The sequence below is a fragment of the Oceanobacillus alkalisoli genome (genome assembly GCF_022213125.1).
GTDB lineage: Bacteria > Bacillota > Bacilli > Bacillales > Amphibacillaceae > Oceanobacillus > Oceanobacillus alkalisoli.
In genome coordinates, this window is sequence record NZ_JAKNRA010000002.1 from 173,015 (window position 1) to 264,660 (window position 91,646).

Annotated in this window: 91 protein-coding genes, 6 tRNA genes and 1 other annotated feature (1 of these 98 cut by a window edge); of the genes, 12 read left to right on the forward strand and 85 right to left on the reverse strand. The window is 39.7% G+C overall.

Annotated features, from left to right (window positions below):
* On the forward strand, positions 1 to 36 hold the end of the coding sequence (locus tag L3V42_RS05485; RefSeq protein ID WP_235760904.1) for a DUF2626 domain-containing protein. Its footprint begins 207 nt before the window's first position; the window shows 36 of its 243 coding nt (coding positions 208-243); the start codon falls outside the window, past its left edge; the stop codon is at positions 34 to 36.
* 206 nt (positions 37 to 242) lie between these two features.
* Here L3V42_RS05485 and L3V42_RS05490 read toward each other — a convergent pair whose 3' ends face one another.
* Positions 243 to 866, reverse strand: coding sequence for an MBL fold metallo-hydrolase (locus L3V42_RS05490; RefSeq protein ID WP_235760905.1), 624 nt, complete (start codon positions 864 to 866; stop codon positions 243 to 245).
* A gap of 169 nt (positions 867 to 1,035) precedes the next feature.
* Here L3V42_RS05490 and L3V42_RS05495 point away from each other — a divergent pair, with 169 nt between their 5' ends.
* On the forward strand, positions 1,036 to 1,212 hold the full coding sequence (locus L3V42_RS05495) for a DUF2759 family protein (protein ID WP_235760906.1): 177 nt from the start codon (positions 1,036 to 1,038) through the stop codon (positions 1,210 to 1,212).
* Positions 1,213 to 1,254: 42 nt separating this feature from the next.
* Here L3V42_RS05495 and L3V42_RS05500 read toward each other — a convergent pair whose 3' ends face one another.
* From L3V42_RS05500 to rpmG, 5 genes are all read right to left on the reverse strand, one after another.
* Positions 1,255 to 3,183, reverse strand: coding sequence for an LTA synthase family protein (locus tag L3V42_RS05500; protein ID WP_235760907.1), 1,929 nt, complete (start codon positions 3,181 to 3,183; stop codon positions 1,255 to 1,257).
* 202 nt (positions 3,184 to 3,385) lie between these two features.
* Positions 3,386 to 4,351, reverse strand: coding sequence for an ROK family glucokinase (locus L3V42_RS05505; RefSeq protein ID WP_235760908.1), 966 nt, complete (start codon positions 4,349 to 4,351; stop codon positions 3,386 to 3,388).
* Complete coding sequence (locus L3V42_RS05510) at positions 4,348 to 4,569, reverse strand: YqgQ family protein (protein WP_235760909.1); 222 nt, start codon at positions 4,567 to 4,569, stop codon at positions 4,348 to 4,350. Before L3V42_RS05510 ends, L3V42_RS05505 begins: the two co-directional genes overlap by 4 nt.
* Before the next feature lie 264 nt (positions 4,570 to 4,833).
* On the reverse strand, positions 4,834 to 6,393 hold the full coding sequence (locus tag L3V42_RS05515) for a rhomboid family intramembrane serine protease (RefSeq protein WP_235760910.1): 1,560 nt from the start codon (positions 6,391 to 6,393) through the stop codon (positions 4,834 to 4,836).
* 630 nt (positions 6,394 to 7,023) lie between these two features.
* Positions 7,024 to 7,173: a 50S ribosomal protein L33 gene (gene rpmG, locus L3V42_RS05520; protein ID WP_021291115.1), complete on the reverse strand. Its 150-nt coding sequence runs from the start codon at positions 7,171 to 7,173 to the stop codon at positions 7,024 to 7,026.
* A gap of 177 nt (positions 7,174 to 7,350) precedes the next feature.
* Here rpmG and L3V42_RS05525 point away from each other — a divergent pair, with 177 nt between their 5' ends.
* The gene (locus L3V42_RS05525) at positions 7,351 to 7,578 is read left to right on the forward strand and encodes a hypothetical protein (RefSeq protein WP_235760911.1); all 228 of its coding nucleotides are present in this window, start codon (positions 7,351 to 7,353) and stop codon (positions 7,576 to 7,578) included.
* Between the two features lie 28 nt (positions 7,579 to 7,606).
* Positions 7,607 to 8,176 carry an endolytic transglycosylase MltG gene (locus L3V42_RS05530; RefSeq protein ID WP_235760912.1) on the forward strand — a complete coding sequence of 190 codons (570 nt, stop codon included), beginning with the start codon at positions 7,607 to 7,609 and terminating at the stop codon, positions 8,174 to 8,176.
* Positions 8,177 to 8,216: 40 nt separating this feature from the next.
* Here L3V42_RS05530 and phoU read toward each other — a convergent pair whose 3' ends face one another.
* From phoU to L3V42_RS05585, 11 genes are all read right to left on the reverse strand, one after another.
* Positions 8,217 to 8,873, reverse strand: a complete 657-nt coding sequence (phoU, locus tag L3V42_RS05535; protein ID WP_235760913.1) for a phosphate signaling complex protein PhoU — start codon at positions 8,871 to 8,873, stop codon at positions 8,217 to 8,219.
* Between the two features lie 115 nt (positions 8,874 to 8,988).
* On the reverse strand, positions 8,989 to 11,127 hold the full coding sequence (locus tag L3V42_RS05540; RefSeq protein ID WP_235760914.1) for a peptidoglycan D,D-transpeptidase FtsI family protein: 2,139 nt from the start codon (positions 11,125 to 11,127) through the stop codon (positions 8,989 to 8,991).
* A 244-nt stretch (positions 11,128 to 11,371) separates the two neighbouring features.
* Complete coding sequence (locus tag L3V42_RS05545; protein ID WP_235760915.1) at positions 11,372 to 11,983, reverse strand: superoxide dismutase; 612 nt, start codon at positions 11,981 to 11,983, stop codon at positions 11,372 to 11,374.
* A 695-nt stretch (positions 11,984 to 12,678) separates the two neighbouring features.
* Positions 12,679 to 12,754: transfer RNA gene (locus tag L3V42_RS05550), tRNA-Phe, on the reverse strand.
* 211 nt (positions 12,755 to 12,965) lie between these two features.
* Positions 12,966 to 13,058, reverse strand: a tRNA-Ser gene (locus tag L3V42_RS05555).
* Between the two features lie 15 nt (positions 13,059 to 13,073).
* Positions 13,074 to 13,150 (reverse strand) — tRNA-Ile (locus L3V42_RS05560).
* Positions 13,151 to 13,168: 18 nt separating this feature from the next.
* A tRNA-His gene (locus tag L3V42_RS05565) sits at positions 13,169 to 13,244 on the reverse strand.
* Positions 13,245 to 13,319: 75 nt separating this feature from the next.
* Positions 13,320 to 13,393, reverse strand: a tRNA-Met gene (locus L3V42_RS05570).
* 1 nt (position 13,394) lies between these two features.
* A tRNA-Asn gene (locus L3V42_RS05575) sits at positions 13,395 to 13,469 on the reverse strand.
* A gap of 232 nt (positions 13,470 to 13,701) precedes the next feature.
* Positions 13,702 to 15,330 carry a Na/Pi cotransporter family protein gene (locus tag L3V42_RS05580; protein WP_238471509.1) on the reverse strand — a complete coding sequence of 543 codons (1,629 nt, stop codon included), beginning with the start codon at positions 15,328 to 15,330 and terminating at the stop codon, positions 13,702 to 13,704.
* A 206-nt stretch (positions 15,331 to 15,536) separates the two neighbouring features.
* The gene (locus L3V42_RS05585) at positions 15,537 to 16,166 is read right to left on the reverse strand and encodes an NfeD family protein (RefSeq protein ID WP_235760917.1); all 630 of its coding nucleotides are present in this window, start codon (positions 16,164 to 16,166) and stop codon (positions 15,537 to 15,539) included.
* Positions 16,167 to 16,380: 214 nt separating this feature from the next.
* On the opposite strand from L3V42_RS05585, the gene yqfZ reads away from it, so the two are divergent.
* Positions 16,381 to 16,698 carry a protein YqfZ gene (gene yqfZ / locus L3V42_RS05590; protein ID WP_238471510.1) on the forward strand — a complete coding sequence of 106 codons (318 nt, stop codon included), beginning with the start codon at positions 16,381 to 16,383 and terminating at the stop codon, positions 16,696 to 16,698.
* Positions 16,699 to 16,822: 124 nt separating this feature from the next.
* On the opposite strand, the gene L3V42_RS05595 is transcribed toward yqfZ, so the two are convergent.
* Positions 16,823 to 17,140 (reverse strand): hypothetical protein, encoded by a 318-nt coding sequence (locus tag L3V42_RS05595; protein ID WP_238471511.1) that lies wholly within the window; start codon positions 17,138 to 17,140, stop codon positions 16,823 to 16,825.
* A 133-nt stretch (positions 17,141 to 17,273) separates the two neighbouring features.
* On the opposite strand from L3V42_RS05595, the gene L3V42_RS05600 reads away from it, so the two are divergent.
* Positions 17,274 to 17,558 (forward strand): DUF2624 family protein, encoded by a 285-nt coding sequence (locus L3V42_RS05600; RefSeq protein ID WP_235760920.1) that lies wholly within the window; start codon positions 17,274 to 17,276, stop codon positions 17,556 to 17,558.
* Between the two features lie 39 nt (positions 17,559 to 17,597).
* On the opposite strand, the gene L3V42_RS05605 is transcribed toward L3V42_RS05600, so the two are convergent.
* The 37 genes from L3V42_RS05605 to gpr all read right to left on the reverse strand — a co-directional run bounded on the left by L3V42_RS05605 (position 17,598) and on the right by gpr (position 57,742).
* The gene (locus L3V42_RS05605; protein WP_235760921.1) at positions 17,598 to 18,488 is read right to left on the reverse strand and encodes a deoxyribonuclease IV; all 891 of its coding nucleotides are present in this window, start codon (positions 18,486 to 18,488) and stop codon (positions 17,598 to 17,600) included.
* A gap of 18 nt (positions 18,489 to 18,506) precedes the next feature.
* Positions 18,507 to 19,823 carry a DEAD/DEAH box helicase gene (locus L3V42_RS05610; protein ID WP_238471512.1) on the reverse strand — a complete coding sequence of 439 codons (1,317 nt, stop codon included), beginning with the start codon at positions 19,821 to 19,823 and terminating at the stop codon, positions 18,507 to 18,509.
* Between the two features lie 34 nt (positions 19,824 to 19,857).
* Complete coding sequence (locus tag L3V42_RS05615) at positions 19,858 to 20,973, reverse strand: Nif3-like dinuclear metal center hexameric protein (protein ID WP_235760923.1); 1,116 nt, start codon at positions 20,971 to 20,973, stop codon at positions 19,858 to 19,860.
* Positions 20,966 to 21,682, reverse strand: coding sequence for a tRNA (adenine(22)-N(1))-methyltransferase (locus tag L3V42_RS05620; RefSeq protein ID WP_235760924.1), 717 nt, complete (start codon positions 21,680 to 21,682; stop codon positions 20,966 to 20,968). The genes L3V42_RS05615 and L3V42_RS05620 overlap by 8 nt, the downstream gene beginning before the upstream one ends.
* A 70-nt stretch (positions 21,683 to 21,752) precedes the next feature.
* A complete protein-coding gene (locus L3V42_RS05625; RefSeq protein ID WP_235760925.1) occupies positions 21,753 to 22,145 on the reverse strand; it encodes a c-type cytochrome in 393 nt (130 codons plus the stop codon).
* A gap of 90 nt (positions 22,146 to 22,235) precedes the next feature.
* On the reverse strand, positions 22,236 to 22,781 hold the full coding sequence (locus L3V42_RS05630) for a hypothetical protein (protein WP_238471513.1): 546 nt from the start codon (positions 22,779 to 22,781) through the stop codon (positions 22,236 to 22,238).
* 93 nt (positions 22,782 to 22,874) lie between these two features.
* A complete protein-coding gene (rpoD, locus tag L3V42_RS05635) occupies positions 22,875 to 23,990 on the reverse strand; it encodes an RNA polymerase sigma factor RpoD (protein WP_238471514.1) in 1,116 nt (371 codons plus the stop codon).
* A gap of 33 nt (positions 23,991 to 24,023) precedes the next feature.
* A complete protein-coding gene (dnaG, locus tag L3V42_RS05640; RefSeq protein ID WP_238471515.1) occupies positions 24,024 to 25,835 on the reverse strand; it encodes a DNA primase in 1,812 nt (603 codons plus the stop codon).
* A 689-nt stretch (positions 25,836 to 26,524) separates the two neighbouring features.
* Positions 26,525 to 27,340, reverse strand: a complete 816-nt coding sequence (locus tag L3V42_RS05645; RefSeq protein ID WP_238471516.1) for a pyruvate, water dikinase regulatory protein — start codon at positions 27,338 to 27,340, stop codon at positions 26,525 to 26,527.
* A gap of 16 nt (positions 27,341 to 27,356) precedes the next feature.
* Positions 27,357 to 27,992 (reverse strand): transcriptional regulator CcpN, encoded by a 636-nt coding sequence (gene ccpN, locus L3V42_RS05650; RefSeq protein ID WP_235760930.1) that lies wholly within the window; start codon positions 27,990 to 27,992, stop codon positions 27,357 to 27,359.
* Between the two features lie 85 nt (positions 27,993 to 28,077).
* A complete protein-coding gene (gene glyS, locus L3V42_RS05655) occupies positions 28,078 to 30,153 on the reverse strand; it encodes a glycine--tRNA ligase subunit beta (RefSeq protein ID WP_238471517.1) in 2,076 nt (691 codons plus the stop codon).
* Positions 30,146 to 31,033, reverse strand: a complete 888-nt coding sequence (gene glyQ, locus L3V42_RS05660) for a glycine--tRNA ligase subunit alpha (RefSeq protein WP_235760932.1) — start codon at positions 31,031 to 31,033, stop codon at positions 30,146 to 30,148. The genes glyS and glyQ overlap by 8 nt, the downstream gene beginning before the upstream one ends.
* Before the next feature lie 306 nt (positions 31,034 to 31,339).
* Positions 31,340 to 32,086: a DNA repair protein RecO gene (recO, locus tag L3V42_RS05665; protein ID WP_238471518.1), complete on the reverse strand. Its 747-nt coding sequence runs from the start codon at positions 32,084 to 32,086 to the stop codon at positions 31,340 to 31,342.
* A 34-nt stretch (positions 32,087 to 32,120) separates the two neighbouring features.
* A complete protein-coding gene (locus tag L3V42_RS05670; RefSeq protein ID WP_235760934.1) occupies positions 32,121 to 32,270 on the reverse strand; it encodes a YqzL family protein in 150 nt (49 codons plus the stop codon).
* Positions 32,271 to 32,367: 97 nt separating this feature from the next.
* Entirely contained in the window at positions 32,368 to 33,270 is a 903-nt protein-coding gene (era, locus tag L3V42_RS05675; protein ID WP_238471519.1) for a GTPase Era, read from the reverse strand.
* A gap of 624 nt (positions 33,271 to 33,894) precedes the next feature.
* On the reverse strand, positions 33,895 to 34,257 hold the full coding sequence (locus L3V42_RS05680) for a diacylglycerol kinase family protein (RefSeq protein WP_235760936.1): 363 nt from the start codon (positions 34,255 to 34,257) through the stop codon (positions 33,895 to 33,897).
* A complete protein-coding gene (gene ybeY, locus L3V42_RS05685) occupies positions 34,247 to 34,711 on the reverse strand; it encodes an rRNA maturation RNase YbeY (protein WP_235760937.1) in 465 nt (154 codons plus the stop codon). The genes L3V42_RS05680 and ybeY overlap by 11 nt, the downstream gene beginning before the upstream one ends.
* Positions 34,711 to 36,864, reverse strand: coding sequence for an HD family phosphohydrolase (locus L3V42_RS05690; protein ID WP_238471520.1), 2,154 nt, complete (start codon positions 36,862 to 36,864; stop codon positions 34,711 to 34,713). Before L3V42_RS05690 ends, ybeY begins: the two co-directional genes overlap by 1 nt.
* Positions 36,865 to 36,912: 48 nt before the next feature.
* Entirely contained in the window at positions 36,913 to 37,878 is a 966-nt protein-coding gene (locus tag L3V42_RS05695) for a PhoH family protein (RefSeq protein WP_235760939.1), read from the reverse strand.
* Positions 37,879 to 37,880: 2 nt separating this feature from the next.
* Positions 37,881 to 39,110, reverse strand: a complete 1,230-nt coding sequence (gene yqfD, locus L3V42_RS05700; RefSeq protein WP_235760940.1) for a sporulation protein YqfD — start codon at positions 39,108 to 39,110, stop codon at positions 37,881 to 37,883.
* A gap of 139 nt (positions 39,111 to 39,249) precedes the next feature.
* Positions 39,250 to 39,531: a sporulation protein YqfC gene (gene yqfC / locus L3V42_RS05705; protein ID WP_235760941.1), complete on the reverse strand. Its 282-nt coding sequence runs from the start codon at positions 39,529 to 39,531 to the stop codon at positions 39,250 to 39,252.
* 241 nt (positions 39,532 to 39,772) lie between these two features.
* On the reverse strand, positions 39,773 to 40,336 hold the full coding sequence (locus L3V42_RS05710; RefSeq protein ID WP_238471521.1) for a YqfB family membrane protein: 564 nt from the start codon (positions 40,334 to 40,336) through the stop codon (positions 39,773 to 39,775).
* 33 nt (positions 40,337 to 40,369) lie between these two features.
* Positions 40,370 to 41,356, reverse strand: a complete 987-nt coding sequence (gene floA, locus L3V42_RS05715) for a flotillin-like protein FloA (RefSeq protein WP_235760943.1) — start codon at positions 41,354 to 41,356, stop codon at positions 40,370 to 40,372.
* A 23-nt stretch (positions 41,357 to 41,379) separates the two neighbouring features.
* A complete protein-coding gene (locus tag L3V42_RS05720; protein ID WP_235760944.1) occupies positions 41,380 to 42,711 on the reverse strand; it encodes an NfeD family protein in 1,332 nt (443 codons plus the stop codon).
* Between the two features lie 376 nt (positions 42,712 to 43,087).
* On the reverse strand, positions 43,088 to 43,534 hold the full coding sequence (locus L3V42_RS05725; protein ID WP_235760945.1) for a GatB/YqeY domain-containing protein: 447 nt from the start codon (positions 43,532 to 43,534) through the stop codon (positions 43,088 to 43,090).
* A 19-nt stretch (positions 43,535 to 43,553) separates the two neighbouring features.
* Positions 43,554 to 43,730: a 30S ribosomal protein S21 gene (gene rpsU, locus L3V42_RS05730; RefSeq protein ID WP_235760946.1), complete on the reverse strand. Its 177-nt coding sequence runs from the start codon at positions 43,728 to 43,730 to the stop codon at positions 43,554 to 43,556.
* Between the two features lie 163 nt (positions 43,731 to 43,893).
* Positions 43,894 to 44,658, reverse strand: a complete 765-nt coding sequence (locus L3V42_RS05735; RefSeq protein ID WP_238471522.1) for a 16S rRNA (uracil(1498)-N(3))-methyltransferase — start codon at positions 44,656 to 44,658, stop codon at positions 43,894 to 43,896.
* A 25-nt stretch (positions 44,659 to 44,683) separates the two neighbouring features.
* Entirely contained in the window at positions 44,684 to 45,622 is a 939-nt protein-coding gene (gene prmA, locus L3V42_RS05740; protein WP_235760948.1) for a 50S ribosomal protein L11 methyltransferase, read from the reverse strand.
* 65 nt (positions 45,623 to 45,687) lie between these two features.
* Complete coding sequence (dnaJ, locus tag L3V42_RS05745) at positions 45,688 to 46,812, reverse strand: molecular chaperone DnaJ (RefSeq protein WP_235760949.1); 1,125 nt, start codon at positions 46,810 to 46,812, stop codon at positions 45,688 to 45,690.
* A 721-nt stretch (positions 46,813 to 47,533) separates the two neighbouring features.
* Positions 47,534 to 49,369: a molecular chaperone DnaK gene (dnaK, locus tag L3V42_RS05750; RefSeq protein ID WP_238471523.1), complete on the reverse strand. Its 1,836-nt coding sequence runs from the start codon at positions 49,367 to 49,369 to the stop codon at positions 47,534 to 47,536.
* 29 nt (positions 49,370 to 49,398) lie between these two features.
* Positions 49,399 to 49,956: a nucleotide exchange factor GrpE gene (grpE, locus tag L3V42_RS05755; protein ID WP_310739759.1), complete on the reverse strand. Its 558-nt coding sequence runs from the start codon at positions 49,954 to 49,956 to the stop codon at positions 49,399 to 49,401.
* Positions 49,957 to 50,057: 101 nt separating this feature from the next.
* Positions 50,058 to 51,089: a heat-inducible transcriptional repressor HrcA gene (gene hrcA / locus L3V42_RS05760; protein ID WP_238471531.1), complete on the reverse strand. Its 1,032-nt coding sequence runs from the start codon at positions 51,087 to 51,089 to the stop codon at positions 50,058 to 50,060.
* A gap of 102 nt (positions 51,090 to 51,191) precedes the next feature.
* Positions 51,192 to 52,367 carry a radical SAM family heme chaperone HemW gene (hemW, locus tag L3V42_RS05765; protein ID WP_238471524.1) on the reverse strand — a complete coding sequence of 392 codons (1,176 nt, stop codon included), beginning with the start codon at positions 52,365 to 52,367 and terminating at the stop codon, positions 51,192 to 51,194.
* Between the two features lie 84 nt (positions 52,368 to 52,451).
* Positions 52,452 to 54,260, reverse strand: a complete 1,809-nt coding sequence (lepA, locus tag L3V42_RS05770; RefSeq protein ID WP_235760952.1) for a translation elongation factor 4 — start codon at positions 54,258 to 54,260, stop codon at positions 52,452 to 52,454.
* Between the two features lie 228 nt (positions 54,261 to 54,488).
* Positions 54,489 to 54,809: a hypothetical protein gene (locus L3V42_RS05775; protein WP_235760953.1), complete on the reverse strand. Its 321-nt coding sequence runs from the start codon at positions 54,807 to 54,809 to the stop codon at positions 54,489 to 54,491.
* Positions 54,810 to 54,823: 14 nt separating this feature from the next.
* Positions 54,824 to 55,981 (reverse strand): stage II sporulation protein P, encoded by a 1,158-nt coding sequence (gene spoIIP / locus L3V42_RS05780; protein ID WP_238471525.1) that lies wholly within the window; start codon positions 55,979 to 55,981, stop codon positions 54,824 to 54,826.
* A gap of 669 nt (positions 55,982 to 56,650) precedes the next feature.
* Positions 56,651 to 57,742, reverse strand: a complete 1,092-nt coding sequence (gene gpr, locus L3V42_RS05785; RefSeq protein ID WP_235760955.1) for a GPR endopeptidase — start codon at positions 57,740 to 57,742, stop codon at positions 56,651 to 56,653.
* Positions 57,743 to 57,958: 216 nt separating this feature from the next.
* Here gpr and rpsT point away from each other — a divergent pair, with 216 nt between their 5' ends.
* A complete protein-coding gene (gene rpsT, locus L3V42_RS05790; RefSeq protein WP_235760956.1) occupies positions 57,959 to 58,225 on the forward strand; it encodes a 30S ribosomal protein S20 in 267 nt (88 codons plus the stop codon).
* Positions 58,226 to 58,309: 84 nt separating this feature from the next.
* Here the strand turns inward: rpsT and holA are convergent, their stop codons facing one another.
* Positions 58,310 to 59,329, reverse strand: a complete 1,020-nt coding sequence (gene holA, locus L3V42_RS05795) for a DNA polymerase III subunit delta (protein WP_235760957.1) — start codon at positions 59,327 to 59,329, stop codon at positions 58,310 to 58,312.
* A gap of 768 nt (positions 59,330 to 60,097) precedes the next feature.
* Here holA and L3V42_RS05800 point away from each other — a divergent pair.
* Positions 60,098 to 60,232, forward strand: a complete 135-nt coding sequence (locus L3V42_RS05800) for a YqzM family protein (RefSeq protein WP_238471526.1) — start codon at positions 60,098 to 60,100, stop codon at positions 60,230 to 60,232.
* Positions 60,233 to 60,278: 46 nt separating this feature from the next.
* Here the strand turns inward: L3V42_RS05800 and L3V42_RS05805 are convergent, their stop codons facing one another.
* The 11 genes from L3V42_RS05805 to L3V42_RS05855 all read right to left on the reverse strand — a co-directional run bounded on the left by L3V42_RS05805 (position 60,279) and on the right by L3V42_RS05855 (position 69,040).
* Positions 60,279 to 62,564 carry a DNA internalization-related competence protein ComEC/Rec2 gene (locus L3V42_RS05805; protein ID WP_235760958.1) on the reverse strand — a complete coding sequence of 762 codons (2,286 nt, stop codon included), beginning with the start codon at positions 62,562 to 62,564 and terminating at the stop codon, positions 60,279 to 60,281.
* A gap of 91 nt (positions 62,565 to 62,655) precedes the next feature.
* Positions 62,656 to 63,216 (reverse strand): ComE operon protein 2, encoded by a 561-nt coding sequence (locus L3V42_RS05810; RefSeq protein ID WP_235760959.1) that lies wholly within the window; start codon positions 63,214 to 63,216, stop codon positions 62,656 to 62,658.
* Between the two features lie 68 nt (positions 63,217 to 63,284).
* Positions 63,285 to 63,890 carry a helix-hairpin-helix domain-containing protein gene (locus L3V42_RS05815; protein ID WP_235760960.1) on the reverse strand — a complete coding sequence of 202 codons (606 nt, stop codon included), beginning with the start codon at positions 63,888 to 63,890 and terminating at the stop codon, positions 63,285 to 63,287.
* Between the two features lie 122 nt (positions 63,891 to 64,012).
* Entirely contained in the window at positions 64,013 to 64,765 is a 753-nt protein-coding gene (locus L3V42_RS05820; protein ID WP_238471527.1) for a class I SAM-dependent DNA methyltransferase, read from the reverse strand.
* A gap of 2 nt (positions 64,766 to 64,767) precedes the next feature.
* Complete coding sequence (gene rsfS / locus L3V42_RS05825) at positions 64,768 to 65,124, reverse strand: ribosome silencing factor (protein WP_235760962.1); 357 nt, start codon at positions 65,122 to 65,124, stop codon at positions 64,768 to 64,770.
* Complete coding sequence (yqeK, locus tag L3V42_RS05830) at positions 65,078 to 65,701, reverse strand: bis(5'-nucleosyl)-tetraphosphatase (symmetrical) YqeK (protein ID WP_235760963.1); 624 nt, start codon at positions 65,699 to 65,701, stop codon at positions 65,078 to 65,080. The genes rsfS and yqeK overlap by 47 nt, the downstream gene beginning before the upstream one ends.
* Entirely contained in the window at positions 65,679 to 66,257 is a 579-nt protein-coding gene (locus L3V42_RS05835) for a nicotinate-nucleotide adenylyltransferase (protein WP_235760964.1), read from the reverse strand. Before L3V42_RS05835 ends, yqeK begins: the two co-directional genes overlap by 23 nt.
* A 16-nt stretch (positions 66,258 to 66,273) precedes the next feature.
* Positions 66,274 to 66,564: a ribosome assembly RNA-binding protein YhbY gene (gene yhbY, locus L3V42_RS05840; protein ID WP_235760965.1), complete on the reverse strand. Its 291-nt coding sequence runs from the start codon at positions 66,562 to 66,564 to the stop codon at positions 66,274 to 66,276.
* 1 nt (position 66,565) lies between these two features.
* Positions 66,566 to 67,408, reverse strand: a complete 843-nt coding sequence (gene aroE / locus L3V42_RS05845; protein WP_235760966.1) for a shikimate dehydrogenase — start codon at positions 67,406 to 67,408, stop codon at positions 66,566 to 66,568.
* Positions 67,409 to 67,420: 12 nt separating this feature from the next.
* Positions 67,421 to 68,521, reverse strand: coding sequence for a ribosome biogenesis GTPase YqeH (gene yqeH, locus L3V42_RS05850; protein WP_235760967.1), 1,101 nt, complete (start codon positions 68,519 to 68,521; stop codon positions 67,421 to 67,423).
* Entirely contained in the window at positions 68,522 to 69,040 is a 519-nt protein-coding gene (locus L3V42_RS05855; RefSeq protein ID WP_235760968.1) for a YqeG family HAD IIIA-type phosphatase, read from the reverse strand.
* Positions 69,041 to 70,044: 1,004 nt separating this feature from the next.
* Between L3V42_RS05855 and L3V42_RS05860 the strand changes: the two genes are divergently transcribed.
* Both L3V42_RS05860 and sigK read left to right on the forward strand, forming a co-directional pair.
* Entirely contained in the window at positions 70,045 to 70,185 is a 141-nt protein-coding gene (locus L3V42_RS05860) for a sporulation histidine kinase inhibitor Sda (protein ID WP_235760969.1), read from the forward strand.
* A gap of 159 nt (positions 70,186 to 70,344) precedes the next feature.
* On the forward strand, positions 70,345 to 71,061 hold the full coding sequence (sigK, locus tag L3V42_RS05865) for an RNA polymerase sporulation sigma factor SigK (protein ID WP_235760970.1): 717 nt from the start codon (positions 70,345 to 70,347) through the stop codon (positions 71,059 to 71,061).
* A gap of 63 nt (positions 71,062 to 71,124) precedes the next feature.
* On the opposite strand, the gene mtnN is transcribed toward sigK, so the two are convergent.
* The 18 genes from mtnN to cymR all read right to left on the reverse strand — a co-directional run bounded on the left by mtnN (position 71,125) and on the right by cymR (position 88,578).
* On the reverse strand, positions 71,125 to 71,811 hold the full coding sequence (gene mtnN / locus L3V42_RS05870) for a 5'-methylthioadenosine/S-adenosylhomocysteine nucleosidase (protein ID WP_235760971.1): 687 nt from the start codon (positions 71,809 to 71,811) through the stop codon (positions 71,125 to 71,127).
* Between the two features lie 45 nt (positions 71,812 to 71,856).
* Positions 71,857 to 72,531: a YrrS family protein gene (locus L3V42_RS05875; protein ID WP_235760972.1), complete on the reverse strand. Its 675-nt coding sequence runs from the start codon at positions 72,529 to 72,531 to the stop codon at positions 71,857 to 71,859.
* Positions 72,532 to 73,010: 479 nt separating this feature from the next.
* Positions 73,011 to 73,487: a transcription elongation factor GreA gene (gene greA / locus L3V42_RS05880; RefSeq protein ID WP_235760973.1), complete on the reverse strand. Its 477-nt coding sequence runs from the start codon at positions 73,485 to 73,487 to the stop codon at positions 73,011 to 73,013.
* 160 nt (positions 73,488 to 73,647) lie between these two features.
* Complete coding sequence (udk, locus tag L3V42_RS05885) at positions 73,648 to 74,277, reverse strand: uridine kinase (RefSeq protein ID WP_235760974.1); 630 nt, start codon at positions 74,275 to 74,277, stop codon at positions 73,648 to 73,650.
* Between the two features lie 16 nt (positions 74,278 to 74,293).
* A complete protein-coding gene (locus L3V42_RS05890; RefSeq protein WP_235760975.1) occupies positions 74,294 to 74,938 on the reverse strand; it encodes an O-methyltransferase in 645 nt (214 codons plus the stop codon).
* 361 nt (positions 74,939 to 75,299) lie between these two features.
* Positions 75,300 to 76,418 carry an endolytic transglycosylase MltG gene (gene mltG / locus L3V42_RS05895; protein ID WP_235760976.1) on the reverse strand — a complete coding sequence of 373 codons (1,119 nt, stop codon included), beginning with the start codon at positions 76,416 to 76,418 and terminating at the stop codon, positions 75,300 to 75,302.
* A 169-nt stretch (positions 76,419 to 76,587) separates the two neighbouring features.
* Positions 76,588 to 76,875, reverse strand: coding sequence for a DUF1292 domain-containing protein (locus L3V42_RS05900; protein WP_235760977.1), 288 nt, complete (start codon positions 76,873 to 76,875; stop codon positions 76,588 to 76,590).
* A gap of 13 nt (positions 76,876 to 76,888) precedes the next feature.
* A complete protein-coding gene (gene ruvX / locus L3V42_RS05905) occupies positions 76,889 to 77,302 on the reverse strand; it encodes a Holliday junction resolvase RuvX (RefSeq protein WP_235760978.1) in 414 nt (137 codons plus the stop codon).
* Positions 77,303 to 77,569 carry an IreB family regulatory phosphoprotein gene (locus L3V42_RS05910; RefSeq protein WP_235760979.1) on the reverse strand — a complete coding sequence of 89 codons (267 nt, stop codon included), beginning with the start codon at positions 77,567 to 77,569 and terminating at the stop codon, positions 77,303 to 77,305.
* Between the two features lie 83 nt (positions 77,570 to 77,652).
* Positions 77,653 to 80,298 (reverse strand): alanine--tRNA ligase, encoded by a 2,646-nt coding sequence (gene alaS, locus L3V42_RS05915; protein ID WP_238471528.1) that lies wholly within the window; start codon positions 80,296 to 80,298, stop codon positions 77,653 to 77,655.
* A 15-nt stretch (positions 80,299 to 80,313) separates the two neighbouring features.
* Positions 80,314 to 80,442: a hypothetical protein gene (locus tag L3V42_RS18270; protein WP_255783415.1), complete on the reverse strand. Its 129-nt coding sequence runs from the start codon at positions 80,440 to 80,442 to the stop codon at positions 80,314 to 80,316.
* 147 nt (positions 80,443 to 80,589) lie between these two features.
* Positions 80,590 to 80,792 (reverse strand) — a binding site (T-box leader).
* 45 nt (positions 80,793 to 80,837) lie between these two features.
* The gene (locus tag L3V42_RS05920; RefSeq protein ID WP_238471529.1) at positions 80,838 to 81,908 is read right to left on the reverse strand and encodes an AI-2E family transporter; all 1,071 of its coding nucleotides are present in this window, start codon (positions 81,906 to 81,908) and stop codon (positions 80,838 to 80,840) included.
* Between the two features lie 30 nt (positions 81,909 to 81,938).
* Complete coding sequence (locus L3V42_RS05925; protein ID WP_235760982.1) at positions 81,939 to 82,145, reverse strand: YrzR-like zinc ribbon domain; 207 nt, start codon at positions 82,143 to 82,145, stop codon at positions 81,939 to 81,941.
* 67 nt (positions 82,146 to 82,212) lie between these two features.
* On the reverse strand, positions 82,213 to 84,525 hold the full coding sequence (recD2, locus tag L3V42_RS05930; protein ID WP_235760983.1) for an SF1B family DNA helicase RecD2: 2,313 nt from the start codon (positions 84,523 to 84,525) through the stop codon (positions 82,213 to 82,215).
* A 666-nt stretch (positions 84,526 to 85,191) separates the two neighbouring features.
* Positions 85,192 to 85,854 carry a tetratricopeptide repeat protein gene (locus L3V42_RS05935; RefSeq protein ID WP_235760984.1) on the reverse strand — a complete coding sequence of 221 codons (663 nt, stop codon included), beginning with the start codon at positions 85,852 to 85,854 and terminating at the stop codon, positions 85,192 to 85,194.
* Positions 85,855 to 85,869: 15 nt separating this feature from the next.
* Entirely contained in the window at positions 85,870 to 86,982 is a 1,113-nt protein-coding gene (mnmA, locus tag L3V42_RS05940; RefSeq protein WP_235760985.1) for a tRNA 2-thiouridine(34) synthase MnmA, read from the reverse strand.
* Positions 86,983 to 86,996: 14 nt separating this feature from the next.
* Positions 86,997 to 88,139, reverse strand: coding sequence for a cysteine desulfurase family protein (locus tag L3V42_RS05945; protein WP_235760986.1), 1,143 nt, complete (start codon positions 88,137 to 88,139; stop codon positions 86,997 to 86,999).
* 19 nt (positions 88,140 to 88,158) lie between these two features.
* Positions 88,159 to 88,578: a cysteine metabolism transcriptional regulator CymR gene (gene cymR / locus L3V42_RS05950; protein WP_235760987.1), complete on the reverse strand. Its 420-nt coding sequence runs from the start codon at positions 88,576 to 88,578 to the stop codon at positions 88,159 to 88,161.
* A gap of 799 nt (positions 88,579 to 89,377) precedes the next feature.
* On the opposite strand from cymR, the gene L3V42_RS05955 reads away from it, so the two are divergent.
* On the forward strand, positions 89,378 to 90,664 hold the full coding sequence (locus L3V42_RS05955; RefSeq protein ID WP_235760988.1) for a replication-associated recombination protein A: 1,287 nt from the start codon (positions 89,378 to 89,380) through the stop codon (positions 90,662 to 90,664).
* Between the two features lie 84 nt (positions 90,665 to 90,748).
* Positions 90,749 to 91,387: an RsfA family transcriptional regulator gene (locus tag L3V42_RS05960; RefSeq protein WP_235760989.1), complete on the forward strand. Its 639-nt coding sequence runs from the start codon at positions 90,749 to 90,751 to the stop codon at positions 91,385 to 91,387.
* The last annotated feature ends 259 nt before the right edge of the window (positions 91,388 to 91,646 follow it).

Below are 91,646 nucleotides of genomic sequence, written 5' to 3' on the forward strand. Positions count from 1 at the left end.
TCTGAATTTATACTTGTACCAGGGTTCGGCGGTTAAACGTAAAAAAGGCGGAAGCGCCCGTTTAGCAACGTACAAACCTGTGGAGTGTCAAGTTTGCTAGTTGCTGGGCGCTGGAGCCGGATGTGGCTAGTTCCGGTAATAGTAATTGCCCACAGTATTTTTAATTTATTGTTTCTATAACGCGAAAAACCATGCAGGGGGTAATTGCATGGTTTTTTTCTTTTATCATCTTAATGTGCCAATTATCCACGGAAAAACGGATTGTTCACTTTTTCAAAACCGATTGTTGTACTTGGTCCATGTCCAGGATATACTTCATATGCATCCTCTAACTTATATAATTTTTCTTTAATGGAATGTTCAAGCGTCGGCAAGTCTCCTCCCGGCAGATCTGTCCTTCCTATTCCTTGGTTGAAGAGCGCGTCACCACTGAAGACTTGTTTCGTATCTGTAAAAATGAAACTCATGCTGCCTGGCGAATGCCCCGGTGTATGTGCGACAGTGAATTGGAACTCCCCAATGGAAAACGGGCCTTCCTCAATCGTGATTTCAGCTTCCGTTGCTATAATTTCGTTGCCCATTAATTTATGAGAACCATTAAGCATCGGATCTGTTAGCCAGTTTTGTTCCGCTTCGTTAATGTATACATTCAACTGGAACTTATTTCTAACTGCCTCCAGGCCTCCAATATGATCAAAATGAGCATGTGTTAATAGGATACCTAAAGGTGTCAGCTCATTTTCTTCTATGTATTGAATAATTTGATCCGCGTCACCACCAGGGTCAACAATCAAAGCATGATTATCCTTTGATAAAATATAACAATTTGTCCCGATCATCCCGACCGGCATTGTCTTTATTTCCATTCTTCTCATCTCCTCTACTTCTGAAAAGCATTTCCTTTAGGTTATGCCTCGACAAAAATATTGATATGCATTAAAATGATTATAGTGTATCTACATAATAATATAAAGGGATCCTTAGGGCTAGTATTTCATTCTAAGGAAGAATAGACATAAGGAGGGTGAATTTTTCATGAGCCACATTATATTAGCAATCATATTCTTGTTAGTCGCATTACTTGCGGTTATTTCCGTAATTCGTCAATTGAAAATTAAAAACTATTTTGCATTGATTTTCTCCGTATTAACAGCAGTAGCTTTTGGATTCTTCTCTATTGCTACAATCATTTCAGAGCTGTCCAGTCTCTAAGTAACTAAAACTAAAGTAATAGTAAAAAACAGGTGGAGAATATTACTTCTCTACCTGTTTTTCTTCTGTGAAATCTACGAAACGGAACAGATCTCCGTATATAATGTCATCGGAATAGCCTAATTCCAATTCCACTTTCTCTTTAATTTCATCACAAGGAGTACTTGCGCCTGTAGCTGGTTCTCCTTCAGTCGCTTCTTCTTCCTCTGCATCAATTAATTCACCGGTATCGACGTCATAGCACATACCTACCGTTGATAGATAATCATCTGTTATAAAGTCACCGTTTCTTAAAGCGATATAGCCTTTCCTGTTCTCTGCAAACAAATCATTACCAAAGTAAATATCATTTGTATGCTCAATCCCAAGCAGGCTTAGAATCGTTGGCTTCAAATCGATTTGTCCCGAAACCGTGGAGATGGTTTCTCCTTCCCCATGACCGGGAATGTGTACAAATAATGGTACTTTGAGTAACTGTACCTGATCATATGGAGTGATTTCTTCTTTATCCAAGTACATGCTCATTGCACGGTTATGGTTGGCACTAATCCCAATATGGTCTCCCATAATGATTATGATGGAATCTTCATAAAGACCTGCCTGTTTTAAGTGATCAAAGAATTCTTCCATCGCTTCGTCTGCATAACGTACTGCAGGGAAATAGTTATTAAGCGTGTTTGAGTTTGAATCATATGGTTCAATTGATTTATCTTCTTCATCCATTTCAAATGGGAAATGGTTTGTCAGCGTAATGAATTTTGTATAGAATGGCTGCTCCATCGCTTGTAAATACTTGATTGATTGTTCAAAGTACGGTTTATCTTTCAGTCCCCAGCCGACTGAGTTTTCATCTGTTATTTCATAGGCATCTTCACTATAGAAATAGTCAAGATTCAAACTTCTGTACATCCCATCCCGGTTCCAGAAGCTCTTATTATTCGCATGCAGCACTGCTGAGAAATAGTCTTCCTCTTCCAGTATTTCCGGAAGGGCATGATATTCGTTACTTCCATGTGTAAAGAACACAGCACCTCTTGAAAGTGGATATAAGGAATTTTCAACCAGGAATTCTGAATCCGATGTATTTCCTTGACCAGTTTGTTCAAAGAAGTTATCGAAATAGTACGTATCCTCATCTTCTACAAGCTTATTTAGAAATGGTGTAACTTCTTCACCATTCACTTCATTTCCAACAACAAAGCCTTGAATCGATTCGGCATTAATGAAAATAACATTTTTACCTTCTGCAACACCGAACATATCCGATTTCTCTGTGATCATCACATTTTCTTTAATGTAATCTTGAATCTCAGGTATTTCATTTCCATCTGCGAATACACGTTGGGACTCCGCTTTCGAATGAACTACAAGGTCATAAACATGGTAATTAAATAGCCCGATATTCTTCACTAAATACTCTCTGTCAAATGCACGTGTAAATAATTGCGGCCTCTCCATCTCAGCAAGGAAAAAGTTCCCCGCAAGCAATAATAAGGACATGGAAAGTGCAAAAGCTTTTCCGCGTTTCAAATATTGCACAGATACAATTGATTCTTTCTTCTTACTTAAATACCAAACAATTGCCGCATCAGCAAATAAAAGAATGTCATATGGCTTGATTAATGTAAGAATACTTGAACCTAAATCCGTCATATTACTCCCCATAAATAATTGCGGGAGTGTAATAAAGTCCGTGAATTGACGATAGAATACTAGGTTTGCAAATACAACAAAACTAAAAAGCAGTGCCGTGTAACGCAAGTATTTCATTTGCCTGGACGCTTTGTTGAACCATACAGACAGTGCAAAAATCAGAAATGCCGAGACAAACGGATTAACAAATAAAATGAACTCTTGCATTCTATTTTCTAGTTCAATATTAAACATAAAACGGTAAACAATGTATGTTTTTAAACCGAAAAGCAAGGATGCAATAATATATAGCGGTAATCTTGCTTGTTTTTTCCTCATTCTAAATCCTCCCAAATGTAAAGAGAACAGAAGTGTAAAGTGGCCATCCATTCCCAGTTTGAGCAATTTGTAAACTTTTCTTTTACAATTCACTTATACTATTAGACGAAAACCGAGTAAGAAAGGTTTCATCTTTATTTACATTTACTTCATATTTTTTCTAACTTCTTATTTTAATAGATAAGCTAAAAAAAATCTAGAGTTAACTTCCTTCCATATTCTGCTTAACATAGAAAGCAGCACCAATGATGCCTGCATCATTGCCGAGAACCGCCTGCTTGATTTCACAGTTTGCTTTTACCCTTGGTAATGCATAATCCTCAAAAGAAGTACGGATTTGATTGATGAAAGGCTCTCCCGCCTGGGAAACTCCTCCACCAATAAGAATCTTCTCCGGATTGAGAATCACACCCAAATCTGCGAAAGTCCGACCTAATACTGCCGCAACTTTAGTTACTATTTTCATAGCGGCTGCATCGCCTTTTTCAGCCATTTGAAAAACATCTTTCGCAGTAATAGTATTTGTTTCTTCATACATCTTAGCAAGTGCTGAACCGGGTTGCTCCGCACTGCTCTCACTTGCAAGTCTCACGATGCCGGTTGCTGATGCAATTGTTTCTAAACAACCGCGCTTTCCGCAGTTACAAGGGGCTCCATTCTCTTCAATCAATATATGACCAAGTTCTCCTGCCATGCCATTTATTCCATTTAGAATGGCACCATTAGCTATAATACCTGCGCCAACCCCAGTTCCGAGCGTAACGGCAATAACATGTTTCCCTTCATCCCCTGCACCTTGCCAATTTTCACCTAGGACAGCCATGTTGGCATCGTTCTCGATAAATACCGGTAAGCCAGATAAATCACTTAACTCTTTTGTGAATTGTTTATTTCTCCAGCCAATATTCGTTCCATAATAAACGATACCCTCATCACTGCTGACAAAGCCTGGAATGCCCGCCCCGATACCAAGAATTCGCTCTGTTGCTATATTTTTCAGTTGGAGTATTTCTTTTATTGACATCCATGTATCTTGCAAAATAAAAGAACCGTTTTCTTCCGTTCTCGTCGGTATATTCCATTTATGCAGAAGTTCACCATCAGTTGTAAATAATCCAAATTTAATGGAAGTACCGCCGATATCAATGCCTATCATATATTCACTCATGACCCCGCCCTCTTTCCTCTTTCTGCTTCTTCTAAAATGTTTCTTTCTTTTTGGAGAACAAGTTTTCCAGCGATGTATTCCTGCTGTGAAAAAAAATTCATTTTATAAAGTTCTTCAAGTTCACTTTCCATTAATATAAGATCGCCGATACGATCTCGTGAATAAACAAATGTGCCGAATCGCTTTAAAAGCATTCGGATGTCATATACAGAGTTCAATTGATTTCACCACTCCTTATTATACCAAAAAAATCAATGTAAAGAAAATTATAGCGAAGTTTTATTAGGAAACTTGGCATCCGCCAAGCCTTTACGGCGAATGCCTTAGTTGAACTTATGCAATAAGAAAGGCTTTATAATTTCTTACTATCAAAGAAGGAAATAGGCGTGGTGTTGTATATTTTTAATTGTCTCCTTTAGATCCGCAGTCCCGATACTTCTCGCTTTCTCTGTTCCGTATCGGGACTCTTTCCAAGATATATTTTAATTATCAGCTTCTCTCGGGGAATCACCCGTTATAAGTTCGTATAAATTGATGAAATCTTCATTGGTTGGATCCATTTGGTATGCTTGTTCGATTGCTTGGATGGACTTTTCAACCTCTCCGTCCATATCATACAGGATAGCCAGGTTATAATAAGCTTCTGGTAATGGTTCCTGAAGTGTGACACTCTTTTCTAAATCTCGCAATGCTTCTTCATAATTTCCAAGTTCAATATTAGCATATGAACGTTGAAATAAAAGCGAGCTTTCCATATCCCCTTCTAACGCCAAGGCTTCCGTTGCAACAGTCACAACTTCGTCATATTCATGTTGATTTAGATGTTCCTGGATTTGCATTAATCGGAATGTTTCACTGCTCTCATTCGCATGAACTCCGTAATACGTAACAGCGAAGAAGAATATAGCGGTGCTGATGGCTGCCGCAAACTGGAACACTGGTCGCTTGTTCTTCGGCATGCCGACAATTGCCGCAGCGAGGAACCCTGCAATTAATCCGCCAACATGAGCCGCCATGTCAATCCCCTCAATAGATAGCCCGATCACTAAATTGATAGCTAACACAAGTAGGATGCTCGAACCGATTGTTTGGAAGAATAATCGTTTATGCACAATACCAAAATAAAGAAACGCACCGAATAAACCGAATATCGCCCCAGAAGCTCCAGCACTTACACTTGTCGTATAGGCAAAACTCGCAATCGAGCCACCTAAACCAGCGAGCAAATAAATGAATATAAAACGGCTGCTTCCAAATATCTTCTCAACAGCAGTTCCTAAATAAAACACAGCAAGCATATTTAGTGCAAGGTGAATAAAACCAATATGGATGAACATGGAGCTGAATAGCCGCCACCATTCACCATCTATCATCATGGAAGGATTATACTTTGCACCAAATTGGATAAGCATTTCAATTGATGTCGTATCGCCTTGCCATTCCATATAGAAAAAGTAAAGCAAATTAATAATAATGAAAGCATAAGAAAAAAGTGGTTTTCCAAAGCTGAAAATATTTTCAACTTCTTTCCGTTTATTACTTAATAACGAAACAAAATGATATTTTATCTTCTCTATATTATTTTCTTTTGTTTCATCGGGTAATTCAAGATCATAGGAAATAGGGCTTGGCAGCAAATCTTTTTCAAATCGTTCTGCTTCATGCTCGTATTCTTCCTGGTCTAAATAATAAACTCTCATGCTCACTTTTGGTTTACCTTCAGCAGTCAATGGTTGTTTAAGTATATCCCATGTATCAACTGGTTGATGCATGGTGAAATAAAGATTATAGACTTCGATATTTTTCTTTAATACTTGCTTTACGTTTCGGACTCTTTGAAACAAAAATGAGATATCTTGTTTTAGATGGTTTTTCCAGTCGAATCCTTTATGTATGAGACGCACTACGATTGATGAATGGTTTTCATATTTCTCTAACCAAACTTCATTCGTTTTTTCATTTAAATATAATAAATTAAATTGATGATTTTTCACCAGGTCATTGGCAAACGTATATAACAGATATTGTTCATTTAAAGACATGAATTCACCTTCCTTCCCCTCATCATAGCAGATTTATTCTTCTAAATATATTATTATAACCCTTGCTTACCTTTCACAATTTGAAAAAGCTGAGTATATCTTTATGATCTAAAAAAGTTTCATATTACTTTCATTCAGCGTAGTATTTGCGCATTCTCTAGTCTGGAGTTCTGATCGCCGTTCAGTTGCCCGGTGGACGGATGCTTTCCACGGGCACGGGCACGGCCTCAGCTTCCTCGGAAGAAGTGCGCTTCCTGCGGGGTCTTCGGACACGTGCTTTTCCCGTAGGAGTCACCGTCCACCGGGCAACTCAACTGGTTAGATGATTATCTGAATAGAAATTGTTCCGTCACGATAGGAATTATATTCCTGGAACATTAAACAGTGATCCATATTTGGCCTTTCCTGGTAGCAGTCCAGACACCTCGAGACTCCGGGAGGATAGGCCTGGCGAGACCCCTTAGTGCTCAGCGCAAGGAAGCTTGCCGGCCGCTCATCAGGTGCGAGAGGTGTCTGGACTGCGGATCTTCAGTAGAAAGTTTCGGAGTTAGGCACACTTACGCTGAATGAAAGCTGTTTTTAAAAAATAAATGAAGCTCTCATCCGAAGATAAGAGCTCCATTTTTTGCTTTATTTAGTTTCACGGTGTAAAGTGTGTTTTTTAAGACGTGGACTATATTTCATAAGCTCAATACGTTCAGGATTTGTACGTTTGTTTTTTGTAGTAATATAGTTACGGTCTCCCGTTTCAGTACAAGCTAACGTGATATTAACGCGCATAGTTTTCCCTCCAAACTTTTTCTAACTATCTTTAACAATTCATAGGCAATTTTATTAGACCTTTATTATAATAACAGATGTTACAAAAAGATTCAACATTTCTCTAGGTAATTTTATGGTTTTCATAGAACTCATAATGTGATATAACTAAATATGTGGTTAAAGGGAGGGAAATGAATGATAATTGCGATTGTAACCACACTCGTTATCGGTGTGGTCTTGTTTATCCTGTCTTATTTCATGAATGATCGGTTGGAAGAAATGGAAAGCCAAGTCGAGCAACTTTCAATTACCTCAATGCAGGATACATACCAAATGAAGAAAAAAATTAAAATACTAGAAGAAGAATTGCTCCCAGAAAATATGAATGAATCCTCCAGCTCGGAGTTTAAGGAACAGTCTTGATTACTAGACGCCAGAAAAGGAGTTAAGCATGAAACATACAGTACGTGCATTCTCAGTCGGTTTGATTGCTGCAGGCTTGATTTTACTCGCTGTGTTTTATTTATTTGGGCATGGCAATGAAGGTGCTGCAGAATATAGTACAGAGGAATTAATTGAGAAAATTGAAGAAGAAGGATTACGCGTTGTTTCAGAGGAAGAATATATCAGCATTACTTTAGGTAATAACGAAAGTAATGAAAATGAGGATGAAGCGGAAGAGACGGAAACAGAGGAAACCGAGGACTCCGCAGAAATAGAAACAGCTAATCAAGACTCAGAAGAAAATGATGAAGAGGAAACGGAAAGCGAAGAGGAGAAAGAAGATGAAGCTGAAGAGGAAGAAGAAACTCCTTCACCTGTAGTCATTACAGTTGAACCAGGAATGGCAACATCATATATCAGCGATCTTCTGGAAGAAGAAGGACTTATCGACGATGCAGCAGCTTTTAACGAATACTTGATCGATAATGATTATTCTTTACGTGTTCAAATGGGTGATCATGAACTAGAACATGGCTTATCCGAATACGAAATTGCTGAACAATTGACATCAAACTAAAAGAACCAGCGCCTTTATGTAGAAGGCACTGGTTCTTTTTTTAGTTAAGATTATAATTCTTTCCTTTGACTAAGTACAGTATACTTTCACCGATATTTGTAATGTGATCAGCAAAGCGTTCCAAGTAACGGGCACAGAATGCGACTTGCATAATGTATTGAATTTTATCAGGATTCGTTGCTGTTTCCCCGAGCAATTCACTGACAATATGTTTATACATCTTATCTACTTTGTCATCTGTCTTTGCTAATTTACTAGCTATTGTAATATCTTCATATTTAAAAGCATGCATCGATGTTTTTAACATATCCATCGCAATCTCATGCATTTGTTTCAAACCTTCCGGGATTGCGGATAGGTTTTTATCCAAATGAATTGTTGCTTTTGCAATATTTTTAGCATTATCGCCCATTCTTTCAACATCAGTCACTACACGCAGCGACATAATAATCTGGCGTAAATCGGTTGCTACCGGTTGTTGTTTTGCAATCAGCAAAACCGATTTTTCATTTATTTCTGTTTCCAGTTCATCAATTTTTTTGTCTTCTTCAAGAATCGCTTTCGCTTGTTCAATGTCTTGGTTAAATAATGAATCGACAGCTTTCGATAAAGCCTCACCCGATAGGTTCGCCATTTTAATTACTTCTTCTTTTAACTGCTCTAATTCGCTTTGAAACTGTTCACGTGTCGTGCTCATCCAATCTCCTCCAAATTATCTTCAGATCCAATGCTTGACGTGTCAAGGGTATATTTTCAGTATACCTGAAGTTTGTTAAAAGAGTGTTAAAGTATTATATAAATAACATTGAGATTTATTGCGATTCTTCTTCGTCCGCTTCTTCATCTTGATCTTCTTGCATATCAAAATACGTATCCATAATTCGTTCCGCGATTCGGTTGGCGATATTTCCGTCTTCTCTAGCGTTAAGACCGATGTTCGGAACCATTACTGCAAAAGCGACTTCTGGATTATCCATTGGAGCGTATCCGATAATTGCCCGGTTGATTGTATCATACCCTACTCCATCAACAACAACCCTGCTCTCCGCTGTTCCAGTTTTACCTACCGCTTGATAATCTTTGCCTGCAAAATAACTATACGCCGTACCACGTTGTACTTGAAATGCTTGCCTAAATCCTTCCTGTACACGAGCGATTTCTGATTCGCTAGCCTGGATTTGATTCAAGTACTCTGTATTTATCGATTTATACAGTGGACCTAATTCTGTTTGAGAAGCGATCGGTTCTCGTATCTCTTTTACGAAATGTGGCTGTACCCGATAACCATCATTGGCAATCGTCGAAACATACTGCGCCAGTTGCATTGTAGTGTATGTACCGTACTGCCCTATCGCATAGTCCATGAATAAACCCATATTAGGTGCCGTATCGATAGGAAAACCCGTTGATTCAAATGGAAAATCAATTCCAGTAGGAGCGCCTAAGCCGAATTGAAGGAAATAATTACTCATCTCCTGCCATGCTGCAGGATCCATCGTTGAACTCGCCCCATTAGGAAATCGGTAGCGATAATCTCCACCCATCCGTAAAGCAATATAAAACATGTATACGTTCGATGATTCTTTTAATGCTTTAATATCATCTGCATAACCGATTGTACTTGATAAGGAGCGCTTTTCCGGCGTTCCTGCTATTTTAATCGGCCTGTCAAGGAAAGTTTGGCCTGGACTGATTACACCTGAATGCAACCCCGCTAATACGGTGGCACCTTTCACAACCGACCCTGGCAGATGAGCATCATGCAAGGTTCGATGTGGACTATTGCTGAATGTACCTTCCTTATGATCATAAGTTTTTCCAGCTACTGAGATTAATTCTCCAGTTTGCGGATTCATTACAACTGCAAGTGCATCATTTAAAAAACGGTTATTATATGGGTCCAAGCGGATTGCCTTTCCTAATTCATCTTCTAAAATCTCGTCCACTTTCTCCTGGAACTCCATATCAATCGTTAAAATGAGATCCTTCCCTCTTTTGCCTTGAACAATCGTCTTCGAATCAATGACAGCTCCAGTTTTTGTTGTCGTGTATTCGATTTGTTCTTTTCTTCCTCTAAGAACATCTTCATATTGCTCTTCTAATCCGCTTCTGCCAACCCGGTCATTTCTGCTGTACCCTCGCGACATGAAATATTGCATGTTTTCTGCTGGGATACCGGTTTGGTGAGTACTAATGCTTCCTAAAAGACTTCGGATAGTGGAATCATACAAATAATCACGATTCCAGTCTGTCGTTGCGTTAATTCCTCGCAGCTGATCAAGGTTCTCAGAAACGAGTGCATATTCCTCTGGTGTAACATCTTCATTTTTTACAATTTGCGGTGTTAAAGAATATGCCTTATCTAATTCCTTCTTAATTCGAATGACTTCAAGTTCCTGTGTTGAAAAGACACTATCGGCCACATGGTCGTCTGGAATGGAATCTAAAACCAACTGGTAAATTTCTGCATTGGACTTATCTTTTAGCTCTTCTTCTGGCAAGAGCTCTTCGTATGTTTTTTCCTTTTCTTCATCATCAGATTTACCTTCATTTTTCGTCAAATCCTTCAGATAAACATATTCCCGCTTATCCCGATCCGATACCTTATCCAATTCTTCGTCGCTATCCATGGATATGAATTGTGCTAACTTTTCAGCGAGATCTAAGCGATCTTGAGCCTGCACGCCTTTAGGCGGTGTATATGTAATGGAATAAAGTGCCTTATTATCGACAACTAAATTTTCATTTGTATCATATATTTTGCCCCTCGGCACCGCGATTTTAGTCGTATCTTGAATCGTCTGGTCAATTTTATCTTGGAATGCTTCTCCATTCAGGATTTGCACGACACCTAGTTGAAATATCAGCATTGAAAATAGTAAGAACACGATAAAAAAGATAATATTTGTCCGAAAGGGAAGCTGTGCTCTTTTTTTCTTTTTTTCCTTCATTCTATTCCCCCTCATTTTGCGTATTGCTGAAATATCTGTCTTACATTCTACCATAAATCTTTATGGATTTCGTTATTTATTAACAAGAAGATTCCATTTAGATTAGAAAACTTGGCATTCACCAAACCTTTACGGTGAATGCCTAAGTTGCACTTATGCAGTAAGAAAGGATTAACGCTTTCTCATCTGCCAAAAAAAGAACGTGAAGAATGAGTTTCTTCACGTTCTTTCCCTATCGGATTATTTATTTTGCTTCGTTATAACGCTTAGCAACTTCATCCCAATTTACTACATCCCAGAAGGAAGCAATGTAATCAGGACGTTTGTTTTGATATCTCAAGTAGTAAGCATGCTCCCAAACGTCTAGTCCTAATACTGGAGTCTTACCTTCCATTAATGGAGAATCTTGGTTTGGAGTGCTTGTGATTTCCAGCTCACCGTTGTTAACTACGAGCCATGCCCAACCTGAACCGAAACGGCCAGTCGCTGCAGTTTTGAATTCATCTTTGAATTTGTCAAAGCTGCCGAATTTCTCATTGATTTTATCTGCTAATTCGCCAGTAGGCTCTCCGCCCCCGTTTGGTGATAGGATTTCCCAGAACAAGCTATGGTTTGCATGTCCTCCACCATTGTTACGGACAGCAGTACGGATACTTTCAGGTACAGCATCAAGATTACTGATTAGATCTTCCAGGGATTTCTCCTGTAAGTCAGCGTGACCTTCCAATGCGTTATTAAGGTTAGTAACGTAAGTGTTGTGGTGTTTCGTATGATGGATGTTCATCGTCTCTTTGTCGATTGATTTTTCCAATGCATCATATGCATATGGTAATTCTGGTAGTTCAAATTTTGCCATAAAAAATCTTCCTCCCTTAATGTTTTTTTACCTATAATTGTAGGTTATCAAAGCTTTAAATTTGTTGCAAATTTTATGCCTCATAGAAGGCGAATCTTTTATTTCTACTACCTCCCCACCTTAAACTGCCAATCGCTTTCATACAGCGTAGGTGTTTTGCGCGTTCTCATGGTTCGCTCTTTAATCGCCGTTCAGTTGCCCGGTGGACGGATGCTTTCCGCGGGCACTGCTAGAGCTCCTCGGGCTAAGCACTAAGGGGTCTCCAGACTCGTGCTGTTCCCGCAGGAGTCACCGTCCACCGGACAACCGAACTGGTTAGATGATTATGGTGAATAGAAATTATTCCATCATCAGCTTAGTGTGAGGAATGTATTTATATAATAATAAATAGTGTTCCAAATTAAGTTTTACCTGATAGCAGTCAACACACCTCGAGACTCCTGCGGGAGGATAGGCCTGGCGAGACCCCTCAGCGCGATAGCGCGAGGAGGCTTGCCGGCCGCTCAGCAGGTGCGAGAGGTGTCTGGACTGCGGACCTCCAGTAGAAAGTTTCGGAGTTTAAAACACTTACGCTGTATGAAAGCAATTCAATAGTTTTTTATACAAAGAGGGTTCAGTTATATCCCGTTGCAAATGTTCGTTAAAATATAAAGATGGAAGCACAAAAAAACAAGCATATTTGCTTGTTGGGATAATGGTGGCTCGGAACGGAATCGAACCGCCGACACACGGATTTTCAGTCCGTTGCTCTACCGACTGAGCTACCGAGCCAAATGATGTGTTTATTTTCTTTTAAGTGTGTCTATTTCCTACTATATTTCGAAGCATAAACAACGAAGAAGTTGCTCGTCGTGTTGCAAGCAAACTCACTGAAGTTGCACTCCTCGCATAGCTCCAATGAAGTAATTCGATGAAGTTTACGCTATGCTCTACCGACTGAGCTACCGAGCCATTTTATTTATTTGTTTACAAAAATATGTAATGGAGGAGGTAGAGGGATTCGAACCCCCGCGCGGTTTGACCCGCCTTTCGGTTTTCAAGACCGACCCCTTCAGCCAGACTTGGGTATACCTCCAACTGTATAAGAAAATGGTGGACCCTGCAGGATTCGAACCTGCGACCGATCGGTTATGAGCCGATAGCTCTAACCAACTGAGCTAAGGGTCCGTTCATATGATATGTTGATGGGGCGATCGGTGGGGATCGAACCCACGGATGCCGGAGCCACAATCCGGTGCGTTAACCACTTCGCCACGACCGCCATCGGTTAAACACGTGGCATTTCGTATTTTTAAAAGGTAGTTATAGAGCGCATTTGCACTCTATAACTTCAATATAGCGGCGGAGGGGATCGAACCCACGACCTCACGGGTATGAACCGTACGCTCTCGCCAGCTGAGCTACGCCGCCATGGCTCCACAGGTAGGATTCGAACCTACGACCGATCGGTTAACAGCCGATTGCTCTACCACTGAGCTACTGTGGAATAGTTTCTTGTGGATTGACCAACAAGATATAATTTATCATGTCCACGAATAAATGTCAACACTTTTTATTGCCCTTTTGCAATATTTTTTCTCGATTGAAAATGTTTAGTGCGAATTTATGTTTCTTGACCCCTGCTTTCTAAGTCACGGAATATCTATTATACAGCATCTGACAAAAAAATGCATTTATTTAAATGGGGGGAAAGAAATAATTTCTTTCCCCTCACAAAATTATTGTTGTTCTAAAATTTCTTCCACAATGTTAACCGCGTGGTCGCCGATACGTTCTAAGTTACTTAAAATATCGACAAAGACGATTCCCGCAGAAGCACTGCATAATCCTTCGTTTACACGGATAATGTGTCGTTTACGGTATTTTCTTTCCATCTGGTCAATCTGCTCTTCTTTACGGATGACCTCGAGTGCCAGTTCCTTATCGCGATTATCTAAGCACTCCATGGATTGTTTCACCGTTAATAACGTTAAATCAAACATTTTATTTAAATCATCCATTGCCTGTTCCGTTAAATCAACTTTATTCGTAATTCGATAGTCAATCAGCTCAATGACGTTTTCAAAGTGGTCACCAATCCGTTCAATATCACGCACACTATCCATTAAAAGGGTATGCTTATCTCTCTCCCACTTCGTCAATGATTCTGCAGATATATTGACAAGGTACTCTGTTATTTTTCGATCCAGACTATTGATTGCACCCTCAACTTGCATCGCAATTTCTGAGTGTTTTGTTTCGGATGTCTGAGCATATTTTAATGTCTCCTCTAGGCCCCTATGCGCAAACTCACCCATACGTATCACTTCTAATTTTGCCTGTTCTAAAGCAAGTGAAGAAGATTTGTTAATGACAATCGGATCTAAATGTTGTGGTTTATATTCAATAATCGTATCTTCACCCGGAATCAATTTCGTTACTAACCACGCTAATCCACCGATGAATGGGAATTGAATAACTGTATTCATTATATTAAATGAACCGTGGGCAAACGCAATGGTCATTTGTGGATTTAAAGACAGTTGTCCTTGTAAGTATGCGATAAAGCTAGTGAACAACCCTAAGAATATTAGAAATACAATTGCTCCTACCAAGTTAAAAATAACATGAGTCAATGCAGCCCGCTTTGCAGCAATGGAAGCACCTAATGACGCTAAAATCGCAGTAATCGTTGTACCAATATTATCCCCGAACAATACCGGTAAAGCAGCTTTAAGATCAATTGCTCCTTGCGCAAAAAGACCTTGTAATATCCCGATTGTCGCGGTCGAGCTTTGCACGATTAACGTAAAGACAGTACCGACCACAACACCAAGAATAGGTGTCTCACTCATACTTACCGTTAATTCATGGAATGCATCTAACGAGCGTAATGGGCTCATTCCACTACTCATTAAATCTAATCCAAAGAATAATGCACCAAATCCAAATAAAGCTTGTCCCACTGCTGTAACTTTTTGATTATTAAAGAAGAAAATCAAGAAACTCCCGACACCAAGAATTGGTAATGCATATTCTCCAATATCAATCCCAATAATAAATGCAGTTGCCGTAGTCCCGATATTCGCTCCCATTATTACTCCAATTGCTTGTCTTAATGTCATAAAACCGGCACTGACAAGACCAACTGTAAGAACAGTCGTACCAGAACTGCTTTGGATTAAAATCGTGACAACAATACCTGCTAATACCCCTAGAAATGGATTACTTGTGAACCTGTCTAGGATATCCCTGAGCCTGTCACCAGCTGAACGCTGCAGTCCATCACCCATGAATTTTATACCGAGAAGAAATATCCCTAATCCACCTAGGAATTCAAATATTAGGGATTGCACATCAATTTCCAAGTATTTCACCCTTTCGTTCTTATCTAGAATGCATACTTATCTATTATTAATTTTTGAACAGCATTTGTAAAGCATTTTTAATAAAATTTACATAGTTTTTACAAACAACCTCTTATAATGTAGTTTTTACCCTTATTGACCAACTTTATGTCAAAAAAACACAAAAATAATGCTTTACCTTATCAGGCAAGCATTATTAATGGGTTTTATATAACTTCTTCTACTTGTATTTTTGTGCCATCCACTTTTACAACGGTTACTTTCGTATCTTTCGTAATCCATTTTCCTTCTGACTGGGCACTGTAATCTTTCCCTTTTATCCTTACCGTTCCTACCGGTCGTAAATCATTTAATGTTATGCCTTCTTCACCGACTAATTTTTCATATTCCATGTTCATTGAGTTATACCCTGCTTCTTTGCTGAGTTGATCTTTAAGTGCGATTTTTGTCCACATTTCTCTTCGTTTAAACACCTTTAAGAAGAAGAAGGAACAACCTGCACCAAGCACAACACCAATGATGGCAAATAAGGCGGCAGCCAGACTGGGAGCAGCCACTCCGACGGACGTAAGCATCGCAACCAAACCAATCGTTGAAAGTGTACCGTCATTTAGTAATTTACCATCTATAATAATTAGTACTAAACCTACAAAATAAATAATAATCATAAGTATAACCGATTCTGTACCGGCATAAGCACCAAAATAGACGGTAATAAAGCCTATTCCAAGCAATGCAAAGAGTCCGCGCATATTCACGAGTACTTCGCCAATTAAAAATAGCGTACCTAAAAATGTAATAACTAAACCAATCCATTCCAAATCAAATATCGCCATTATAATTCCCCCTTTCAATATATATCTACGGATAAAGCCTAAGTTTTGTTTCATTAAAAGTGAAACTTCATTCAGTGGGTTTTTTCTTCCTCCATCACTGATTGGCAGTTGAATAAATCGGGGTGTTAGCATCCGTTATCTCCCTCTCGACACGACCTGAAGCTTTGAGGTGGGAGATTTACGGATGGTTACACTGGGATAAAAGGAGAAAATTATGTCAACATTTAAACGTTTATCCTTATTATTACTTGTTGGCTTATTAATCATCAGTGTTATTGATGATTTATCCAAGCAGCAAACAACGAATGAAGACAATCGAATCGAAGTGAGAAATGACAAAGATGTTGATATTGCTCATATTAAAATCGAGGCAGGAGACACTGTATTATCGGTGACAGAAGAAATCAATACCTTCGATTACTTGGATATCGAACAAATTAAGGAAGACTTTGCAATGTTGAATCCGGGTGTTGATGCAGATTCACTTGTACCCAGTTCCTTCTATTACTTTCCATTATACAATGAACCTTAATAAAGGGAAACTTCATTTAGTGGGGCTTCCTTAAGGGATTTACGGACTGTATATCCCTCGCCTTTACCTGTTATGTGTGATAAAGACAATAAAAGAGAGGTTGAATGAACAACCTCTCTCCAATCTACATAAATATACGCAGAATGATGGAAAGCGCACCGATACCAATTGCGATATTACCAAGTGTATCAGCACCCTTACTGCGGGAAACAAAGCCTAGGATGATACCTACAGCTCCCATAAATACTGGCCAAATTAAAAAGGAAAGGAAGGATAGTACGATACCAATCCACCCGTACGTACTGATGACATCTTCGTTATGGTGTGTATCGGTATCATCCATTGCAAACTCTGCGGCATATTCTTCATCATGACGATTCCTGCGTCTCTCCCCCTCACCATGCTCTGGTGCTGGTTGAGTGTTGCGTTTATTTTCATCCATTTAATTGCCTCCTTTTCATCGTGTTCACCGTTAGTTTATGGAGTCTGTTGACACTTATGATGTTATTAACTGGCAAGATTGGAACGATCTTTGCATAGTTTATGTATGACATACTAAATAAAGGAGGAAACCGATGTCATTTTTTATTAAAGAAATGGTAAAAACGAAGCTGAAACAGTTAACAGTCAAGGAAATGTTATATCATGCGGATCAGTATGGCTTTTCCCTAACAAAAGATGAAGCAACCGAAATTATCCATTATATACAAACAAATGATATTGATATCTTTTCAAAAAAAGGAATAGATGATGCGCATGATAAGATTGCTGCAATCACAAATCCCCAGACCGCACATAAGGCAAGAGGCTTATTTGAACAGCTTATTAAAGCCTATGGACTAGAACATTTATTTCAATAATAAAAAGCCGCGACCTATAAATGAAGTCGCGGCTTTTTATTATTGCATGATAATTTCTTTTAGATTAGCGTTGAAATTTCCATCTTTGATCATTTCAATTTCATGTCTGTATGGAGCTTTTTTATTCTTTTTATCTTCTCCTACATACGGCGTTTCCAGAATCTTCGGTAGTTCCTTCAGTTGCGGGTGATTGATAATATAATGCAAGGGTTCAAATCCGATATGACCAAAACCAATATTTTCATGGCGGTCTTTTCTCGCACCATGTGGGTTTTTACTGTCATTAACATGAACAACCTTGATACGGTCCACTCCAACGATTTTATCAAATTCGTTTAGTACGCCATCAAAATCATTCACAATATCGTAACCAGCATCATGGATGTGGCATGTATCCATACAAACCGAAAGCTTTTCGTTAAACGTAACACCGTCGATTATCTGTGCCAGCTCCTCAAATGTCTTTCCGATTTCCGATCCCTTACCTGCCATCGTTTCCAAAGCGATCTGCACTTCATGTTCTCTTGTTAACACTTCATTCAGGCCTTCAATAATTCTTTTTATCCCTGCTTCTTCCCCTGATCCGACATGAGCACCAGGATGTAATACGATTTGCTTTGCGCCAATTACTTCCGTACGCTCCATCTCACTTCGCAGGAAGTTTACTCCAAGTTCAAAAGTTGCTGGTTTTTGTGTATTTGCGATATTAATAATATACGGGGCATGGACAATAATATCGGAAATACCATGCTCTTCCATATGCGCTTTTCCTTCTGCAATATTTAACTCTTCCAGTGGCTTTCTTCTCGTATTCTGAGGGGCTCCTGTATAAATCATAAACGTATTTGCTCCGTATGATGCAGCTTCTTCACTCGAGCCTAATAGCATTTTTTTGCCACTCATTGATACATGCGAACCAATCTTCAACAAAACGTACACCTCTCCTGCTTATTTTCTTTTATTGTCTTTTTTTGCAGCTAATTTTCTTTTTATCTTTTCTTGTTCTTGTTTCTGTTTCTTTTTATAACCCGGTTTAACTTTTTTAGTTTTCCTGACACGCTTCCACGCTTCTTTTTCAATCGTTGACGCACGCTTTTTTCTTAAGTTTCGAGTATTCCACGGTTTAGCTGTAACAAACTCTTTATCCCTTACATCTATATACGTGATTTGCAATCCTTTCCGCTCGAGGTTTTCAATCAATCCAAGATCCTCTTCCGTATATAAACTGATTGCCGTTCCTTCCAGACCTGCCCGCGCAGTACGACCAACCCGGTGGATATAAAATGCTTCTTCTTTCGGTAAATCAGCATTGATAACATGACTTACCCCTTTAATGTCAATTCCTCTTGAAGCAAGGTCTGTTGCAACGACATATTCATAACGCAAATTTTGGATTTCCTTTAAAACACGCTTCCTCTCGCGCGGTGATAAACCACCGTGAATAATACCAGCATTTAAGCCATGATTTAATAAGCTATCCAATAACGCATCAGCTTCCGCCTTTCCATTCGTAAAGACTAGAGCAAGATATGGTTGGATTGCCTCTGAAATATCACGGATAACCTCACCCTTATCACGATGTCTTACTGCGATGAATTGATGCTCCATCGCTTCAGGTGAAAAATGTTCATCTATTTTAACGTGGACTGGCTGATCCAAATACTTCTGGAAGAAATGTCGTAATCTTTCTGGAATTGTTGCAGAAAACACAAGTAACTGAATATCCTGCTTAGACCGTACAAGTAATTGATCAACATCTTGAATAAATCCTAAATCAAGCATTAAATCCGCTTCATCCACAACAAACGACTTTGCTGAATAAACCGATAAACTTTCGGATTTCACCATATCAAGAATTCGCCCCGGAGTGCCAACAATAATATGTGGTGGGTTTTTTAATTTCTCCATCATTTTCTGTTTATCCGTACCGCCAATCAGCAATTTGCTTACCCAGATCCCATCTTTATTGGCATAATGAATGATTTTCTTAACTTCATCATGCAATTGAATGGCAAGCTCCCTCGTTGGAGCTGTTATGACAAATTGGACTTCCCGTTTACTCGTATCCAGCTGATTAAATAGCGGCAGAAGAAAGGCATGCGACTTTCCGGATCCTGTCCGCGACTGGCCAATGACACTCTGTCCGTTTAAAATTGGTGGGATTACCTTCTCCTGTATTTCGGTCGGATGGAAAAATTGCAACCGATTTACTACATCCAGTAATGCGGGATGCATGCCTAAAGATTGAAATGTAGTTTTTGTCATAGTCGTACTCCTTTTTTGCCTTAAGCTTCTCTTTTTACAAATATTGGAATGGATCCGTGTTACGATCCGAAGAAATAATTTTCACATCATATTCTGTTAGTTTTTGTTTTAAATAATCTTTTACGCTATCTTTCATTACTGATTCAATATAATGTCCGGCGTCTATCAATGCAAGTCCCATTTCCCTTGCAATTTGTGCCTGGTGGAAACCAACATCCCCTGTAATATAAACGTCTGCACCCGCACGTTTCGCCTCATGTATATATTTTTCCCCACTTCCTCCGATTACAGCCGCTTTTTTAATTTTCTTAGTTAAATCTCCTACAACTCGAAGGTGGGGCAGTCCTAACTTTTCTTTTACGTCCTGAACATATTCCTCAAGCTCGGTTTGGTTTTCCACTTCACCAATTCGGCCAAGTCCAAATCTTGCACCTGAATTCGTTAATTCGATAATATCATAAGCTGGTTCTTCATAGGGATGATTTTCTTGAACTGCTGCTATAACTTGCTTGAGTACGGACTCTTGTATGAGTGCTTCAATCTTAACTTCTTCAACTTTTGCAATTTCACCAATTTCACCGATGTATGGCGCAGATCCTGTTTCCGGTTTAAATGAACCGGTTCCTTCAATTTCAAAAGAGCAATGTGTATAATTTCCTTGTTGTCCGCCACCAGCATCACCAATAACCTGCTTTATTTTTTCTTTGTGACTGATAGGAACATGCACTGCGTATTTAAATAGCTTTTCCGTTCCGATTTGAACAAGTGGTCTCCCCTTGTGCAAATCGAGTTGTTCAACCAACATATCATTGACTCCACCTGGTACGACGTCTAAATTCGTATGGGACGCATAGACCGTAATATTATGGCGAATCAGCTTTGTGATGACCCGACCTTCCGGAGTATCGAAATTGATTCGTTTCAGCGGTTTAAATAATAAGGGGTGATGTGCAATGATAACATCGACATTTTTTTCAATTGCTTCATCCACGACTGACTCAAGCACATCAAGTGTAATCATAATTTTAGTTGCCTTTTGGTTAGCGGAGCCAATTTGCAGACCTACATTATCCCATGAATAAGCTTTCTCTTTTGGAGCAAGCTCCTCTAAAGCTTCAAAAACCTTTTTTGTTGTGAGTATTTTACTCATGGCTTAATTCCTCCTCCATCCAAGCTAATTCCTGTTTGAATTGATCAATTCGTTCTGCATCCGGATGAGTTGCCTGTTCCATTTGTCCGATAATATGCCGCAGTTTATCCGCTTCTTTGCGCCACTTTCTATAAAACACAGGGGTTTTATTTTTTAACAAGTATGGACCAAATAAAAATTGCCTTTCCAGCAGTCCTTCTTCGTATGGTCCTGTCCCTTCCCGATCAGCTACAAGGATTTCATAAATATGACCATTTTCTTCCAAAATCTGTTCTGCTGTTAATACGAAACCTTCTTCATGTAACCATATTCGCAGCTTTCTGGCATTCACATTCGGTTGCAATATTAAACGATAAACCGTTTCAAGCTTAGCTTTTCCGTCGGCTAAAATTTGTTTGATCAATCCGCCGCCCATCCCTGCAATAACGATTTGCTTGATATCATCCGCTTGCTCAAGTACGTCAAGACCATCACCAAGCCGGACTGTAATTCGTTCAGTCAATCCATGCATTCGAACGGTCGCTCGCGCACTGTCAAACGGCCCTTGATTCACTTCACCAGCAATTGCAGTCGCTGAAGGGTCCTGTGCACAAACATAACAGGGTAAATAGGCATGGTCTGATCCAATATCAGCAAACGTTGCACCCGCAGGTAAAAAGTTTGCCACATCAATTAAACGTTTGGAAAGTTTAAAGTTTAATTGTTCCATTCTTTACTCCTTTTGGAAAAAGAAAAGCTTTCTGTTCTAGCAGAAAGCTCGTCATTTCCTTTTATAGATATTACTGTTTTTCGCTTAACCAAGTTGCAAGGGCATCGAGTTCTTCGCCTTGCACTGCTGGTACTGCTGGCATGGAGCCTTTACCATTCTGAATGATGTCTTTTATTTCATCCGCTGAATAAGATGCGCCTACAGCTGTTAAGTCTGGTCCGCCTCCACCAGTAAGGTCTGCACCATGACACATTGCACAGTTATTTTGGAAAACCGCATCGGCGTCACCGCCAGCTGTTTCACCGCCCTCTTCTCCACCGTTTTCAACCTGTTCTGTTTCTTCACCCTCGTCTCCACCTTCAGCAATTTCTGCTTGGTTGTTTAAACCGATAGCTGAAATGATGACGACAGCGACAATTCCTAATACAGCAATAATTGCATATGGCACTACTGCATTCTTCATTTGATCGCCTCCTTATGTATTCCCTTTTGTATCTATAAAAGACTATATATAGTTTACTCTAAAATGTGACAGTTTTAAAGAGAAATGGTATTAATTCCAAAGAAAATAATACAAGAATACAAATATGCTGCCTAAAGCACCAATAACGATAATATACTTACTTTTTAATTTGTAACCTGCAATCATCCAAAACAGAAAATTACTTGTGATGACCATAGCTGTTGCGATTGGTTGGCTAAACCATACATTAGTGACTGAAATACTGAGCATCAGCAACATAAACAGACTAGTAATGAATGCTGGATGGAAATAAGCAGGTCGCTTATCTTTATAGTAGATGGCTAGCGACGCCGAATGGATAAGCAGTAAAATTAAAATAACCAGTTGCAAATTAACATGAAATTCAGTAAAATAGATAACAATAAATGAGAAGGGGAGCGAGAGGCAGAGCAACAGCAATTGAAAGCGCTCTACCATGTTCGGGAATAAGCTGGCCTTATCCTGCTTTTTGCTGGCTTTTGCATCTTCCCCCTCTGTGTATAATGCAAGTAAAAAGTTACAATAGTGTTCAGGCAGTAATTTATGTTGTTTCCAGTATTCAATTTCACTGATGATTGTAACCTTACGCTCGTCCACTTATAATCACCCCATTTTTAAATGGTGGTTCAATGAGGCATGAAATAGTCATTGTTTACACGATTGCCGCGCGTAAACAATGACTGTGTCAGTTTAGTCCAAAAAATCTTTCAGACGCTTGCTTCTGCTCGGGTGACGCAACTTTCTTAATGCTTTAGCTTCGATTTGACGAATTCGTTCGCGGGTCACTCCAAACACTTTCCCTACCTCTTCAAGCGTTCTCGTACGACCGTCATCAAGACCGAAACGAAGACGCAGGACATTTTCTTCACGATCTGTTAATGTATCAAGTACATCTTCCAGCTGCTCTTTCAATAATTCATATGCAGCATGATCAGATGGTGAAACAGCTTCTTGGTCTTCAATAAAGTCACCTAAGTGGGAATCGTCCTCTTCCCCAATTGGTGTTTCCAATGAAACGGGTTCTTGTGCGATTTTCAAGATATCTCTCACCTTGTCTGGAGATAGGTCCATCTCTTCTCCAATTTCTTCAGGTGTTGGCTCTCTTCCCAAGTCCTGAAGCAGAGAGCGCTGAACACGGATAAGCTTATTAATCGTCTCCACCATATGAACAGGTATCCGAATCGTTCTTGCCTGGTCAGCAATAGCCCGTGTAATCGCCTGGCGAATCCACCATGTTGCATACGTACTAAACTTAAATCCTTTTCGGTAATCAAATTTTTCCACCGCTTTAAGCAGCCCCATGTTCCCTTCCTGGATTAAGTCTAAAAACAGCATCCCACGGCCAACATACCGTTTTGCTATACTAACGACAAGACGTAAGTTTGCTTCTGATAGTCTGCGTTTTGCTTCTTCATCACCTTGTTCAATGCGAGAGGCAAGCTCAATTTCTTCAGCAGCAGACAGAAGGTTCACCCTTCCGATTTCTTTCAGATACATCCGAACGGGGTCATTTATTTTAATTCCTAAAGGAACACTTAAATCTTCGGTATCTACTTCTTCTTCTTTCGCAATTTTTTGCATGTTTGGATCGTCCTCAGACTCTCCAATTACCTCAATCCCTTGCTCATTCAGGTATTCATAGAACTCATCCATTTCGTCGGATTCAATTTCGAAATTAGCGAGTCGGTCAGCCACCTCTTCATAGGCTAATGTACCGCGTTTCTTACCAATTTCGACTAAATTCTCCTTGGCCATCTCTAATGTCATTTCGGTTTCTTTTGTTTGAGTAGGCTTTTTATCGGTCATGAGTCCCCCTCCTTCCAACAAATTAAAATTTCATTAATGTTTTAACTTTCTTTGAATCTGTAAAATCTCTTCGGCGATTTGCGCCGCTTTTATTGGATCACTTTGCTGTTCCGCAATCTTTAATTGTTCTTTTAAAGATTGGATTACACCTTTATCACTTGATTCAGTATTCACCATTCGTATATAATCACCAAGCGCCTCCTCACTGATTTCATCCACCTCAGGCGACATAGCTATCTCCGAGATGAGTTGTTTCAATCTATCATCATTTATACTTTCAAGGAATTTACTTATATCTGGTGAGTTTCCATCTTCATAGAAAGCATAAAGATAAGTAACAATTATTTTATGATCATCTACTCTGAAATTTGCCCCGAGCTCTTCTTGAACACGATCAGCTACCCATTCGTTTTGCATCATATAATAAAGAATTTTTCTTTCCGCATTTTGATATGCTGGTAATAGTTTCCGCTTCTTGGACAAAATAACGGTATTACTAGTATATCTGTTCTCAGATGTCTTATCCGGCTGATTCCCATATTTTGCTTGAATCGTGCCTAATTCTTCTTTCAAAACGTCAAGAGACATTGTGAACTCTTTGCCGAGCTCCTGTAAGTAATATTCCCTTTCCAAGGAACTTTCAACCGTAGAGAGCTCTTTTAGCACCTTTTGTATATAATTCAGCTTATCTGCTTCCAAGCTGAGGTTATAATCTTTCTTATAGTAACGCATCAAAAACGTCATATACGTGTCACTTGCTCGTATTATCTGGTCGTGGAATGCTTCCCCGCCATGCTCATTGATAAAAGTATCCGGATCATTTCCGTCTTTCAGATAAGCAACTTTGACTGTACACCCTGCTTGACGTAACATTCCAGCTGCCTTAAAGCTTGCTTCCTGACCGGCATCGTCTCCGTCGTAACAAATAATGACTTCATTGACATACCTTCTGAGCAATTTGGCTTGAGATTCCGATAATGCAGTTCCTAGCGTTGCTACAACATTTTTTATACCTGCTTGGTAAGCTGCAATTACATCCATATACCCTTCAAACAATATTACTTCGTTTTCTTTCCGAATATGTCTTTTTGCCAGATCGAAATTATAAAGCAGCCTTCCTTTTTGGAATAATTCACTCTCCGGGCTATTTAAATACTTCGGACCTTGATCATGAATGGCTCGTCCCCCAAAAGCAACCGTCTTACCGAGATGATTCCGTATCGGAAAAATAACCCTTCCCTGAAAACGATCGGTAACCGTTCCATCATCCCTTTCCGAAACAAGACCTGCTTTAATGAGTAACTGCTTATTGAATCCTTTCTTTTCGAGAAATTCCACAATAAAATCTTTCGTATTTGGGGCAAATCCAAGCTGAAAGACATCAATTGTTTCGTCGAGAATCGACCGGTCTTGGAAATAGTTGTATCCTTCTTTTCCGTCTTTTGTATAGCGAAGCAAATGGTTATAAAGCTTTGTCAGCCATTCGGAAGCTTCCAGTATCCGCTGATTTTCTTCGGAATAGGAACTTCTTTTTTCATTGCCTGTAGTAGGCAGAGTAATACCAGATCGACTCGCTAGTGTTTCCATCGCTTCAAAAAATGAAAAACTTTCCATTTCCATTAAAAATGTCACGACGTTTCCGCCTTTTCCACATCCAAAACAATGAAATATTTGTTTTTCCTGTGTGACCGAAAAAGAAGGAGTGTTTTCTCCGTGAAAGGGACAGAGGCCAAAGTAATTCCTTCCTTGTTTCTTTAATTGCACATATTCTCCAACAACATCAACAATATTATTCGCTTTTCTAACTTCTTCTATTACCTCTTCTGGTATTTGATTCAATCTCATCACCATATTCTATTTATTCGCGATAAATTAAGAAACTCCTTTAAAATTCGACATTTTTCTTCAAAAAGCCGTAAAAAAACAGTGAACCATTAACTATACAGATTTAATGTAACGTTCATCATTCGTCTGTATCTGCTCACCTCTATGATGATAATGAATATAACCATCTTATCCGTATTTCATTCTTTTTATATTCAACTTTCCTAAATAAGGAAAAATGAATATACCGGAATTCTTTACGATTTTAGCCAAAATTTAATTTTGTCTTAATCTGTATATCTTTATTTCGATAAACACAAGTCATATTCCTTCTTTTCAATGAATGTTTTATTTTTCAGAATATACCTCCGTCTACTTTAAGCAATAGTAATAGGTTTACACGAAAAGCCATTATAATACATTTGGACAAATAATTCTATTAGATTGCTCCATTTTATTAATATAGTTCAAGTTTAAAGGCGTAAGCATCCGTTTCACAATATACAAACTGTGCCTCCCAGGATGGTAGGTAGTTTGATGTCGCCCCATACGTGAGCGAATTTAATCGAACCTCTATTAGTTCTGAGTTGATGTTGACTCATCGAGTGCAGGTGTGTGAAGTTTAAAAGTTGTTCGAATTTCCGCAGATTTTACTTTATAGTTTCCTAGACCAAGAAAAAAGTTGGGGAGAACCCAACCTTTTTTGGTAATTATTTATTTTCTGCTTTATTTTTGATCATCTGTAAAATAATATTCGCTGTTTCTTCTACTGCTTTATTGGAAACATCAATTACTTCACAATCGATTTTTTCAATTACTTTATCGAAATATTCCAATTCCTGATTAATTCGTTTTATTGTTGCATAAGTTGCTTGATTTCCTAGACCAAGTGCTTTCAGTCTTTCTTTTCTAATTTCATTCAATTTTTCCGGACTAATCCGGAGACCAATACACTTTTCTCTAGCCACTTCAAAGAGCTCTTCCGGTGGCTCGACTTCCGGTACAATCGGAACGTTTGCCACTTTGATCCGCTTATTCGCGAGATACTGAGATAAAGGTGTCTTTGAAGTTCGTGAAACACCAACTAAAACGATATCAGCCCGGGCTATACCTCGAGGGTCCCTGCCGTCATCATATTTTACAGCAAATTCAATTGCTTCCACTCGTTTAAAATAATCTTCATCGAGTTTATGTACAAGGCCTGGTTCTAAGCGTGGCTCTTTTTTAAAATATTTTCCCATCGCATCCATAGCTGGCCCCATGATATCAATCGCTTCAATCCCAATACGCTTGGCTTCTTCATTTAAATAATTCCTTAGTTCCGGGTTCACTAAAGTGAAGCCGATCATCGCCTGCTGCTCTTTCGCAATTTGTAAATATTCTTGAATCGTCCCCTTATCTTCTACGTAAGGGATGCGGATAATTTTATAATCCCCGTTAAATTGACTTAATCCTGCTTTCACGACGAGTTCCGCTGTTTCTCCAACTGAATCAGATAATATAAATACGGTCGGCTTCTTCCCCATTTCCTTCCCCCTATCTTCAATCAAAACGTTTATCATCTAAAGTTAATTCCACTAACGCTTTTGTCATTGACGTTTTTGTAACTCTCCCAATTACTTCAAGACCAGCTTCTGTTTCCTTGACAACCGGTAACCCATCGATTTGGTTGTTAATTAACTTTTGCGCGGCTTCGATTAATGCATCATCTTTCCTGCAGACTGTAATGTTCGGCATCCGAGTCATAATGATATGTGCGGGTATCCCACTTAAATGTTGCTGCCCCAGACTTGCTCGCAGTAAATCTTTTCTTGAAAGAACACCTGTTAAACATGATTGTTCGTCAACAACAAACAAAGTACCCACATCTTCTAAGAACATTGTTGTAATTGCATCGTATACAGAATCATCTTCTCTGATTGCAATCGGAACTTGCTGGTAGTCTTGTACTTTCAACTTTTTTATATTTTCCGTGAGCAATTCCGACCCGGTCTTACCCGTAAAGAAATAACCGACGCGCGGTCTAGCTTCTAAAATACCCGCCATCGTTAAAATAGCAAGATCAGGTCGTAATGTTGCTCTAGTTAATCCTAATTTTTCTGCGATTTTCTCCCCTGTTATCGGGCCATTTGGTTTTACAATTTCGATAATCTGTTCTTGACGATCCGATAATTCCATTAACTCACCACCTAAAGGTCATACTAATTAATATATATTATACATTACTTGGTGATATAAAGGAATTATGTTATACTATATAATTTTAAAATTGTTGTTTCCACTCAATCAGAGCGAGATTAGCATATTCTAAAATTAAGCTAGAAATAGCTGCAACAAGTGCCAAGCGATTATTCCTTAGTTCCTTATTATCTGTCATGACCATATTATTGTCAAAGAATCCATGGATTGGTCTTGCCAGTGCTTCCAATTGTTCAAATGCTTGTATAGCGTCGTGCGCTTCATCGTGTGCTTTAAAATCTATTTTCGACTGCTCAAATTGCTCGTATAATGCTTTTTCAGAGTCGGTTTCAAACGCTTCAGGGGTGATATCCATGCTCTCCGCTTTATCTGCAAGATTAAGGATACGAACGAGTGCTTCTTCTTTTTCTTTAAATGCTACATCATGACGTTTTTCTGACAAATGACGAGCTTTAGCCATTGCATAAGTGAAATTACCAATTTCTTTATCCATGACAGCTTGGAATATATCCTGTTCAATCCCAGCTTCTTTTAACAAATAGGATGCACGGAGTTTAAAAAATTCATGGATTTTCTCTTTATAGTCATCGATTTTCTCGATCTCTAACTCATCATATATTCCGTAGGCAATCTGCAAGAGATCTTCTACGTTCATCTCCCAATTTCCTTCTTCCAGAATACGCAATACACCAATTGCTTGTCTACGCAATGCATATGGGTCTTGTGAACCGGTTGGAGTCATCCCGACAGCTATAATTCCGATGATCGTGTCTATTTTCTCTGCCACACTCAGGATAGCACCGATTTCTGATTCTGGAAGTTCTCCTTTCGCATGCGTCGGAAGATATTGTTCGCGAATGGCTGTTGCTACTGTTTCTTTTTCATTGTAATTTAAAGCATAAATTTCACCGATGACTCCTTGCAATTCGGTAAATTCATTTACCATATTCGTCATTAAATCAAATTTACTAATTTCCGCTGCTCGAATGGCATCATCTTTCATGCCATTAGAGAAGTTCAGGTTTTCTGCGATTCGTTCTGTTAAAGCAGTAACTCTTTCTGTTTTTTCTGCGAGGGTGCCAAGCTTTTCCTGGAAGACGACGCGGGTCAATTTCTCTAAGTGATGATCAATGGTATTCTTCTGATCTTCCTCATAGAAGAATTCAGCATCTTGAAGTCGGGCACGTAACACTTTTTCATTACCTTTAACGACTGTATCAAGAGCGGTGTCATCACCATTTCTCACTCCGATAAAGAATGGCAGCAACTTCCCTTCTAGCGATTTAACAGGGAAATAACGCTGATGCTCTTTCATTGAGATTATGAGGACTTCACTTGGCAGATCAAGAAACATTTCTTCAAACTCACCTTTAAAAACAGTTGGATATTCGACAAGATTCGTCACTTCTGCCAATAAATCCTCATCCACGATTACGTGGGCCTGTTCTGTTTGCAGTTCCTCAATACCTTCCAGGATACGTGCTCTTCGTTCATTGGCATCTGCTATAACAAAGTTTTCCTTTAATTTCCCCTCATATTCCATTGCATCTTCTAATTTTACCGATTTTCCGAGGTAACGATGCCCATACGTGATATCACTTGTTTCGACATCTGTAATATTAAACGGCACAATTTCCTGCCCGTATAAAGCGACAAGCCAGCGAATCGGTCTAGCAAAACGCAAGGTGTGCGTTCCCCATCGCATATTATTAGGGAATGAGATGGAAGTGATGATATCTTTAAATTCCGGCAATAGATCCTTTGTCGCTCTTCCTTCAATTCGTTTTGTAACAAATACGTAAGCCTTGCCGTTCACTTCTTTTTCAACGAGGTCTTCCACCGTTTTTCCCTGACCTTTCGCAAAACCAATTGCTGCTTTTGTCCACGCTCCGGTCTCATCTTTAGCAATAGCTACTGCAGGTCCTCTTGCCTCTTCTTCAATTGTCGTTTGCATGTCAGCTATATTTTCAATTCTTACAGCTAAACGGCGCGGTGTAGAAAAGGAAGTAATCGAGTCATACGCGATTCTTAAATCCTGTAACCATTTGGCTGTTTTCTCTTTTAACTGCTGCTGGGCATCATCAATAAAGCGTGCCGGCAGTTCTTCCATTCCAATTTCGAATAAAACATGTTTAGTCATTTATCTTTTCCCCTTTCTTCAGCATTGGAAAGCCTAATCTTTCCCGTTCTTGTACATATGCTTTCGCGATACTTCTTGCCAGGTTCCTTACTCTCGTAATATAACCTGTTCGTTCGGTTACGGAGATCACACCTCTTGCATCTAACAAGTTGAAAGTATGGGAACATTTCAAGACATAGTCATATGCCGGAAACACAAGCCCTTTTTCCATGATCCGCTTCGCTTCATGCTCGTACATAGAGAATAATTCAAATAACATTGCTGTATCAGATTCTTCAAACGTGTATGTTGAATGTTCAAACTCAGGTTGATAAAAAATATCTCGAACGGTCACGCCATCGGTCCACTCCAAATCAAAGACATTTTCTTTATCTTGGATATAAGATGCTAACCGTTCTATTCCATATGTCAGTTCAACTGAAACTGGACTTGCTTCCAGTCCGCCGATTTGCTGGAAATAAGTAAATTGGGTGATTTCCATCCCGTCAAGCCATACTTCCCAACCTAGTCCAGCAGCTCCGAGAGTAGGGTTTTCCCAGTTGTCTTCAACAAATCGAATATCATGCTGAAGTGGATCAATTCCTAACTTCTCCAATGATTCCAAATAAAGTTCCTGGATATTACTTGGTGATGGTTTCATGACGACTTGGAACTGATGGTGCTGGTATAAACGGTTTGGGTTATCCCCGTACCTTCCATCATCAGGCCTTCTTGATGGTTCGACATAAGCGACATTCCATGGTTCCGGCCCAAGGCTGCGGAGTAGTGTCATCGGCGACATCGTTCCCGCACCCTTCTCTGTATCGTAAGCCTGAACGAGAATACAATTTTGCTCCGACCAGTGCTTTTGCAACTCTAGAATCATTTGTTGAATATTCATTATCAGTACCTCCATTTATTCTTTTGCATTTTGTAATCACAATAAAAGCCGTCCCTATGCTTGTAGCCAATCACAAGCATAGGGACGGCTTTTATACCGCGGTTCCACCCTAATTACTCAATTTTTATGAGTCACTTTATCATCATGCTCCGGAGTGCCTCTTCCTTATCCAATCTTTACCCAGCTCTCACCAACCTGGATTCGCTTAAAAAAATTTATTGATAAGTACTTTTTCCTTCAACACATGTTAAATATTCTTTTATAAATATGTAACATCATAATCCAGAAATCGGATAATGTCAAATATCATTCTTTTAACTGATCTAATTGATTCAAAAATCTTCTCGATTTCAAGAAATAGCCACCGAATCGGTCATAATAGGCATCGAGCATTTGCCTGAGTAACTTACGATTTTCTAATTTTACCGATATTTCGCCGACCTGCTCAATTCCAACCGCTTGAAACATCTGCAATAATTTCACTTGTACCTCTGTTAGTCGGATGGACTGATCATCAAGTGCCAAGCACCTCCGACATAAAAGGCCACCTTCTCCTAATGAAAATGCATAAGGGCCTTCCTTGTTTCCGCAATTGATACATCGGGAAAAAGTTGGTTCAAAGCCACCTTTCTGAAATGCCTTTAATTCGTACATCATAATGGGAATATCATACTCCTTATATTCCGCAATCCATTCCATTGTTCGGTAAAGCTGGTCATATAAATAAGGTTCTGGCGTTTTATCATCAAGCAATTTCTCCGTCAGTTCCACAAGATATGCAGTATAGGCCGTTTTTTCAATATCTTCCCGGATCGCCCGGAAAGATTCAAGGATTTCACCCTGCCTGATCGTACTTAATCCAGGATTGATATAAACAAAAAATTGTCCGGCAATGAATGGCTGCGTAACAGCAGCCATCCTGCTTCTAGGCTTTTTTGCACCTCTGGCCATTGCCGTAAATTTCCCTATATTTTTACTGAATATCGTTATAATTTTATTTGTTTCTCCATAATCAATCGTTTTTAAAATGATCCCTTCAATTTTTTCAAGCAAAGCTATTCAGCTCTTTTCCATTCATAATCCAAGGTTACATTTTTTGTGTCGTTTCAATCTCATTTGATTCATCTTCATCTGCATCATTATCTGTTTCATTGTCTACATTTTCCAGTTCTTTGAACAATAAATAGGTTTCAATGTTTCCTGTCTGACTAAATACTTTCCATGTAATATCAAGCACAAGAAACCCCGCCTTTCTATTTTTTCTTTTTGAAAATGCTTCTATTTTTAGATTGACCATGAAGTTGAATTTAATAAGTATTAAAATTTACCATGGTTTAATATTCATCTTGCCTGAATCCTAATTCATGCAGCTGACTTTGTTTGTTACGCCAATCTTTTTTCACTTTTACCCAAAGCTCTAAGTATACTTTCGAACCAAGAAGATGTTCAATATCTTTCCGTGCTTCTTGACCAATTTTTTTCAGCATGCGGCCTTGCTTACCGATAATAATACCTTTTTGGCTACTTCTTTCGGTTATAATTGTCGCTTGAATAAAGACCGTGTCGTCTTTTCTTTTTTCCATATTTTCAAGGGCGACAGCGATGGAATGTGGTACTTCTTCCCGCGTGAGGTGCAGTGCTTTTTCCCGGATGAATTCCGTAATAATAAAGCGTTCCGGATGATCCGTAATTTGATCTTGCGGATAATATTGCGGCCCTTCCGGTAAATAGTTCTGCAACTCAGTTAATAAACGATTAACATTATTGCCTTGAAGGGCAGAAATTGGAATAATCTCCTGAAAATCACCTTTCTGCCTATATTCATCAATAATACCCAGTAACGCTTCAGGTGAAACTAAATCAATTTTGTTAATAATTAAAAAGACAGGGCTTTTTACATTTTCCAAACGTTCGATGATAAATTGATCTCCTCGTCCATATCCTTCATCTGCGTTGATCATAAATAATACGGCATCAACTTCATTTAATGTATTGTCGGCAATCTTCATCATGAAATCTCCCAATCGGTGTTTCGGTTTATGAATGCCTGGTGTATCGATAAATACCATTTGATAATCATCGGTTGTCAGCACACCTTGTATTTTATTTCTTGTTGTTTGCGGCTTATCGCTCATGATAGCAATTTTCTGACCTACTACGTGATTTAGAAAAGTAGACTTTCCTACATTTGGTCTACCTATGATTGCGATAAAGCCCGATTTATAATTGGATTCCATGTAATTTTTCCTCCAAGATGTCTTGTTTTTTATTATCATACTATAAAACGAATTCCCATTTCTACTTTCGACAAAGGTTCTAAAAACTTCCGAAGAATTGACAGGGGATAAATCACATTCATACAGCGTGAGTGTGCCTAACTCCAAAACTTTCTGCTGGAGGTCCGCAGTCCAGACACTTCTCGCGCGGCCGGCAAGCCTCCTCGCGCTATCCGCGCTGCGGGGTCTCGCCAGGCCTACCTCCGAACAGGAAGTTCTAAGCCGGCGTTGGCCACAGGACGTGACCGTTTTTAGCCGGCCTCCCGCAGGAGTCTCGAGGTGTCTGGACTGCTCCCAGGAAAGGTCGAATTTGAATCACTGTTTAATGTTCTTGAAGAGTATATTCCTTACGTAGACGGAATAATTTCTATTCATAACAATCATCTTACCAGTTCAGTTGCCCGGTGGACGATGACTCCTGCGGGAACAGCACGAGCCTGCAGACCCCTTAGTGCTCAGCCCGAGGAGCTCTAGCAGCACCTAAGGATGCGCATCCGTCCACCGGGAAACTGAACAGCGATTGAAGCTTTGTATGAGTGAACGAGCCTAATCACTCACGCTGTATAAAAATGTTCAGCTGGGGCTTTAGAGAATGGATAGGAGTTTAGGGAGAAATATGATTAAACCGATTAATACTGCAACAATGGAACTGACAAGCACAGCACCTGCAGCTGCATCTTTAATAAAACGTGCTTTAGGATGTACCTCCGGGCGCAAGTAATCAATCATTTTCTCTATCGCTGTATTTAAAAGTTCTGTTAGAAGAACCATCCCAATCACGAGTATAATGAGTGCCCATTCGAGCTGTGATAGCTCGAATAGAAGGCCTGCAATAAAGACAAGCATCATGCTAATTACATGAAAGCGAAAATTCCACTCCGATTTAAATACGGCTCTAAGACCTGCTAGGGCGTGCTGGAAACCAATCTTCCCTTTCTTATCTTTCAATGCCGAACTCACTCAGTATCTCATTTTGTTTTGAAAACATTTCCTGTTCTTCTTCCTCTGTCATATGATCATAGCCTAATAAATGCAAGAAGCCATGAATGGTTAGGAAAGCAATTTCCCGTTCTAATGTGTGACCATATTCTTCCGCTTGATCCTTAGCGCGGTCGACAGAAATTACGATGTCTCCAAGTATAATAGGTATATCGACCCCCTGGATATGCATCTCACCGTCAACACGGTCCTGCATCGCAAAGGAAATGACATCTGTCGGGGTGTTCTTTTGACGGTAATTACGATTTAATTCTTGGATTTCACCGTCATGGACAAAGTTTACTGACATCTCTGCCTCACTAGAGACACCTTCCCGCTTTGCTGCAAATTCCAAGAGACGCTTTAATAAATCGACCTGATCGGCAGGTAAAGCATTTGTTTTATCATGAAAATCGATATGCATTATTTTTCCTCCCTATTTGGATACTGGATTCTTGAATGGAAAAAACCTTTCAACGAATCACAAATGGTTCGTTGAATGACTTTTAGTTCCGTTAATGTTAATGGACTTTCATCTAGCTGCCCATCCGCTATACGATCGTTCATAATAGCTGAGACGATTTCCTCAATCTTTTCTTCCGTCGGCTCAGATAACGAACGAACGGCAGCTTCAACTGAATCACAAATGCTGATCACCGCAGATTCTTTCGTTTTTGGTTTTGGACCTGGGTAACGGAACTCCTTTTCCTGCACATCTGGGTCCTTCTTCTTCTCTTTATAATAGAAAAACTTGAGCAATGATGTTCCATGATGTGACTTCGCTATTTCAATAACTTCTTTCGGTAATTTGTTCTCTTTCAACATATCTACCCCATCATAAGGATGGCTAATGATAATCTTGGCACTTTCTTTCGGATCCATTCGATCATGAGGATTTCGATTAGATAGCTGATTTTCAATAAAGAACTGAGGCCGGACTGTTTTACCGATATCATGGTAATAAGCACCTACTCTTGCTAGCAATCCATTCGCACCGATTGCCTCACACGCTGTCTCGCTAATGTTCGCCACCATGACGGAATGATGATAGGTGCCAGGCGCTTCAACAAGCAATTTTTTAAGTAATGGCTGATTCGGACTCGATAACTGTAATAATTTCGTATCAGATAAGATACCTAAACCTGTCTCAAAAAATGGTAAAAGCCCAATAGTCAATACTGCTGCCAGGAATGCAGAAACTAATCCATATGCTGAGTTCAAGACAAAGTCGATTAACGTATATTTTTCAAAGGACAAGAATAGAAATAATAATACAGTCAAGATATTTACTAATATAATTCCTAACCCTGCCCTTAAAATAGCTAAACGGTCTTTCACTTGCGGGAAGAAAATAATCCCTGCTAGCTGAGAGAAGAAAAAGTAAATTCCCGCTTCAATATTCAATGCTCCCGGAATAAGTCCATTAAAGATGACAGTACCTATGATTGCATATACTCCTGCCATGATTATTGCGAGTCGTTCACTGATAAACAGCTTTAGAAGAAGTGCTCCCATTGCAATAGGCATAATATAAAACAATTGATTACTGTCCGTGGAATAGAAGCTAACGACTTTCATTAAAGTGACAACAATAATACTTATCGTTAATAATGCAGCTAATACACGTTTATTCATCGTTCCACGGTTTGCTAATTTATTAATTTCAACAACCGAAACACTGCCAAGTATAATTAACAATAGAATCAATCCAATTACCGGGTAAAAATTACGTTCCCCATCGAGTAAACCGACCAGCCGCAACTGTTCATATATTTCATTCGTAATTACTTGGCCTTCACTGACGATGATTTCTCCTGCTTTTATCATTTCAGGGTCGACATTACTTGCAGCAATTTTCCGCGCTTCATTCGTTGCTTCTAAATCAAAGAATGAGTTTTCTGTTACGATGAAATTTGAAAATTCGATGAGAACATCTTTAAGAACAGGATCTAATTCTGAATACTTTATTTCCTCTTGAACATTAACTTTAGCTGTTTGCAGATTCTCTGTTCGAACCCCATTATCCATTACTTCTTCTACGCTAGCGATAAAAAGCTTCTGAGCCTTTTCCACTTCCTCTGTCGGCTGGTTAATCAACGTGCGGAAAGCGTCTGCGCTCACTTCTAGTACAATGTCTTCAGAGAGGACTTGCCTTAATCGGTCTATTTTCTCTTCTGCTGTCAGTTTAGCAGCTTCTTCCCCATTATTCTCTGTCTCCTCTTCTGTACCCGCTTCTTCTTCCTCTTCATCAAGTGCAAGTACGGCATCAAAAATTTCTTCACTATAGCCGATTCGTTCATTATTAACTTGTTCGGATATGGAATACCTGTCACCTATTTGCTGTACTGCTTCCCTTGTCTTCCGCTCCGTCTCCGCTTCATTTTCAATCGTTACTGGTGAACGGATTGTCGTATTCGCTGTCGCAAATCGTTGTAAATCGTACGTTTCTGTATAGACATTATTTAAGGAAATGAAAAAGAAGAATATACTTTGTATGAACACAGCAACGACAATTAAAAATAAACTTGTTCTGTTTCCCAGCCATTTCTCGATTTTGTGGAATAACTTCTCTTTCACTTTCCTCCTACCCCCTAAGTGAAAATAAGACCTACAGAGCAGGTCTTACTAATTGGCATCGTTATTTTCATATGCATGTATAATCCGCTGAACAAGTGGATGACGAACAACGTCGGACTCTTTCAGATATACAAAGGAAATGCCTTCAACGTTTTTCAGGATTTGTTCTGCAATCCGAAGCCCTGAATGCACTCCTTTAGGTAAATCAATCTGTGTAATGTCACCTGTGATCACCATTTTCGACCCGAATCCAAGGCGGGTTAAAAACATTTTCATTTGGGCAGGTGTTGTATTCTGCGCTTCATCCAAAATAACAAAAGCATCATCTAGTGTTCTTCCACGCATATAAGCAAGCGGGGCAATTTCAATTACTTCTCTCTCAATTAATCTTGCCGTATGTTCGACACCTAAAACGTCGTGCAAAGCATCATAAAGCGGCCGTAAATAAGGGTCGACCTTCTCTTTTAAATCTCCCGGGAGAAATCCGAGACTCTCCCCCGCTTCAACTGCTGGCCTTGTTAAAATAATCTTTTTCACAAGCCCTTTTTTAAGTGCATCGACTGCCATGACAACAGCTAAATACGTCTTACCAGTACCCGCAGGGCCAAAGCCGAATACTAAATCTGTTGCCCGAATCCGGTCAGCATAAACTTTTTGTCCAAGTGTTTTAACTCGGATAGATTTTCCCTTTACATTCTTTGTAATTTCATCTTCAAATAAAGCTTCAAATTGATTGATTGTTCCTTCTCTCGCCATTTCTACCGCATAGACGATATCTCTTTCCGAAAACGTAATTCCCCTTTTAATTAAAGAAAGCAGGGAAAATAGCACTTTTTCCAATACTTCAACCGCTTCCACACTTCCTGAAGCTTGTACCTTCTCTCCGCGGGAAACAATCCGGATATCCAGAAGAGACTCCAGCTGTTTTAAATACTTATCATGGTTACCGAATAAAGCTAAAGCCTCGGTTGGATCTTGCAATTGTAAATCAATATCGGTTAAATTTCCTGTCATACTTAATCTCCTTGGTTTATCGGTTGTCGAGCAGCGATATTTTCTTCTACTGTGATGTATAAGCTTAAGTTTACTTTACCATGCTCCGTAGTTTCATGCAAAACTTTTTCCGTGATAATTTGGGCATCATTCCCAAGTCTCCTTAGTAAATCATTTTTCACTTGGCGTATTCCCGCTTGGATTGCTTCTTCCTGCGACCTTTCATGATACTTAGGACTGGTTTCTTGCCTCTTTTCCGTTAAAAAGTAAATGGAGGGTTGCCAGCCAAAAATGTTCACCTGATGTTCATCCGTTTCCACCAGTTCATGTTCAAAGCTCTCCGAACGGGTTAGTGGCCAGATCGGGATAGAGAGGGAACCAAATTTAATTCGGTAGGTTTCTTTGGAATTTCCAGTTAATTCATCATGCTCCGCTGTCAGTGGTACGGTCACTTCCGCTCTATACCAGGTGGTTGCAACAACTTCCCCGTCTGCAGCAACCAATTCATATTCTTTCTCTTCATTACCATCCTCACCCTCTTCTCTGTTCGTGTTCAATTTCTCGATTGCTCCAGAAACAAGAATTTCACCCTTCTCTACCACTTCATTTACCGTAACTTGGGCTAGTCCTTTCCGTACATACATTGATTGAATAACACCGCTTTTATCCGCTATTAAATGTCTTGGAGCGGCTGGCTCGTCCTTTTCAATAATGAGCTTCTCCACTCCTTCCAAATAAAAACTTGTCCCTTTTTTATCGACACCAACCCAAAGCAATTCCGGAACATCTTCAAGTAACAGTTGTTGGATTTGATTGGGAGATTCAAGCGTAAATGATAATGCCCCCGGATAGACGCCATAACTTGTTAATTGGTCTGTAATTTTCTTTTCCAATTCTTCTGGAACCCCGGTTACTGTTACTTGCCAGACCATATTAGAAAGAATAAAGAATAAGAATAAACTAAGAAAAAGTCCGATAAGCAGTGGTTTCTTCCTGCTGATTCGTTTTTTTAGAAAGGGTATTCCCTGTTTATCCAAGAAACGAATTTTAAATTTGCTTCCGCGGCGAAGTTTGCGAACTTTGTTTACATCCTTAAGTTGGATTCTTGCGGTGCATTGTTCCGTGTGAGGCTTTTTAATTTCCCAAAGCATAATTCCGTTCCTTGCACATTGCTGCAAAAAATTTTCCGGGTTCTTACCGGTGACCTCAATCTCGACAAATCCTGAAATATAGGAGCTTTTTACAGATTTCATATGTCCTCCTTTAACAATTAACTAGGTTAATGAATTTCATAATAGATATTTAACGCTTCACCATCACCATATGCAGTTGGGTTGGTTCGTTCCCAACTACATATGGTGATGGAAAAGCCGACTTTGGTAATTATGAAATTTATTCAGGTATATATTTTATTTCTTCTATTTCACCTTCCAATAAAATTTCTTCCGGAAGCATTTGTTTCAAAACAAAAGAAGTGCCAAGTATTTGTACATATCCGTTTGTTGTTTTTAATTTCAGTTCTGTATCTGAATATGTTTCAAGTCCTTTATGATTTTCAATATACAAATGAAAGTTGCCAATCATCGTCAGACGCGGCAACTCAAGTAAAACATCAGAAGGAAGTGCTAAATAATCAACCATTAAGTTGCGTAACCTCAGATGCCATTTTTTCACGGATACATCCCCCTCTTCTCTATATCTATGAACATTAAAATTGATTAATACCATTAATGAATTTCATAATAGGTATTTAATGCTTCACCATCACCATATTAAATCATTAGAAAACAAGACATTCACCAAATCTTTACGGCAAATGCCTTAGTTAAACTTATGCAATAAGAGAGAACAAATCCTTTCTTATTGCCAAAAAAACCATCAGTACACCGAGTAAATCGATGTGCTGATGGTTTTTTTATTTCCTATATCGTTCCGATGTCACATTCTGATAAGGTTTCAGCGAGCGAGGCCTGCCTAATACTTCAGCCATTATGATTCCATTGATCAGACCTTTATTCCGCAGACTTTTTCGGATATCTTTTTTTAATACTTTTTGTTCTTCAGAGAATTGTTTTAACGTTTGTAACTGTTGTTCATTGAAAAAGTCACCTTCACCAATCACATTCCCGTCTGTAATACTCATATCGGCAGCAGTGTATTTTCTTTGCAATCGCTCCATTTGAGCCTCTTGTGCTTCTTCTATCGATTTAGTAGTGGTGGACGTTACAGTTCCATCTGGTTCTGTATGGGCTGTAACGACCACTTCTTGAGGTCTCGGCTTAGCCTCTGTCCTAGAAGGTGGTGCACTTCGTCTTGGCGTTGACTGTCTTTGCTGCTGACCCTGCTGCGGGCGAGTTGGACGTTGTTGCTGCTGTTTTTTCTGTTGTTCTTTATTGCTTGACAGCATCCCGATAATTCCCGAAATGATCAAAATGACCAGGAACATATTTCCAAATATAAACTCGAAAATAGCGTCCATTATTTCCCTCCTTTATAGGAAGCAAAGAAGTAATTAATTATTGTTATCATCATTGTCTTCTGTCAGTTTACCGATGGTGTCACGCATTTCTGTATCTGCGCCGATATTACGGTAGTTCATATAATCCATTACACCCATATTTCCTGAACGGAGCGCTTCTGCTAGGGCACGTGGAACATCTGCTTCTGCTTCCACAACTTTCGCGCGCATTTCTTGAGTTCTTGCAACCATCTCTTGTTCCAGAGCAACAGCCATTGCACGGCGTTCTTCCGCTTTCGCTTGAGCGATTTTCTTATCGGCTTCCGCTTGGTCAGTTTGTAGCGTCGCACCAATGTTCTTACCGATATCTACATCGGCAATATCAATGGATAGAATTTCAAAAGCTGTTCCTGCATCCAATCCTTTTGCTAGTACGGTATGAGAAATGGAATCAGGATTTTCAAGTACTTGTTCATGTGTAGTAGAACTACCAATTGTACTAATAACCCCTTCACCAACACGGGCAATTACTGTTTCCTCACCAGCACCACCGACTAAGCGGTCAATGTTCGCTCGTACCGTGATACGTGCTAATGCCTTTACTTCAATCCCGTTCATTGCGATACCTGCGATAAACGGAGTCTCAATTACCTTTGGATTAACACTCATTTGTACCGCTTCTAATACATCACGTCCAGCAAGGTCAATTGCTGCCCCTCTTTCAAAAGGAAGTTCGATATTCGCACGATGTGATGCAATAAGAGCATTTACAACGCGATCAACGTTACCACCAGCAAGATAGTGACTTTCCAGCTGATTAATGGAGACATTCAGTCCCGCCTTATGGGCTTTTATGAGCGGATTAATTACCCGGCTCGGCACAACCCGACGTAAACGCATTCCGATAAGTGTGAAGATGCTTACTTTAACTCCTGCCGCAAGTGCACTAATCCACAGTGTCACTGGAATGAACGTGAATAGGATTGCTAGTGCAATAATAATCACGGCAATGATAATAATTGGTAAAATATCAATACCCATAATAATTCCTCCTAATATATTTTTTATTTTTCTATTTCTCGAACAACAACTCGCATACCTTCTACCTTTATAATCTTAATCTTTTTCCCTTTATCGATAAAATTCCCTTCCGAGACGATATCGATATATTCCTCACCAAAAGATCCAGTTCCAGACGGGCGTAAAGGTGTAAGGGCCACTCCCTCCATCCCAATTAGCTCAAGGCGGTTGACACTTGATACATAGCCTAGTTCTGTTGCAGTCTGATCTTTTAAAATAATATGGCGGAATAACCCTTTATCCATTCCAATCCTTCGGTACAGGAATATTGCAGCTATAACTGCAATAATAAATGAAATACTAATGCTAAGAGCCATATGACCAAGATCATACCCTGACATGAATAAAGAACCAAGTACTGCACCGATTCCTAACAAACCGGCAATCCCGCCTGGTAAAAAGAACTCCAGGATAATAAGAATAATACCAACAACTAAAAGAATGATTGCTTCCATCCCCGCAAATCCAGCAACGATATGACCGTAGAAAAATAAAACAAGTGCTACAATCCCCATCGTTCCCGGTATACCAAATCCCGGTGAATAAAGTTCAAGAACAAGCCCAAGACTTGCTACAGAAAGCAGAATCGGGATCACAGTCGGATGCGTTAAAAATCTAGCTATTTCTTCTGCAATTGTCGTTTCCGTTTCAACGATGGTTGCATTTGTCAAATCAAGCTCTGCCAATAACTCTGTCCGGTGATTCACAATTCCTTCTGCATAGCCCACTTCCACTGCGTCATTAGGACCAAGCGTGAGATATTTACCTTCTGGTGCTCCGTATTCAGGTAAATCAATCGAGGGGTCTGCCATCGCAGCAGCATATAACGGATCCCTTCCCTTTGATTCTGCAGCACTTCTCATTGCGGCGAGCCAAGCAGATTGAGCTTTTTCATCTGCAGCATTTCCATCACCGGTAATAACTCCACTGGCCCCCATTGTTGCGTGCGGTCTGAAATAAATATTGTCCGTATTTAAAGCAATATACGAACCTGCAGACAAAGCTTCATTTACGATATATGAAGTGTTCGGAATTTCCAGACCTTGTAACAATTCTGCAATTTGTCCTGCGGAGTCCACTCTTCCACCAGGTGTATTAATTTCAAATATGATATGATCAGCATTTGCTTCAGTAGCCTCACTTGTCGTTCGCTTTAAAAACGCTTCAAGTCCCCGTTCAACCTCGCGTTCAATTGGGATGACATAAACCAGCTCTCCAGTTCCATCACCATGAGTCTTTTCGCTGAAAACTGGAAGAATAATCAGGCTCACCAGAAATGTAATTAATATGTAGTGTAGAATCTTTTTGGCAGGCAATTTTAACACCCCCTTCGTCGTTATCTTACAATACGGATAACAACAATCATACGTTTCACTTTTAACAAAATTTTTCACGAAACATATTGTTTACTACTAAAATACTACCACACATCCTGCTGTTATGAAAAGAATTGTATAAAGTGAAACTTTAGTCAGTGGTTTTTTTCTTCATCCCCTACTGATTGTTAGTTGAATCGGAGTGAAACCGTTCGTTATCTCCCACCTGAACTTTCTCGACATGACCTGAAAATTTGAGGTGGGAGTTTTACGAATGGTTACACCGGGATAAACTAAAAAATGGCCCCTCTCATCCTGATGATGACTGGGACCATTTTAAAGGTACAAAAGACGAGCTAATACTTTAACTAGCCTTTTATTTTAATTTTTCTTCAACAATTTGCTTTACATGAGAGCCGTCCGCTTTACCTTTAATTAAAGGGATCACTTTCCCCATTATTTTCCCAATATCTTTCATGGATGTTGCATTGGCTTCTCGAATTGCTTGCTCTACAATTTTCTCCATTTCCTCTTTAGAAAGTTGCTTCGGCATATACTGCTCTAACACTTCTATTTCAAACTGGACTTTTTCAGCAAGGTCTGTTCGACCCGCAGAAGTAAATTCCTGGAGGGATTCTTTTCTTTGTTTGAGCTCTCTGGACAAAATTGTTAATTCTTCATCTTCTGAAAGATGTTCTTTTCCTAGCTTAATCAATTCATTTTGAATCGAAGCTTTTACCATGCGAACTACATTAAGGGTATCTTTATCTTTCTTCTTCATAGCTTGAATCATCGCTTGATTCAGCTTTTCAAGTAGAGCCATTTTAGTCTGCACCCTCTTTTTAGTATCTACGCTTTCTTGCAGCCTCCGATTTTTTCTTACGTCTTACGCTAGGTTTTTCATAGTGTTCACGCTTGCGATATTCTTGCATTGTACCACTTTTCGATACACTACGTTTGAAGCGGCGAAGAGCATCCTCAAGAGACTCGTTTTTACGTACGCGAGTTGTATTTGACATGCTTGTTTCCCTCCCTCCGAAGCAAAAAGCAAAAATTTCTACATATGAAAATCAAGTCATATGCTCCTTAAATTATAATATAATCGAACTTCCTGGTCAACTTAAAGTTTAGAAAAGACAAGATTTAATAGATTTCTTTTTCTATCATCCACTTATTTCCCGCTTACGTATTCCATCTTAATTCTTCAAAATGATAAGAAATGCTTGATAAAGCATAAAGCGCTGCTGTTTCTGTGCGCAGAATCCTTGGGCCAAAACGAACAGGGTGGAACTCATGCTCTGTAAGTGCTTTGGCTTCACTTTCGGAAAATCCACCTTCTGGACCGATGCAGATGAGGAGACGCATCCCTTCCTTCATATTTTTTAACACGGAGGCAAAAGAGTGAAATTCATCTGTCCGTGCTTCTTCTTCATAGGCAAAGATACAGGCATCATACTGCTTACCAAGTCCAAGCAACTGTTTCAAGGTTACAGACTCTTGAATGGAAGGGATCACTGAACGGTGACTCTGCTCACTCGCTTCTTTGACAATTTTTTCAAACCGCTGCTGTTTTTTCCGCAGTTTCTTTTCATCCCATACAACAATCGAGCGTTCTGCTTTAAAAGGGATGAAGGAAGCTGCACCAAGTTCGGTTCCTTTCTGGAGGATAAGCTCAAATTTATCTCCTTTTGGCAATCCCTGTGCAATCGTGACATTGATCGGCAATTCAACATTTTGCCTGCTCCACTCTATAATCCTTGTTCTTACTTGTTCACTAGATATTTCTTCAATTGCACAAATTGCTGCAGTTCCATTACTGCCAGTGCAAATAATCTTATCACCTGGCTGACTGCGCATGACCCTATGAATATGATGAACGTCCTCACCGATAATTGTCACTGTTTCATCTGTCCATTGTTCATCTTCCAGTATAAAATATCTTTGCATGCCATTCACCTGCTAAACATCAAGATTACTGTCGTTTTCTTGCTATAATAGAAATCCAGTCTTCCAATTCGTTTTGTTCGACAATTTCAAATCCGGCATTCCTTAATTCTTCAAGAACCATATCTTTTTTATCATTAATAATTCCTGAAGTTATGAAATAACCGCCATTTTTTAAATTACTCCAAGCATCCGAAACAAATTTCACAATGATTTCGGCTAATATATTGGAGACAATCAGATCGGCTTCTAAATTTATCCCTTTTAATAAATCATTTTGGTTCACCGTAATCTCACTAGCTAAGTCATTTAATTGAATGTTCGCTTTACTGCTCTTCACTGCAACTTCATCTAAATCAAATGCGTGAATCTTCGCGGCACCTAATTTAGCCGCAGCGATTGTTAAGATACCTGAACCAGAACCGACATCGATAACACTTTCGTTCTGTTTCAAATATTTTTCAAGCGCTTGGATACTTAATATGGTTGTAGGATGAGTACCTGTCCCAAAGGCCATTCCAGGATCCATTTCGATAATCATTTCATTTTCTTTCGCTCTATGGTAGTCTTCCCAAATTGGCTTAATTGTTATATTATCCGTCACTTGTACTGGCTTATAATATTTCTTCCATGCCGTTGCCCAATCTTCTTCATGGACTTCACTGAACGTTATTTCATTTTTCCCAAGATCATGGAAGGCTGCAAGAGCATTGATTTCTTGTCTAATTTTATCAATCGCGTCTTTCAAATGACTGTTTGCAGGTAGATATGTTTTGATCCGCACGCCTTCATCTGGAAAATCTTTCGGATCTAGTTCATAGATTTCTCCAAATTGAGCTTCTCTTGCTTTTACTAAATCAAGTGGGTCTTCTATCACTAATCCGCTTGCCCCTGCTTCTTGCACTACATAGGAAATGGATTCAATTGCTTCGTTCGTTGTATGAATGCAAATTTCTGTCCAGTTCATTTTATCCACTCCTAACCTATTGGACTCGATATGTATAAAGATGTCGCGAAGAATCGCAACATCTATTAATCACCTTTAAAAGCTTTTTTAAAACGCTGAAAAAAATTAGTGTCTTGCTCCTCTGTTGAATCATTACCACCGATTTCATTGAACTCTCTTAAAAGCTCTTTCTGTTTCTCAGTCAATTTCGTTGGTGTTACGATACGTACTTGAATATGCTGGTCTCCTTGTCCACGACCACGAACATTTGTAACACCTTTACCACGTAATCGGAAAGTTTTACCTGTTTGAGTACCAGCAGGGATCTTCAGTTTAATCTTACCATGAACAGTAGGCACTTCAACTTCATCGCCTAATGCCGCTTGTGTGAAGGTTAGCGGAAGTTCACAGAAAATATGATCGCCTTCTCGTTCGAAATAGTCATGTGATTTCACACGAACGACAACATATAAATCTCCTGGAGGCCCACCATTAATACCATCTTCACCTTTACCTGCAACACGGATCTGTTGTCCTTCATCAATCCCAGCAGGTATGGTGATGTGGATTTTACGGCTCTTCTTCACACGACCGTCTCCATGACAAGTTGAACATTTATCGCGGATGATTTTACCTGTGCCGTTACAGTAATGACAAACTCTGCGGTTAACGACTCTGCCAAACGGTGTGTTTTGTTCCTGGTTCAACTGTCCCGAACCATGACAGTGGGAACAGGTTTCAGGCGTTGTCCCTGGCTTAGCACCACTTCCATGACAAGTGTTGCACTCTTCTTCCCGCGGAATGGTTATGTCGAGTTCCTTACCAAAGATAGCTTCTTCAAATTCCAGTGTTACGGTATACTGCAGATCAGCACCTTGCCTTGGGGCATTCGGGTCACGGCTTCTTCCGCCACCACCGAAGAACATATCAAAAATATCACCGAAACCACCAAAGTCTTGAGCATTACCAAATCCGCCAAAACCTTGACCAGTTGCACCAGCATGACCGAACTGATCATATTGTGCCCGTTTCGTGTCATCATTCAATACCTCGTAGGCTTCCTTTGCTTCTTTAAATTTCTCTTCCGCATCCGATTCTTTGTTCACATCCGGATGATACTTTCTTGCCAACTTACGATACGCTTTCTTTATCTCATCTTTTGATGCTCCTTTATCAATACCTAGAACATCATAATAATCTCGCTTACTCAAAGTTTAATCACTCTCCTGCCGAACTTTTACATACGTTCCATCATATCACTTTCCCTAAACGAATGGCAACTTCAGGGCTTAAAATTAAGTTCGCTGTATTTGTCACGCATTAACGGTCTGTAAGCCCCATCTCTAAACAAAAAAAATTCAAAACATGAAGGTGGGGGGAAAAACAGTCCCTAAATCCCCAATTCTGTTCAACTATCTTTCAGTGAGGAAGAGAGCCCCCTGAATGAAGTTTCACTTTATCCTGAAAAAAGTCAAAGTCAAGAGAATCCTGACTTTGACTTTTTTACAAAGGAAACTATAAAATAAAAATAATGTGGATAACTTAGATTTCCAGCTATAGCTTCGTCCGCTCTGCGCCCAGCAACTAGCAGATCTTTTGGTGGGGCGAGCAGTGCGCAGTCCCAAACTTCACACTCCTGCAATCGATAAAGAAGACTTGCCGAGCGGTCTTTGTAAGGCTTAGTCGCCCTTATACCCAAGTAGTGAAAGTTAACATCAACTCACTATCGTCGCCTGAGTTTCCTTTATCTCCCTTCCGGTAAAAAGGAGGTTCGATTAAGTTCGCTTACGTATGGGGCAACATCGAACTACCTCCCATCCTGGGAGGCACAGTTTGTACGTTGCTGCGACTACTGGATGTGCTAGTACAGGCGTTGCGAAGACGATCGCGTACTTAGCCTGTAATGGCGCTTCCGCCTTTGATTGTTAAAGCTTATTTCTTATCTTCTTCGTCGTCTACTTCTTTGTAGTCTGCGTCAACTACGTCGTCATTCCCAGATGCTTCTGCAGTGCCGCCACCTTGGGCTGGCTGTTCCTGTTGCATTTGTTCATATAATTTAACAGAAAGCTGCTGTACATGCTGTTCAAGCGCTTCTTTTTTCGCTTTAATATCTTCCATATCAGTTCCTTCTAAAGCTTTCTTAAGCTCTTCTTTAGCTGACTCTGCTTGAGCTTTATCTTCTTCAGATACTTTATCACCGAGATCCGTGATTGTCTTATCTGTTGTGAAGATAAGTTGATCTGCTTCATTACGAAGATCTACCTCTTCACGGCGTTGTTTGTCTGCTTCAGCATTTTCTTCAGCTTCTCTTACCATCTTATCTACTTCTTCATCGGATAGACCAGAAGAAGACTGGATGGTGATGGATTGCTCTTTATTTGTACCTTTATCTTTTGCACGTACGTTTACAATTCCGTTTGCATCAATATCAAAGGTAACTTCGATTTGCGGAATACCCCGTGGTGCTGGTGGAATATCCGTTAATTGGAAACGGCCAAGTGTTTTGTTATCAGCAGCCATTTCACGCTCACCCTGAAGTACATGGATATCCACAGCTGTCTGATTGTCTGCAGCAGTAGAGAATACTTGAGAGTGGCTTGTTGGGATTGTTGTATTTCTTTCAATAAGCTTCGTTGATACGCCGCCCATTGTTTCAATTCCAAGCGATAATGGTGTAACATCCAGTAATAGTACGTCCTTAACATCACCAGCTAACACTCCACCTTGGATAGCTGCTCCAAGTGCAACTACTTCGTCAGGGTTTACTCCTTTTGAAGGTTCTTTACCGATTTCTTTCTTGATTGCTTCCTGAACTGCAGGAATACGGGTAGAACCGCCGACTAGTAAAACTTTATCGATATCACTTGCAGAGAAACCAGCATCTGCTAATGCTTTACGTGTCGGAACCATTGTACGTTCTACTAAATCAGAAGAAAGTTCTTCAAATTTCGCACGGGATAACGTCATTTCCAAATGTAATGGTCCTGCTTCTCCTGCCGTAATAAACGGTAATGAAATTTGTGTTTGTGAAACTCCAGATAAGTCTTTCTTCGCTTTTTCAGCAGCATCTTTCAAACGCTGTGTAGCCATTTTGTCTTGGGAGAGATCAATCCCGTTTTCTTTACGGAATTCTTCCACCATATAATCAATGACAAGTTGGTCGAAATCGTCTCCACCTAGACGGTTGTCACCTGCCGTGGCAAGTACTTCGAACGTTCCATCCCCGATATCAAGAATCGATACGTCAAATGTACCTCCACCAAGGTCGAATACAAGGATTGTTTGATCTTCATTTTCTTTATCAATTCCATATGCCAACGCTGCTGCTGTAGGCTCATTAATAATACGTTCTACTTCAAGACCAGCGATTCTTCCGGCATCTTTTGTAGCTTGACGTTCAGAGTCATTGAAGTAAGCTGGAACCGTAATTACTGCTTTATCAATTTTTTCTCCAGTATAATCCTCTGCATATGCTTTAATATGCTGTAAGATAATTGCAGATACTTCTTGAGGTGTATAGTCCTTATCTTCAATTTTTACTTTATAGTCTGTACCCATATGGCGCTTAATGGACTGGATTGTATCCGGGTTTGTGATTGCTTGACGTTTTGCAATCTCCCCTACTTGTCTTTCACCATTTTTAAATGAAACGACTGATGGAGTTGTCCGATTTCCTTCTGGGTTCGGGATTACAACTGATTCTCCACCTTCCATTACTGACACACAAGAGTTTGTAGTACCTAAGTCAATACCGATTATTTTACTCATACTTCTCTTTTCCTCCTTGACAAAATCACTTATTTATTAACTTTAACCATAGATGGTCGGATGACACGATCTTTCAACATATACCCTTTTTGTAATTCTTCAACAATGTGGTTTGATTCATGATTTTCATCTTCAACTTGCATCACAGCATGATGCAGGTTCGGATCGAATTCTTTCCCTTCTGTATCAATGACTTCCACACCATTGTTTGTCAGGGCATCTTGCAATTGACGGTAAACCATGGAAATTCCTTCAATCAGATTGCTCGTAGCTTCCGTCTGTTCCACTTGCAGTGCTCGTTCAAAGTTATCAAGCACCGGCAGCAGATCATTTACGAGGTCCTGAGCTTTATATTTCCGCTCAGCTTCCTTTTCCTTTTGCGAACGTCTTTTGAAGTTGTCGTATTCTGCTTGTAATCTAAGTATGCGATCATATAGATCGTCTTTTTCCTTTTGAAGTGCTGCAAGTTCATCTGCATTAACAGTTTTTTCATCTGTAATAACTTCTTGCTCTGCTTCTTCGACAACTTCTGCCTCTTCAGCTTTTACTTCTTCATTTGCTTGTGCTTGCTCTTTATTCTCCGCCACAAGCGACACCTCCACTCACTATATTTCCTGTAAAAAACCAGCAAAAATGGTGGAAGGGAAATTTAGACACAGGTGTCTTCCCCTGCCACACATCGATACTGCTACTCTTTGTCCTTATACCACATATATAAGGTATTTGTCATTTCATTCGACAATCCTTTTAATAAGGAAATAACTTTACGATACTCCATTCGTTTTGGACCGAGCAGTGCAATTGTACCAACCTGCTCTTCTTCATGACGGAGGGATGATGTAATTAAACTGAAGTCTTTAATTGCTTCCACTTCATTTTCATTCCCAATCGTCACTTCGATTCCAGGAGTTGAATCTTTAAGTAGCTTAATGAGCTCCTCTTCCCTATCCATCAATGTATAAAAGGAGCGTACTTTGTCGATATCATTAAATTCAGGCTGCATCAGCATATTCGATGTGCCACTCACATACACCTTCACTGGATAATCCGTTAAAAAGATTGCTTTTAAGTAGCTCAAAGACTTTTCGTAATCATCCAGATAGCGTTTCATAATATCCGCCATTTCAGTATAAAATATATTCTGGAGCTTCACAATCGGAATCCCAACCAGTTTCTGATTAATAATATTGACGAGCTTTTCCAAGTCAGAAGCATTAATTGCTTCTGGCAGTGAAATCATTCGATGTTCGACATGCCCTGTATTTGTAATCAATATCGCAACAGCAGTCTCGGTAGATAATGGCACAATCTGCAATTGCTTTAATTGGGTTTCAAAAATTTCAGGACCGAGAATGATTGCTGTATAACTCGTCAGCTCTGATAAAATCTCAGCCGACATCTGAACAATTTGCTCAAATTCATAGATGCCTTCTTGCACGAGCTTGCTGACGATTCCATGATGCGTATTATGAGATACTGGTTTAATTAAATGGTCGACATAGTAACGATACCCTTTTTCAGATGGAATTCGTCCAGAAGATGAATGCATCTTTTCAAGAAATCCAAGTTCTTCTAAATCCGCCATTTCATTACGGATTGTTGCAGCACTAAAAGGAATGGTTCCTTTTTTAGCTAGCACCCGTGAACCAACAGGATGGGCAGTGTCTATAAAGTCATCAATTATAACCTGCAATAATAATAGTTGCCTTTCAGTCAGCATGATGTTCACCTCTGTTAGCACTCTAACTCCCCGAGTGCTAATTCTATTTATAAACTAACAAATCGACAGGTTTTTGTCAATAAACTTAGCTCTGTGCATTTTTCAAAGCATCTTTGTCTTTATTTCCTCTAATTGAAGGTCATCAAGAATAAATTCTTCAAAAACAAAATTTGCAAGTAGCAAACCCTCATCCGTCAATTTCCAAACACCTTGATTCACGGTGAGTAGACCCTGTTTCATCAATTTATCTAGTTGTTCACTGTATAAGTAGCTTAAGGGAAATTCAAATTTACGCTGGAAAACTCGTTCATCATATCCGCCGATTTTTCGCAGTCCGAGCATTAATTCTTCTTCAATTTCTTCTCTTATTCCGATCTCATCAATTTCAAGAATCGGTCGATCGCCGCTTCCTGCTTTTTCTACATAGATAGGTAAGGGACGAAGGTTAGCAATTCGTTTACCTGGAAAGTATCCAGATGCACCTGCACCAAATCCATAATAATACTCATTATTCCAGTATGTTAAATTATGCCTGCTTTCAAACCCCGGCATTGCAAAATTACTGATCTCGTATTGCTCGATTCCATTTGCCGCCATTGATTCTTTTAAAATTTGATACATCGTTACCTCATCTTCTTCAGGAGGGCGATGCAACTGCCCTTTTTTATGACGTCTGTAAAACACGGTTTGCGGCTCGATTTGCAGCGCGTAAGTAGAATAATGCGGCAGCTGGAAAGCTAGAGCTTCCTTCAATGATCGTTGAAACTGTTCGACCGTTTGATTCGGAAGTGCATAAATCAAATCAAGACTTATATTCGAAAAGTCTTTTTTTGACAGCAGATTTACGGTTTCGTAAACGTCTTGTACTCGGTGGGTCCTGCCTAGTTGCACAAGCATATTATCGTCCATCACCTGCACGCCAAATGAAATCCGGTTTATTCCATACGCTTTTAATATATCTGCCTTCTCTTCGTCAATATCCCCAGGATTTAATTCAATGGTAAATTCCTCGAGTCCCGCTATATCAAACTTCCGGTGCAGCATTTCGAACATCTGGGTTAATTGTTCTTTATTTAATGCGGTCGGTGTTCCTCCACCGATGTAGATGGTACCGAGCGCATTATTATTTCTAGGTAGGTAACTGTCGATTTCTTTTTCAAGCGCATATAAATACTCTGTTGCCCGTTTTTCCGTGTAATAATATTTAACGAAATTGCAGTAATGACACATTTGCTTACAGAACGGAATATGGATATATGCTGATTGTATGCTAGTCATGATGTACCTCTTTTCTTTTGAAGAATCCGGATGAAAAGGAAAAGCCTGAGAGCATTTTGCTTTCAAGCTTTTCATAGAGTCAATCTATTCATCATTCATTTCTAATACTGCCATGAATGCTTCTTGAGGCACTTCCACGGATCCAACCATTTTCATCCGTTTCTTACCTTCTTTCTGCTTCTCTAACAGTTTTCGCTTCCGACTGACGTCTCCACCGTAAAGTTTAGCTGTAACATCTTTCCTGACGGCTTTGATCGTCGAACGGGCAACTATTTTATTTCCGATTGCAGCTTGAACAGGTACCTCAAATTGCTGACGAGGAATTAATTTCTTCAGCTTTTCAACAATTTGTTTCCCGCGTTCATAAGCAAAATCCTTATGAACAATGAAGGATAACGCGTCAATCGTTTCGTGGTTGAGCAGAATATCCATTTTAACAAGCTCGGATTCCTTGTAACCGATAAATTCATAATCAAAAGAAGCATACCCTTTTGTGCTTGATTTCAGCTGATCAAAGAAATCATAAACGATTTCGGATAAGGGTATATGATAAATTACATTCACTCGAATATCATCTAAATAATTCATATTGATGAATTGTCCGCGTTTTCTTTGGGCGATTTCCATTACTGCACCAACGAAATCATTCGGTACCATGATGGTTGCTTCTACGAAAGGTTCGCGAATTGTCTCAATAACTTGCGGGTCTGGCATATCTGCTGGATTATCGACGACAAGCTTATCTCCATTCGTCTTCATGACTTCAAAAATAACACTAGGTGCTGTTGTAATTAAATCGATGCCGAATTCTCTTTCGATCCGCTCTTGGATAATTTCCATATGAAGCAAACCTAAAAATCCGCAACGGAAACCAAATCCTAATGCTTGAGAAGTCTCCGCTTCATATTGCAAGGAAGAATCATTCAACTCCAAACGTTCCAATGCTTCCCGCAGGTCATTATAATTATTGGAATCTACTGGATAGAGTCCACAGAACACCATCGGATTCAGGCGGCGGTAGCCTGGTAATGCTTCCTCTGCCGGACGGTTGACTAAGGTAACCGTGTCACCGACTTGCGTATCTCCAACATTTTTCATCGAAGCGGTAAAATAACCGACATCTCCTACTACTAATTCATTTGTAGAGGTGATCTTCGGTTTAAATACACCGACGTCATTCACTTCGAATTCCTTATCTGTCGAGAACATTTTAATTTTATCTCCAACTTTCATGGAGCCCTCTTTAATACAAACGTAGGCAACAACGCCACGGTAAGGGTCATAAAGCGAGTCAAAAATCAATGCTTTTAACGGATCTTTAGGATTTCCAGCCGGTGGCGGAATAACTTCTGTCACCCGCTCTAAAATGTCTTCAATTCCAATATTCGATTTAGCCGATGCAAGAATGACTTCATCCGGATCAACGCCGAGCACATCTTCCAATTCCTGTTTCACACGTTCCGGGTCCGCATTCGGCAAGTCAATCTTGTTGATGACCGGAATGATCTCCAAATCATTTTCCATAGCAAGATAGACGTTTGCCAATGTTTGTGCTTCGATTCCTTGTGCAGCATCCACGACAAGAATTGCTCCTTCACACGCTGCAAGACTTCGGGATACTTCATATGTGAAATCGACGTGTCCTGGTGTATCGATTAAATGAAAGGTGAAATCCTCACCTTTTTTACTTGTGTATTCAAGCTGAACGGCATTTAATTTGATCGTTATTCCGCGTTCACGCTCCAAGTCCATCCCATCAAGGATTTGTTCTTTCATTTCCCGTTCAGAAATTGCTTTTGTATTTTCTAAAATACGGTCAGCCAAAGTCGACTTCCCGTGGTCGATATGGGCGATGATCGAAAAATTACGTACGTTTCTTTGTTCTTTCACCATTCCTGTTGTTCACTCCTACAACCCGATTTAGCTTGATTGTTTCTTTATCGGATATATAAATTTGGTGATAAATGCTAGCCTTGATTATAGCAATTGATACGGGGATATTCAAGAACAAACGTATGCCATACCTTTTAAACACTTCAAAACTTAAGAGCATGATTATCTTTACTGGAGGTCTTGAGTCCCGATAGCTTGAGAAGGAAGTGTTGCAAAGTAAAACGACAGCTAGTAAAACAATCTTGATACTTGATAGAGAACTTCAACGACTATTTCATAGAAGAAGCTGACGATTGTTTCCAGGGCCGAGGCAGCTTTATAGGCTGGTGTGGAGTCGGTTGGGGTAAGTGTTGTTTCTTCAATGGGGTCATATTCGTTTCCAACACCCACAGTCTGCCGTTCCTCCGTTTCAATAATTGGTTCCTCTTCTGCGACTTTCGCACTCTCCCTCGGCTGATCCTCGTAGGTATTTCTTTCTTGATTGACTCCATATAGCGTACCGCCCAAAAAGAAAACTGCAAATAACAACAGAATTATAATGACACGCATTTCCTTCTCCCCCTTTATTTTCCTTGTACCGCTTCTGCATCCCAGTAATGATCGCTAAAGACGTCAGCTAGTGCTTGAACCGTTCGATATGTTTCTTCCAGCGTATTATCGACTCCGCCCACTTCAAGAAGCAGTAGATTTTCAGACAAATCCTGGTTATACACCCCATTATTAGCTGCTCCACCTTGAGGAATAACACCCCGGCTTAATCCCGGATATTTTTCTTCTAACTTTTTATGGAGACTCTCCGCCAGTTCGAAATTCTTTTGAAAAGAAGGATTATCCTCCCCTATAACGAACATAATGCGAGCATATGGCTCTCCATTTATTTCTTTTGTCGTAACATCACGCGGCATACTGTCCCGGTGGATATCAAAAGCATATTTTAAATCTCCGTACTGGGAAAACGCCTCTGATACAACATCACGTGAAGCTCGGTATGATTGCCAATATTCCCATCCTTTTTCCACTAGCACTTCACCAATAATGTCTGTATCGTCCACCACTGATCCAATACCATTTTTAGCTAATTCTTCTTTCAGTCGTTCAGAAACTTTTGTAATATTTATTTCTCCGTGATGAGCAAGATCCGGGTCCGTTATATCTGGTAAGTGTGGCAAAAAAGCCTCGCGGTTATGCGTATTATAAATAAAAACAGATTCCTGCAAGTCTTCTGTTTCTTTTAGGGCCGGTTCCTTGGCCTCAGTATCTGTTTTATCGTTTTCTTCATAGACCGCTTGTCTATCTTCTAATACATCTTCCAGCGGGAAAGTCGATTCAACCGGCAAGTTCGAATAATCCGTTCCTTCTCCTGCAATAAGAATTTCCCTGTCATATCGTGAAAATCCTGGTAATTCATTACCGAGTAAACTCCTGAAATCGTATGGTTTAATACTTGTCACTAATTGAAATAAGCTCTTGGAAAGTGTATGGAGTTGGTTATGTTCATCGTAATGCAACATGAGGGTTCTATTTTCCATGCCTAATAAATTAAGAAAAACAGAACTGTCGATATCACTTGTCCACCTTGAAATCATATTGGACGATAATCGACTAGATGAAGGTACTGAAGTCATGTAGCCTACCATAACAAAAATAAGAAAAAAACTAGCTGCTAAGGCTATAAGCTTTCTTAATCGTCCAATTGAGCGATTGTTTTTAGAATGAAACATGGTTCTACCCCTCCTGTTTTCCTGTACAATTAACTCTATGACAGAAATCTAGTTGGTAGAACCATGTTTTCTAGTAAGTATAGTAATTATCTCAGTCTCCACACCCTGAAATAACCATGAAGCTGCTATTCGCTTTCATACAGCGTAAGTGTCCGAGACTCACTTCTGGAGGTCCGCAGTCCAGACACCTCTCGCTTTCCGCGGGCGGCTGTTGAGCCTCCTCAGGCTATCGCCTTGCGGGGTCTCAACAAGCCTATCCTCCCGCAGGAGTCTCGAGGTGTCTGGACTGCTACCAGGAAAGGCCAAATAAGGATCACTGTTTAATGTTCCAAGGATATAATTCCTATCGTGACGGAACAATTTCTATTCAGAGAATCATCTAACCAGTTCAGTTGCCCGGTGGACGGTGACTCCTGCGGGAACAGCACGAGCCTGGAGACCCCTTAGTGCTTAGCCCGAGGAGGCTTTAGCAGTGCCTAAGGACGCGCATCCGTCCACCGGGCAACTGAACGGCGATTAGAGAGCGAACCATGAGAACGTGCAAAACACTTACGCTGTATGAAAGCAGCAAGTAGTTTGTATTGTCTAGTTATCTACTTCGCTGACTACGAGAGCTTGGTAAGGGTGAATGGAGTTGTTTCGATTTTTAAAGATGCGGAAGTTGAGTCATTATCTTGTAAAACTCGCAGAATCATTCTCATCAATATTATCGTGTAGCGCATGGTTGATTCCTTCTGCTAATAAATGCGCCATATCGAGCATAAAGCCATCTACTTCTTTCGGCGTTACCATCAAGTTATGACCAATTGGAGTCAGAACTTCGGAGATGAGTTGTCTCTTCTCTTCTTCCGTTAGACCACCTACAATTCCTAACACGGTTTTTCGCTGGTCAGAATCAGGAAGATCATCTTCCGTAAACTCTTTTGCACCGAAAGCAAGCCCACCTGGTGTCAGCGCCTTACTCGGTAAATCTTTTTCCTTCCATTCCCTCCCAAAATGCTTCAACAAAAAATCGATTGTATCACTCGTAATTGTAACTGCATCGACAACGGTTGGTACTCCAATTGCTATAACCGGGATTCCTAGTGTTTTTTGGCTCAATTCCTTTCGTTTATTTCCAACACCCGAGCCAGGATGGATTCCTGAGTCAGACAATTGAATCGTTTCATTTACTCTTTCAATCGAACGGGAAGCAAGTGCATCGATTGCAATGACGAAGTCCGGTTCAAACTTCTCAACAATCCCTTGCACAATATCACTTGTTTCAATTCCCGTTATTCCCATAACACCTGGAGTGACAGAGGCAACTGGGCGGTACCCCTTTGTCACCGTTTCATAATCAAGCCTAAAAAGATGACTCGTAACTAAAACCTTCTCCGCTGTCATTGGTCCAAGCGCATCTGGAGTAACATTCCAGTTCCCGAGGCCAACGATTAAACCTTCTGCATCTTGCGGTACATTGTTCTTCTTAAGCAAATTACGAAGCTCTGTAGCAAGAATATCTGCTGCGGCCTTCTGTCGTCTCGTATCCTGTAATTTTACGCCGTCTGCATAAATTGTGATGTAAGCTCCTTCTTTTTTGCCGATTTGTTTTGCACCAGCCGCATCTATATCCACGTAAGATATCTTAATGCCTTCTTGGGTTCTATCTTTAACAATAACTCCTTGAATTTCGCTTGCTGGTTTTTCTTGTTCAACATACATATCCCTCGCTTCTACAGCTAAGTCTGTTCGAACTTGAAAATTTTTCTTTTCTTCCATAAGGATTCCTCCAGTGATTGCAATTATTTTTCCTGTTGTGCTTAGAATGAACGAAAGAGCTATAATTCATGCACGAAAGATAATATAACAATTCTATTGAAAACTTAAACCTAGTTTGGTAAAATTACTATGTTAATGAAAAAGCGATACGATAAGATGGTTAAATAATAAGAATGCTTTTATTAACCGCCCAATTATTTTCTAGGAGGTGACATCATGGCTAACATTAAATCTGCTATCAAACGTGTACGAACAAATGATAAAAAACGTTCGTTAAACCTAGCAAAAAAATCTGACATGCGCACTGCCATTAAACTGGTGGAGAAGTATGTTGAAGCAAATGATGTAGAAAATGCTAAAGCAGCACTTAGTACAACAATCAAGAAAATTGATAAAGTTGTTCAAAAAGGCATTATTCACAAAAATAACGGGGAGCGTCAAAAAACTCGTTTAATCAAAAAAGTGAGTAATCTAGGTGCATAATAAAAAACGATCCAATTAGTGGATCGTTTTTTTATTTATCCCGGTGTAAACGTCTGTAAAACTTCCACTGATTGAAGTTTCACTTTATGCCGCCTCTATTAAATCATATAACATTAATTCAAATGCTAATTCTTTTCCCATTTTACCTTGTTTAATCGCCGCATCGGTATCTGCGAGCTGGATGATGATGCGTTCCAACTTATCAACTGAGAATTGTCGCTCACGGTTTAGAGCAATTTTTACGACATAGGGGTGGACTCCTAGTTGTTTTTGCATCTGGTACTGGCTATAGCCCTGCTGCTTTAATAGCTTTACCCGCAGGATCGAACGGAATTGGAACGCAATTAAACCGATCATCGCAATCGGCTCTTCCTTCATCTTTAATAGATCTTTAAAAATCCGAATAGCTTTCTGTAAATCCTTTTCAATTACCGCATCGACTAAGCGTAAAGCCGAACTTGTCGTCGTATGGGAAACGAGATCTTCGGCAATTTTTTTCGTCACTTCCCCATTCGGTCCGACAAATAGAGCAAGCTTCTGCAGTTCATTTTCTAATTGATGCAGATTGTTGGATAGTTCAGCCTCCATTATTTCATAGGCTTCATCGTTAATTGTTACGTGTAGTTGCTTGGCGACAGAATTAACCCATTGTCTCAAGTCGTTATCTTTTATTGGATTACAAACCGCAACGGTTGCATGCTTTTTCAGCAGTTTACTTATTTTCTTTCTTTCATCAATTTTTTCATATGGAGCTATAATGACGAGCACCGAATAATCAACAGGTGCTGATAAGTAACGTTCAAGTGCCAGCAGTTCATGCTCAAAAGCTAGCTTATCAGGCTTCGCTTTTAAGAAGACTGGATTCTCGGCGATAACCAATTTTCGGTCACTGAAAAATGGATACGTTTCCGCATCACTTACAGCCGCCTCTATTGGTACTTCCTCTAGATCATAAACAGCTAAACTATCCTCATCATTTGCTGCGACTTTTTCAATTAATTGCTGTTTCAATTGTTGTAGAAAAAAACTTTCCGAACCATACAAAAAGTAAATTGGTGCGATTTGTTTTTTCTTAATTTGTTTTAATACATCCATATATGACATGCAGAACCACTCCAGTTATGTATGTTGCTAATCTTGATTGTATCATAACAATGAAGCACAATATATCGAAGAACTAAATTTCCATTATAAAATTATTGCTTTCATACAGCGTAAGTGTTTTGCACGTTCTCATGGTTCGCTCTCTAATCGCCGTTCAGTTGCCCAGTGGACGGATGCGCATCCTTAGGCACTGCTAGAGCTCCTAGAGCTGAGCACTAAGGGGTCTCGAGACTCGTGCTATTCCCGCAGGAGTCACCGTCCACTGGGCAACTGAACTGGTTAGATGGTTATTTTAAATAGAAATTATTCCGCCACGATAAGAAGCATACTTTTTCCAGAACATTAAACAGTGATTCAAATTTGGCCTTTCCTGGTAGCAGTCCAGACACCTCGAGACTCCTGCGGGAGGCCGGCTAAGAACGGTCACGTCCTGTGACCAATGCCGGCATTAGAACTTCCTGTTCGGAGGTAGGCCTGGCAAGACCCCTTCGTGCTCAGCGCGAGGAGGCTTGACGTTCGCTCAGCAGGTGCGAGAGGTGTCTGGACTGCGGACCTCCAGTAGAAAGTTTCTAAGTTTGACACACTTACGCTGTATGAAAGCTTTTGTGGTCGATTTTATTTATAACGGTAGAATTCACCCTATTTCAGTGCTTGATAAGGTTGAATTGCTTTAATTATTTAGGCGCAAATATTGGTCAACTTTATATTACAAGTGGATTTTTTGTTATATATATCTTATACTAGTGATGGATGATAGGAGGGGTAATGATGAACGAATTTGAAAATAATCCGCAATCTAAAAACAATGACGTCATCGATTCAGGGTTTGGTTTTGTGTTTTCATTTTTATTCTTTTTCCTAATTTTTACGATTGGGGTCGTATTTAACGTTATTGGTAACTAAACATAATAGTATTTCAGAAAGAGACTGAATAACACCAGTCTCTTTTTTAATTGGGTAAAAAGGTTTCGAACCACGCCACGTCCCCTTCGAAAATAAATTGCACTGCCCCGTGCTCGTCTGTTCGAAAAATCCGGATACCAAGCTCTTCCAATGTTTCAATCACTTCTTTTGTCGGGTGTCCATATGAATTATTTCTTCCGACTGAAATAAAGGCATCTTTACTCTGAAGCGATTGTAAAAATACTGGGGCAGAAGATGTATTGCTGCCGTGATGGGCAATTTTTATAATATCTGCTTGAACTTGATAGTTTTTCATCATTTCTAATTCTTCTTCCTTGCTTATGTCCCCTGTAAACAACCAGCTCCGTCCGCCGATTTTTGTATAAAGTACTAATGAGTTTTCGTTTGCACGTTGTTTATCCTTGACCGGCGAGAGAACTGTAAAAAGCTGCCCGTAAATATCAACGACCTCTCCAGCTTGTACACGTTGCACGGGAACTTGATTTTCCATAAGCTTTCGCGATAAATCTGCTCGAAACTCATAATAATCACTAACATAAACTTCTTTCACGACACCGTCAAAAGCCATAAATTCTAGACTGCCGAAATGATCGAGATCTTCATGGGTAATAAATAATGCATCAATCTCATGAATGCCGCGAGAGCGCATGTAAGGTTTAATGATTCGTTCATATACGGACGAGGAAGGCTCCATATCTTCAAAGGTGAATTTCGCACCAGCATCAACCATAATAACGCCCTCCCGATATGGCAATTCAATGATAAAAGCATCCCCCTGACCAATATCCAACATCGTCACAGTTCCTTTCGCAGAATAATAAGGAAGTGCTGCATAGCCAACTAATAAAAGAGTAAGCAGGGTAAATCCGAGAAAGGCTTTTTTCAATCGTCCCCACTCTATATAAACGAGGCTAATCACGAAACAAGCATAATAACATATGAAAAATGAAACAGACAATTCAGATACATAGAGCGGATAATTAAAATGCTGATCTACCCATTCGATAAATAGAAGTGCTTTATGATGGATACCAATAAATAATATATCAAACGCATGCAATATAGATTCCGGCAGAAAGGAAAATAATAAAAAGAAAAACATAAACGGGATGACAAAAATAGAAAAGTAAGGGATAATCACAAGGTTCAATAGAATCGATAGCGGTTGAAATAGAGAAAAATAATGAAGTTGAATCGGTAGGATAACCATCTGAGAAATAAAACTGATGATCAATACTTGATAGAAGGAAGAAGAGACACGAGATAACCAATTTCGCGTAAGAATTATCCCAAATGTGACGAGGAAAGAGAATTGAAATCCAATATGATAAATCATAAATCGGTCGAAGAGGAGCAAAAGTAGAAAGACAATGCTAATAACATCAAGTGGAGAAACAAGTATCTTCATCCTTCGTAAAATAATGAATAGGACAACCATTGCACTCGCACGTAACACAGATGGTTCACCACCAGCAAGCACTGCATAAAGTGGCAGGAATAATAAAACGACTAGCCCCGCCTTCTCCTTCGTCATTGCTGTTGTTTTGATAAGTAAAACGTAAATAAGTCCAACAACGATTCCGATGTGAAGACCAGATATAGCGAGTATATGGGATAATCCCCAGTCTTGGAATAGTCGGATGACGGATTGGTCAAGCAAAGAATCATCACCTAATACAAGTGCATTCACCCAGGCTGCCGTGTAATCACTAATGCTATCCGGAGCCTGTTGTGTTAAAAGCTGGCGCAGATAAATAAATCGGTGCAAGAAAGACGCCCCGTCACATTCGATATCAGTTAAGTTATTAACAATGATCTGTTTCGCTATATCTTTCTTTAGCAGAAATTGTCTGTAATCGAATTCACCGGGATTGCTTGCACCTTCCGGGTATTCCGTTTCACCATGAACGACACAGCTAGCACCATACTTCAATGAAATGGTCTCATGCGGGTTAGTTTCTAGCTCGTCAGGAAAATAAATGACCATTACTTTATCAGTTGTAATATGATCTTCTACTACAAGTTCTATTTTGTTCTCTTGAATAATGGGTGCTTGAATAATTTTCCCTTGTAAAATTGATGACTCATTGGAGTATACCTTTGAAGATACTTCTGATTCTATCGGAGGAAAATAATGATAGAAGAAAAGGAAGGAAATAAGTGATAGTAATAACGGTAATATTTTCAGCCGTTGACTTGCAAATAAATAAGCCAACCAGATAAAAATAACGATAAACAAGTTCCACTCAAGCAGTACAGAAATCCCAGCGACTAACGCTGATAATGCTACAATATGCCAGTAACCTTTCATTTTACTATCTCCTTTTAGAAACAGCCCAAATTCCTTTTCTGCTTAAGGATTTGGACCGTTCATAATAAAAGGGAAAAACCGTATAGACCTGTTAACCTAGAAATAAGCGTTCTACTTCTTTTTTGAACTGGTATACTTCTTTGTCTTCTTCATTTTCAGCTAATTTTGCATGTATTTTTTCAATGAGTTCTTGTTTTTCTTTGTACTGCGTATCAAACGTAAGATAGTCCAAAGCAACCTTCACCGTCTTTACACCCGTTTCATTAAATAGTTCAATCGCATATGGATGGTTTCGATAATCCTCTGCGTAATAAACGGTCCGGATACCGCTTTGAATCAACTGCTTACAGCATTGCAAGCAAGGAAAATGTGTCACATAAACATCAGCCCCTTCAGTCGGAACACCGAATTTCGCACATTGTAAAAGCGCATTCGCTTCCGCATGCACGGTTCTTACACAGTGCCCGTCAATGACATAACAACCCTCATCAGCACAGTGCACGCTTCCTGATACACTGCCATTATAACCTCCAGCAATAATTCGCTTATCACGTACAATCGTTGCTCCGACCATAAGTCGTTCACATGTACTTCTTAAAGCTAATAAATGGCTTTGCGCCATAAAATATTGATCCCATGAAATTCTTTCCAATGTTAACCCCCCAAACTATTTCTCTTACTCTAGTTTAACCGTCAACTCCATTTTCCGTCAATCTATCTTCATGGAACTTGAATTTGATCGATGAAACTATCTAACGTCTTTTCACCGATTCCGGAAATGTCCAAGAGATCCTCTGCACGCTGAAATAAGCCATTTTCTTCTCGGTATTCAATAATCGCTTGGGCTTTTGCCGGGCCAATCCCATTTAATGATTCAATTTCGTCTTGGGTAGCATAATTAATGCGAACTTTCCCATCGGTCCCTGCATCTGCGGAACTTGAAGTATTTGCTGCGGCTTCTTCTCCTTGCTTCGATACAATAATCGACATTTCATCATGGACTTTTTGAGCAAGATTAATAAGCTGAATATCTGCTTCTTCTGTAAAACCTCCAGCGATTTCAATGACATCATTCACACGGGAATCCGCACTTATTTCATAGACACCAGGTTGCTTCACTTCTCCTTTAATATCAACAATTACATTTTCAAAAGATGCTTCCTGATCCTCTTCCGGCGCAATCGTTTCCTCCATATTTTCCATTGCCGCATGAAGATTATTGTGATTACTCTCTTCTTTTACAGGTTTTCCCGTTATGATAAAAAACAACAGGATAGCTAATCCGATTCCCGCAAGAAATATTATTTTCTTCTTGCCATCTGACATAGTGGGTCACATCCTTAGAGGGGAAAAATTCAGGTGGAATAATTAGTTTGGGGGACTTACTACATAGGATTCGACATCGATTGATAAATTCCTGCTCATCGAAAAGAACCGAGATAATTGATTTATCTCGGTCCTTTCGTTGCAGAAAAGAAAATTCTCGCTGTATCGTCATCGATATTTTCATCATTTACTTCAAAATCGGCATACACTTTTACATTTTCGAAGCCGATTCGCTGTAAAATTTCTTTGTAAAATTTTATAGAAAATGTCCGTTGGTGATGCTCTTCATCAAATCGTTCATATTTTCCATCCTGCAAATAATAAAAAGTTAAGTCGTGATACATTTCCCCAACTTCTTCACCTGGAATACAAAACCAAATGTAGGATACTTCATCCGTCACTTCCGCAAATGTTTCATTTACATAGAAGTCCATAATAAAAGGTAAGTGATGAACATCAAAGAGAAACAAGCCACCACGCTTCAACATATCAAATACATGTTGAAACGTTTGGCTGATATCCGCTGGTTCCGTTATATAATTGATGACATCACAATAGCTGATTGCTAGATCATAACCCGTTAGCCCTGAAAGCTCCCTGATATCTTGGTGTAACCAATCAATCGTAATCATATTTGTGCTTGACTTATGCTCAGCATAAGAGAGCATTTCTGCGGAATAGTCAACGCCAACCATTTCATAGCCTTTCGTTGCAAGTCGAGTCGTTATTTCTCCTGTCCCACAGCCGAGATCGGCAATCCGCTTCACATCGATGTCAGAAGAACGAATGATTTCTTCTGTAAAATCCACCCATTTGTCGTATGGTGCATGATTCATTAAATGGTCATATATTTCCGCCATCCGTCCATATGCCATTCTTAACCCTCTTGTCCAATATGAAGCGGAACCTCCGTGGCATCTCCCCATAATCGTTCTAAATTATAGTAGCCACGCTCATCTTTATGGAACACATGGCAGACAATATCGCCGAGATCAATCAGTATCCAGCGCGCCTGCTCAAACCCTTCCATCCGGTTAACTTCAATATTTTGTTCATCCATTGCATCCTTAATCCCCCGTGCAATCGCCTGTACTTGGCGCTCTGTGTTTCCGTGGCAAATAAGGAAATAATCAGCGACTAATGATACTTGATTCATATCTAGCGCTATAATATTTTCTGCTCGCTTATCATCGCAAGCTTCCGCGACCATCTGCACGATTTCTTTCAAATCCATTCCATAATCCCTCCGTTTGAATTATTCTCGTTAAATCATTATATGCGTGAAACGAATCCGGGTGGATTGTCACTCTCTTCTCGATCAGATAATTTAACGTATTTCTTGCTACAAACCAACATGCATAATTTAAATTTTGTTCACTTGCTGCGCGAACTTCCTCAATGCCTGGTATATCTCTTCCAGGCTCAATATAATCTGCCAGATAAACAATTTTTTCCATGTTCGTCATTCCAGCTCGTCCTGTTGTATGGTGCCGAATGGCTCCGAGAATATCAGGATCCTTGATGCTGTACTTCTTTTCCATTACGTGCGACGCAACTGGGCCATGCCACAGCTCCGAGTGGTAAGTTAATAAATCAGCAGTTAAATGATGATGGATAATATAAGTTTTCAAATCTTCCACAGGCCAATTTTTAGCGTAATCATGGAGCGCTGCCGCAAGCTTAGCCTTTTCGGTGGATTCCTTAAACCGTTCGGCTAATGCTTCACTCGTTTCAATCACACGTAACGTATGTTCAAATCTTGAAGTCTTTAATTCGTGTTTAACTAATTCAATTGCTTCCTTTATCTCCATATAACCGTTCTCCTCTAATATACGCATATACACGCTCTGGTACGAGATAATTCACAGAACGATTATTCTGCAGCCGTTTCCGAATCTCTGTTGAAGAGATATCAATCAACGGAATATTTACAGTAAATATATCATATTCGGTTTCCAGTTCATAACCGGAACGTTTCACACCAACAAATGGCACAAGTTTAACAAGTTCATCTATATCTTGCCATTTCGGGAGGTATTCCACCATATCAGCTCCGATAATAAAATAAAATTCGTGATTCGGATGCAAGGTGGCTAATTCCTTCATCGTATCAATGGTGTATGATTTACCCGATCGTTTAATTTCAATTGTATTTATTTTAAAATGCGGATTCGTTTCGATTGCTAGTTCAGTCATCCGAATACGGTCATCTACTCCCGTTTTTGCACTATCTTTATGAGGAGGCGTATAGGTTGGAATAAACCATACCTCATCCAATTCAAGTGCTAGCCGCACCTCTTCCGCTATGATTAAATGGCCCAAATGCGGTGGATCGAATGTTCCTCCTAGAATACCTATCCTTTTCATTTTACAATTCATCCTTTTAAGGCAGCTTGATTTGTTTATTTTCTGTTGATTCTTTATAAAGGATAATATTATTGCCAATGATTTGCACGAGTTCTGCATCAGCACCTTGAACTAATTTATCCGCAACTGTTGTTTTGTCCTCAAGACAATTTTGCAGTACACTGACCTTAATCAACTCTCTTTTTTCTAAAACGTCTATAATCTGTTCAATCATATTATCATTTACCCCAGTTTTACCAACTTGGAAAATTGGTTTTAAATGATGGGCTTCCGCGCGTAAAAATCTTTTTTGTTTTCCTGTTAACATATTATCTTCCTTCCAATACAGCTAATAATTCGTGTTCCATTTCTATTACCTCTGGACGTTTTCCTGTCCAAATTTCAAACGCATATTGTGCCTGATAGAGCAGCATCGTATGACCTAAAAGTATCCTTGCTCCAAGTCGCTCTGCATCTTGCAGAATTTGGGTTTTAATCGGTTGATAAACGATATCACTCATAATGGCGCCTGATTTCAACTGTTTTAATTGGACAATCGGCTTTAAATCCACACTTTTCATCCCCATTGATGTCGTTTGGATTATTAAATCGTATTCTTTCAATACCTTGCTAGCTTCTTCGATTGTAAAAATATTTGTCTTACTTTTATCTTTACCCAACTTTGCAATATCTTCCGCTTTTTCCTTCGTCCGATTTGCAATATCAATCTGAGTAACCCCAAATTTCGTCAGGGCATAATAGATACCCCGGGAAGCTCCACCTGCACCGAGAATCATGACTTTCCTATCCAATTGTTCAAAAAAGGTAGGATAAGCACTCTCAAGGGACCGCACATAACCTATCCCGTCTGTATTATAACCGATCCACCTTTCATCCACACGTACGACCGTGTTCACTGCCTGCATTTCTTTTGCAATATCATCCAACTCATCCAGAAAAGGAATGATTTTCTCTTTATATGGTACTGTTACATTAAAACCGTCTAATTCTTTTTCTTTTAATTCCATTACCTTCTGTTCAAAATCATCTTCTGGAGTAATTTCGAATAGACGGTATTCCCCCTGTAACTGCGCTTTCTGTAATAATCGTTCATGTATCCAAGGTGATAAGGAATGCTGAATTGGATACCCGATTAGCCCTAACTTGTACAATGATCCTTCCCCCTATATTAATGAATTTCTAACACCTGCGGAAACTCCCTTCGGACTATGAACAACAACTGTAGTCTCTTCCCCGTTCACTGTTACCCAACCAAGTCCAGGAAATACAATATCCTTTTTACCCCCTGAAATTTTAAAAGAATGCTCCGTAAACGAAGGTAAGAGTTCGATACTCTCCTCTGTTGGTGGCGATAATAAACCGCCGAGATGTGATTCATATAATTCATCGGCTTTTTCTAACTTTGTCCGGTGAATCTCCAGCTCATTTGCGAAATAACAAATAAAAGCTTGCCTCTCTCCTTTTACAAAATCAAGTCTTGCCAAACCGCCAAAGAACAACGTTTGTCCAGCGTTTAACTGAAAACCCCGCGACTTAATTTCTTTTCTCGGTGTAACAACCTTTAAATCTTCTGGTGCAAGATAATGCGCTATCTGTTGTTTATTCACAATACCAGGTGTATCAATCAACGAAGCTGTATCGTCTAACGGAATTTGAATAAATCCTAACGTCGTTCCCGGAAAATAAGATGTCGTTATTACATCTTTATGACCTGTTGACTGTTTAATGAGCGTATTGATGAATGTTGATTTCCCGACATTCGTCGTCCCGACCACATAGACATCTTCACCATTCCGTTCGTATTCAATTGCTTCCTTCAATTCGTCAATTCCTGTCCCTTTAACAGAAGAAATTAAAAATACATCCCGAACTTTAATTCCGGCATCCTTTGCTTCCTTCTTCAACCATTGGATAAGTTTATTCGGATTTGTTGATTTAGGCAGTAAATCCAATTTATTGCCTACTAGTATAATTGGATTGTTACCGGTAATCCTTGGCAAGCTCTCAATGAGGCTGCCATGCACATCAAATATATCAATCATGTGAACGATTAGTCCTTCCGACTCTCGAATAGAGCTGACCATTTTTAAAAAGTCGTCATCTGTCATCGGTACATCTTGCGTCTCATTATAATGCTTCAACCGGAAGCAGCGCTGGCATAATACTACATCTTTTTCTAGAGCAGCCGCGGGAGCATAACCGATTTTTTCTTTATCCTCTGTTTGAATTTGCGCCCCGCAACCTTCACAATAAATTTTTTTCACTTATTCGTCCTCCCAGCTGATTTTTCCTTTAGAACGGAAATAGTTTAATATCATTCTTTCAATTCTCCGATTAAATTGTGTGATTTTCGCATCAGACTGGACAATCGGAACGACTAACATCGTATAAAAACCAGCTGAATTCCCGCCGAGTACATCTGTTAATAGCTGGTCACCAATCACAACGATTTCTTCTTTTTTAAGATTCATTTCCCTTGCGACCCTGTTAAAAGCTTTCCGTAACGGTTTCCTTGCACTGTAAACATATGGAGTACCGAGCGGATCAGAAAATGCTTTGACCCGGTCGAGATTATTATTAGATAAAATTGTAACTTTAATATCATGTTCTTTCATTTGTTCAAACCATTTCACGACCTCAGGAGTTGCATCTCTTACATCCCATGCAACCAATGTGTTATCAAGGTCCGTAATGATTCCTTTGATTCCTCGAGTTTTTAACTTTTCCGGTTGGATATCAAAGATACTTTTTACATGTTCATTCGGTAAAAACCTATTAAGCACCGCTTACACCTCATTATTCATCTTTCCATAGTTTTATCCCGGTGGAACCATCCGTAAAACTCTCACCTCAAAACTTTAGGGTCTTCGAGAAAGTTTAGGTGGGAGATAACGGACGCTATCACCCTGATTCGTTCAACTAACAATCAGTGGGGAATGAAGAAAAACACCTACTGATTGAAGTTTCACTTTATCTTACCCTATAATAGCGTAATTAGGGTGAAAGATAAACTAACTACTGGTGTAAACTTCTATTTCATTCCAATTACTCCCCCTACGCTCGACTAATTGCTCGAATCTGTGATACGATTTTTATAATTACCTAAACCTTCATACCGGAAACTTAAAGCAAACTAACCGAACAAATAATTGCTTTCATAACAGCGTAAGTGATTTGCGCATTCCCTAGACTGGAGCTCTAATCGCCGTTCAGTTGCCCGGTGTCTGGACTGCGGGCCCCCAGGAGAAAGTTTCGGGATTTGGCACACTTACGCTGGATGAAAGCAATTCGTAGCTTGTGATAGTGTTGTGGCTTGTTGGTTCAGGCTGTGTGGGTTGCGTGATAAACAAAACTTATCCATTATCAAGCTAAAGGAACTCTGTTTTTCAAGGCGGAGCTTTTGGATCAGATAAAATATCTAACACCGCAATATTAATTTTTGAAAATCAGTAATTAGTCAGTATGCCAGATAAACCCGGCTCAAAGTTGCGCCGGGTCTGTTTTTTTATGAGAAAAATAGAATTATATTCATTTCCACAGCATTTTATACCTGTATTTTACCGATTTATTTAAAAAATCGTTCGACATAAACTGACAATTTAAAAATTGGGGATAACCTTATTCACTAAAAAAATCCCTTTACCACAACATCTTTATCAATAAATAACGAATTATGCACAAGTTATCTACATTTCCCTGTAGATAACTTGTGTCTTGTCCTCGTTTTTGAAACATGGTAAATTATTAGTTGAACATTCTCATGACGATAATTTTGGGGGATTGTAATATGGAAAATTTATCCGATGAATTGCTTGTAGAATCATATATAAAAGCACGTAAGTTGAATCTTAGTCAAGATTTTCTGTCACTGATCAAGAAAGAAATTGATAAGAGAAGTCTTACCAACAAGATTAAACAACAACGTTAATAGAAAAAAAACCATCTAATCCACCCCTGTTTTGTCGATTTTTTCCTAAATCATGAAAACTTTAATGGACATACACTATTTACCCCTGCAAGACATACATTTTAACTATAGGCTACCGCCTAATTGGAAGTGAAGACATTATTGTGGGGGTGTATGTCCTTGTCTGGAATTTTATCTGTTCTTGCCGTGATTATGAAAGAAGCAATGTTTTTCGTTTCTTATATAAAGAACCATGCCTTTCCGCAACCGCTTTCCTCTAAAGAGGAAAAGGAATATATTAAAGCAATGCTTGAAGGAGATGGTGAAGCGAGAAACAAATTGATTGAACACAATCTGCGTTTAGTTGCCCATATTGTTAAAAAGTTCGATAATACCGGCGAAGACACGGAAGATTTAATTTCGATTGGAACAATAGGTCTCATTAAAGGTGTAGAAAGTTTTTCAGTGGATAAAGGTACAAAATTAGCAACGTATGCTGCACGGTGTATTGAAAATGAAATCCTTATGCATCTTCGCGCTTTGAAAAAAGTAAAAAAAGACGTCTCTCTTCACGATCCCATTGGCCAGGATAAAGAAGGCAATGAAATCAGCCTCATTGATATTTTAGAAGCTGAAAATGAAAATATTATCGAATATATCCAATTGAACATGGAAATCGATAAGATGCAGAACTTTTTCCAAGTTCTCGATGAACGAGAGAGAGAGGTAATCATCTATCGTTACGGATTACATGATAAAAATGAAATGACCCAGCGGGAAATCGCAAAAAAATTAAACATATCAAGAAGCTACGTTTCCCGCATTGAGAAACGTGCTTTGATGAAAGTTTTTCATGAATATTACCGACAAGAAAGAAGTAAACAAAGAGAGGAATAAAATAATAAAGACAGAGAGATTCCCGCTTCACTGAGAATTCCTCTGTCTTTTTATTTATTATCTTTATATCGTCTTGACAACCCTCATAATTAGCTCAGAAGCGTTCTTTGCTGCTGTTTTAAGAAAGGCATCAAAGGAAACGGACGAATCCTTTCCAGCGATGTCGGAGAGCGCCCGAATAACGACAAATGGAACTTCATATTGCGCACATACTTGGGCAATGGCAGCTGCCTCCATTTCTGACGCAATCATTTCTGGAAAATTGGAGCGGGCTGTATTTACTTTACCTTCATCTTCCATAAATGAATCGCCTGTCGCAATTAGGCCGATTTCAAAATTTATTCCTAATCCTTTTACAGTATCTGCTGTTAGATGTACAAGACGTTCATCCGCTTGGAATGTAGCGGGCAGTCCCGGTACTTGTCCATAAGAATAGTCAAACGCTGTCACATCTACATCATGGTGCACGACTTCATTAGAAATCACAAGGTCTCCTACTTGGAGATTATCTGAAAAGCCCCCGGCAGAACCGGTATTAATAATAAAATCTGGATGGAAACGTTCCATCATAATTGTTGTTCCCATTGCTGCATTAACTTTTCCAATTCCAGATTTCAATAACACAATTTCTTTTCCCAATAATTCCCCTTGGATGAAACGGCAGCCAGCAACTGTGATCTCTATCCGATCATCCATGTTTCCCAGTAAATAAGCTATTTCTTCATCCATTGCTCCAATGATACCAATCATATTGTTACCTCCAGCTTTTTGTTCAAGTTTCTTTTATTTCCATCCTTACTGCTTTAATGTTTCTAGTTTCGTTGGTTGCCAGCCTTCCCCATCAACCCAAGACATGAATACACGATAATTTTCCGTTTGAGCACGATTGGAAACAGTAGCAACCACTTTCTGATGCCCGCCATTCCCAATCCAAATTTCAATTAATTCATCTTCTGGTATACCTGTTACCATGGATGCTGCTCGTTTAATCTCAATTCGATCTTGGGATCCATCCTCATATTTAGTCGTATGCGGACCAGTTTGCTCTGTACCAATTGGTGACCAGTTACCCATAATCGCTTCCTCGACATCGTCATCTGATGGTTCTGTTTCGACTGTCTCAATTTCGTCATTTTCATTATTTTCTTCCGCTTCTTCACTAGCTGGCTCATCTTCTTCACGGTTGTTATCTTCCGAGTCGGCACCACTTTCATCATTTTCTTCTTGTTCATCAACTGTTTCATTATCTGTACTATTTTCGTTATCATCTTCTTCCGTTTCCAGGAAGAAAGAATCTGCTTCACTTGTAGATGTGTCACGATCATCAGCTGCCTCATCGTTACCGCCAAATATCCAGAAGCCGATTAAAAACACCGCCAAGACGGCCGCTAGAGCAAGAAAATAATTAATGAATTTTGTATTTCTTCTGCGTTTTTCAAACTTGTTCATTCGAGAATTATTGTTTGTCATCTTGATTTTACCTCCTCGTTCCCATTTATCTCGGTGCAATCGTCCGTAAAACTCCCTTTCCACAACTTCAAAACGTACCAAAGAGTTTAGGAGTAAGATAACGGAAGATGACACCTAAGGCTCATTCAACTAACAATCAGCTCGGATAAAGGCTGACTAAGAAGCATTCGTCTTCGCAATATCAGCAGTCGTACAGCTTGTCTGTCGGACACCTCACTAATTGAAGTTTCACTTTATAGTATCATACCATAAGATTTATTGAGAGAAAATAAGTTGGATATCCCAGTTATATTGTTTCGTTTTAAAATGTAAAAAGCAGCAGAGTCTTCCCCCGCTGCTTTTTTAATATTATATTAAGTTAATGAATTTCATAATACGTATTTAATGCTTCACCATCACCATATGTAGTTGGTTCGTTCCCAACTACATATGGTGGAAAAGCCGACTTTGGTAATGATGAAATTCATTCAAGTATTCCGTTATTCGACTTTTGTAATTCGAACTTGGAAATCTCCACCTGGGGTTGTTACAGTAACCTCTGTACCAACTTCCTGACCGAGCAAACTTTTTGCAATTGGAGAGTCATTGGAAATTTTTCCTTCAAATGGATCAGCTTCTGCACTGCCAACAATTGTATATGTTTCCTCATCCCCATCCGGCAGTTCTTGGAATGTAACAGACTTTCCTAAAGAGACAATATTTGAGTTTGTATCATTATTTTCAATGATGACCGCATTGCGGATCATTTTTTCAACTTGTGTAATTCGTTGTTCGACAAAAGCTTGTTCTTCTTTTGCAGCATCATACTCCGAGTTCTCGGACAAGTCGCCAAAATCACGAGCTACCTTAATTCTTTCAACGACTTCTTGTCTTCTATCCGTTTTTAAAAAATGTAATTCTTTCTCTAACTTTTCTTTCCCCTCAGCAGTCATATAATAACTTTTCTCTATAGACATGTAAAACACTCCTTTTTATTTTTCCACTATCATCAAGTATAAATCCTTCACTTGCATTTAAATGTATGCGCTTTGATCGCATTTATGAGATGGATGAGAATATGCTATTCACCATCATCGCAGACTTCTTCTAATTTATCAATATATTTTTACATTGAAATTAATTTTTGTGTGACAAAATTGTTTCGATTTTAGATGCCATGATATCAATTGCTACACGATTTTGTCCACCTTCTGGAATAATAATATCCGCATAGCGCTTCGTCGGTTCGATGAATTGCTGATGGGATGGCCGTACATTGTTCAAGTATTGATCGATAACCGAATCAAGACTCCGGCCTCTTTCTTTGATATCCCGCATTAGCCGACGAATTATCCTTAAATCAGCGTCCGTATCGACAAAGACTTTAATGTCCATCAAATTACGAAGTTCAGCTTCTTCCAGAATAAGAATCCCTTCCACGATAATAACGTCTTTCGGTTCCACATGTATCACTTGATCAGATCGAGTGTGCAATTTATAATCATAAACTGGCTTCTCGATTGTTTTCTTTTCCGTCAAATCTTTGACATGCTGAATCAGTAAATCATTATCGAATGCTAAAGGGTGATCGTAATTTGTGTTCAATCTCTCTTCGAATGATAAGTGTGCTTGATTTTTATAGTAATAATCTTGTTCAAGTACAAGAATCGATTTATCGGTGAAGCGATCATAGATTGCTCTTGTTACAGATGTTTTTCCGCTGCCGCTTCCTCCTGCAACACCGATGACCATTGGTTTATCCAACATTCCTTTAAGCCGCCTTTCAATCTTTTTTATAACTCATCATCACACCGTCTCCAATTGGCAAGATCGATGTGATATAGTCTGGATGCGTACTTAGGAATTGATTATAGTCACGGATTTTCTTTACCATATTCCGGTACCTTTTCGGTGCTGCTTCCTCGTCTTTTACATAGCCTCGAAATAAAACATTATCCGTAACGAGCCAGCCGCCTTTGTGAAGAAGAGGATGAGCAAGATCAAAGAAATTACGGTACTTGCCTTTTGCTGCATCGATGAAAATGAAATCAAATAATTCCTTATTCGATTGCAGCTCTTCTAATACCTCAAGTGCTTCACCTAATCGGACATCCACCTGTTCTGCTTTCTTGCATTCTTTAATAAATTGAATGGCTTCCTTGTAACGCTGTTCATCTTTTTCAATCGTTATTATTTCAGCGTCCGGACTTGCTTCAAGCATTCGGAGAGCCGAATAGCCGATTGCTGTTCCTACTTCCAGAATTCTTTTCGGCTGATGAACGATAATTTGCTTACAAACATAATCAATTGCCGTACTCTCCATAATTGGCACATTGTGCAAATGTGCATATCGTTCGAGCTTTTCAACCTGCTCTGTTACAGGGGTGGTCAGCTCTTTTAAATAGGACTGAATATCCTCATTCATCATTTTTCTACCTCTTTTTTTACTGATAAGTTGTCCCTCGTGAAAAGTAGAAATGTGAATAATGATATTCATATTTCTACCTTCAAGTCTGTGTTCAAAAGGAGGATAAAAAGAACCGAGGTCTGCTAAATAAGCAACGTCCTGTTACAACGCCGACACTAGCACATCCTGTGCGTCGAAATTCGAGGCGGCGAAAGATCCCGGCACCGGAATGTACGTTAGTAGGTACATGAGGAGCGGAAAAGCGAGCCAACGAGCTTCCACAGGAAGTGGTGAGTACTACGTTGTCCACAGGACGTGGATGGTCTTAGTAGAACCTCCCTTTCACGAAGTGTCATTTTTACCGGACTTTTGCACAACCTCTTCAATTCATATATTCATCAACGTTTTGATTATGCTCATCCAAAGTCTCTGCAAAGTGAATATTTCCCTCTTTGTCATGCAGGAAATAATAATAATCACTTTCTACTGGGTTCAGTACCGCCTCCAATGAACTCTGGGCAAAATTACTGATTGGTCCAACTGGAAGCCCGTCCACATAATACGTATTATAGGGTGATTCAATTTCTAAATCTTCATATAGTACACGGTCTTTATGCTCTCCATGCGCATAAAGTACGGTCGGATCTGTTTGCAGCGGCATATCTGCTTCTAAACGATTATAAAATACACCTGCTATTTCGTTACGCTGGTCCAAATGTCCGGTTTCTTTTTCAATAATGGATGCAAATGTAATAGCTTCATGTATCGTCATATCGAGTTCTTCGATTTGCTCAAAGTGTTGGGATATGACCGTCTGGGTATGATCAAGCATCATTTCGACAATTGTCTCAATCGAGGGGTCCTCTTCATAAAAATCATACGTGATGGCAAATAAGTAACCTTCCAAAGGATAACGTATCTCTTCATTTAATATAGCTTCTGAAAGGATAAGCGGGTATTCCTCGATTAACTGTTCGATATAAGCTTCATCATTCACAGTCTCCATAAATTCTTCGCTTGTGAATGAAAATTGATTTGCATAGATTTCGGCTATCTGTTCGAGTGATAGTCCTTCTGGAATCGTTACCCGATGCGCAGTTTCCAGTACAATTTTTCCACTTTTTAAAGATTCAATGATTTCATCCATGGACATCGATGGACTAAATGTATATTCGCCAGCCTGAAATTCTGACTCATTATTCAATTTTATGTAGAAACGGAAAATAAGACCATTTTTAATAATGCCATTTTCTTCTAATATCGTTGCTATTGTTGAACTCGTTGAACCAATCGGAATTTCAACAGCTATTTGTTCATCACTGTTCTCTTCGACCGGCTGTAGAGCTGATTTCACATAATAAAAACCGGCAAGCCCGCCTATAAATAATATCAAAATTAGTAGCAGTACAACAATAAACACAATCTTACGGACCGTGCGCGCTTCTTCTCCGCGAGCATTACGGTTTTCCTTGAAGCGTTTGGTGAATTTACCTTTGCCCATGTGTTCCTCTCCCTCTTATTCGATATATTATACTATATTATGTAAAATAATAAAGTATAAAGTGAGCATTCATTCCGGACTGGCTTTATAACCAATTATCTGGTGATAAGCTTCACTTATTACAGGGAAAAGCTGATGTCTCCTGGAGACATCAGCTTTGATAAGAGATTTAATTTTCGTCTTCTTCCTCTGCCAATGTTGCGAGCATCTCTTCAACAATTTCCCATTCTTCATCCGATTCAATCGGAAATAGGGAGAGATCTTCCTCATCATTTTCTTTTTCTTCGTAACGGAAAGCATATACCTCCACTTCATCGTCATCTGCTTGCTCAACAGGAACGACTGCAATGTAAGATTGATCTGTATCATCTACATCGAATGTGAATAATACTTCGAATAAATGTTCCTCTCCGTTATCATCCGGGATAATAATTCGCTCTTTTTCTTCTAAGCTCATTAGGTCACCTCTTTTATTTTTGATCCAGATAGCCTTGTAAAATAATAACAGCAGCCATCTTATCAATCACTTTCTTTCGTTTTTTTCTGCTCATATCTGCTTCTAATAAAATCCGTTCCGCAGCGGCAGTTGTTAAGCGTTCGTCCCAAAGAACATAAGGCAATTGGAATTTTTTTTCAAAATGTGCGGCGAAACGCTGGGAAGCTTCCCCCCGTTCACCGATTGTACCATTCATGTTCTTCGGTAAACCAATGATAGCTTTCCCTATATCGTGTTCGTCTATAATTTTTTTTAATTCATCATCTGCAGAATGGAGATCTGACTCATTCCAATGAATCGTTGTTATCCCTTGTGCTGTCCAGCCAAGTACGTCACTGACAGCAACACCGATTGTTTTTGATCCTACATCCAGTCCAATAATTTTCATTTAGTTATTTTGATTTTCCTTTAAATAATATTTTACTAATTCTTCAATCACTTCATCACGTTCCACTTTACGGATTAGATTTCTCGCATCTTTATGCCTTGGGATATAAGCAGGGTCACCGGATAATAAATAACCTACAATCTGATTAATCGGATTGTATCCTTTTTCCTGTAATGCTTCATGCACGGTAAAAAGGATTGTTTTTATATCGCGATCAAACGGCTCCTCTGAAAAATTAAACTTCATTGTCTTATCAATTGAACTCATTGTGACACCTCATTCCAAGTATTCGCGCACTCTCCATCTATATAGAATCATTATAACCTTTTCAATGAATTGTTACAAATTACTTACTGATTGATTGCTTTCTTTACAAAAGCTTGTGCGGATAGAAGAGCATCTTGAATCTTGGACGGCTCACTCCCCCCTGCCTGGGCCATGTCCGGACGCCCTCCTCCTCCGCCGCCGCATATTGTAGCAGCTTCTTTTATTAATTTACCTGCATGTATACCTTTTTCGACAAGATCTTTGGAAACTCCTGCTGCAAGCTGAACTTTTCCATTATTTTCTGTCGCAAGTAAAATAACTGCGGAATCAAGTTTTTGTTTCAAATCATCTACCATATTACGAAGTTGATTCATATCCTTTACATTAACATGTTCTGCAAGCACAGGGATGCCAGCCACATCTTCCACTTGCTCTAATATAGAAGAAGCCTCTACGTTTGCGATTTTCATGCTAAGAGATTCGTTTTCTTTTTGCAAGTCCCGTACTTCTTGTTGTAATAATTGTACTTTTTCTGTTATTTGCTGATCATCATTTGCTTTTACGAGACTGAATACTTGTTTTAAGATTTTCATTTTCCCGTTTAAAAATTCATAGGCTTTCTTGCTTGTGACAGCTTCAATCCTTCTTGTACCTGCGCCGATTCCACCTTCTGATACGAGTTTAAACAATCCAATTTCGGAAGTGTTGCGGACGTGGCAACCACCACATAATTCGACACTGTAATCACCGATTTGCACGACCCGAACAATATCACCATATTTCTCACCAAATAATGCCATTGCCCCTGTTTCCTTCGCTTTGTCGAACTCCTGGTAGTCAATGGCCAGGTCAATCGATTCCCAAATCTTCTCGTTCACAATCGCTTCGATATTCTGGAGTTCCTCTTCAGTAAGTGCAGAGAAGTGCGTGAAGTCAAATCGTAAACGATCTGGTGTAACAAGTGAACCTGCTTGATTAACATGTTTACCAAGTACATCCTTCAGTGCCTGGTGCAGAATGTGGGTTGCTGTATGGTTTTTAATAACTGCATTACGGAAAGCATTTTCGACAATTGCTTGAACTTCCTCCCCTTTATGGAACTCTCCGCTTTTCACTGTCACTTTATGGACATGCAAGCCTTGTGGTGATTTTTGCACGTCTTCCACATAAGCGGTGGCATGTTCCGTGTAAATCCAGCCTGTATCGGCTATTTGTCCGCCGCTTTCAGCGTAAAAGGGTGTTTCTTTTAAGAAAAGGAATATTTCATCGTTTTCCTTTGCCACTGGCTTTTCCTCACCTGCATGAAGAATGGCTGTAATAGTTGTCGTTGTTTCCAATGTGTCGTAACCGATAAACCGATCTTCCAAATCAAGTTCGCTTAATGTCGTATCTTGCACCTGCATGGAATCGACTTTTTGCCTTGCATTCCTTGCCCGTTCTTTCTGTTTCTCCATTTCAACTTCGAATCCTTGTTCATCAATGGTAAATCCATGTTCTTCCACATATTCAGCTGTGAGTTCTTTTGGAAATCCATACGTATCATATAATTTAAATACTGCTTCTCCAGGAAATACTTTATTTCCAGCTTCTTCTTCCCGTTTAATAATTAAAGTTAATATTTCCAATCCGTCGTTCAGTGTTTCGTGGAAACGCTCTTCTTCAGAACGGATAATTTTGGCGACATGTTCTTTCTGTTCTGCTACTTGCGGGTAAAAGTCTTTCATAATTCCTCCGACAATATCGACCAATTCATATAAAAATGGTTTGTCGAGACCTATATCCTTGGAAAAACGGATTGCTCTACGAATCAGTCTTCTTAAAACATAACCACGGCCTTCATTGGATGGAAGCGCACCGTCAGCAATCGCAAAGCTAACCGTCCGGATATGGTCCGCAATTACTTTAAATGCAATCGTCTGTTTATCATCTGCACCATATTTCACTTGGGCTATTTGCTCTGTCTTTTCTATTATCGGCATAAATAGATCCGTTTCAAAGTTTGTCGGCACATTCTGAATAATAGACATGAGACGTTCAAGTCCCATCCCGGTATCAATATTTTTCTTCGGCAGCGGCGTGTACGTATCGTCCGCATTATGATTGAATTGAGAGAATACCAAGTTCCAAATTTCAAGATAACGGGCGTTTTCTCCTCCCGGAAATAGTTCCGGATCATTTGGGTCATTCCCGTACTGTTCGCCACGATCGTAAAAGATTTCCGTATTCGGTCCACTTGGGCCTTCACCGATATCCCAGAAGTTTTCCTCGAGCCGGATAATCCGTTCCTGTGGTAATTTAATTTCTTTTAACCAAATATCATAAGCTTCATCATCTTCCGGATGGACCGTAACCGATAGCACCTCCGGATTGAATCCGAGCCATTTATCGCTCGTTAAAAACTCCCAAGCCCAATGGATGGCTTGCTTTTTGAAATAATCACCGATGGAAAAATTACCGAGCATTTCAAAGAACGTATGATGCCTAGCGGTATAGCCGACATTTTCAATATCATTTGTCCGGATCGCTTTCTGTGCGTTTACAATCCGCGGATTATCCGGAATAACCCTACCGTCAAAGTATTTCTTTAACGTAGCGACCCCACTGTTGATCCATAAAAGGCTCGGGTCGTCTTTCGGAACGAGTGACGCGCTTGGCTCAACTTTATGGTCTTTCTCTTTAAAAAAATCGAGAAATAGTTGTCTTACTTCAGCTGAATTTAATTTTTTCATTTTTATCCTCCTCGGTTAGGTGGGACAGTTGCTCTGACCCCTTGTCCCAGTTTTTTTCAACTCACTGTCGTCGCCTGAGTTTCCTTTATCTCCATTCCGGTAAAAAGGAGGTTCGATTAAGTTCGCCCCATCCTGGGGCAACATCGAACTACCTCCTATCCTGGGAGACACAGTTTGTACGTTGCTGCGACTACTGGATGTGCTAGTACAGGCGTTGCGAAGACGATTGTGTACTTAGCCTGTAAGGGCGCTTCCGCCTTTGTTCATACAAAAAAATCTCCTCTCTGCTGATGCAGGGACGAGATTGTTCGCGGTACCACCCTAGTTGTGAATAGTCTTCTATTCACCTCTTGTGCATGTTAACGGTTTGATACCGACGGGGATTAGCCGTACTCTAGTGTAGCATTCCATGATTCGATGTGAGGATTTTCTCAGCTTTAAAATCCCTTTCTGTCACACGAGCTTCATGTACTCGGCACTTTCAACATTTTTAATTATTCATCTAGCGTTAGTATAGATAAATATTCCCTGCTTGTCAATTAGTTATCAGTGGATAATAGATATGGCAAGTGTTTGACAATTACTTTTAAAATAGCTGCTACTGGAACAGCGATGATCATTCCAATGATCCCGAATAATTGTCCGCCTAACAATAATGCAAAAATAATCATTACCGGATGAATCCGTATATTCTTGCCCATAATAAATGGTGAAAGGAAATTCCCTTCTATTATCTGAACGATGAATAGCACAATGACTACATAGAGTGCATGTAATGGAGATATTGTATAAGCAATCATCACTGCTGGCACTGCACCAATAATTGGACCGAAATAAGGAATAATATTCGTTAAGCCAATCAAAATAGCGAGTAAGAGTGCATAAGGAACTTGTAAAAACTTGAAAGCTAAAAGCGTCATGAGGGCGACAATCGAGCTGACAAAAAATAATCCTCTTAAATACCCACCTAGACTTTTATCGATTGCAAGTACCATTCTCTTCACTCTTGTGTGCAGCCTGACTGGGATAAACCTTTTTATCAAATGTTTCATTCCTTGATAGTCCTTTATGTAATAAAAGACGAGCACAGGAATAACTGTAACTATAAGAATCATATCAAAGAAATGGGTGAATCCATTGACTAGGCGTGACACGAGCTGATCCAGCGTATCTTCCAAGCGGATAATCAATTCATCAATTCTGTCGTGAAAGGTCTCCGGCAGAAATGAAGTATAGCTGTAAATGTAGTTAATCGATGATTCATACATATTTACAAACTGTGGGATGTTTTCAATCAAATCATTCATTTGCTGGATAACGAGCGGATAGACACGGTAAAGTAAAATGGCAGCTCCACCGAAAAAAAGGATATAAATAATCAGAACGGCTAGTCCTTTATGAATCTGTTGCCTGTCCAGAAAATTAATAATCGGGTACAATAAATAAGCGATGAATCCTGCGATAATAAATGGCAAAAAAAGCTGCCATAAAAAGGAAAAAACCTCCTTAAAGTAAGGATAGGTTATCCATAATAAAAATAAAAAGACTAAAACAAGGATTCCGAGTAAAAGTATATATAATAGTTTCTTTCCATTCCACCTCTCAAGCAACTGCAACACCTCGTGTTATATTTGCATTTCTTATGACAGTAGCTTATCTTCCGCAACCGTTCTCTCTTCCTCTGAAAACAAGTCATTCAGCGGACTTAAACTGCCATCTGCTTCGATTTGGTGAATATGGAATTTATCCTTTTTAACTGCTAACTCCAAATAACAAGACCAGCAATAATACAATTGGACTCCTATTTTTCCAAGATTTTTCCCTTTACAATTTGGACACTGCATCATGTGATCATCTCCTGGCTATAATTTCTATTTATAGCCTAGCCGAAAGAGAAAACGAATATACTTCCATTTACATAAAATCATAGGGATTCAGTTCTTTTTCTTCAGCCGAGATTGAAATCGGTAATTCTTGTACTTCTTCTATTCTGCTCTCCAGCCGCTCAATTAGAGAGGTGTAGCGCTGATTCGTGTCCATCGTCGTAACGCCACGCAAGAAAGCAGACATATCTCCGCATATAATAAGAGATTCTTTACTTCTCGTTATAGCTGTATATAATAAGTTCTTCCGAAGCATCCGGTAGTACGAAGGTATGACCGGTAATAGAATGATTGGAAATTCACTTCCCTGGGATTTATGAATGGAGATACAATAAGCGTGCATGAAATTCCCGAAATCCTGCCGCTCATATACAATTTCCTTTTCCTCAAAAGCGATAACGATTTGTTCTTTCTTCTCTTTATTTTCTTTAGCGAAAAAGATGGCGACAATTTCCCCGATATCTCCATTAAACACCCCGTCTTCCGGCTGGTTGACTAATTGAATCACCCTGTCGCCGACCCGGTAATTCACGTCCATCACTTTCATTTCACGTGTTTTATCTGTTTTCGGGTTTAATAGTTGTTGGATTTCTTCATTAATCCGATTAATTCCTGCTTCTGTTTTGTAAATTGGAGCAAGAACTTGAATATCATTTGTATCGATTCCTTTTTCGATCGCATGTTTAAATATAATCGTGATCGCTTCAACAATTTGCCGGTTATTTGCTGGGATAAAACTGAAATCATTCGCTTTTTGCAGTGACGCCTCTGTTATCTCGTTATTTTTAATTTCATGAGCGAGTTCAATGATTTTAGAACCTTCTTTTTGGCGGTATACTTCATACAGCCTCACGATAGGCATTTTACCGCTTGAAAGTAAATCGGATAGTACTTGACCAGGTCCGACAGATGGCAGCTGGTCTTCATCTCCAACTAATAATACTTGCATATCATCCGGGATTGCTTTAAACAAATGATTAGCAAGCCAAATGTCGACCATTGAAAATTCATCGACAATCAGAAATTTTCCTGACAAACGTTCCTGTTCATTTTTTTCGAAACCGTCATTTCCATTCCAACCAAGCAACCGGTGAATGGTTGAAGCAGGTAGTCCAGTCGATTCACTTAATCGCTTAGCAGCCCGACCTGTTGGAGCTGTGAGCACGAAAGGAAATTCCGACTTTTTTTCATAATCATCAACATCAAGGGAGTGATCATGGATTGTTGCGTAAGCCTTCACGATTCCTTTTATTACGGTTGTTTTTCCTGTACCTGGTCCACCGGTAAGAATCATCACTCTGGATTGTAATGCTTTTTCAATTGCATCAAATTGTTCTTTCCCATAGCTCAGTATTTCTTCTTCTTCAATTTCTCCCGTTATCTTCATTAACTCTGCTAATGTTGTCTCGTTTTCAATTTCTTTACTCATCACTCTGCTAATGTGCGATGCAAAACCATCTTCTGCATAATACAGTGAAGGCAAATATATATTTCCTTCATTTATAATCACTTTCTTTTGCGTATTCAATTCTTCCAATCGATCTTGAATGATTTGTTCTGTTAATTCAAATCCCAGTACTTGAATCATTTCCTGTACGCACTGGTCATATGGTAAATAGACATGGCCGTCTTGCATACTTTTTTGTAAAACAAAAATACAGCCTGCACCAATCCGGTTTGGATGATCAGGTGATAAGCCGTTCATCCTTGCAATCCGGTCAGCGGACTGAAAACCAAAGCCTTCGATATCAAAAACGAATTGATACGGATCTTCATATAACTTATGTACAGCTTCCTCTTTATATTGCTGATAAATTCGCTGCGCCATTTTAAGAGTGATTTGGTAGCTTGAAAGGGTGATTGCAATCCGTTCAAAGCCTTGATGTTCTTCCAAACTCTTATGTAATTGTTCTCTTGTTTGTTTTTTAAGACCCGGAATTCCGTCCAGGCATTCCGGGTTTTCTAAAATATGGGAGATGGCGTTCATTCCTAATTTATCAACGATGCGAGTAGCTGTTTTTTCACCAATCGCATAAAACAAGTCACTGGACAAATAGGAAATCAAGCCTTCCTTCGTATCTGGGATATAGGTTTGATAGGATTCAACGCGGTACTGGATTCCGAACTTTTGGTGATGTTCGAAGACGCCGTAGAAATAATAGGAATGCTCTTCTGTCAGCTGAGAGAAATAACCTTTAGCAACAATCTCTCTCTCTTCATATTCTTCGTTCGTATCCTCTATTTTAACTTTTATGATTGCAAAATTCTCATCTTCATTTTGAAAAATCGTATAAAGAAGGGTGCCGCGAATATATCCTTTTTCATTTCGTTGCTTATCTTCCATACTTAAACACGCTCGTTTCGTTCTTTATTGACTCAACTTTCGCAGCCTGAAACAGTTAACTAGGCCTGAACCACTCAAGAAACCTGAAATCCACTGACCCATAACCCGCATATTCCTTTCATTCAGCGTAAGTGATTTGCGCATTCTCTAGACTGGAGTTATAATTTCCGTTCAGTTTCCCGGTGGACGGATGCGCATCCTTAGGCACTGCTAGAGCTCCTCGGGCTGAGCACTAAGGGGTCTCCAGACTCGTGCTGTTCCCGCATGAGTCACCGTCCACCGGGCAACTGAACTGGTAGAGATGATTATTTTAAATATAAATTATTCCGTCACGATAAGGATTATACTTTTCCAGTACACTAAACAGTGATCCTAATATGGTCTTTCCTGGTAGCAGTCCAGACACCTCGAGACTCCTGCGGGGGGGTAGGCCTGGCGAGACCCCGCAGCGCGATAGCGCGAGGAGGCTTGCCGGCCGCTCAGCAGGTGCGAGAGGTGTCTGGACTGCGGACCTTCAGAAGAGAGTTTCGGTTTCGGACACTTACGCTGAATGAAAACTGTAGTTTATCTATCTGTTAAAATCACGTCTAACCCTCTTCTTCTCCGACTATTGGGGCTTGTTAGAATTGAACTGCTTTGCTTTGTTTTTTTTAGGAAAAATGTTGATTATTGATTTTCCAAAAACTGTTCCACTTGTTTCTTTCCGTTTGCGGCTAAATAATGGTCCGGTTGTTCTTTCAGGGCTTGACTGAAATGTTTGAGGGCTTGTTCGGCATCCTCGTTGAAGACGGCGATGACACCTAAATTGTAATGGGCATCACTATGAGTCTCGTCCATTTCAATCACTTCTTGGAAGACTGTCTTCGCCTCATCGACAAGTTCCGCTTGGGCAAGTGAAAGTCCATATTGGAAACGATAATTGATTTCACCCCCTGCCAGTTCCGTTGCTCGCAATAAATAAGGTAAAGCTAATTTAAATTGTTCCTGGTACTGTAAAGAAAGGCCCAGTAAGTAATATAAATGAGCATCCTCGAGCCCTTTATCCAGAGCTTGCTCAAAATAGCCGTTCGCTTTTTTGAATTGTTCTTGTTCAAAATATAGATTGCCAAGTCCATAATAAGCAGTGGCAGCTGTGTCATCCAAATTGATCGCTTTTAAAAAGAATCGCTCCGCCCGTTCCGCTTCTTGGAGCTCTACTAAAAGATTCCCAAAATTAATATAGCCTAGTGGGTCGCTTGGATTCTCCTCAATCAATTCATTAAATAACTTTGCCGCTTCTTCATATTTTCCTTCCTGCATCATCTGGATTGCTTCTCTATTCTTATCCATGAATAATCCCCTAACTCAACCTACATAATCAAGATGTTGTTCGTTTTTAATTACTTTATCAATCGTGCCGCCACCTAGGCAAACTTCGCCATCATAGAATACGACAGCCTGTCCTGGAGTGATTGCCCGCTGTGGTTCAGCAAATTCGACATGGACATTTCCATCCTCTAGTACAGTGACTTTAACTTTACTGTCTTTTTGACGATATCTGAACTTGGCAGTACATGTAAATGTGTCTTGAACCTCTTCCGGGTTGATCCAATTCAGATCCGTTGCGATTAATGAATCGGAATATAAATAATCATTTCCGTAGCTTTGCTCTACATATAAAATGTTTTCTTCCAAATTCTTGCCGACAACAAACCATGGTTCACCCGGTCCGCCAATGCCAAGTCCCTGACGCTGTCCAATTGTATAGTACATTAATCCATCATGAGCACCCATCACTTCACCAGTAAGAGTCTGCATTTCACCTGGTTGTGCTGGCAAATATTCACTTAAAAACTCTTTGAAATTCCGCTCTCCGATAAAGCAAATCCCTGTAGAATCCTTCTTCGTAGCTGTTGCGAGATTATGTTTTAGAGCAATTTCACGCACTTGCGGCTTCTGCAAATGCCCTAATGGGAACATGACTTTTGCTAAGACGTCACCGGAAAGCTGGTTCAAAAAATACGTTTGATCTTTATTTTCATCTACTCCGCGCAGCAATTCAACTTTCCCGTCACCTTGCCTTACTTGAGCGTAATGGCCAGTTGCAAGATAATCTGCACCTAGAGACACAGCATGATCAAGGAATGCTTTGAATTTAATTTCCTTATTGCAGATGACGTCTGGGTTCGGAGTACGTCCCGCTTTATATTCATCAAGGAAATAGGTGAATACTTTATCCCAATATTCCTTTTCAAAATTTACTGAGTAATAAGGGATATCCAGTTGATTACATACGCGGACAACATCATCGAAATCTTCCGTTGCTGTACAGACACCAAACTCATCGGTATCATCCCAGTTTTTCATGAAGATGCCGACAACGTCATAGCCTTGCTCTTTCAAAAGCAAAGCGGCGACTGATGAATCGACCCCTCCACTCATTCCAATTACAACTCGTGTATTTTTATTTTCATTCATTTTAATCACTTTCCTTATTTTGTTAACCGTTTAATAATTTTTGCTACCCGTTTTGCCGCTTCAATTATATTTTCATCTGTATTGGCACTGCCGAAACTGAAACGGATGGAGTTTGTTGTGCAAGGATTACTGTCACCGAACATTGCACTCAATACGTGGGAAGGTTCGACGCTTCCGGCTGTGCAAGCACTTCCGCTTGAGGCGGCAATTCCTTCTAAATCTAAATTTGTCAACACTTGTTCCACGTTTGTACCAGGGAAACTAATATTGACAATCGTATTGATTGCATGTTCCTGGTCTCCGTTCAAGGAGAATTCAACTCCTTCACGCTTAAGCTGTTCAATAAATAGTTCTTTATACCGCTTGTAGGCAAGATTTCTTGCTTCTCGTTCTGCGGTGATCAGTTGAACGGCTTCTTTAAAACCAACGATGGCAGCGACGTTTTCTGTACCTGCACGGCGTTTTCTTTCCTGTTCCCCACCGAACGCCAAGTTTTGCATCACGACGGATTCGCGTGTATAGAGAAAACCAATCCCTTTCGGCCCATTAATTTTATGTGCGGAGGTGGTTAATAAATCAACACCTAATTCATCCACATTAAGTTCTAATAAACCATAAGCCTGAACAGCATCCGTATGGAAATAAGCCTGATGTTCTTTTAACACCTCACCAATTTCCTTAATTGGCTGAATCACTCCCGTTTCATTATTTACAAACATAATGGAAATAAGAATCGTATCTTCTCGTAATGCTGCTTCAACTGCTCTAGGAGAAATACGGCCAGATTCATCAGTCGGTAAATAGGTTATCTCAAACCCAAGGGTTTCCAAATATTCTGCTGTATGGAGAACGGCATGATGTTCTTGCGCTGTTGTTATAATATGGTTTCCCTTTTCCCTATTCGCAAGGGCTGTTCCAATCAACGCCAGATTATCTGCTTCTGTGCCACCGCTTGTAAAGTAAATTTCCTTTTCATTGGCACCGATACTAGAAGCGATGAGTCGTCTTGCTTCATCTAATTGTTTCCTTGCTTTTCTTCCCTGCGAGTGAACGCTTGAAGGGTTGCCATAAACTTCCTGAAAAATGACGGTCATTGCTTCTGCAACTTTCTGATCCATTGGGGTAGTTGCGGCATGGTCTAAATAGATTACTTCCATGATGTGAATTCCTTTCTTGTCAGATGTAGAACATATAGGCTTCTTCTTTATTATTATCACTGGAATCGACTAAATCCTTAAGTGTTGTATGGTCTAACACTCCGCGGATTGCATCGCGGATTCTAATCCATAATGCTTGTTGGGCAGGTTTCTCTTCTTCTAATCCTTCAACTAGTGTGATCGGTCCCTCGAGTACCCGTATCACATCTCCTGCAGTAATTTCTGTCGGTTCCTTTGCAAGTTTGTAGCCTCCATAGGCTCCTCTTACACTTCTAACTAATCCTGCGTTCCGAAGAGGTGCAGCCAGCTGCTCCAAATAATGCTCGGATAAATTATTTTCCTGAGCGATTGATTTTAATGATTTAGGACCTTCCCCGTATTCCTTTGCAAGCTCTATCATTATCGTTAGTCCATATCTTCCTTTTGTTGTTACTTTCATTTTACATTGCACCTCTTTATAATTAAATCACTACTATACGGAATATATTTTCCATTGTCTATCAATTAGCTTCTGATCATTCAGTTGTATTATTCTATTTGCTATTATAACATGAACCGTCTCTCTCTTGCATTTCTCTAATTTCAAGTCTAAGCTTTATATATAACTCAACCTCCACACCTACAAATAGGTAAGCAAATTATCCCTATCAAGCGCCCAGTGTCTTTATTATTTATTACTTTCATTCAGGCGTAAATGCAACTTCCACTCCCTTCTGGAGGTCCGCAGTCCAGACACCTCTCGCTTTCCGTGGGCGGCTGGTGAGCCTCCTCGGGCTGGCGCCCTGCGGGGTCTCACATAGGCCTGTCCTCCCACAGGAGTCTCGAGGTGTCTGGACTGCTACGAGGAAATACCTGATATGGAACCTTATTTCTTATTAGGAAAGATGGAATGACTTCCATTCATAATAATAATTCTTACCAGTTCAGTTGCCCGGCGGACGGTGACTCCTACGAGAATAGCACGTGTCCGAAGACCCCGCAGGAAGCGGTTTTCTTCCGAGGAGGCTGAGGCCGTGCCCGTGGAAAGCATCCGTCCGCCGGGCAACTGAACGGCGATAAAAGTTCCAAACAAAGTGAACGAGCAAACACTTACGCTGAATGAAAGCGATTATTGTTTCTTTCGGTACTTTTGACAGAGTTGTTAGGTAAATAGAAGAAACAACTGGGCCATGGGGGTAGCTAACTGTTTTAGACTGCGAAAGTTGAATATATCATAAGAACTTAAAAGGACGGTTTATATGAAAAAACAACCTTTAGCACTACGAATGCGGCCAACTCATATTAATGAAATCATTGGCCAGGAACACCTTGTTGGAGATGGAAAGCTAATCCAGCGAATGGTAACAGCGAACATGCTCGCGTCAATGATTCTGTTTGGGCCGCCAGGAACTGGTAAAACTTCTACAGCATTTGCCATTGCCAAGACAGCAGGCCTTCAGGTGAGATTATTGAATGCAGTGACGCATAAAAAGAAAGATATGGAGATCGTTGTCGAAGAAGCGAAATTAAGTGGTAATCTCGTGCTTATCTTAGATGAGGTCCACCGTTTGGACAAAGCAAAACAAGACTTCCTTCTCCCCCACCTTGAAACAAATCTCATTACGATGATTGGCTGTACAACAAGTAATCCATATCATTCCATCAATCCGGCAATCCGGAGCAGATGTCATTTATTCGAACTTGAATCATTAGAGCCAGAACATGTGAAAACAGCATTACTTCGAGCAGTCGAGGATAAAGAACGCGGGCTAGGTGAAATGAAGATTGAAATCACTTCAGAAGCACTCGATCATTTTGCTGATAGCTCAAATGGGGATATGCGAGCTGCTTTAAATGGCCTTGAGCTAGCGGCAATGTCAACACCACCAAACACAGATGATATCATCAAAATTGAACTTGAAGCTGCAGAAGAATGCATGCAAAAGAAAAGTTTTTCCCATGATAAGGGAGGAGATGCGCATTATGACGTACTCTCAGCATTCCAAAAATCGATCCGCGGCAGCGATGTGAACGCTTCTCTTCATTATTTAGCTAGATTAATTGAAGCGGGCGACCTAGACAGTATCGCAAGAAGAATGCTTGTTATCGCTTATGAAGACATCGGCTTAGCTAATCCGCAAGCAGGACCCCGTGTTCTTGCAGCTGTACAAGCTGCTGAAAGAATCGGATTCCCGGAAGCAAGAATTCCATTAGCTGTTGCAATTGTAGAACTCGCCCTCTCCCCGAAATCGAACACAGCCTATAAAGCTCTCGACGGGGCTCTCGCTGACGTGCGTAACGGAAAGAGCGGCGATATTCCATTACATCTGAAGGATAGCCATTATAAAGGGGCAAAAGATTTAGGCAGAGGGGTCGACTATAAATATCCGCATAATTATGACGGAGCATGGGTCGCGCAGCAATATTTACCAGATCGGATTAAAAATATGAAATATTACAATCCGAAAGATACCGGTAAATTTGAAAAAGCAATGAAACAGGTCTATGAAAAAATCGAACAAGAAATGAAAGTTACAAAAAGATGACGTATAAATCTTTTTTCTTGAGGCAATAATAACTAGCAACATGATAATCTATTGTTTTGCCCTAGAAAAAGGAGTTGGATAATAATGGCCAAAGTGAGACAAGATGCCTGGTCCCATGAGGATGATCTATTGCTGGCAGAAACCGTATTGCGTCATATTAGGGAAGGCAGCACCCAACTGAATGCATTTGAAGAAGTTGGGGATAAATTAAACCGGACTTCAGCTGCCTGTGGATTCAGGTGGAATGCGGAAGTCCGTAATAAATATATCAATGCAATTGATTTAGCTAAACGGCAGCGGAAAGAAATGAAACGAAAACAAGCAAAACAAAATTTCACACCTGTTCCGAAGCAAACCATTCCGAGCAAAGAAACAATCGCCGTGAAAACTACTGCTGATGAGATTACATTCGATATGGTTCTTGCATTCTTGAATGAAATAAAACAAGACTACTATGTTTCCAATCAATCAAAAGCTACAACAGAAGCAGCATTAACAGAAAACGAACAATTAAAAGAAGAAGTTGCTAAACTCGAAAAACAATTGAAACAGACGGAAAAACAGCTAGAAACAATGCAGGAAGATTACCAAACATTTATTCAAATTATGGACAGGGCGAGACGAATGACCGTTCTGAAAGACGAACGCTCTTTCACCTCCCCGAGCTTCCGGATGGATAAAAATGGTAACCTTGAACAACTAGCTAACCCTTCATCGAATTAAAAATAAAGAGGCTGGGACAAAACCCCAGTAAATAGAAAATCGCTTCGCGCAAAAAGCGTGAAGCGATTTTCTATTTACTCTTATTTTACTCAACAAAAAGGACACCTTTTGATAAAATTAAAGTTACCACAACAATAATTCATCACAAAAGAGGTGTCCTTATGTTTAAACATTATAACATGAATCAAGTTGTTTTGCCGCTAGATTTAGAAATGAAACTACAAGAAAATGATATTGCCTTTGCGATTCACGATTTAGT

What these genes read in the sequence shown, in the direction of transcription:
- L3V42_RS05490 (WP_235760905.1), bottom strand. Translation starts at nt 866, where the DNA reads ATGGAAATAAAGACAATGCCGGTCGGGATGATCGGGACAAATTGTTAT.
- L3V42_RS05495 (WP_235760906.1), top strand. Translation starts at nt 1,036, where the DNA reads ATGAGCCACATTATATTAGCAATCATATTCTTGTTAGTCGCATTACTT.
- L3V42_RS05500 (WP_235760907.1), bottom strand. Translation starts at nt 3,183, where the DNA reads ATGAGGAAAAAACAAGCAAGATTACCGCTATATATTATTGCATCCTTG.
- L3V42_RS05505 (WP_235760908.1), bottom strand. Translation starts at nt 4,351, where the DNA reads ATGAGTGAATATATGATAGGCATTGATATCGGCGGTACTTCCATTAAA.
- L3V42_RS05515 (WP_235760910.1), bottom strand. Translation starts at nt 6,393, where the DNA reads ATGTCTTTAAATGAACAATATCTGTTATATACGTTTGCCAATGACCTG.
- rpmG (WP_021291115.1), bottom strand. Translation starts at nt 7,173, where the DNA reads ATGCGCGTTAATATCACGTTAGCTTGTACTGAAACGGGAGACCGTAAC.
- L3V42_RS05525 (WP_235760911.1), top strand. Translation starts at nt 7,351, where the DNA reads ATGATAATTGCGATTGTAACCACACTCGTTATCGGTGTGGTCTTGTTT.
- L3V42_RS05530 (WP_235760912.1), top strand. Translation starts at nt 7,607, where the DNA reads ATGAAACATACAGTACGTGCATTCTCAGTCGGTTTGATTGCTGCAGGC.
- phoU (WP_235760913.1), bottom strand. Translation starts at nt 8,873, where the DNA reads ATGAGCACGACACGTGAACAGTTTCAAAGCGAATTAGAGCAGTTAAAA.
- L3V42_RS05540 (WP_235760914.1), bottom strand. Translation starts at nt 11,127, where the DNA reads ATGAAGGAAAAAAAGAAAAAAAGAGCACAGCTTCCCTTTCGGACAAAT.
- L3V42_RS05545 (WP_235760915.1), bottom strand. Translation starts at nt 11,983, where the DNA reads ATGGCAAAATTTGAACTACCAGAATTACCATATGCATATGATGCATTG.
- L3V42_RS05585 (WP_235760917.1), bottom strand. Translation starts at nt 16,166, where the DNA reads ATGGCGATATTTGATTTGGAATGGATTGGTTTAGTTATTACATTTTTA.
- yqfZ (WP_238471510.1), top strand. Translation starts at nt 16,381, where the DNA reads ATGTCAACATTTAAACGTTTATCCTTATTATTACTTGTTGGCTTATTA.
- L3V42_RS05595 (WP_238471511.1), bottom strand. Translation starts at nt 17,140, where the DNA reads ATGGATGAAAATAAACGCAACACTCAACCAGCACCAGAGCATGGTGAG.
- L3V42_RS05600 (WP_235760920.1), top strand. Translation starts at nt 17,274, where the DNA reads ATGTCATTTTTTATTAAAGAAATGGTAAAAACGAAGCTGAAACAGTTA.
- L3V42_RS05610 (WP_238471512.1), bottom strand. Translation starts at nt 19,823, where the DNA reads ATGACAAAAACTACATTTCAATCTTTAGGCATGCATCCCGCATTACTG.
- L3V42_RS05615 (WP_235760923.1), bottom strand. Translation starts at nt 20,973, where the DNA reads ATGAGTAAAATACTCACAACAAAAAAGGTTTTTGAAGCTTTAGAGGAG.
- L3V42_RS05620 (WP_235760924.1), bottom strand. Translation starts at nt 21,682, where the DNA reads ATGGAACAATTAAACTTTAAACTTTCCAAACGTTTAATTGATGTGGCA.
- L3V42_RS05625 (WP_235760925.1), bottom strand. Translation starts at nt 22,145, where the DNA reads ATGAAGAATGCAGTAGTGCCATATGCAATTATTGCTGTATTAGGAATT.
- rpoD (WP_238471514.1), bottom strand. Translation starts at nt 23,990, where the DNA reads ATGACCGATAAAAAGCCTACTCAAACAAAAGAAACCGAAATGACATTA.
- dnaG (WP_238471515.1), bottom strand. Translation starts at nt 25,835, where the DNA reads ATGAGATTGAATCAAATACCAGAAGAGGTAATAGAAGAAGTTAGAAAA.
- L3V42_RS05645 (WP_238471516.1), bottom strand. Translation starts at nt 27,340, where the DNA reads ATGGGGAAGAAGCCGACCGTATTTATATTATCTGATTCAGTTGGAGAA.
- ccpN (WP_235760930.1), bottom strand. Translation starts at nt 27,992, where the DNA reads ATGGAATTATCGGATCGTCAAGAACAGATTATCGAAATTGTAAAACCA.
- glyS (WP_238471517.1), bottom strand. Translation starts at nt 30,153, where the DNA reads ATGACTAAACATGTTTTATTCGAAATTGGAATGGAAGAACTGCCGGCA.
- glyQ (WP_235760932.1), bottom strand. Translation starts at nt 31,033, where the DNA reads ATGAATATTCAACAAATGATTCTAGAGTTGCAAAAGCACTGGTCGGAG.
- era (WP_238471519.1), bottom strand. Translation starts at nt 33,270, where the DNA reads ATGGAATCCAATTATAAATCGGGCTTTATCGCAATCATAGGTAGACCA.
- ybeY (WP_235760937.1), bottom strand. Translation starts at nt 34,711, where the DNA reads ATGCATATCGATTTTCATGATAAAACAAATGCTTTACCTGCCGATCAG.
- L3V42_RS05695 (WP_235760939.1), bottom strand. Translation starts at nt 37,878, where the DNA reads ATGACAGGAAATTTAACCGATATTGATTTACAATTGCAAGATCCAACC.
- yqfD (WP_235760940.1), bottom strand. Translation starts at nt 39,110, where the DNA reads ATGAAATCTGTAAAAAGCTCCTATATTTCAGGATTTGTCGAGATTGAG.
- L3V42_RS05710 (WP_238471521.1), bottom strand. Translation starts at nt 40,336, where the DNA reads ATGGACGCTATTTTCGAGTTTATATTTGGAAATATGTTCCTGGTCATT.
- floA (WP_235760943.1), bottom strand. Translation starts at nt 41,356, where the DNA reads ATGGGTATTGATATTTTACCAATTATTATCATTGCCGTGATTATTATT.
- L3V42_RS05725 (WP_235760945.1), bottom strand. Translation starts at nt 43,534, where the DNA reads ATGGCTCTACTTGAAAAGCTGAATCAAGCGATGATTCAAGCTATGAAG.
- rpsU (WP_235760946.1), bottom strand. Translation starts at nt 43,730, where the DNA reads ATGTCAAATACAACTCGCGTACGTAAAAACGAGTCTCTTGAGGATGCT.
- L3V42_RS05735 (WP_238471522.1), bottom strand. Translation starts at nt 44,658, where the DNA reads ATGCAAAGATATTTTATACTGGAAGATGAACAATGGACAGATGAAACA.
- prmA (WP_235760948.1), bottom strand. Translation starts at nt 45,622, where the DNA reads ATGAACTGGACAGAAATTTGCATTCATACAACGAACGAAGCAATTGAA.
- dnaK (WP_238471523.1), bottom strand. Translation starts at nt 49,369, where the DNA reads ATGAGTAAAATAATCGGTATTGACTTAGGTACTACAAACTCTTGTGTG.
- hrcA (WP_238471531.1), bottom strand. Translation starts at nt 51,089, where the DNA reads ATGCTGACTGAAAGGCAACTATTATTATTGCAGGTTATAATTGATGAC.
- hemW (WP_238471524.1), bottom strand. Translation starts at nt 52,367, where the DNA reads ATGACTAGCATACAATCAGCATATATCCATATTCCGTTCTGTAAGCAA.
- lepA (WP_235760952.1), bottom strand. Translation starts at nt 54,260, where the DNA reads ATGGTGAAAGAACAAAGAAACGTACGTAATTTTTCGATCATCGCCCAT.
- L3V42_RS05775 (WP_235760953.1), bottom strand. Translation starts at nt 54,809, where the DNA reads ATGCGTGTCATTATAATTCTGTTGTTATTTGCAGTTTTCTTTTTGGGC.
- spoIIP (WP_238471525.1), bottom strand. Translation starts at nt 55,981, where the DNA reads ATGTTTCATTCTAAAAACAATCGCTCAATTGGACGATTAAGAAAGCTT.
- gpr (WP_235760955.1), bottom strand. Translation starts at nt 57,742, where the DNA reads ATGGAAGAAAAGAAAAATTTTCAAGTTCGAACAGACTTAGCTGTAGAA.
- rpsT (WP_235760956.1), top strand. Translation starts at nt 57,959, where the DNA reads ATGGCTAACATTAAATCTGCTATCAAACGTGTACGAACAAATGATAAA.
- holA (WP_235760957.1), bottom strand. Translation starts at nt 59,329, where the DNA reads ATGTCATATATGGATGTATTAAAACAAATTAAGAAAAAACAAATCGCA.
- L3V42_RS05800 (WP_238471526.1), top strand. Translation starts at nt 60,098, where the DNA reads ATGAACGAATTTGAAAATAATCCGCAATCTAAAAACAATGACGTCATC.
- L3V42_RS05805 (WP_235760958.1), bottom strand. Translation starts at nt 62,564, where the DNA reads ATGAAAGGTTACTGGCATATTGTAGCATTATCAGCGTTAGTCGCTGGG.
- L3V42_RS05815 (WP_235760960.1), bottom strand. Translation starts at nt 63,890, where the DNA reads ATGTCAGATGGCAAGAAGAAAATAATATTTCTTGCGGGAATCGGATTA.
- L3V42_RS05820 (WP_238471527.1), bottom strand. Translation starts at nt 64,765, where the DNA reads ATGGCATATGGACGGATGGCGGAAATATATGACCATTTAATGAATCAT.
- rsfS (WP_235760962.1), bottom strand. Translation starts at nt 65,124, where the DNA reads ATGGATTTGAAAGAAATCGTGCAGATGGTCGCGGAAGCTTGCGATGAT.
- yqeK (WP_235760963.1), bottom strand. Translation starts at nt 65,701, where the DNA reads ATGGAGATAAAGGAAGCAATTGAATTAGTTAAACACGAATTAAAGACT.
- L3V42_RS05835 (WP_235760964.1), bottom strand. Translation starts at nt 66,257, where the DNA reads ATGAAAAGGATAGGTATTCTAGGAGGAACATTCGATCCACCGCATTTG.
- yhbY (WP_235760965.1), bottom strand. Translation starts at nt 66,564, where the DNA reads ATGTTAACAGGAAAACAAAAAAGATTTTTACGCGCGGAAGCCCATCAT.
- L3V42_RS05860 (WP_235760969.1), top strand. Translation starts at nt 70,045, where the DNA reads ATGGAAAATTTATCCGATGAATTGCTTGTAGAATCATATATAAAAGCA.
- mtnN (WP_235760971.1), bottom strand. Translation starts at nt 71,811, where the DNA reads ATGATTGGTATCATTGGAGCAATGGATGAAGAAATAGCTTATTTACTG.
- L3V42_RS05875 (WP_235760972.1), bottom strand. Translation starts at nt 72,531, where the DNA reads ATGACAAACAATAATTCTCGAATGAACAAGTTTGAAAAACGCAGAAGA.
- greA (WP_235760973.1), bottom strand. Translation starts at nt 73,487, where the DNA reads ATGTCTATAGAGAAAAGTTATTATATGACTGCTGAGGGGAAAGAAAAG.
- udk (WP_235760974.1), bottom strand. Translation starts at nt 74,277, where the DNA reads ATGTTGGATAAACCAATGGTCATCGGTGTTGCAGGAGGAAGCGGCAGC.
- L3V42_RS05890 (WP_235760975.1), bottom strand. Translation starts at nt 74,938, where the DNA reads ATGATGAATGAGGATATTCAGTCCTATTTAAAAGAGCTGACCACCCCT.
- mltG (WP_235760976.1), bottom strand. Translation starts at nt 76,418, where the DNA reads ATGGGCAAAGGTAAATTCACCAAACGCTTCAAGGAAAACCGTAATGCT.
- L3V42_RS05900 (WP_235760977.1), bottom strand. Translation starts at nt 76,875, where the DNA reads ATGAGCTTAGAAGAAAAAGAGCGAATTATTATCCCGGATGATAACGGA.
- ruvX (WP_235760978.1), bottom strand. Translation starts at nt 77,302, where the DNA reads ATGAAAATTATTGGACTGGATGTAGGATCAAAAACAATCGGTGTTGCT.
- L3V42_RS05910 (WP_235760979.1), bottom strand. Translation starts at nt 77,569, where the DNA reads ATGAGTTCAATTGATAAGACAATGAAGTTTAATTTTTCAGAGGAGCCG.
- alaS (WP_238471528.1), bottom strand. Translation starts at nt 80,298, where the DNA reads ATGAAAAAATTAAATTCAGCTGAAGTAAGACAACTATTTCTCGATTTT.
- L3V42_RS18270 (WP_255783415.1), bottom strand. Translation starts at nt 80,442, where the DNA reads ATGTTGCCCCAGGATGGGGCGAACTTAATCGAACCTCCTTTTTACCGG.
- L3V42_RS05925 (WP_235760982.1), bottom strand. Translation starts at nt 82,145, where the DNA reads ATGATGCAGTGTCCAAATTGTAAAGGGAAAAATCTTGGAAAAATAGGA.
- recD2 (WP_235760983.1), bottom strand. Translation starts at nt 84,525, where the DNA reads ATGGAAGATAAGCAACGAAATGAAAAAGGATATATTCGCGGCACCCTT.
- L3V42_RS05935 (WP_235760984.1), bottom strand. Translation starts at nt 85,854, where the DNA reads ATGGATAAGAATAGAGAAGCAATCCAGATGATGCAGGAAGGAAAATAT.
- mnmA (WP_235760985.1), bottom strand. Translation starts at nt 86,982, where the DNA reads ATGAATGAAAATAAAAATACACGAGTTGTAATTGGAATGAGTGGAGGG.
- L3V42_RS05945 (WP_235760986.1), bottom strand. Translation starts at nt 88,139, where the DNA reads ATGGAAGTAATCTATTTAGACCATGCCGCAACTACCCCAATGGATCAG.
- cymR (WP_235760987.1), bottom strand. Translation starts at nt 88,578, where the DNA reads ATGAAAGTAACAACAAAAGGAAGATATGGACTAACGATAATGATAGAG.
- L3V42_RS05955 (WP_235760988.1), top strand. Translation starts at nt 89,378, where the DNA reads ATGAAAAAACAACCTTTAGCACTACGAATGCGGCCAACTCATATTAAT.
- L3V42_RS05960 (WP_235760989.1), top strand. Translation starts at nt 90,749, where the DNA reads ATGGCCAAAGTGAGACAAGATGCCTGGTCCCATGAGGATGATCTATTG.